At 61.4% G+C, this 113,455-nt stretch carries 104 protein-coding genes, 3 tRNA genes and 1 pseudogene (2 of these 108 cut by a window edge); 53 read left to right on the top strand and 55 right to left on the bottom strand.

What is annotated here, in order from left to right; translation table 11 throughout:
- From HWE17_RS04610 to HWE17_RS04625, 4 genes are all read left to right on the top strand, one after another.
- Window positions 1-113, top strand: the final stretch of a protein-coding gene (locus HWE17_RS04610; RefSeq protein ID WP_176387972.1) for a hypothetical protein. Its footprint begins 1,609 nt before the window's first position; only the last 113 of its 1,722 coding nucleotides appear in the window; the start codon falls outside the window, past its left edge; it ends in the stop codon at window positions 111-113.
- Window positions 114-266: 153 nt separating this feature from the next.
- Window positions 267-962, top strand: coding sequence for a hypothetical protein (locus HWE17_RS04615; RefSeq protein ID WP_176387973.1), 696 nt, complete (start codon window positions 267-269; stop codon window positions 960-962).
- Between the two features lie 104 nt (window positions 963-1,066).
- The gene (locus HWE17_RS04620) at window positions 1,067-1,798 is read left to right on the top strand and encodes a BON domain-containing protein (protein ID WP_035821574.1); all 732 of its coding nucleotides are present in this window, start codon (window positions 1,067-1,069) and stop codon (window positions 1,796-1,798) included.
- 155 nt (window positions 1,799-1,953) lie between these two features.
- The gene (locus HWE17_RS04625) at window positions 1,954-3,246 is read left to right on the top strand and encodes an MFS transporter (protein WP_176387974.1); all 1,293 of its coding nucleotides are present in this window, start codon (window positions 1,954-1,956) and stop codon (window positions 3,244-3,246) included.
- Between the two features lie 54 nt (window positions 3,247-3,300).
- On the opposite strand, the gene HWE17_RS04630 is transcribed toward HWE17_RS04625, so the two are convergent.
- Window positions 3,301-5,460 carry a S9 family peptidase gene (locus tag HWE17_RS04630; RefSeq protein ID WP_176387975.1) on the bottom strand — a complete coding sequence of 720 codons (2,160 nt, stop codon included), beginning with the start codon at window positions 5,458-5,460 and terminating at the stop codon, window positions 3,301-3,303.
- A 175-nt stretch (window positions 5,461-5,635) separates the two neighbouring features.
- On the opposite strand from HWE17_RS04630, the gene HWE17_RS28480 reads away from it, so the two are divergent.
- Window positions 5,636-6,682 (top strand): lysozyme inhibitor LprI family protein, encoded by a 1,047-nt coding sequence (locus HWE17_RS28480; protein ID WP_217916695.1) that lies wholly within the window; start codon window positions 5,636-5,638, stop codon window positions 6,680-6,682.
- 3 nt (window positions 6,683-6,685) lie between these two features.
- Window positions 6,686-7,189: a hypothetical protein gene (locus HWE17_RS04640; protein WP_176387976.1), complete on the top strand. Its 504-nt coding sequence runs from the start codon at window positions 6,686-6,688 to the stop codon at window positions 7,187-7,189.
- A 3-nt stretch (window positions 7,190-7,192) separates the two neighbouring features.
- Here HWE17_RS04640 and HWE17_RS04645 read toward each other — a convergent pair whose 3' ends face one another.
- The 5 genes from HWE17_RS04645 to HWE17_RS04665 form a co-directional block, all read right to left on the bottom strand.
- Window positions 7,193-7,603 carry a hypothetical protein gene (locus HWE17_RS04645; RefSeq protein WP_035821563.1) on the bottom strand — a complete coding sequence of 137 codons (411 nt, stop codon included), beginning with the start codon at window positions 7,601-7,603 and terminating at the stop codon, window positions 7,193-7,195.
- A gap of 104 nt (window positions 7,604-7,707) precedes the next feature.
- Window positions 7,708-7,783, bottom strand: a tRNA-Lys gene (locus HWE17_RS04650).
- Between the two features lie 68 nt (window positions 7,784-7,851).
- Window positions 7,852-9,606 carry a GspE/PulE family protein gene (locus tag HWE17_RS04655; protein ID WP_176387977.1) on the bottom strand — a complete coding sequence of 585 codons (1,755 nt, stop codon included), beginning with the start codon at window positions 9,604-9,606 and terminating at the stop codon, window positions 7,852-7,854.
- A gap of 47 nt (window positions 9,607-9,653) precedes the next feature.
- Window positions 9,654-10,442 carry a spermidine synthase gene (locus HWE17_RS04660; protein WP_035821557.1) on the bottom strand — a complete coding sequence of 263 codons (789 nt, stop codon included), beginning with the start codon at window positions 10,440-10,442 and terminating at the stop codon, window positions 9,654-9,656.
- Between the two features lie 97 nt (window positions 10,443-10,539).
- Window positions 10,540-11,052 carry a glycine zipper 2TM domain-containing protein gene (locus tag HWE17_RS04665; RefSeq protein WP_034785134.1) on the bottom strand — a complete coding sequence of 171 codons (513 nt, stop codon included), beginning with the start codon at window positions 11,050-11,052 and terminating at the stop codon, window positions 10,540-10,542.
- Between the two features lie 400 nt (window positions 11,053-11,452).
- Here HWE17_RS04665 and HWE17_RS04670 point away from each other — a divergent pair, with 400 nt between their 5' ends.
- The 5 genes from HWE17_RS04670 (at window position 11,453) to HWE17_RS04690 (ending at window position 16,783) form a co-directional block, all read left to right on the top strand.
- Complete coding sequence (locus HWE17_RS04670) at window positions 11,453-11,851, top strand: barstar family protein (protein WP_034747450.1); 399 nt, start codon at window positions 11,453-11,455, stop codon at window positions 11,849-11,851.
- A gap of 156 nt (window positions 11,852-12,007) precedes the next feature.
- Entirely contained in the window at window positions 12,008-12,616 is a 609-nt protein-coding gene (gene purN / locus HWE17_RS04675) for a phosphoribosylglycinamide formyltransferase (RefSeq protein ID WP_176387978.1), read from the top strand.
- A gap of 21 nt (window positions 12,617-12,637) precedes the next feature.
- Entirely contained in the window at window positions 12,638-13,957 is a 1,320-nt protein-coding gene (locus HWE17_RS04680; RefSeq protein ID WP_099402933.1) for an RsmB/NOP family class I SAM-dependent RNA methyltransferase, read from the top strand.
- Window positions 13,958-14,082: 125 nt separating this feature from the next.
- Window positions 14,083-15,441, top strand: a complete 1,359-nt coding sequence (locus HWE17_RS04685) for a mechanosensitive ion channel family protein (protein WP_176387979.1) — start codon at window positions 14,083-14,085, stop codon at window positions 15,439-15,441.
- Between the two features lie 133 nt (window positions 15,442-15,574).
- Window positions 15,575-16,783, top strand: a complete 1,209-nt coding sequence (locus HWE17_RS04690) for a fatty acid desaturase (protein WP_176387980.1) — start codon at window positions 15,575-15,577, stop codon at window positions 16,781-16,783.
- Window positions 16,784-16,922: 139 nt separating this feature from the next.
- Here HWE17_RS04690 and rpmG read toward each other — a convergent pair whose 3' ends face one another.
- From rpmG to radC, 3 genes are all read right to left on the bottom strand, one after another.
- A complete protein-coding gene (gene rpmG / locus HWE17_RS04695; RefSeq protein ID WP_010400929.1) occupies window positions 16,923-17,090 on the bottom strand; it encodes a 50S ribosomal protein L33 in 168 nt (55 codons plus the stop codon).
- A 22-nt stretch (window positions 17,091-17,112) separates the two neighbouring features.
- On the bottom strand, window positions 17,113-17,349 hold the full coding sequence (rpmB, locus tag HWE17_RS04700; protein WP_010400928.1) for a 50S ribosomal protein L28: 237 nt from the start codon (window positions 17,347-17,349) through the stop codon (window positions 17,113-17,115).
- Between the two features lie 256 nt (window positions 17,350-17,605).
- Entirely contained in the window at window positions 17,606-18,280 is a 675-nt protein-coding gene (radC, locus tag HWE17_RS04705; protein WP_046686001.1) for a DNA repair protein RadC, read from the bottom strand.
- A 244-nt stretch (window positions 18,281-18,524) separates the two neighbouring features.
- Between radC and HWE17_RS04710 the strand changes: the two genes are divergently transcribed.
- The 7 genes from HWE17_RS04710 to HWE17_RS04740 all read left to right on the top strand — a co-directional run bounded on the left by HWE17_RS04710 (window position 18,525) and on the right by HWE17_RS04740 (window position 25,891).
- Window positions 18,525-20,375: a LamG-like jellyroll fold domain-containing protein gene (locus tag HWE17_RS04710; protein WP_176387981.1), complete on the top strand. Its 1,851-nt coding sequence runs from the start codon at window positions 18,525-18,527 to the stop codon at window positions 20,373-20,375.
- Window positions 20,376-20,493: 118 nt separating this feature from the next.
- Window positions 20,494-20,949 carry a peptidylprolyl isomerase gene (locus tag HWE17_RS04715; RefSeq protein WP_034785165.1) on the top strand — a complete coding sequence of 152 codons (456 nt, stop codon included), beginning with the start codon at window positions 20,494-20,496 and terminating at the stop codon, window positions 20,947-20,949.
- 9 nt (window positions 20,950-20,958) lie between these two features.
- Window positions 20,959-21,906 carry a 4-hydroxy-3-methylbut-2-enyl diphosphate reductase gene (gene ispH / locus HWE17_RS04720; RefSeq protein WP_035821545.1) on the top strand — a complete coding sequence of 316 codons (948 nt, stop codon included), beginning with the start codon at window positions 20,959-20,961 and terminating at the stop codon, window positions 21,904-21,906.
- A gap of 295 nt (window positions 21,907-22,201) precedes the next feature.
- On the top strand, window positions 22,202-23,131 hold the full coding sequence (locus HWE17_RS04725; RefSeq protein WP_034747477.1) for a branched-chain amino acid ABC transporter permease: 930 nt from the start codon (window positions 22,202-22,204) through the stop codon (window positions 23,129-23,131).
- A gap of 22 nt (window positions 23,132-23,153) precedes the next feature.
- Window positions 23,154-24,371 (top strand): ABC transporter ATP-binding protein, encoded by a 1,218-nt coding sequence (locus HWE17_RS04730; protein WP_099378016.1) that lies wholly within the window; start codon window positions 23,154-23,156, stop codon window positions 24,369-24,371.
- A gap of 12 nt (window positions 24,372-24,383) precedes the next feature.
- A complete protein-coding gene (locus HWE17_RS04735) occupies window positions 24,384-25,157 on the top strand; it encodes an ABC transporter ATP-binding protein (RefSeq protein WP_176387982.1) in 774 nt (257 codons plus the stop codon).
- A gap of 11 nt (window positions 25,158-25,168) precedes the next feature.
- Window positions 25,169-25,891, top strand: a complete 723-nt coding sequence (locus tag HWE17_RS04740) for an ABC transporter ATP-binding protein (protein ID WP_176388040.1) — start codon at window positions 25,169-25,171, stop codon at window positions 25,889-25,891.
- A gap of 121 nt (window positions 25,892-26,012) precedes the next feature.
- On the opposite strand, the gene HWE17_RS04745 is transcribed toward HWE17_RS04740, so the two are convergent.
- On the bottom strand, window positions 26,013-26,579 hold the full coding sequence (locus HWE17_RS04745) for a phasin family protein (RefSeq protein WP_035821535.1): 567 nt from the start codon (window positions 26,577-26,579) through the stop codon (window positions 26,013-26,015).
- Window positions 26,580-26,995: 416 nt separating this feature from the next.
- On the opposite strand from HWE17_RS04745, the gene HWE17_RS04750 reads away from it, so the two are divergent.
- From HWE17_RS04750 to HWE17_RS04760, 3 genes are all read left to right on the top strand, one after another.
- On the top strand, window positions 26,996-27,847 hold the full coding sequence (locus HWE17_RS04750) for a DMT family transporter (protein ID WP_070224559.1): 852 nt from the start codon (window positions 26,996-26,998) through the stop codon (window positions 27,845-27,847).
- Between the two features lie 19 nt (window positions 27,848-27,866).
- Window positions 27,867-28,586 (top strand): nitroreductase, encoded by a 720-nt coding sequence (locus HWE17_RS04755; RefSeq protein WP_051959007.1) that lies wholly within the window; start codon window positions 27,867-27,869, stop codon window positions 28,584-28,586.
- A 177-nt stretch (window positions 28,587-28,763) separates the two neighbouring features.
- On the top strand, window positions 28,764-29,837 hold the full coding sequence (locus tag HWE17_RS04760) for a serine hydrolase (RefSeq protein WP_176387983.1): 1,074 nt from the start codon (window positions 28,764-28,766) through the stop codon (window positions 29,835-29,837).
- Window positions 29,838-29,930: 93 nt separating this feature from the next.
- On the opposite strand, the gene HWE17_RS04765 is transcribed toward HWE17_RS04760, so the two are convergent.
- Window positions 29,931-30,710, bottom strand: coding sequence for an IclR family transcriptional regulator (locus HWE17_RS04765; protein WP_034747499.1), 780 nt, complete (start codon window positions 30,708-30,710; stop codon window positions 29,931-29,933).
- 151 nt (window positions 30,711-30,861) lie between these two features.
- Here HWE17_RS04765 and HWE17_RS04770 point away from each other — a divergent pair, with 151 nt between their 5' ends.
- The 8 genes from HWE17_RS04770 (at window position 30,862) to HWE17_RS04805 (ending at window position 37,657) form a co-directional block, all read left to right on the top strand.
- Entirely contained in the window at window positions 30,862-31,245 is a 384-nt protein-coding gene (locus tag HWE17_RS04770) for a diacylglycerol kinase (protein WP_035821531.1), read from the top strand.
- A 130-nt stretch (window positions 31,246-31,375) separates the two neighbouring features.
- The gene (locus HWE17_RS04775) at window positions 31,376-32,380 is read left to right on the top strand and encodes a sulfate ABC transporter substrate-binding protein (protein WP_035821530.1); all 1,005 of its coding nucleotides are present in this window, start codon (window positions 31,376-31,378) and stop codon (window positions 32,378-32,380) included.
- 44 nt (window positions 32,381-32,424) lie between these two features.
- Window positions 32,425-32,991, top strand: coding sequence for an alpha/beta hydrolase (locus tag HWE17_RS04780; RefSeq protein WP_034747509.1), 567 nt, complete (start codon window positions 32,425-32,427; stop codon window positions 32,989-32,991).
- 41 nt (window positions 32,992-33,032) lie between these two features.
- Window positions 33,033-33,671 carry a peroxiredoxin gene (locus HWE17_RS04785; protein ID WP_034785187.1) on the top strand — a complete coding sequence of 213 codons (639 nt, stop codon included), beginning with the start codon at window positions 33,033-33,035 and terminating at the stop codon, window positions 33,669-33,671.
- Window positions 33,672-33,905: 234 nt separating this feature from the next.
- A complete protein-coding gene (cysT, locus tag HWE17_RS04790) occupies window positions 33,906-34,715 on the top strand; it encodes a sulfate ABC transporter permease subunit CysT (RefSeq protein ID WP_099408869.1) in 810 nt (269 codons plus the stop codon).
- Window positions 34,712-35,638, top strand: a complete 927-nt coding sequence (cysW, locus tag HWE17_RS04795; RefSeq protein ID WP_035828057.1) for a sulfate ABC transporter permease subunit CysW — start codon at window positions 34,712-34,714, stop codon at window positions 35,636-35,638. Before cysT ends, cysW begins: the two co-directional genes overlap by 4 nt.
- 1 nt (window position 35,639) lies before the next feature.
- On the top strand, window positions 35,640-36,710 hold the full coding sequence (locus HWE17_RS04800) for a sulfate/molybdate ABC transporter ATP-binding protein (protein WP_176387985.1): 1,071 nt from the start codon (window positions 35,640-35,642) through the stop codon (window positions 36,708-36,710).
- 14 nt (window positions 36,711-36,724) lie between these two features.
- Window positions 36,725-37,657, top strand: a complete 933-nt coding sequence (locus HWE17_RS04805; RefSeq protein WP_070256667.1) for a CysB family HTH-type transcriptional regulator — start codon at window positions 36,725-36,727, stop codon at window positions 37,655-37,657.
- Here HWE17_RS04805 and HWE17_RS04810 read toward each other — a convergent pair.
- Together HWE17_RS04810 and HWE17_RS28580 are read right to left on the bottom strand one after the other, a co-directional pair.
- Window positions 37,654-38,007, bottom strand: coding sequence for an MmcQ/YjbR family DNA-binding protein (locus HWE17_RS04810; protein ID WP_099402944.1), 354 nt, complete (start codon window positions 38,005-38,007; stop codon window positions 37,654-37,656). The two genes, HWE17_RS04805 and HWE17_RS04810, sit on opposite strands and share 4 nt — an antisense overlap.
- Window positions 38,004-38,615, bottom strand: coding sequence for a DUF2185 domain-containing protein (locus HWE17_RS28580; protein WP_176387986.1), 612 nt, complete (start codon window positions 38,613-38,615; stop codon window positions 38,004-38,006). The genes HWE17_RS04810 and HWE17_RS28580 overlap by 4 nt, the downstream gene beginning before the upstream one ends.
- A gap of 359 nt (window positions 38,616-38,974) precedes the next feature.
- Here HWE17_RS28580 and HWE17_RS28585 point away from each other — a divergent pair, with 359 nt between their 5' ends.
- Window positions 38,975-39,526 (top strand): PEP-CTERM sorting domain-containing protein, encoded by a 552-nt coding sequence (locus HWE17_RS28585; RefSeq protein ID WP_255206116.1) that lies wholly within the window; start codon window positions 38,975-38,977, stop codon window positions 39,524-39,526.
- An 84-nt stretch (window positions 39,527-39,610) separates the two neighbouring features.
- On the opposite strand, the gene HWE17_RS04825 is transcribed toward HWE17_RS28585, so the two are convergent.
- Together HWE17_RS04825 and HWE17_RS04830 are read right to left on the bottom strand one after the other, a co-directional pair.
- Window positions 39,611-42,028: a TonB-dependent siderophore receptor gene (locus HWE17_RS04825; protein WP_176387988.1), complete on the bottom strand. Its 2,418-nt coding sequence runs from the start codon at window positions 42,026-42,028 to the stop codon at window positions 39,611-39,613.
- Between the two features lie 295 nt (window positions 42,029-42,323).
- Window positions 42,324-43,223, bottom strand: a pseudogene (locus HWE17_RS04830) (aldo/keto reductase); the annotation flags it as partial.
- 200 nt (window positions 43,224-43,423) lie between these two features.
- On the opposite strand from HWE17_RS04830, the gene HWE17_RS04835 reads away from it, so the two are divergent.
- The 4 genes from HWE17_RS04835 (at window position 43,424) to HWE17_RS04850 (ending at window position 48,054) form a co-directional block, all read left to right on the top strand.
- Entirely contained in the window at window positions 43,424-46,003 is a 2,580-nt protein-coding gene (locus HWE17_RS04835; RefSeq protein ID WP_176387989.1) for a toll/interleukin-1 receptor domain-containing protein, read from the top strand.
- A gap of 246 nt (window positions 46,004-46,249) precedes the next feature.
- Window positions 46,250-46,765 (top strand): TIR domain-containing protein, encoded by a 516-nt coding sequence (locus tag HWE17_RS04840; RefSeq protein ID WP_176387990.1) that lies wholly within the window; start codon window positions 46,250-46,252, stop codon window positions 46,763-46,765.
- Window positions 46,766-47,617, top strand: a complete 852-nt coding sequence (locus tag HWE17_RS04845) for a macro domain-containing protein (protein ID WP_176387991.1) — start codon at window positions 46,766-46,768, stop codon at window positions 47,615-47,617.
- Window positions 47,614-48,054, top strand: a complete 441-nt coding sequence (locus tag HWE17_RS04850) for an HIT family protein (protein WP_176387992.1) — start codon at window positions 47,614-47,616, stop codon at window positions 48,052-48,054. Before HWE17_RS04845 ends, HWE17_RS04850 begins: the two co-directional genes overlap by 4 nt.
- 372 nt (window positions 48,055-48,426) lie before the next feature.
- On the opposite strand, the gene HWE17_RS04855 is transcribed toward HWE17_RS04850, so the two are convergent.
- Entirely contained in the window at window positions 48,427-49,476 is a 1,050-nt protein-coding gene (locus HWE17_RS04855) for a quinone-dependent dihydroorotate dehydrogenase (RefSeq protein WP_176387993.1), read from the bottom strand.
- Window positions 49,477-49,679: 203 nt separating this feature from the next.
- Here HWE17_RS04855 and HWE17_RS04860 point away from each other — a divergent pair, with 203 nt between their 5' ends.
- On the top strand, window positions 49,680-52,991 hold the full coding sequence (locus tag HWE17_RS04860; protein ID WP_176387994.1) for a S41 family peptidase: 3,312 nt from the start codon (window positions 49,680-49,682) through the stop codon (window positions 52,989-52,991).
- A 129-nt stretch (window positions 52,992-53,120) separates the two neighbouring features.
- Here HWE17_RS04860 and HWE17_RS04865 read toward each other — a convergent pair whose 3' ends face one another.
- From HWE17_RS04865 to HWE17_RS04875, 3 genes are read right to left on the bottom strand one after another with little or no spacing between them, the layout of a single operon-like run.
- Window positions 53,121-53,843, bottom strand: a complete 723-nt coding sequence (locus HWE17_RS04865; RefSeq protein ID WP_176387995.1) for an arginyltransferase — start codon at window positions 53,841-53,843, stop codon at window positions 53,121-53,123.
- 60 nt (window positions 53,844-53,903) lie between these two features.
- A complete protein-coding gene (gene aat / locus HWE17_RS04870; RefSeq protein WP_099402950.1) occupies window positions 53,904-54,620 on the bottom strand; it encodes a leucyl/phenylalanyl-tRNA--protein transferase in 717 nt (238 codons plus the stop codon).
- 11 nt (window positions 54,621-54,631) lie between these two features.
- Window positions 54,632-55,210, bottom strand: coding sequence for an NUDIX hydrolase (locus HWE17_RS04875; RefSeq protein ID WP_034747557.1), 579 nt, complete (start codon window positions 55,208-55,210; stop codon window positions 54,632-54,634).
- Window positions 55,211-55,396: 186 nt separating this feature from the next.
- Here HWE17_RS04875 and HWE17_RS04880 point away from each other — a divergent pair.
- Both HWE17_RS04880 and HWE17_RS04885 read left to right on the top strand, forming a co-directional pair.
- Window positions 55,397-55,473, top strand: a tRNA-Met gene (locus HWE17_RS04880).
- Between the two features lie 142 nt (window positions 55,474-55,615).
- Window positions 55,616-55,692 (top strand) — tRNA-Met (locus tag HWE17_RS04885).
- A 58-nt stretch (window positions 55,693-55,750) separates the two neighbouring features.
- On the opposite strand, the gene HWE17_RS04890 is transcribed toward HWE17_RS04885, so the two are convergent.
- On the bottom strand, window positions 55,751-56,539 hold the full coding sequence (locus tag HWE17_RS04890) for a helix-turn-helix transcriptional regulator (RefSeq protein ID WP_176387996.1): 789 nt from the start codon (window positions 56,537-56,539) through the stop codon (window positions 55,751-55,753).
- Between the two features lie 110 nt (window positions 56,540-56,649).
- Here HWE17_RS04890 and HWE17_RS04895 point away from each other — a divergent pair, with 110 nt between their 5' ends.
- Window positions 56,650-57,828 (top strand): MFS transporter, encoded by a 1,179-nt coding sequence (locus tag HWE17_RS04895; protein WP_176387997.1) that lies wholly within the window; start codon window positions 56,650-56,652, stop codon window positions 57,826-57,828.
- On the opposite strand, the gene HWE17_RS04900 is transcribed toward HWE17_RS04895, so the two are convergent.
- Window positions 57,825-60,131 carry a xanthine dehydrogenase family protein molybdopterin-binding subunit gene (locus HWE17_RS04900; protein ID WP_176387998.1) on the bottom strand — a complete coding sequence of 769 codons (2,307 nt, stop codon included), beginning with the start codon at window positions 60,129-60,131 and terminating at the stop codon, window positions 57,825-57,827. The genes HWE17_RS04895 and HWE17_RS04900 overlap by 4 nt on opposite strands.
- Window positions 60,128-60,604, bottom strand: coding sequence for a (2Fe-2S)-binding protein (locus HWE17_RS04905; protein ID WP_035821503.1), 477 nt, complete (start codon window positions 60,602-60,604; stop codon window positions 60,128-60,130). Before HWE17_RS04905 ends, HWE17_RS04900 begins: the two co-directional genes overlap by 4 nt.
- A 152-nt stretch (window positions 60,605-60,756) precedes the next feature.
- Here HWE17_RS04905 and mug point away from each other — a divergent pair, with 152 nt between their 5' ends.
- Window positions 60,757-61,278, top strand: a complete 522-nt coding sequence (gene mug / locus HWE17_RS04910) for a G/U mismatch-specific DNA glycosylase (protein WP_176387999.1) — start codon at window positions 60,757-60,759, stop codon at window positions 61,276-61,278.
- Here the strand turns inward: mug and HWE17_RS04915 are convergent.
- Complete coding sequence (locus HWE17_RS04915) at window positions 61,211-62,173, bottom strand: LysR family transcriptional regulator (protein ID WP_176388000.1); 963 nt, start codon at window positions 62,171-62,173, stop codon at window positions 61,211-61,213. The two genes, mug and HWE17_RS04915, sit on opposite strands and share 68 nt — an antisense overlap.
- Before the next feature lie 137 nt (window positions 62,174-62,310).
- On the opposite strand from HWE17_RS04915, the gene HWE17_RS04920 reads away from it, so the two are divergent.
- Complete coding sequence (locus HWE17_RS04920) at window positions 62,311-63,531, top strand: MFS transporter (protein ID WP_176388001.1); 1,221 nt, start codon at window positions 62,311-62,313, stop codon at window positions 63,529-63,531.
- Here the strand turns inward: HWE17_RS04920 and HWE17_RS04925 are convergent.
- The 5 genes from HWE17_RS04925 to HWE17_RS04945 form a co-directional block, all read right to left on the bottom strand.
- Window positions 63,528-64,319: an anti-sigma factor gene (locus HWE17_RS04925; protein ID WP_176388002.1), complete on the bottom strand. Its 792-nt coding sequence runs from the start codon at window positions 64,317-64,319 to the stop codon at window positions 63,528-63,530. The genes HWE17_RS04920 and HWE17_RS04925 overlap by 4 nt on opposite strands.
- Window positions 64,316-64,837 (bottom strand): RNA polymerase sigma factor, encoded by a 522-nt coding sequence (locus tag HWE17_RS04930; protein WP_176388003.1) that lies wholly within the window; start codon window positions 64,835-64,837, stop codon window positions 64,316-64,318. Before HWE17_RS04930 ends, HWE17_RS04925 begins: the two co-directional genes overlap by 4 nt.
- A 21-nt stretch (window positions 64,838-64,858) precedes the next feature.
- A complete protein-coding gene (locus tag HWE17_RS04935) occupies window positions 64,859-65,230 on the bottom strand; it encodes a hypothetical protein (RefSeq protein WP_176388004.1) in 372 nt (123 codons plus the stop codon).
- A gap of 57 nt (window positions 65,231-65,287) precedes the next feature.
- Window positions 65,288-66,199, bottom strand: a complete 912-nt coding sequence (locus tag HWE17_RS04940) for a DNA-3-methyladenine glycosylase (RefSeq protein ID WP_176388005.1) — start codon at window positions 66,197-66,199, stop codon at window positions 65,288-65,290.
- Window positions 66,200-66,269: 70 nt separating this feature from the next.
- Window positions 66,270-67,277: an XdhC family protein gene (locus HWE17_RS04945; protein ID WP_176388006.1), complete on the bottom strand. Its 1,008-nt coding sequence runs from the start codon at window positions 67,275-67,277 to the stop codon at window positions 66,270-66,272.
- 98 nt (window positions 67,278-67,375) lie between these two features.
- On the opposite strand from HWE17_RS04945, the gene HWE17_RS04950 reads away from it, so the two are divergent.
- The gene (locus tag HWE17_RS04950; RefSeq protein ID WP_175444556.1) at window positions 67,376-67,516 is read left to right on the top strand and encodes a hypothetical protein; all 141 of its coding nucleotides are present in this window, start codon (window positions 67,376-67,378) and stop codon (window positions 67,514-67,516) included.
- Between the two features lie 41 nt (window positions 67,517-67,557).
- Here HWE17_RS04950 and HWE17_RS04955 read toward each other — a convergent pair whose 3' ends face one another.
- The 15 genes from HWE17_RS04955 to HWE17_RS28590 form a co-directional block, all read right to left on the bottom strand.
- Window positions 67,558-68,613: a M48 family metallopeptidase gene (locus HWE17_RS04955; protein ID WP_307789010.1), complete on the bottom strand. Its 1,056-nt coding sequence runs from the start codon at window positions 68,611-68,613 to the stop codon at window positions 67,558-67,560.
- Between the two features lie 185 nt (window positions 68,614-68,798).
- Window positions 68,799-69,248 (bottom strand): dUTP diphosphatase, encoded by a 450-nt coding sequence (dut, locus tag HWE17_RS04960; protein ID WP_034785229.1) that lies wholly within the window; start codon window positions 69,246-69,248, stop codon window positions 68,799-68,801.
- Between the two features lie 35 nt (window positions 69,249-69,283).
- Window positions 69,284-70,504: a bifunctional phosphopantothenoylcysteine decarboxylase/phosphopantothenate--cysteine ligase CoaBC gene (coaBC, locus tag HWE17_RS04965; RefSeq protein WP_176388008.1), complete on the bottom strand. Its 1,221-nt coding sequence runs from the start codon at window positions 70,502-70,504 to the stop codon at window positions 69,284-69,286.
- A 17-nt stretch (window positions 70,505-70,521) separates the two neighbouring features.
- Window positions 70,522-71,031, bottom strand: coding sequence for a signal peptidase II (gene lspA, locus HWE17_RS04970; protein ID WP_035821479.1), 510 nt, complete (start codon window positions 71,029-71,031; stop codon window positions 70,522-70,524).
- A gap of 83 nt (window positions 71,032-71,114) precedes the next feature.
- A complete protein-coding gene (gene ileS, locus HWE17_RS04975) occupies window positions 71,115-74,015 on the bottom strand; it encodes an isoleucine--tRNA ligase (protein ID WP_176388009.1) in 2,901 nt (966 codons plus the stop codon).
- Between the two features lie 85 nt (window positions 74,016-74,100).
- Window positions 74,101-75,072 carry a bifunctional riboflavin kinase/FAD synthetase gene (locus HWE17_RS04980; protein ID WP_176388010.1) on the bottom strand — a complete coding sequence of 324 codons (972 nt, stop codon included), beginning with the start codon at window positions 75,070-75,072 and terminating at the stop codon, window positions 74,101-74,103.
- A gap of 242 nt (window positions 75,073-75,314) precedes the next feature.
- The gene (locus HWE17_RS04985) at window positions 75,315-76,526 is read right to left on the bottom strand and encodes a hypothetical protein (RefSeq protein WP_035821474.1); all 1,212 of its coding nucleotides are present in this window, start codon (window positions 76,524-76,526) and stop codon (window positions 75,315-75,317) included.
- Between the two features lie 78 nt (window positions 76,527-76,604).
- Entirely contained in the window at window positions 76,605-77,036 is a 432-nt protein-coding gene (locus tag HWE17_RS04990; RefSeq protein WP_170840419.1) for a biopolymer transporter ExbD, read from the bottom strand.
- A 105-nt stretch (window positions 77,037-77,141) separates the two neighbouring features.
- Window positions 77,142-77,570, bottom strand: coding sequence for a biopolymer transporter ExbD (locus tag HWE17_RS04995; protein WP_035821469.1), 429 nt, complete (start codon window positions 77,568-77,570; stop codon window positions 77,142-77,144).
- A 3-nt stretch (window positions 77,571-77,573) separates the two neighbouring features.
- A complete protein-coding gene (locus HWE17_RS05000; RefSeq protein WP_200880281.1) occupies window positions 77,574-78,506 on the bottom strand; it encodes a MotA/TolQ/ExbB proton channel family protein in 933 nt (310 codons plus the stop codon).
- Window positions 78,507-78,592: 86 nt separating this feature from the next.
- Window positions 78,593-79,249, bottom strand: a complete 657-nt coding sequence (locus HWE17_RS05005) for an energy transducer TonB (protein ID WP_035821463.1) — start codon at window positions 79,247-79,249, stop codon at window positions 78,593-78,595.
- Window positions 79,250-79,788: 539 nt separating this feature from the next.
- Window positions 79,789-81,390, bottom strand: a complete 1,602-nt coding sequence (locus tag HWE17_RS05010) for a SpoVR family protein (RefSeq protein WP_099402964.1) — start codon at window positions 81,388-81,390, stop codon at window positions 79,789-79,791.
- On the bottom strand, window positions 81,390-82,658 hold the full coding sequence (locus tag HWE17_RS05015; RefSeq protein ID WP_035821458.1) for a YeaH/YhbH family protein: 1,269 nt from the start codon (window positions 82,656-82,658) through the stop codon (window positions 81,390-81,392). The genes HWE17_RS05010 and HWE17_RS05015 overlap by 1 nt, the downstream gene beginning before the upstream one ends.
- A 72-nt stretch (window positions 82,659-82,730) precedes the next feature.
- Window positions 82,731-84,653 carry a PrkA family serine protein kinase gene (locus HWE17_RS05020; RefSeq protein WP_099402965.1) on the bottom strand — a complete coding sequence of 641 codons (1,923 nt, stop codon included), beginning with the start codon at window positions 84,651-84,653 and terminating at the stop codon, window positions 82,731-82,733.
- Window positions 84,654-84,980: 327 nt separating this feature from the next.
- Entirely contained in the window at window positions 84,981-85,112 is a 132-nt protein-coding gene (locus tag HWE17_RS28590) for a hypothetical protein (RefSeq protein WP_255206117.1), read from the bottom strand.
- Between the two features lie 95 nt (window positions 85,113-85,207).
- Between HWE17_RS28590 and HWE17_RS05025 the strand changes: the two genes are divergently transcribed.
- Both HWE17_RS05025 and HWE17_RS05030 read left to right on the top strand, forming a co-directional pair.
- A complete protein-coding gene (locus HWE17_RS05025) occupies window positions 85,208-86,239 on the top strand; it encodes an adenosine deaminase (protein ID WP_176388011.1) in 1,032 nt (343 codons plus the stop codon).
- A gap of 23 nt (window positions 86,240-86,262) precedes the next feature.
- Window positions 86,263-88,794: an ABC transporter permease gene (locus tag HWE17_RS05030; RefSeq protein WP_176388012.1), complete on the top strand. Its 2,532-nt coding sequence runs from the start codon at window positions 86,263-86,265 to the stop codon at window positions 88,792-88,794.
- Here HWE17_RS05030 and HWE17_RS05035 read toward each other — a convergent pair.
- Complete coding sequence (locus tag HWE17_RS05035) at window positions 88,791-89,798, bottom strand: response regulator (protein ID WP_099402968.1); 1,008 nt, start codon at window positions 89,796-89,798, stop codon at window positions 88,791-88,793. The genes HWE17_RS05030 and HWE17_RS05035 overlap by 4 nt on opposite strands.
- Window positions 89,799-89,801: 3 nt before the next feature.
- Entirely contained in the window at window positions 89,802-91,100 is a 1,299-nt protein-coding gene (locus HWE17_RS05040; protein WP_176388013.1) for a sensor histidine kinase, read from the bottom strand.
- A 152-nt stretch (window positions 91,101-91,252) separates the two neighbouring features.
- Here HWE17_RS05040 and cqsA point away from each other — a divergent pair, with 152 nt between their 5' ends.
- Complete coding sequence (gene cqsA, locus HWE17_RS05045) at window positions 91,253-92,500, top strand: alpha-hydroxyketone-type quorum-sensing autoinducer synthase (RefSeq protein WP_176388014.1); 1,248 nt, start codon at window positions 91,253-91,255, stop codon at window positions 92,498-92,500.
- A gap of 21 nt (window positions 92,501-92,521) precedes the next feature.
- Here cqsA and HWE17_RS05050 read toward each other — a convergent pair whose 3' ends face one another.
- From HWE17_RS05050 to HWE17_RS05060, 3 genes are read right to left on the bottom strand one after another with little or no spacing between them, the layout of a single operon-like run.
- Entirely contained in the window at window positions 92,522-92,971 is a 450-nt protein-coding gene (locus tag HWE17_RS05050; RefSeq protein ID WP_099402971.1) for a MarR family winged helix-turn-helix transcriptional regulator, read from the bottom strand.
- Window positions 92,972-93,027: 56 nt separating this feature from the next.
- The gene (locus HWE17_RS05055) at window positions 93,028-93,375 is read right to left on the bottom strand and encodes a GIY-YIG nuclease family protein (RefSeq protein WP_099402972.1); all 348 of its coding nucleotides are present in this window, start codon (window positions 93,373-93,375) and stop codon (window positions 93,028-93,030) included.
- A gap of 12 nt (window positions 93,376-93,387) precedes the next feature.
- Window positions 93,388-94,653 carry an MFS transporter gene (locus HWE17_RS05060; RefSeq protein ID WP_176388015.1) on the bottom strand — a complete coding sequence of 422 codons (1,266 nt, stop codon included), beginning with the start codon at window positions 94,651-94,653 and terminating at the stop codon, window positions 93,388-93,390.
- A gap of 131 nt (window positions 94,654-94,784) precedes the next feature.
- Here HWE17_RS05060 and HWE17_RS05065 point away from each other — a divergent pair, with 131 nt between their 5' ends.
- Together HWE17_RS05065 and rmuC are read left to right on the top strand one after the other, a co-directional pair.
- Window positions 94,785-95,180 (top strand): group II truncated hemoglobin, encoded by a 396-nt coding sequence (locus HWE17_RS05065; protein WP_034785429.1) that lies wholly within the window; start codon window positions 94,785-94,787, stop codon window positions 95,178-95,180.
- A 5-nt stretch (window positions 95,181-95,185) separates the two neighbouring features.
- Entirely contained in the window at window positions 95,186-96,571 is a 1,386-nt protein-coding gene (gene rmuC, locus HWE17_RS05070) for a DNA recombination protein RmuC (RefSeq protein ID WP_176388016.1), read from the top strand.
- Window positions 96,572-96,583: 12 nt separating this feature from the next.
- Here the strand turns inward: rmuC and HWE17_RS28495 are convergent, their stop codons facing one another.
- From HWE17_RS28495 to HWE17_RS05100, 6 genes are all read right to left on the bottom strand, one after another.
- The gene (locus HWE17_RS28495) at window positions 96,584-97,492 is read right to left on the bottom strand and encodes an MHFG family PEP-CTERM protein (protein ID WP_217916696.1); all 909 of its coding nucleotides are present in this window, start codon (window positions 97,490-97,492) and stop codon (window positions 96,584-96,586) included.
- A gap of 294 nt (window positions 97,493-97,786) precedes the next feature.
- Window positions 97,787-98,569, bottom strand: a complete 783-nt coding sequence (locus tag HWE17_RS05080; protein WP_176388017.1) for a hypothetical protein — start codon at window positions 98,567-98,569, stop codon at window positions 97,787-97,789.
- Entirely contained in the window at window positions 98,566-100,413 is a 1,848-nt protein-coding gene (gene glp / locus HWE17_RS05085; RefSeq protein WP_176388018.1) for a gephyrin-like molybdotransferase Glp, read from the bottom strand. Before glp ends, HWE17_RS05080 begins: the two co-directional genes overlap by 4 nt.
- A gap of 61 nt (window positions 100,414-100,474) precedes the next feature.
- Window positions 100,475-101,596: a GTP 3',8-cyclase MoaA gene (gene moaA / locus HWE17_RS05090; RefSeq protein WP_176388019.1), complete on the bottom strand. Its 1,122-nt coding sequence runs from the start codon at window positions 101,594-101,596 to the stop codon at window positions 100,475-100,477.
- A gap of 29 nt (window positions 101,597-101,625) precedes the next feature.
- Entirely contained in the window at window positions 101,626-102,963 is a 1,338-nt protein-coding gene (gene chrA, locus HWE17_RS05095) for a chromate efflux transporter (RefSeq protein ID WP_176388020.1), read from the bottom strand.
- An 87-nt stretch (window positions 102,964-103,050) separates the two neighbouring features.
- On the bottom strand, window positions 103,051-106,170 hold the full coding sequence (locus HWE17_RS05100; protein ID WP_176388021.1) for an Rne/Rng family ribonuclease: 3,120 nt from the start codon (window positions 106,168-106,170) through the stop codon (window positions 103,051-103,053).
- Window positions 106,171-106,866: 696 nt separating this feature from the next.
- Between HWE17_RS05100 and HWE17_RS05105 the strand changes: the two genes are divergently transcribed.
- From HWE17_RS05105 to HWE17_RS05120, 4 genes are all read left to right on the top strand, one after another.
- Entirely contained in the window at window positions 106,867-107,862 is a 996-nt protein-coding gene (locus tag HWE17_RS05105) for an RluA family pseudouridine synthase (RefSeq protein ID WP_034754116.1), read from the top strand.
- Window positions 107,863-107,951: 89 nt separating this feature from the next.
- On the top strand, window positions 107,952-108,611 hold the full coding sequence (locus HWE17_RS05110; protein WP_176388022.1) for an HAD-IIIA family hydrolase: 660 nt from the start codon (window positions 107,952-107,954) through the stop codon (window positions 108,609-108,611).
- On the top strand, window positions 108,608-108,985 hold the full coding sequence (locus tag HWE17_RS05115) for a Rieske 2Fe-2S domain-containing protein (RefSeq protein ID WP_176388023.1): 378 nt from the start codon (window positions 108,608-108,610) through the stop codon (window positions 108,983-108,985). Before HWE17_RS05110 ends, HWE17_RS05115 begins: the two co-directional genes overlap by 4 nt.
- 39 nt (window positions 108,986-109,024) lie before the next feature.
- Window positions 109,025-110,026 (top strand): S49 family peptidase, encoded by a 1,002-nt coding sequence (locus tag HWE17_RS05120; RefSeq protein WP_176388024.1) that lies wholly within the window; start codon window positions 109,025-109,027, stop codon window positions 110,024-110,026.
- Between the two features lie 376 nt (window positions 110,027-110,402).
- Here HWE17_RS05120 and HWE17_RS05125 read toward each other — a convergent pair whose 3' ends face one another.
- Complete coding sequence (locus tag HWE17_RS05125; RefSeq protein ID WP_051958995.1) at window positions 110,403-110,798, bottom strand: hypothetical protein; 396 nt, start codon at window positions 110,796-110,798, stop codon at window positions 110,403-110,405.
- A gap of 256 nt (window positions 110,799-111,054) precedes the next feature.
- Here HWE17_RS05125 and HWE17_RS05130 point away from each other — a divergent pair, with 256 nt between their 5' ends.
- The 3 genes from HWE17_RS05130 to flhB all read left to right on the top strand — a co-directional run.
- Entirely contained in the window at window positions 111,055-111,765 is a 711-nt protein-coding gene (locus tag HWE17_RS05130) for a pseudouridine synthase (RefSeq protein WP_176388025.1), read from the top strand.
- An 88-nt stretch (window positions 111,766-111,853) separates the two neighbouring features.
- Window positions 111,854-112,852, top strand: a complete 999-nt coding sequence (locus tag HWE17_RS05135; RefSeq protein ID WP_176388026.1) for a fumarylacetoacetate hydrolase family protein — start codon at window positions 111,854-111,856, stop codon at window positions 112,850-112,852.
- Between the two features lie 139 nt (window positions 112,853-112,991).
- Window positions 112,992-113,455 carry the 5' end (the start) of a flagellar biosynthesis protein FlhB gene (flhB, locus tag HWE17_RS05140; protein WP_176388027.1) on the top strand. 721 nt of this gene lie beyond the right edge of the window, so only the first 464 of its 1,185 coding nucleotides appear in the window; it begins with the start codon at window positions 112,992-112,994; its stop codon lies beyond the right edge, outside the window.

The following is a 113,455-nucleotide window of genomic DNA, read 5'->3' on the forward strand; positions in this document are numbered from 1 at the left end:
TGGTGATCCGCCCTGAGGTGCAAGTGGCGCTCGACAAGATGAAGGCCGTACCGAACGATATCCGCCCGGAATTCGTCACGGCCCGCGCGCTGGACCAGGCGGCGAAGAAATAAGCTGACCTTGATTATTATCAGTGTGAAAAGCCGGCGCATTCTGCGTCGGTTTTTTTTCGTCTTTATTTATGAAAAGTTGCCAGTTTTTCCTTGTGGAAATATTTTCACCGCTTACTCTGCAGTGGTAAATCTTCCTTTCTTCCCGTCGATCCCATGTTGAAACTGTTTTCGCTGTTGAGTGTGTCCCTTGCCTTGCCCGCCGTGGCCGCTGCCCAGCTTACCGATCTGGAAATCCGCTGGCTGCAGGCGGGAAAACCCGTCATCGATTACGCGCGCACGCAGGGCTTGCCCATCGATATCATCGTGCAGCCGCAGGATGCGCCCGGCGCCGTGCCGCTGGCGCTGGGCTACGAAGCTGGGCGCTGCAAGCTGGTGCTGTCCTTGCGCGGCAATGCGCAGGCGGACGGTATCTTGCAGGGCGTGTCACCCACGCGCCACGGCCTGATGATGGAAGCGATGACGGCGCATGAGATCGGCCACTGCCGGCGCTATGCGCAGGGCGACTGGCATGCCTTGCCACGCGGCTTTGTCGAGCCGCGCAGCATGCAGCAGGGCAAGTTGACCCTGCTGGCGCAGGAGCTGCGCGAGACGCGCCGTGAAGAGGGCTATGCGGACCTGGTGGCCCTGGCCTGGATGCATGGACGCCACCCCGGGCAGTACCAGGATGTGCTGGCCTGGATGCGCGGCGTGCGCGCGGCTGGTGAAGTCGCAAGCGACGGCGCAGGCGGTTCGCACGCCACGCAGGCATGGCTGGCGCTGGCCGATGGCGCCGGTGTATTTGATGAGTCCGCTTCAATATTTGAACAGGCGCAAGTATTGTGGCGGAAGGGCTTGAGCGGCGACAAATAAACGCTGATTTTTATGTGAATGGACTGTCAGCGTGTGCTGTCGCACGGAGCTTTGTGCGCGGCAGGGGTCTAATCTGGGCATCAACTAACCAGAGAGGAACCATCATGAACAAAATGATCGCACTCATGCTGGCCGCCAGTGCCAGTGCCCTGCTTGCCGCCACGCCCGCGTATGCGCAGGATGCCTCGTACAAGAGTTTGACGGACAAGGCATCGGCCGACTACAAGCAGGCCAAGGCCGCCTGCGACAGCCACAGCGGCAACGCAAAAAAAGTCTGCGTGGAAGAAGCCAAGGTGGCGCGCGCCAAGGCCGATTCGGACGCCGTGGCGCAATACCGCAACACGCCGCGCGAACTGGGCAAGGCCCGCAAGGACGTCGCCAATGCCGAGTATGACCTGGCCAAGGCCAAGTGCGGCGACCGTACGGGCGCCGACAAAACCACGTGCATGAATGATGCCAAGGCGGCGAAAACGGCCGCGCTGGCTGACGCCAACACGGGCGCCAGGGATGGCACCAACGTGGCGCAAAATCCGCCCGCCACGACGAAGGAAAACTGCGACGCCATGGATGCGACGGCCAAGGCCGCCTGCGTGACGCGCAATGCGGCCGGCAGCACCAAGACGGCCGTGGCCGACTCCGTCATCACGACGAAAATCAAGGCTGACCTCGTCAAGGACAATGACTTGAAAGCGCTCGATGTACACGTGGAAACGGTCAACGGCGTCGTCATGCTCAGCGGCTTCGTGCCTTCCCAGGCGCAAGTGAAAAAAGCCGCCGACCTGGCCCGTGGCGTGGAAGGCGTGACGGATGTGAAGAATGGCTTGAAAGTGAAATAAGCGCATTCTGCACCGGCGCTCAAGCCAGGACTGGAGCCGTACGCAGCAATGCGGCTCCAGTTTTTTCGATTGTATAAATTACGATCATAATATAACATGAGAAAAATCCCGTCGGCTGGCGCTGATCGGCATCCATTTTTTCTCATGAGGACTGCATGCTTTCCTATCCCTTTTCGCAATGGCTGGCGCGGCGCGGCGTGCACTTTGCCTGGGTCATCGTCGCCATCACCTTCCTCACGGCATTGACCTCGTCCGCCGCGCTGGGCTTGCCAGGCGCACTGATGCAGCCCTTGAGCCGCGAATTCGGCTGGGATGCCGAGCAGATTTCCTCGGCCCTGGCCGTGCGCTTCGTGCTGTTTGGCCTGATGGGGCCGTTCGCCGCCATCCTGATGGAACGCTTTGGTTTGCGCAATGTCATCTGCGTGGCGCTGGGCCTGATCGCCGCCGGCATGCTGCTGGCCACGCGCATGACGCAGTTCTGGCACCTGGTGGCCCTGTGGGGCATCCTGCTGGGGCTGGGCTCTGGCATGACGGCGCTGGTCTTGAGCGCCGTGGTGGCGAACCGCTGGTTCGAGACGCACCGGGGCCTGGTGGTGGGCGTGCTGACGGCCAGCTCGGCCACGGGCCAGCTGCTGTTCCTGCCCGTGGGCGCCTGGCTGATCGAGCACTACGGCTGGCGCACGGCCGTCATGCCCGTGTTTGCCGCTTGCGCCATCGTCGCCGTGCTGGCTTTCCTGTGCATGCGCAACCGTCCCCAGGACGTGGCCTTGCGGCCCTACGGCGCCGACCCGGCTACGCCTCTGATGGTGGCGCCGGCAGCGAAGATGACGTTTGCCACGCCGTTCGTGATTTTGCGCAGCGTGGCGGCGAACCGCACCTTCTGGATACTCTTCGGCACCTTCTTCATCTGCGGCCTCAGCACGAATGGCTTGATCCAGACGCACTTCATTTCCCTGTGCGGCGACTCGGGCCTGTCCGCCGTGCCGGCCGCGTCCGTGCTGGCCATGATGGGCGCGTTCGACCTGTTCGGCACGATCTTGTCCGGCTGGTTGTCGGACCGCTATGACAACCGCAAACTGCTGTTCTGGTATTACGGCTTGCGCGGCTTGTCCCTGTTCTGGCTGCCGTATTCGGAATTCACCCTGTACGGCCTGTCCCTGTTCGCCATGTTCTACGGTCTGGACTGGATCGCCACCGTGCCGCCGACCGTGAAACTGGTAGGGGCCACGTTCGGGCGGGAGCGGGCGGGCATGGTCTTCGGCTGGATCTTCGCCGGCCACCAGCTGGGCGCCGCCGTGGCCGCGTACGGCGCGGGCCGCATCCGCACCCTGATGCTGACCTACAATCCGGCCCTGTTCGCGGCCGGCGCCGCCTGCCTCGTCGCCGCGCTGATGGTGTTGGCGATCCAGCGCCAGAAGGCGGCCGCGCCCGCCGCCCAGCCTGCATGAAAAAAGCCAGGCCCGCATGAGCGGAGCCTGGCTTTCAAGTAGCGTGCGGCGCGATTATTTTAAATACTTTGCCAGCCATCCTTCGACTTCGCTATAGAAGAAGCGGCTGTTCTCGCCCTTCAAGATCCAGTGGTTTTCGTCCGGGAAGACCAGCAGTTTTGCCGGCACGTTCAGGCGCTGTTGCACGGCAAAGTTCATCAGTGCATTGTTGGCCGGCACGCGGTAGTCGAGCTCGCCCACGGTGATCAGGATCGGTGTCGTGAAACCCGTGCCTTTTTCATGATTGCCCGCTTGCATGATGGGGCTTTGCTCGCGCCACACGGGCAGGTTCGACCAGACGGGTCCGCCTGCATTCGTTTCACGGCCGAAACCGCCATCGCTGGTGCCCCACTGCATGATCAGGTCCATTTCGCCCGCGTGCGAGACGATGGCCTTGTAGCGCGTGGTGGTCGCTTGCAGCCAGTTGGCCAGGTGGCCGCCATAGCTGGCGCCGCCGGCGGCCAGTTTCGTGCTGTCGATAAATGGGTATTTCTTGATGGCTTCATCGACGCCCTGGTTGACTTCATCGCCCGGACCTTTCAAGGGGTCGAACTGGATAGAGCGCGAGAATTCCTCGCCATAGCCGGTGGAACCCTTGTAGTCGGTCAGCAGCACGACATAGCCGGGCTTTGCCAGCAAATGATAGTTCCAGCGCAGCACGAACTGGTCGCGCCACATGCTGGCCGCGCCGCCGTGGATGACGGTAAACAACGGGTATTTCTTGTTCGGATCGAAGTTGGCCGGCTTGACAAGCATATTGTGGATCTGGCGGCCATCGGCCGTCGTGAACCAGAAGTGCTCGGGAGCCTGCCAGTCGATCTTGCTGGCTTTCTCCGTGTTGAAGGCCGTCAAGCGCTTCGGCTGCTTGCCGTTGAAGGCATAGATTTCCGGCGGGTTGATGGCGGATTCCCACACGCCCACGAGGGCCTTGCCGCCGCTGCTCAGCGAATTGATGGTACCCGTCGGCAAAGATGGCTCCTCGCGCACGTCGCCACCCTTGGCGTCGATCGAGTACAGTTTTTCCAGGCCCGCATGTTCATAGCTGAAGAGGACGCGCTTGCCGCCTTCGGGCAGCACGAAGCGGGAAATTGAACGGTCCAGCTTGGCCGTCAAAATCGTTGGCGCCGGGTTGCTCATCGGCCAGGCAAAGCTGGCCAGGCGTTTCACGTCATACACTTTGCCTGGCGTTTGCGCGTCGCTCAAGGCGAACAGGGTCTTGCCATCGGCGGCGAATTTCAGGCTGCCATAGCTGTGCTTATCCTGCGTCAGACGCTGCGCTTCGCCGCCCGCCACGGGCAGCAGATACAGTTGCGAGACGACGTCCTCGCGCTGCGCCGCGTCGCGGTTGGTGGCCGCGTTGAAGACGACAGCCTTGCCATCCGGCGTCCAGACGGCGTCCAGCGATTGTCCCTCGTCGCCCTGGCCACCGCCAAAGCCCGGCAGGGTGACCAGTTGCGTGCCCGACAGGATGTCGCGCGCTGTGTTCTCACCCTTAGCGTCAGGCTGCGCATCGACGACGAACAGGCGCACTTGCTTGTCGGTCAGCCATTTGTCGAAATAGCGGGGTGCCGTCGTTTCATACGAGCGGGCGCTGTGTTTGCGGTCCTTGCGCTCTTTCGCGCTTTGCTTGACGTCGGCTTCCGTCTTGTTGCCTGGATAGATATCGCTGATGAACAGCAATTGCTTGCCGTCCGGGCTCCATTTCGGCATGCGCGCGCCCATGGTCAAGCTCGTCAACCGTTGGGCTTCGCCGCCGGCGGCCACGTCGAGGCGGTAAATCTGGCCCGCTTCATCGCCGTCGCGCTTGGCGACGAAGACGAGCTGGCGGCTGTCCGGCGACCAGGCCACGGCGCTTTCGCCGCTTTTGGAATAGGTCAGGCGGCGCGCGGGGCTGTCGTCAAGCAGTGACTTGATCCACAGGTCCGACCATTGCTCCTTGCTATCGTAGGCGCTGTCGACCACGGAAAACACGGCCCACTTTCCATCCGGGCTGGCGACGGGCGCGCCCACACGTTTCATCAGCCACACATCTTCATGCGTGATGGCGTGTCTGGCTTGCATTTGCGTGGCGGCAACTGGGGTGGTGGCGTTGGTATCGGCGGCATGGGCAAGCGAGGCGCAGGCCGCTGCGATCAGCAGCGAGCCGAGGGAACGGCGAAGACGGGGTGAGGTCATGGGCGTAGTCCGGAGTAGTGAAAAAAGTACAGCGGGCAACATTATTGCCCATGCTTTCCCGCACTGCCAAGGCTGGGTACCGTTACTTACCAGGCGGGAGTGTCACGTATCGGGCGGGCGCGCCATGGCTGATCAGTTAAACTTGTTCTTTTACTGACGCTACCTTTGGCCGGCCATGAAAATTAGTCTACCCTTATTGAAAACGATATTGCTGGGCGCGAGCTGCCTGCTGGCGGCCCCGGTTTTTGCCGCCGCCGCCGCACCGTACCCGAATACCAGCGCCATGGGCGTCGGTCACGCGGAAAGCACGGCCTGGTATGCGGGCTGCCTGAAGGTCAAGGATGCGGCGCCGCCGCCCGCCGACCTGCCGGCGCCATCGGCCGTGGCGTCCCTGCAGCAATGCCAGGCTACCGACCTGTACTACGATACCAAGAGTATGTCCGCGCCCAAGCCGGCCGACTGGCGTCCCGCGCGCCATTGCGCCATGGCCACGCAAAACAGCGCCGTCCTGATGATGCTGTACCAGAATGGACAGGGCGTGCAAAAAGACCCGTTGCTGGCGCTCAAGTATGCGTGCAGCATCGATGCGGCGCCGGCCGAGATGCAGGGACGTATCGAGCACTTGCAGAAGATCAATGCCAGCGGTCGCGGCATGATCGATTTGTGCGACGACATCACCAGCGGCTACATGATGGGCGTGTGCAGCGCCATCGATGCGCGCCAGAAACAAAGAGTGCGCACGCAGGCGACAGGTAAAGTCAGCGACAGCATGCCTGCCGTGGCGCAAGCGTCGCTGCAAAAACTGCAGGCGGCGGCCAGCAAGTTTGCCGATGCGCGTGCGGCCAATGAAACGGACTTGAGCGGCACGGCGCGCGCCGCCCTGAGCATCGCCGCCCGCACGGCCGAGCTTGATCTGCTGGCGCACGATCTGCGTGACTACGAAGCGGGCAAGCTGCCGGCCAGCATGACGAAGGATCAGGCGGCGGCGCTCGACAAGGAGCTCAACGCCATCTACGGCAAGCTCATGAAAAAGCCGGCGCAAACTCATGCGGGCGCCGTGGGCAAGGATGGCATCCGCGCCACCCAGCGCCTGTGGCTGGCGTATCGCGATGCCTGGATGAACTTTGGCGCCGTGCGCTATCCGTCCGTGACGAGCGAAACCTGGGCCGGCCGGCTAACGTCGCGGCGCAATGTGCAACTGCAAGACTTGCTGGAGAACTAAAACATGCGGGAAGCGTACTACCACGAAGACGATTTTTGCAGGATCGAACTGCTGCCGCTCGATAACTTGCAGCACTGTCTGACGCAGATGGGCGAGCAAGAGGCGTTTGTCGATGCGCACCGCAGCGGCGCCGGCTGGACGCAGATGTACGTGCCCGAGGCGCCGCCGTCGCAGATGGGCGCGCTGGGCCTCACGGCGGACCAGGTGCGGCTGGCGCTGGCGGACGCCTTGCCGCCGTATGACGCCGTCTACACGGGCTACAGCAGTTACCGCGTGGAATGCAAGAACGTGCTGGCCTTTGGCGGCGAGAACACGGAAACCCTGTTTGCCGGCCTGGACGACAAGGGCATCGTGTGCGACCTGTGGTGCAGCGACGCCATGCCCGAGCTGTTGCTGTTGCCCTTGAAAGAGCAGTTGCTGCTGGCCGACTGGGGCGCGGGGTTTGCGTGCCCGCTGTCCGATGGCGACTTGTTTGCCCGTTATTTAGAGGAATACGAACTCGACTAGGGTTTATTCGCAGGCGATGGCGTTCGGCTGCGCCACTTTCACCACCGACGCCAGGCGCGCCATGTCGTTGCCGTCGCCTTGCTCCACATACGGTTGATAGCTGTCGATGACGATGCGCGCACGCGCCTGCCAGCCGCAATTGTCGGCCTGGCGCGCGGGCACGCGCAGCAGCCGGCGCGCTTCGCCATCGTTACTGAAACAAAACCACACAGCGTGCGTGGCGGCAGGGCGCGGCAAACGGCCCCACTGCGCCTTGTCGGGCGCGAAGCAGACGCGGTTGCCGATGATTTCCAGGCTCATCTCGTCCGTGCGCGCGCTGTACTGGCCGTCGAGCACGATCGGCGTTTGCGTTTGAGCATGGGCGGACACGGACAGGCAGGCGGTGGCAAGCAACAGGATGGCGGCAAGTTTCATGCGTTTCTTTCAGGGCTGGCAAGACGAAGAGCCAGTATAACCGTGAGGGCCGGAAACGAAAAAAGCCCATCCGTGAGGATGGGCTTTTTAGTACTGCGCATTCGTGGTAGGCCGTGCGGGATTCGAACCTGCGACCAACGGATTAAAAGTCCGCTGCTCTACCAGCTGAGCTAACGACCCGAAAGAGGCCGCATTATATATCAGTTGAAAAAGAATGCAAAGCATTCCTGCGAGAAAGTACTGGCCAGCTAGGGCAGGGCTGCCGTGAGCTTCAGCACTTCGTCGATGCTGCTCGTGCCATCGATGATTTTACGGGCGCCGGCGATGCGCAGCGGCGTCATGCCGTCGAGGATGCTCTGGCGGCGCAGGGCGTGCAGGTCGGCACCGGCCTTGACCAGCTGGCCGAACGCTTCCGTCACGCTCAGCAGTTCATAAATGCCGGCGCGTCCCAGATAGCCGCTGTGCCGGCACAGGGCGCAGCCGACGGGGCGGTATGCTGCGGCCGGCCGTGCCAGCTGGCCGCCCGTCAGGCGCTGCCAGGCGTCGGCGTCGGGGGCGTCGTCCAGCTGTTTGCAGGCCGCGCACAGGCAGCGCAGCAAGCGCTGCGCCAGCACGCCGATCAGGCACGCTTCCAGCAGATAGGCTGGCACGCCCAGTTCCAGCAGGCGCATGACGGCGGACGGGGCGTCGTTGGTGTGCAGGGTCGACAGCACCAAATGGCCCGTCAGCGCCGCCTGGATGGCCATCTCGGCCGTGGCCAGGTCGCGGATTTCTCCTACCATGATAATGTCGGGATCTTGCCGCATCAGCGCCCGCACGCCATCGGCAAACGACAGTTCGATGCCGGCCTGGGTTTGCACCTGCATCTGGTTGAAAGCCGGCTCGACCATTTCGATGGGGTCTTCCACCGTGCACACATTGACTTCGCTGCCGGCCAGTGCCTTCAAGGTGCTGTACAGGGTGCTGGTCTTGCCCGAGCCGGTGGGACCCGTGACCAGCACGATGCCGTGCGTGCGCGCCGTCAGCTGGCGCCAGCGTTCGGCGTCCGCGGGCGGAAAGCCCAGCTCGGCAAGGCTCTTGACGGCCACTTCCGGGTCGAAGATGCGCATGACGAGTTTTTCGCCGAAGGCCGTGGGCAAGGTCGACAGGCGCAGCTCGACTTCCTGGCCTTGCGCATTGCGCGTCTTGATGCGGCCATCCTGCGGGCGGCGCTTCTCCACCACGTCCATACGCCCCAGCAACTTGATGCGCGCCGTCATGGCCAGCAGCACCACGGGCGGCAGCTGGTAGGCCTGGTGCAGGCGGCCGTCGATGCGCAGGCGCACGAGGCCCGCGTCGCGCTTCGGTTCCAGATGGATGTCGGACGCGCGCTGGGCAAACGCGTATTGCCACAGCCAGTCGACGATGCGCACGACGTGCTGGTCGTTGGCGTCGACGTTGGTCTTGTTGCGCCCCAGCTCCACCAGTTGTTCGACATTCTGGCGCAGCGCCAGGTCTTGCGTGGACGCTTGCCGGGCCACCTTGACGGAACTGGCCAGGCTGAAAAATTGCGCGATGGCGTCGGCGATGTGCAGCGGATTGGCGACGACCAGGCTCAGTTTGCGCGGCGCCAGGTTGCCCAGCTGCGCCTGCCAGGCGAGCGCATATGGCTGGGCCGTGGCGATGACGATGCGCTCAAGCGTGCTTTCCACGGGCAGGATGTTGAAGCGGGCCGCATAGCCGGCCGTCATCACGTCGGCCACCTGGCTGAAATCGATGTGCAGGGGATCGATGCGCACATACGGCAGGCTGGAGCGTTGCGCCAGCCAGGCGCACAGGGTGTCGAGCGTCAGTGCGCCGTGGGCGATGTTGCACAGCGGATGCAAGGCAGGCGCGGGCAGCAGGGCGGCCTGGGCGTCGATGGCGGCCGCCTGCGCCGCATCGAGCAAGCCGTCTTCCTGCAGCCAGGCCAGCAGTTGCGGCAGTTGCAGCGGCGTGTCGGAGGGAGGAGGGGAAGCGGGCATGGCCGGCGCCTTTCCGGGCTGCCGGCCATGCGTGGACAGGCCGGCGGTTACAGGGTGCTGACGATGCCCTTGACCCAGGACTTGGCGGGCAGCTTGGTCTCGGCGACGATCTGTTTGGCGCGCTCGAGCAGGGCGGCTTGCGCCTCGGCATCGAGTGCCACTTTCGTCTTGAACGCGATCGCCACCACGTTCCCATCATGGACTTCCGGCAGGCAGATCACCTGTTCAAACGCAAACTTCATCGCCTTGATGTTCTTTGCATAGCTGGGGTGGTCGCCAAACAGGTTGACCGTCATGATGCCGTGCGGCGCCAGGCAGGCGCAGCAGGCGGTATAGAAATCGGCGCTGTCGAGCACGGGACCGCGCGCCGTGGCGTCGTACAGGTCCACCTGCAGGGCGTCCAGGGTGCCGTGGTTGGCGTCATCGTTGACGTAATCGAGCGCATCCATCTCGCGCACGTGCAGGCGCTCGTCGTTGGGCGGCAGCTTGAACATCGATGCGCAGATGGTGATGACGGACGGGTTCAATTCGATGGCCTCGACCTGCGCCTGCGGAAACTGGCGGTAGCAGAACTTGGTCAGCGCGGCCGTGCCCAGGCCCAGCTGGGCGAGGCGCTGCGGCTGCTCGATCCACAGCATCCACGCCATCATCTGCTGCGCGTATTCAAGTTCCGGCCAGTCCGGCTTGCGGATGCGCATGGCGCCCTGCACCCATTCCGTGCCGAAATGCAGATAGCGCACGCCATCCATTTCAGACAGGGTGACAGGGGCATAGCGGGGCTTGCGCGCCGGGCGCGAGGATTCGACTTGTTCGATGGATTTTCGTTTGATAAGCATAAGGCGGCCTGAAAGTGTGCCGCATTATAGCCCGTGCCGGGGCGCCATAAAAAATGCCAGCCACTGGGGCTGGCATGGTACGGGCCGGTTGCTGCGCTTATTGCTGAGCGGGTTCAATCGAGACGCGCAGACGGATGCGTTCGCCCGGATCGTAGGACATGATGCTCGTGTAGTTGCGGCCGCGGTAGTCATACGTGACCTGGTAGCCATTGTTGCGCGATTCCCAGTGGTCGACCTGGCGGCATTGCTTGACGGCTTGTTCCTGCATGCCGCCCTGGTAATTGTTCTGGTTGTCGACGCGGTCGCCGACGACGGCGCCGGCAATCGCGCCAGCGGCGGCGGCGGCCGTGCGGCCATTGCCGCCACCGACCTGGCTACCGAGCAGGGCGCCGGCGATACCGCCGACGATGGAGCCGCCAGCGCTGCGCTGCTGCGGCGGTGCCTGGACTTGCACGTATTCCGTGCGGCATTCCTGGCGTGGACGGTTGATCTGTTCCACTTGCGGCACGACGCGCACGACCTTGCCGAAATCTTCAAAGTCGGCGGCCTGGGCGAGTGGCAATGCACCGATACAAAGGGCTGACATCATCAATTTGGCTTGCAAGTTCATTTGTAACCTCGTTATCTAGAGAATCTTTCAGGGTATTTTTTACAACTTGGGACTATAGTAATCCCGCCAGACCAAGGCAAGTGTTTCGCATGGCAACAAAATGTAACAGCCCAAGCCCCTTGCCCCACAGTCTGTAACATGCACTTTCAATCGATACAAGATGTTGAAGTGACTTGAAACCAGCGGTTTGTAACAAATCTTGCGTTTGACATCATATTCGGGTTGATTCATGCAGGACAACACGTTACCCTAATACGCGTATGGCTTATATAAAATCGCACTGAATCGCATAAAAGTTGATACAGATCGAATCACCGCGTGCGCATTGACCCGCGTGCGGGGATGCAATAAGAAGAGCAGCTAGAACAATCCATACATAACAGGTCGATTTGAGGGAAAAATGAGTTTGTTACTAACCGTGCCGCCCAACCTTGTCCAGTCCATCCGTGCCTTTCGCGTGACCGAATTACAAGACGAGGCGATCCGTCTCGGGCAGCACTTTTTATATGCGCATTGCAACGCTGGACAGACCAAACAACAAGTCATCGGCATTATTGCAGAAGCATTCCTGTTTCCGAAAAACCTGGCGAAGAATTTCGATGCGCTGCGCCTGTGCCTGACGGACACCATGTTCAAGGCCGGCACGCAGACGGGTTTCCTGGTGGTGCTTGAGCAATTGCCAAATACGCAAAAATTCGACAAGGAAGCGCGCGAGATCCTGCTCGACGTGTTCCGCGATGCGGCCGACTACTGGGCCGAGAAGAAAGTCCCGTTCCGCGTCTTCTATTCGTTCGAGTAAACACTTACTCACGTTGTGATAGCGTAAAATCAGCCTTTTTCCGGCTTGGCAGGCAGCATCGTCCGGCGAAAGCACCTGTTGTGCGATCATGTTGCGGCGCAACAATATCGCCGGCCTTTCTTGGTTCGCATCGCCATAGCGGGTACAATGCGCGCTATGAAAAATATCGTTATCCTCATTTCCGGACGCGGCAGCAACATGGAAGCGGTCGTACGCGCGGCGCAAGCCGAGCAATGGCCAGCCCGTATTGCCGCCGTCATCAGTAACCGGGCCGATGCCCAGGGATTGGTTTTTGCCGCGGAACATGGGATAGCGACGGCAGTCGTTGCCAACAAGGATTACGCCAGCCGCGAACAGTTCGATGCGGCGCTGCAAGCCGTAATCGACGGCTTTGCCCCCGACCTGGTCGTGCTGGCCGGTTTCATGCGCATCCTGACGCCGCCTTTCGTCGAGCATTACGCGGGGCGCATGCTCAATATCCACCCGTCGCTGCTGCCGCTGTTCCCGGGCATGGCGACGCACCGCCAGGCGCTCGAGGCTCGTGTGACGGAACACGGCGCGACCGTGCATTTCGTGACTGCCGAGCTTGACCATGGTCCGGCCGTGGCGAGCGCGACAGTCCCCGTCTTGCCAGACGATACAGAAGAGAGCTTATCGGCGCGCGTGCTGGTACAGGAACATCTGCTTTACCCGCGCGCCATCCGCCTGTTCATTGACGATAAACTGTCAGTCGAGCATGGCCAGGTCCGCGTGGACCCTCAATAAAATATTACAGGAAGAATAACAATGAGATTGCCACCAGCGATACTTGCCAATGCTGAAGAAGTATTGCGCGAAATTTTACGTTTCACGGCCCCGGCCGACACCACCCTGTCGCGCTATTTCCGCGACCATCCGCGCCTCGGTTCGCGCGAACGCGGCGCTATCGCCGAAGGCATTTATGCCGTGCTGCGCAACAAATCGTTCTTCACGGACTTCGCCGAAGCGGGCAGTGGCCCCACCATGCGCCGCCTGACCATCCTCGGCCTGGCCGAAGCCGTCGGTGCGGACTCTCTGGGCGGCCTGACGGAAGAAGAAGTGGAATGGCTGGAACGTATCACGCAGATCGACCGCAGCCTGATGCCGTCGAACATGCGCGCCAACATGCCGACCTGGCTGTTCGACAAGCTGATCGCCCAGTTCGGCGAAGCGGAAACCATGAAGCTGGCCGATGCGCTGAACGCGCCGGCGCCGCTGGACTTGCGCGTGAACTCGCTCAAGGCCACGCGTGACGACGTGATGCTGGCCCTGGCCGAAGCACCTATCCTCAGCACGCCAACGCCGTTCGCGCCGCTGGGTTTGCGCGTGATCAAGAAGCCATCGTTGCAAAACCTGCCATTGTTCCAGAGCGGCGCCATCGAAGTGCAAGATGAAGGCAGCCAGATCCTGTCGCAAATCGTCGGCGCCAAGCGCGGCGAAATGGTCGTCGATTTCTGTGCCGGCGCCGGCGGCAAGACGCTCGCATTGGGCGCGCTGATGCGCAACACGGGCCGTTTGTACGCGTTCGACGTGTCGGAAAAGCGTCTGGCCAAGCTGAAGCCGCGCATGGCCCGCAGCGGCCTGTCGAACGTGCATCCGGTGCAGATCGCGCATGAGCGCGATGCCAAGATCAAGCGTCTGGCCGGCAAGATCGACCGCGTGCTGGTCGATGCGCCATGTAGCGGCCTGGGCACCTTGCGCCGCAATCCGGACGTGAAATGGCGCCAGCAGCCGAACTCGATCGTGGAACTGCAAGCCAAGCAGGCAGCCATCCTGGCCGGCGCGGCGCGCCTCGTCAAGGGCGGCGGCCGCCTGGTGTACGCCACCTGCAGCTTCCTGAACGAAGAAAACGATTTTATCGCCGAGCAATTCTTGGCGGCGAACCCTGACTTCACCCTGGTGCCGATGAGCAAGGTACTGGCCGAACAGAAGATCGAGCTGGAAATGGGCGACTACCTGAAATTGTTGCCGCACCTGCACCAGACCGATGGCTTCTTCGCCGCCGTGTTCGAGCGCAAGGTCATGCCGAAAAAAGTCTACGCCGATGAAAAGCCGGCCGACGACGTTGACGCTGAGCAAGCCGAATAAGTTGGTCACGGGCCGCCGCTGCAGCATCGCAGCGGTGGCCAAGCACTTGCGCCAGCCAGTCTGGCGCACGCTGTGGGCACCCCGCCCGGTTATTCCCCCGCACCATCTTCCAGACTCCATCCGCCATGAATGAAACCCCGCTGCTCAACCTGATCACTGATTTTGTCAACGATTTCCGCCAACCGGCCATCCTGTGGCAGGCGCTGGTCATCGTCGGCTGCCTGGCGCTGAGCTGGCTGCTGGTGCGGCAGTTGCGCGTGTTCCTGCACCAGCGGGCGGAAGCGGCCGCCACGCCGGCCACGCCGGAAACCTTGCAGCGCACCGATAGTTTCATCCGCATCCTGACGCCCGTGCTGGCGGCCATGCTGCTGGGCATTGCGCAGCATTTCCTGGTCAAGTTCCAGTCGGTCAATCTGCTGAACATCGCCATTCCCCTGTGCACCTCGATGGCGCTGGTGCGCTTCGGTTTTTATGTGCTTCGCCGCATTTTTGCCCGCCACGGCGACATCAGCCCGACCATGTTGTTGCTGGAAAAGATCTTCACGGTGGTGGTGTGGGCCGGCATGGCGCTGTACATCACTGGTTTGTGGCCGGAACTGCATACCTTCCTGGAAAGCATCGTCGTTCCGCTGGGACGCAATAAAGTATCGGTGGCTGCCATCTTGCAAGCCGCTATTTCGGTGGCCGTGCTGCTGGTGCTGGCCATGTGGGCCGGCACCTCGCTCGACGAGCGCCTGATGAAAATGCAGGGGCTGCACACTTCCTTGCGCGTGGTGATGTCGCGCATGGGCCGCGCCGTGCTGATCCTCGTTTCCGTGCTGGTCAGCCTGTCGCTAGTGGGCATCGACCTGACGGTGCTGTCCGTGTTTGGCGGCGCCTTCGGCGTGGCGCTCGGTTTTGGCTTGCAAAAGATCGCCGCGAACTTCGTCTCCGGTTTCATTATCCTGCTCGACCGCAGCCTCACCATCGGCGACATGATTACGGTGGGTCAATTTACGGGCAAGGTCACGCAAATCAATACGCGCTATACTGTGTTATTGGGTGGCGATGGCGTTGAATCCATCGTGCCCAATGAAATGCTGATTTCCGGCGGCGTGCAGAACATGTCGCTGAGCAACCGCATGGTCTGGCTGTCGACGGCCGTGTCGGTGGGCTATGAAACGGATCTCGATGTCATCTTCCCCTTGCTGGAAGCGGCGACGGCCAAGGTGCCGCGTGTGTCGCAAAGCAATCCGCCATCGGCCACCCTCGTGCGTTTCGGCGCCGACGGCCTTGATGTGCAGATCGGCTTCTGGATCGCGGATCCGGAAAACGGTACCGGCGGCGTAAAGTCGAATGTGAACCGCGCCATCTGGCGCACCTTGCAGGAACATAAGGTCACTGTACCGTTTCCGCAACGCGAATTGCGTATTGTTGGTACGCCTCCTGCCCCGCTCGCGGGCGCGGCAGAGGGTGAGTCCGCCCCATCCGGCACCCAGCCTTAACCTCGCTGCCTGCCTCCGATTTTGCCTGAGAATACCCATTAGGGCGTACAATCACGCCTAAAATTAACTCTGCCGGACCTCCAGAGTCACTGGAGCGACCGTGCGCACGCCCTGTCCACTTGGAGTAGTAGTAATGACATTGAGTTCCGTTTTACACGACGTTTTGCAGTTCATGGCAACTGGCGTTACCGATCTGTCCGCATGGCAAGTTTTCCTGTACACCATGGTGGTCACGCATATCACGATCGCCAGCGTCACGATTTACCTGCACCGCCACCAGGCCCATCGGGCGCTGGAATTGCACGCCATCCCCAGTCATTTCTTCCGTTTCTGGCTGTGGCTGACGACGGGCCAGGTCACCAAAGAATGGGCCGCCATTCACCGCAAGCACCATGCCAAATGCGATACGGAAGAAGATCCGCACAGCCCCGTGACGCGCGGCATCAAGAAAGTGTTCTGGGAAGGCGCCGAGCTGTACCGCGCTGAATCGAAGAACATGGAAACCATGGCCAAGTACGGCCACGGCACGCCGACGGACTGGATCGAGCGCAACCTGTACACCAAATACAGCTGGCTGGGCGTGGTATCGCTGTTCGTCATCAATTTCATCCTGTTCGGCGTAATCGGCATTTCCGTGTGGGCCGTGCAAATGATGTGGATCCCGATCACGGCGGCCGGCATCATCAACGGCATCGGCCACTACTGGGGCTACCGCAACTACGACTGCGCCGATGCGGCCACCAACATCATTCCCTTCGGTATCCTGATCGGCGGCGAAGAGTTGCACAACAATCACCATACGTATGCGACGTCGGCCAAGCTGTCGTCGAAATGGTATGAAATCGATATCGGCTGGGCATATATCCGCGCGCTGGAAATGCTGGGCCTGGCCAAGGTGAAAAAGCTGGCGCCGGAACCGAAGTTCTCGCACGGCAAGCTGGAAGCGGACTTCGAGACTTTGCAGTCCGTCATCGCCAACCGCTACGACGTGATGGCCAAGTATGCAAAATCGATCAAGCATGCCTGGAAGGAAGAGCTGGAACACCTGAAGCACAAGGCTGAGCTGGAAAAGCGTTTCCTGAAATCGTCGCGCAAACTGATGCAGCGCGAACCGGGCAAGCTGGCCGATGTTCACCATGAGCAGCTGTCGGAACTGTTCCAGCACAGCAAAGCACTGGAAACCATGCACCACATGCGCGTGGAACTGGGCGCCATCTGGGAACGCTCGCACTTTACGCGTGAACAGTTGCTGCAAAAGCTGCAAGACTGGTGCACGCGCGCCGAAGCGTCGGGCATCAAGTCGCTGCAGGACTTCTCATTGCGCCTGCGCAGCTATGCCTAACTAGACTGTTGTGCTATATCAAGGCCCTGGATTCCAGGGCCTTTTTTTCGTCCTGGCAAAAGGGGAGGGGGCCGGCTGAAAATCAGGACGAAAAAAAACCGCTCATCGGAGCGGCTCTTTTTACAGAACACAAGATCAATTACTTGATTTTGGTTTCTTTGTACGTGACGTGCTTGCGTGCTTTAGGATCAAATTTCATGATCTCCATTTTCGCAGGCGTCGTACGCTTGTTTTTGGTAGTCGTGTAGAAGTGACCCGTACCGGCGGTCGATTCTAACTTGATTTTGTCGCGGCCTGATTTTGCCATGATAGCTCCCTTATTCTGCTAATTAGACTTTTTCGCCACGAGCGCGCATATCGACCAATACGGCGTCGATGCCGACTTTATCGATGACGCGCAGACCGGCGTTGGACAAACGCAGGGAGACCCAGCGGTTTTCAGATTCAACAAAAATACGACGATTCTGCAAGTTAGGCAAAAAACGACGTTTGGTTTTGTTGTTTGCATGGGAAACATTGTTGCCGACCATCGGCTTCTTCCCAGTGACTTGGCAAACACGTGCCATGGCGCACTCCTTAAAGATATTCCAAATTGGAAAAACGAGAGTATATCCAAAATAAGCCGATTTATCAATGACTTGCGAAAAACAATTGTGTCATGTTGTATTGAAATAATTTAACAATTTGACTTTTACCCTTCGCCATAGGGGAAAGCACTGGTAAACAGCGCTGTTTACTGTTAGATAAGCGTCTTGGGGCTGTCACGTATGTCCTTGTTTACACATGGTTAACTGCTAATTTAGCAGCGCCGGGCGAGATCCGCTAGATCTGGCCATGTTCCGCGAACGAATGGACTTGCCGCCCGGCCACGACGAAATGGTCGAGGATGCGCACGTCCACCAGCGACAACGCTTGCACCAGCGCGCGCGTGAGCAGCAGATCCGATTCGCTCGGTTCCGGCGTGCCGGACGGGTGGTTGTGCGCCAGCATGACGCTGGCCGCGTTGTGCAGCAGCGCTTGTTTCACTACTTCACGCGGATACACGCTGGTGTGGGTGAGGGTGCCGCGAAACATTTCCTGGCTGGTGATCAGGCGGTTCTTGACGTCCAAAAACAACACGTGGAATGCTTCATGCGCCAGGTGGCCCAAGGTCAGGCGCAAATAGTCTTTGACGGCGTGCGGTGAATTGAGGGCTTGCCCCGCTTGCAAGTCTTCGATGATGGCGCGCCGCGCCAGTTCCAGCACCGCTTGCAGCTGGGCAAACTTGGCGCTGCCCATGCCGTGCACGGCGGAAAAACTCACGAGGCTGGCGCCAAACAGGCCGCGCAGCGAACCGAAGTGCTCGACCGTGTCGCGCGCCAGTTCCACGGCGCTCTTGCCGCGCACGCCCGTGCGCAGGAAGACGGCCAGCAATTCCGCGTCCGATAGCGACTGCGCGCCGTCCTCGATCAGGCGTTCGCGCGGCCGTTCGCCGGCCGGCCAATCCTTGATGCCCATGCTGCCTCCCGTCGCGCCCAGCTGGTCGTGGCGCCTGCCGACGATTGTCGCGCCTTCCCCGGGCGGCCGTGCTGCGCTAGCTCGTCTTTATGTCGGTTCATGCTAAAAAAACAAAAACCAAGATGCCCTGTCGGGGCATTTTCAGGCGCTATCATTTGTCTGTCGTTGCATTCCATGCAAGTTGCAGCGACGGGGAGTCAGGGCCCTGAACTCAATGTCTTCCACTTGTTTCGCAGGAGTCGTCATGCCATATATCAAAGTTATCAACGGAGTCATGCAAGAGTTCAACGCCGCCGGCGTCAACACGGGCAAGGTCAGCGGCATCGGCCTCAATGCGCATGCATATCTGGAGCACCGTCAATGGAGCGTTAACGCACCACTCGCTCCGGACCCGAAGACTCCCGATTACAGCACCGATTTGCCGTATCTTGCCGCCAACGGCTTCAAGTACCTCCAGGTGATGCTGGCGCCTTTCAAAGGCAAGGATGGCTATTGGAACTGGGGCGAAGTTGTTGGCGAGCCAAAGTTCGCAACCGACAACACGCTAACCGATGTGAATATCAAAGATTCGTACTGGCTTGCCATAACGGCGCTGCTCGATTGCGCGCTGGCCAATGGCATCGGCATCATCGCCTGCCCATTCTGGAATCCCTACGCCGTGCCGCAATTGGTGGGCGAGGCGGGCCCTGCGGGCGCTACAAAAGACGAGCAGGCCGCAGTTGCGCGGGTCGCACTGGTCAATCCACAGTCGAAAACACGCCGCTATATGCGTGCTTTTGCGCAGGCTTTTGCGCAGCACTACAGCAACCACGCGGGCATCGCCGCCTGGATGGCTGCGCAGGAGCTGATGGGCGTGACCGGAATCAGCTTGACCGCTACCCGGGAAATCATCCAGGAGACGGCGCAATTGCTGCGTGACAACGATGGTCTGGCGCGCATGATTTCTTCCGGTAATGCCGGCATCGCTCATACTTCGCCCCGTCAAGGATCCTTGCAGCAATACGTCACGGAAACCTTGCCATTCGTAAATCCGGATCCGGTCGACTGTCTTTGTGAAAACCTGTTCCCGGGTAATGAATATGTGAGCAGCGCCCTGGACAGTAGCGCGGATTTGCCGGCCGACTTCGTCTCGTCTTCGCTCGCTTACCTGCAAGTGATGCAGCGTGCCGCACATGCCTTGGGCAAGCCGTATTACCTTGGCAGCTTTTGCCTGTCGCAAAAGCAGGAGCTGGCGTTGCAAGATACGAAAAGGCAAGACAACTTGCATGCCTTGCTGAGCGCCATACGCCGTACGGGCGTGCAACTGGCGTGCTATTGGGACTGGAATGGGGGGAAGCCCATGGAGGTCGACGGTCTGAACCTGGTGGAGACGCCGGCCTACAGCAACGGACGCAAGGCTGTCTGGGACGCCTTGCGCGGCGAAGATGCCATGCGTCCGGCGCCGCCCACGCCTTGCTTCGGCGTAAAGAAAACCTTGCAATTCCAGCCGGGCCTGATGCTCACCGTGCCGTCGTCCGTGCGCTATGAGAGCGCCGATTTCTCGCTGTCGTATTGTATCCGGCAGCAGGCATTTTCCACGATGGTGGGCCGGGGTGGGGCTTTTGTCGCGCGTCAGGCGAACCTGAAAGGATGGACGCTGCTGACGCAGGATATCCAGACGTTCCTGTTCCTGCTCAACAGTGCTGGTGCGGGCTTCAATAACAATGGTCACGGCGTGAACGTGGATAGCGCCAACCGCTGGTTTCGCTGCACCTACACCGTCAAGCATGATGGTTCCATCAGCCTGTACGTCGACGATTTCCTGATGTCGCAGGGCAGCAAGATGGTGACGCCGTTCGTGCAGGCCATCGGCGCGCCCCTGGTGATCGGCCGCACCGTGGATGCGCTGGAGCAGGGCGCACCCGCCTGGCAGTTGTCCGATGTCATCCTGTACGATCGCGTGCTGACGCCCAAGGAAGTGTATGACTATGGCCAGTATGGCATCGTGCACCGGCCCGTGGGGCGCTGGAAGCTCGATGGCGATCTGGAAGACAGCTCGGGCTTCGGCAATCACGCCAGCACGGCGGGTGGGTTGACGTACGTCAACGTCGGATAAGTGACAGGGCGCGCGGCCATGTTTTTTGACAAAAGCACGGCCGCGCCGAGATGGCATGGGGCGCGCTGGCTCAGGGTGGCTTACAATATCGTTTTGCACCAGTTACTTGAAAACTACTATGTCCAACGAGCAACCAGCAGTCGTCACCGAAGCGGCTTACCTCACCCTGCATTATCGTCTTGCCACTGTTGACGGTACTGACATTGTCACGACCTTCAGCGGCAATCCCGCGACCTTGATGCTGGGACAGGGCCAGCTGGCGCCATTCCTCGAGCAGCGTCTGCTGGGCTTGCCTGAAGGCACGCACCAGACGTTCGAACTGGCCGCCGGCGAGGGCTTTGGCGAGCGCAATCCCGAGCTGGTGCAGTCTGTTTCGCGCGCAACCTTGGACGAAAACTCCGTGCCCGGTGCCGACTACAAGATCGGCGACCTGGTCGACTTCGCCGCGCCGGGCGGCGGCCGCTTTGCCGGCGTGCTGCGCGAAATGCGCGACGATTCGGCCCTGTTCGACTTCAACCATCCGCTGGCTGGCCAGCCGCTGCGTTTTGAAGTCAAGCTCATTTCGGTCCTGTAAGGAGTAGCGATGGATAAAGAACTGTTACTGGCCCAGCCCCGCGGTTTCTGCGCTGGCGTCGACCGGGCAATTGAAATCGTCGAGCGTGCCTTGCAGCAATTTGGCGCACCGATCTATGTGCGCCATGAAATCGTCCACAACGCCTATGTGGTGGCCGACTTGCGCAACAAGGGCGCCATCTTCATCGACGACCTCGATGACGTGCCTGCTGGCAATACGCTCGTGTTTTCCGCGCATGGCGTGTCGAAAGCCGTGCGCGCCGAGGCGGAGTCGCGCGGCCTGAGCATATTTGATGCGACTTGCCCGCTGGTCACCAAGGTGCACATGGAAGTGGGCAAGATGCGCCGCGAAGGCCGCGAGATCATCATGATCGGCCACGATGGCCATCCCGAGGTGGAAGGCACGATGGGCCAGGCCGATATGGGCATGCATCTGGTGGAAACGCTCGACGATGTGGCGAAATTGCAGGTTGCCAATCCGGAAAGCCTGGCCTATGTTTCGCAAACAACGTTGTCAGTTGACGACACTAGCGACATTATTGCGGCCTTGAAAGCGAAATATCCGAATATCGCCGAGCCGAAAAAAGGCGACATCTGCTACGCCACCACGAACCGCCAGGAAGCCGTGAAATTCATGGCCCCGCAAGTGGAAGTGGTGATCGTCGTGGGCAGCCCGAACAGCTCGAATTCGAACCGCCTGCGCGAAGTGGCCGAGAAGATGGGCACGCCTGCCTACATGGTCGACAATGCCTCGCAAATCGACCCTGCCTGGCTGGAAGGCAAGCTGCGCGTGGGTGTGACGGCTGGCGCCTCGGCGCCCGAGGTGCTGGTGCAAGCCGTCATCGACCGTTTGAAAGAGTGCGGCGTGAAGAGCGTGCGCCCGCTCGACGGCGTGCAGGAAGCCGTCACGTTCCCGATGCCGAAAGGCCTCGACGGCATCAAGCGCGACGTCGCCTGAGTCTGCGGGACGATTGCGTATCGGTGAAATAGTTACCTCAAAACCGAATTTAATTCGGAAATGATCGATTTATTCCAAGCTTAGTTTTTGCAAAAGATCGTTATGATTGCCTCAAGCTTGAATATGTTGTCGTTATGACTAAGCAAGGTCACGCCCGTTTTGAGTGCGTGCACCATGCTGGTGAGAACGGTCCAGGGATGGCACTGCAGGAATTCTTCCTCCGGTGCCGTTTTTGTATCAGCGACATGTTCTGGCGGAAGTTGTTCCCGAAAAATGCATATTTGATAGGGCAATCATGGATACATTCATCCAGCAGATCATTAACGGCTTGGTGTTGGGCAGCATGTATGCCTTAGTCGCCCTCGGTTACACCATGGTGTACGGCGTTCTGAACCTGATCAACTTCGCCCACGGCGACGTGCTCATGATCGGCGCCATGGTGGGCCTGACCATCCTCAAACTGCTGGGCATTTATGTGCCGGACTGGCCCGGCTATTTGAAACTGGCCACCGCCATCCTCGGCGCCATTCCCATCTGTATTCTGGTCAACATCATCATCGAGCGGGTCGCCTACCGCCGCCTGCGCAACGCCCCCCGCCTCGCCCCCCTGATTACCGCCATCGGCGTCTCCATCCTGTTGCAAACCTTCGCCATGATGATCTGGACGCGCAATCCCTTGCCCTTCCCGCAATTGCTGTCGACCGACCCCATCAACATAGGCGGCGCCGTGATTTCGCAAACGCAAGTGCTGCTGCTGGCCCTGGCCGCGTTGTCGATGGGCGGACTGGTGTTGCTGGTGGAAAAAACCCGCATGGGCCGCGCCATGCGCGCCACGGCGGAAAACCCCCGCGTGGCAGGACTCATGGGCGTCGATTCCGACAAGGTCATCGTAGCCACCTTCGCCATCGGCGCAGCGCTGGCGGCCGTGGCGGGCGTGATGTGGGGCGCCAACTATGCGTCCATCCAGTTCTCCATGGGGGCCATCCCTGGCTTGAAAGCGTTTTGCGCGGCAGTGCTGGGCGGTATCGGCAATATCTATGGCGCCATGCTGGGCGGTATCTTGCTGGGCATTATCGAGAGCCTGGGCGCCGGCTATATCGGCGATATCACGGGCGGCTTCCTGGGCAGCCACTACCAGGATATCTTTGCCTTCGTCGTGCTGATCATCGTGCTGACCTTGCGCCCGTCCGGCATCATGGGCGAACGAGTGGCCGACCGTGCCTGATGTGAAACTGGGAGATTAAATCATGGCACTACTCGATTTTGACGCTAAGAAAAATCCGACCAAAGCCTATGCCGGCATGCTGGGCCTGGCCGCGCTGCTGATGGTGTTCCCGTTTTTTGCCGCCCAGTTCGGCAACTCGTGGGTGCGCATCATCGACATGGCCTTGCTGTACATCATGCTGGCCCTGGGCTTGAACATCGTCGTCGGCTTTGCCGGCTTGCTTGACCTCGGTTACATCGCCTTCTACGCCGTGGGCGCCTACCTGACGGCCTTGCTGGCGTCGCCCCAGTTCGCCATCCTGCTCGAATCGGTGGTGAATCAGTATCCGGTGCTGGGAGAAACCCTGGTGCAGCTGATGGGGCCGGAAATCCGCGAGAACGGCATCCATTTGTCGATCTGGATCATCGTGCCGCTGGCCGCTGCCGTGGCCGGCCTGTTCGGCGCCCTGCTCGGTGCGCCGACCTTGAAGCTGCGCGGCGACTACCTTGCCATCGTGACCCTGGGCTTTGGCGAGATCATCCGCATCTTCATGAACAATCTGAATGACCCGATCAATTTCACGAACGGGCCGCAAGGCATCAATCTGATCGATCCGATCCGCATCTTCGGCGTCAACCTGGCGGGCGAGGCGGGCACCAACAGCACCGTCACGGTGGCCGGTTTTTCCATGCCGTCCGTGAACGCCTATTACTTTTTGTTCCTCTTCCTGTGCATCGCTGTCGTGTTCGTCACCAAGCGCCTGCAGCATTCGCGCCTGGGCCGCGCCTGGGTGGCCATCCGCGAAGACGAGATCGCCGCCAAGGCCATGGGCATCAACACGCGCAACGTGAAATTGCTGGCCTTTTCCATGGGCGCCTCGTTCGGCGGCGTGGCCGGCGCCATGTTTGCCTCGTTCCAGGGCTTTGTCTCGCCGGAATCGTTTTCCTTGACGGAATCGATCGCCGTGCTGGCCATGGTGGTGCTGGGCGGCATCGGCCACATTCCCGGCGTGATTCTCGGCGGCGTGATCCTCGCTTCGATCCCGGAAGTGCTGCGTCATGTGGTGGAACCGGCCCAGCAGGCGCTGTTCGGCCACGTGGTGATCGAGGCGGAAGTGCTGCGCCAGTTGCTGTACGGCCTGGCCATGGTCTTGATCATGCTCAACCGTCCTGCTGGCCTGTGGCCATCGCCGAAGCATGAAGACCGGCCCGACCACGACGTCGACCAGCCGAACAAATCCACCGGCGTCGTGTCCGCTTAAAGGAGGGATAGCATGAGCGACCAGATCATTCTCAATATTGCCGGCGTGAATAAACGTTTTGGCGGCTTGCAGGCGCTGACCGACGTGGGCATCACCATCCGGCAAGGGCAAATCTATGGCTTGATCGGCCCGAACGGCGCCGGCAAGACAACGTTTTTCAACGTCATCACCGGCCTGTACCAGCCCGACACGGGTACCTTCGAGCTGGCCGGCAAGCCGTATTCGCCGTCCGCGCCGCACAAGGTGGCCAAGGCGGGCATCGCGCGCACCTTCCAGAACATCCGTTTGTTTGGCGACATGACGGCGCTGGAAAACGTCATGGTGGGGCGCCACGTGCGCTCGCATCAGGGCGTGTTCGGCGCCATCTTCCGCCACAAGGCGGCGCGCGAGGAAGAGGCGTCGATCCGCAAGCGGGCGATGGAGCTGCTCGACTTCGTCGGCATCGCCCAGTTCGCCAGCCGCACGGCGCGCTTTTTGTCGTATGGCGACCAGCGGCGCCTGGAAATCGCCCGCGCGCTGGCCACCGATCCGACCTTGCTGGCGCTCGATGAGCCGGCGGCCGGCATGAACGCCACGGAAAAGCTGGCTCTGCGCGAGTTGCTGGTGAAAATCAAGGCCGAAGGCAAGACCGTGCTGTTGATCGAGCACGACGTGAAACTGATGATGGGACTGTGCGACCGCATCACGGTGCTCGAATATGGCAAGCGCATCGCGGAAGGCTTGCCGGCCGAAATACAACAAAACCCGGCCGTCATCGAGGCTTATCTGGGGGGATCGCACGCATGAGTAACGATGGCTTGAACAAGAATATATTGAAGGTATCTGGCCTGCACGTGGCCTATGGCGGCATCAAGGCCGTGAAAGGCATCGACCTGGAAGTCAACCAGGGCGAGCTGATCGCCCTGATCGGCGCAAATGGCGCTGGCAAGACGACGACCTTGAAAGCCATCACGGGCACTTTGCCTGAATGCAAGGTCGAAGGCACGATCAGTTACCTGGGCGAGTCGCTCAAGGGGACGAAATCGTTCCACCTGGTGGAAAGGAAACTGGCCATGGTGCCGGAAGGGCGCGGTGTATTTACCCGCATGTCGATCCGCGAAAACCTCATGATGGGCGCCTACACGCGCGCGGACAAGGCCGGTGTCGAGGATGACATCGCCCGCTGGTTCGATGTCTTTCCCCGCCTCAAGGAACGGGCGGCGCAGATGGCCGGCACCCTGTCCGGCGGCGAGCAGCAGATGCTGGCCATGGCGCGGGCCCTGATGAGCCATCCGAAGCTGCTGCTGCTCGACGAGCCGTCGATGGGTCTGTCGCCCATCATGGTCGAGAAAATCTTCGAGGTGATCCGCAAGGTCTCGTCCGAAGGCATCACGATCTTGCTGGTCGAACAGAACGCCCGTCTGGCCCTGCAGGCGGCGCACCGCGGCTATGTGATGGATTCCGGCCTGGTCACCATGGGCGGCAACGCGGCCGCCATGCTCGACGACCCGCGCGTGAAGGCGGCGTATCTGGGGGAGTAGAAGGGATCAGGCATAAAAAATGCCCCAGCCAGGCTGGGGCATAATGGCATCCGTCGGGGAAGTACGGGATGGATGCCTGGAGGAGCTGGTACAGCGGACCGCCGTAGCGGTCGCTTAATAATTACTTGGCGGCAGCGCGCGGCACGACTTTTTCAGCCGCTTGCGTGAACTGGTTCACGGCCGATGCCAGGTTCGCTTCGATGGCTTCGACGGCTTGCTTGCTGGTTTTCGAGAATTGCTCGTAGCCTGCATTGGCGTTGCCGATGGCGCTTTTCAGGATGGCGACGGCGTTTTCCGAACCGGCTGGCGCGTTCTTGGTGACTTCTTCCACCAGGGACAGGACTTTACGGTTGGTTTCAGCGATCTGCGATTCAGCAGCTTTGCTGAACTCGGCTTGCGTGCCCGACGTGATGGCAGCCAGGTGACGGCCGTAAGCGATGGCTTTTTCGGCGCCAGGCTGGGCTTGAGCAGCGCTCAGCGAGAAGAATTCTTGTGGATCTTTTGCCGACAGCAATTGCTTGGCGGCGGCGGTCGATTCTTCCAGCGTTGCCTTGGCAGCGGTCAGATTCAGTTCGACGATCTTTTCGATGCCTTCGAAGGCCTTGCCCGTCAGCGACGAGAACAGGGCGAATTGGGCTTCCAGATTGGCTTTGGTAGCGGACGAGAATTGCTCAGGAATTGAAAACATATAAATCTCCAAAAAATCGAAATCTGGTTAATTTGATGCTGCGTGTACCGTTTGGGAAAGCAGGTGAATCTAAATTTTTCAAGCTGAACAAGAATTGTGCAACGCAACAAACCCTATTCTACGGTGAAAAAAAACGAAGTCAAGCGTTTCTTGTGCGATGCAACAATTGAATAGATTTGCATCAAAAGTCATTGTTTCTAAAGAGAAATATTTGATTTCTTGGTGTTAATGGTTTAACCCTAAACTGTTATTTCCCCGCCTTTCAGGACGGGTGCGGCGCAGCATGCTAGACTTTGCCTCCCGCACTGGCGCAGCGCCCCGGTGCCGATCCTGTTTCCCGAGTTGATACCATGTCCAATCTTCCCGCCGCGGCTGGTGCCAGCGGCAAAGCCTCTCTTCTGACCACTCTGACGCCGATGGCCTTGCCCGGCTTCTTCGTGTTGTTATGGAGCACAGGTTTTATCGTCGCCAAGTTCGGCTTGCCGTATGCGCCGCCGCTGACCTTTTTGCTGCTGCGCTTCCTGGGCGTGCTGGTGATCCTGCTGCCGCTGGTGCTGCTGTTGCGCGCGCCGTGGCCCGTGGGCCAGTTCCGCCAGATCGCCGTGGCCGGCATTTTGATGCAGGCCGGCTATCTGGCCGGCGTCTGGTGCGCCATCAAGCTGGGCATGCCGGCCGGCCTGTCTGCGCTGATCGTCGGCATGCAGCCCGTGCTGACGGCCTGCGCCGCGCCCCTGATCGGCGAATCCGTGCGTCCGCGCCAGTGGCTGGGCCTGTTCTTCGGCTTGCTGGGTGTGGCCCTCGTCGTGTATGCGAAGATCAACCTCGTGGGCCTGACGGTGGAAAGCGTGCTGCTGTGCGTGTTCGCGCTGCTGTCGATGACGGCCGGCACCATGTACCAAAAACGCCACTGCCCGCAATTCGACTTGCGCACGGGCACGGTGGTGCAGTTCGCCGCCTCCATCGTGGTGGTCTTGCCCTTCGCCCTGTATTACGAAGGGCTGGACCTGCATTTCAGCAACGTGCAATGGACGGCGAATTTCATCGGCGCCTTGCTGTGGTCGGTACTCGTGCTGTCCATCGGCGCCATCTTCCTGCTGTTCGCCCTGATACGCCGCAGCGACGCGACGAAAGTGACGGGCTTGCTGTACCTGACACCGCCCACGACGGCCGTGATGGCCTGGCTGATGTTTGGCGAAGCCTTCAATATGCTGGGCATCGCCGGCATGCTGGTGGCCGTGGTCGGTGTGGTATTTGTCGTCAAGAAGTAGAGAGCAGGAGAGCAGGGCAGTGAGCAAACAAGCATCCACCATACAGTCGGCGCAGCAAGCCGTCGACGCGGTCATTCTGTCGCGCCGTTCGATCCGCGCCTTTTTACCCACGCCGGTGGCGCAGGACGAGATCGCGCGCATCCTGGAAGTGGCGGCGCGCGCGCCCTCGGGCGCCAACATGCAGCCGTGGAAAGTGTATGTGCTGTCGGGCGAGGCGCGCCTGCGCCTGTCGCAGCGCATCCTGGCCGCCTACGACGCGCCGAAGGCACCCGACGCGCCTGCGCGCACGGCCTCGTATATCTATTACCCGCGCCAGTGGACGGCGCCGTTCATCGAGCGCCGCCGCAAGATCGGTCTGGACCTGTACCAGTTGCTGGGCCTGGAGCGGGGCGACACGGCCGGCATGGCGGCCCAGCACGGGCGCAATTTCCAGTTTTTCGATGCACCCGTCGGGTTGATCTTTACCATCGAACGGGTGCTGGAGCAGGGTTCCTGGCTTGACTACGGCATGTTCTTGCAAAACATCATGCTGGCGGCGCGCGCGCGCGGGCTCGACACCTGTCCGCAGGCGGCTTTCATTCATTACCATGACATCATCCGCGACGAGCTGGGCGTGCCGGCCAGCGAAATGGTGGTGTGCGGCATGGCTCTCGGCCATGCGGATCCGGACAAGGTCGAGAATCGCCTGAGTACGGAACGCGAGCCGCTGGCCGGCTTTGTTAAATTTATGGACAAATAGACATGACTGGCGATGGGCACAGGCAAACAGCCGGTTAAGGATGAGCCCGTTTGCGGATCGCCAACGATTTGTATTCCATTACTGCAATAAATACTGTCCTAACTGTTAAATAGGCTTGCGATTACTCTGCATTTCGCTACACTGCAATAATGCAACAGCTTCACGGGGAATTAACGAATGGCTAAGTTTAAACTTGCGCTGGGTATCCTGGCTTCCCTGCTGTTTGCGCTGGCGCCGGCTGCGGCCGTGCACGCCAAGGAAGCGAACGGCAAATCCTCAGCCTCCAAGAAACACAACACCAAGAAAGTCAAAGTCGTGCTGCGCAAGGGCGCGACGGCCGCGCCGCGCGAAAAGACCGTGCGCCGGGTCGTCATGGTGCGCGGCAAGCGCAAAGTCATCTATCAAAAAGTCAGCAGCGTGGCCGTACCCATGGCCGCACCGATGCCGACCATGGGCGACCTGGCCGGCCTGAACCTCACGCGCGATCCGCTCGACCTCAAGTCCAGCGTGGCGCTGGTGCTGGACCAGGCCAATGCGGAAGTGCTGTTTGAAAAGAATTCCAATGTGGCCCTGCCCATCGCCTCCATCACCAAGATGATGACGGGCCTGGTGGTGGTCGAAGCGCGCCAGGATATGGATGAAGTGCTGACGATCACGGACGAGGACGTCGACCGCGCCAAGTTCAGCAGCTCGCGCCTGAAGGTGGGTTCGCAATTGACGCGCGCGAATATGCTCCACATCGCCCTGATGAGCTCGGAAAACCGCGCCGCCTCGGCGCTGGGCCGCAATTATCCGGGCGGCTTGCCTTCGTTTGTCGACGCCATGAACAGCAAGGCACGCCAGCTGGGCATGATGGATACGCATTACGTCGATTCCAGCGGCCTGTCAAAAATGAACGTGGCCAGCGCGCGCGACCTGGGCAAGCTGGCCATGGCCGCCTTCCGCCATCCGCTGCTGCGCGAGTACTCGACCGACCCGAAAGCCATCGTCGAAGCCAGCGGCCAGCCCATGCAGTTTGGCAATACGAATCACCTGGTGGCCAATCCGGGCTGGGAGATCGGCCTGCAAAAGACAGGCTTCATCAATGAGGCGGGACGTTGCTTGATGATGCAGGCCGTCATCGAGGGACGCGCCGTGATCATGGTCTTCCTCGATTCCAAGGGAAAACAGTCGCGTACGGCCGATGCGGGACGCATGCGCAAGTGGCTGGAGGCATTGAAACCTGCCAACATGAGCTTGCCCGGCGGCTAAAAATGTCCATGGCGGCGTTGCACTAACTCGCCGTACTAGTCGTACTGTCTTCGTTAGTGCGCCTTGCCCTGAACATTTTTATGCGGCAGTGGTCTAGTCTTGGGGTATAAAACCCAACGTCACTGAAATCTGGTTCGCCGTTTCCACCAGGTCCACCAGCCACTCATCCTGCAAGCGGTCGGCTGGCGCCGAGATCGACAGTCCCGCGATCAGCTTGCCTGTATCGTCGCGGATGCCGGCGGCCATGCAGCGCACGCCCAGTTCCAGCTCTTCATTGTCGCGCGCATAGCCGCGCTCGCGCACCAGGCTCAGCTCGCGCTCGAGCTTTTGCAGATCCGTGATGGAATTCTTGTTGTGTCCGGCCAAGCCCGTGCGCGTGGCGTAGGCGCGGATGGCTTTCGGCTCGTCGACGGAGAGGAATAATTTACCTGTCGAAGTCAGGTGCAGCGGACCGCGCCCGCCGATGGCGCGCACCACCTGCATGCCCGAGCGCTCGGAAAAGGCGCGGTCGATGTAGACGATCTCGTCGCCCTGGCGCACGGACAGGTTGATGGTTTGCTGGGTTTTCTTGTGCAGCTGGCGCATGAAGTCCAGCGCCGCTTCGCGCACGCTGAGGCGGCTTTTCACCACATTGCCCAGTTCCAGCAGGCGCATGCCCAGCCGGTAGGTACCTGGTTCGATGCGGTCGACAAAGCGCGTCAGTACCATGTCGTTGAGGATGCGGTGCGCCGTGGAGGGGTGCAAACCGGAAACTTTTGACAATTCCTTCAGGCTGACCGGGTCGGAATATTTGGCCAGGGCATCGAGCAGGGCGACCATGCGTTCGATCACCTGTATCGTTGTCTTCGGGGCAGCGACCGGTTCAATTTTCATGATGGATTTGGTGCAATGCAGTATTCATGCTTCTTTATACCATGATGTGAAAAAATAGTGAAATGTTCCGAGATATTCAGCGAATAAATGGTCACAGTGCTATGTCACCCCCATAATGTGCCCACTGCACCTGCTTTACATATGGAAAACCATGCAACCTGTAAATGAATTCAAAAGTAAAAGTGGCTTGAAGCGGATCTTTTCCGCCTTTTTCTACTCGCTCGATGGCTTGAAAGCAGCTTGGCGCCACGAACACGCGTTCCGCCAGGAACTGGGCCTGTTCGTCGTCGGCACGGTGATCGCCTTGCTGCTGCGCATCTCCGCGTTTGAAAAGCTGGTGCTGATCGGCGTGCTGTTGCTGGTCTTGATCGTGGAACTGATCAATTCGGCAATCGAAGCCGTGGTCGACCGCATTTCGCTGGAACGCCATCCGCTGTCGAAAAACGCCAAGGATTTCGGCAGCGCCGCCGTGCTGCTGACCTGCATCCTGGCCTTCGCCACCTGGGCCGTGGTCCTGTTCAACCGGTTCTATTAACTGCTAAATCCCCGTTGCGCCTCGCCCATATGCGAAAATCGCATATCAAACGGCGAAACGCTTCGTTCTCTTTGCGGCCATGGCGCCGTAATCTGGTGGCTCTGAAAGTTCAACCACTCGGGGATCTTAGATGCTGTCGAAAAAAATCATCATTGCCGCCGCCATCAGCGCGTTTGCCCTTCTGCAAACGGCGCAGGCTGCCGATATCACCCTGCTCAACGTGTCATACGACCCGACGCGCGAGCTGTACCAGGATGTGAACACGGCATTTGCCAAGGAGTGGAAAGGCAAGACGGGCGACAACGTCAAGATCAAGCAATCGCACGGCGGTTCCGGCAAGCAGGCGCGTGCCGTCATCGATGGCCTGGAAGCGGACGTGGTCACGTTGGCCCTGGCCTACGACATCGACGCGCTGGCCGAGCACAAGCTGCTGGCCGCCGACTGGCAAAAGCGTTTGGTGCACAACAGCTCGCCTTACACCTCGACCATCGTGTTCCTGGTGCGCAAGGGCAACCCGAAAGGCATCAAGGACTGGAATGACCTGATCAAACCGGGCGTGTCCGTCATCACGCCGAACCCGAAAACTTCGGGCGGCGCCCGCTGGAACCATCTGGCCGCGTGGGGCTACGCGCTGCGCCAGCCGGGCGGCAACGAAGCGAAAGCCAAGGATTTCCTCGGCAAGCTGTATAAAAACGTGCCCGTGCTCGATTCCGGCGCGCGCGGCGCCACCACCACTTTCGTTGAACGCGGTATCGGCGACGTGCTGATCGCCTGGGAAAACGAGGCGTATCTCGCCGTCAAGGAACTGGGCCCGACCAAGTTCGACATCATCACGCCTTCCGTCAGCATCCTGGCCGAGCCGCCCGTTGCCGTCGTCGACAAGTTTGCCGACAAGCACGGTACGCGCAAGGTGGCCGAGGCTTACCTGAACTACTTGTACACGGACGAAGCGCAAGACATCATCGCCAAAAATTACTACCGTCCGGCAACGGACAAGGCGGCGAAGAAATATGCATCGCAGTTCGCCAAGGTCAATCTGTTCACCATCGAGCAAGTGGCGGGCGGCTGGACGACGGCACAAAAGGCGCACTTTGCCGACGGCGGCATCTTCGACCAGATCTACCAGCCTAAGTAATACCGGATGGCACGATTGCCAGACCGTTACTAAAAGGACACATCATGGCGCTGCGCAGCTTTTCCGATTACCGGGTACTGATCGTGCCGGGCTTGCATAACAGCGGCCCCGAGCATTGGCAGAGCCGCTGGCAGCGCCTGTATCCGCAATTCGAGCGGGTCGAGCAGGACGACTGGAACGCGCCCGACCTGGCCACCTGGTCGGCGCGGCTGGATCAGGTGCGCCGGCAAGATGCAAGACCAACCCTGATCGTCGCCCACAGCTTCGGCTGCCTGACGACGGCGCATAGCCTGGCCCGCGATCCGCAGGGCGTGGCCGGCGTGCTGCTGGTGGGGCCGGCCGACCCGGACAAGTTTGGCGTGGCGAAGGCATTGCCGCAAAAGCGGCTGCCTTGCCCCGGCATCCTGATCGCCAGCCAGACGGATCCATGGATGACGGCCGAGCACGCGGCGCAGTGGGCACGGCGCTGGAATTGCAAGTATATTGATGGCGGTGCGCTGGGCCATATCAACGCCGAGTCGCGCCTTGGCGACTGGGTCTACGGCCAGGCGCAGCTGCAAACACTGTTTGATCTGGCGCAAAGCGACAAGCGCCACCGTCAGGCAGCCTGATTCGACGAATTCGATTGCACATAACCTCACAGGAGATCACGATGACTTTACGCCTGGGCGATGTCGCCCCTGATTTTGAACAAGACAGCTCGATCGGCCCCCTCAAGTTCCACGAGTGGGCTGGCAATTCCTGGGTGGTGCTGTTTTCCCACCCGGCCGACTTTACTCCCGTCTGCACGACGGAACTGGGCCTGACGGCCAAGCTCAAGCCGGAATTCGACAAACGCAACGTGAAGGCCATCGCCCTGTCCGTGGACGCGGCCGAGTCGCACAAGAGCTGGATCAAGGATATCGAAGAGACGCAAAACACGGTCGTGGGCTTCCCCATCATCGCCGACGTCGACAAGAAAGTGTCGGTGCTGTACGACATGATCCACCCGGAACAGTCCGTCACGGCCACCGTGCGCTCCGTCTTCATCGTCGACCCGAACAAAAAGGTACGCCTGATCCTCACATATCCGCTCAGTACGGGCCGCAACTTTAATGAAATCCTGCGCGTCATCGACGCTTTGCAGCTGACGGACGGCTATACGGTGGCCACCCCAGGCAACTGGAAAGATGGCGACGACGTCATCATTCCATTGACCGTGCAAGACCCGGACGTGATCAAGCAAAAGTATCCGAAGGGATTTACGGCAGCGAAACCTTATCTGCGCCTCACGCCGCAGCCAAATAAATAAACGTTTCAGCTTTCATAAAAACGCACCTGTTCGGTGCGTTTTTTTTCGCCCGCAGCTTTCACGGCAGGTATGCAAAATCCATCTAAGCAAATGAGAAATGGTTAGTTCTTTTTATAACGATTGCATGTGATTATTGCGCCCTATAACTCAAAAATGTAATAAGAAGGGGTTTCTATGTCTGCAGCATCAGCATCAGCAGCACCGCTCAAGGCGCGCGGAGCGCCGTTTCGGGTCATGCCGGGGTTTAAGCTGTCACTGGGCTTCACGCTCTTTTACCTGGCCTTGATCGTTCTCATTCCGCTGTCGTCGGTGTTCCTGAAAACGTTCACCATGACATGGGACGCCTTCTTCAGCGCCGTCACGTCCGATCGCGTGATGGCGTCGTACCGGCTGACGTTTGGCGCCTCGCTGATCGCCGCCCTGTTGAACGTGGTGTTTGGCGGCATCCTGGCCTGGGTGCTGGTGCGCTATAAATTCCCCGGCAAGCGCATCATCGACGCGCTCGTCGACTTGCCGTTCGCCCTGCCGACGGCCGTGGCCGGCATCACCCTGACGGCCTTGTATTCATCGAACGGCTGGTTCGGCCAGTTCATCGAAGGCGTGCTGGGCATCAAGGTGGCGTTCACGCCGCTGGGTGTGGTGGTGGCGCTGACCTTCATCGGCTTGCCCTTCGTCGTGCGTACCGTGCAACCGGTGCTGGAAGACGCGGAAAAGGAACTGGAAGAAGCGGCCGCCAGCCTGGGCGCCAATTCATTGCAAACGTTTATCCGCGTCATCTTCCCCACCATCTTGCCGTCCTTGCTGACGGGCTTTGCGCTGGCCTTCGCCCGCGCCACGGGCGAGTACGGTTCCGTGATCTTTATCGCCGGCAATATGCCGATGGTGTCGGAAATCACGCCGCTGTTCATTATTACCAAATTGGAACAATACGATTACGCAGGCGCCACGGCCATCGCCGTGGTGATGCTGGTGGTCTCCTTTTTGCTGTTGTTGACGATTAACCTGCTGCAAGCATGGACGCGCGGAAAGGCGAAGAAATCATGAGTACGAATACGACTGCCGCCGCTGGCGTGGACAAGGCGCTGCCGACGGCGCGCCGCTTCGAGCCGAACGTCGGCCCTGTCGTGCTGGAACCATTGTGGGTGCGCACGGTCTTGATCAGCATCGCCTTGCTGTTCCTGACGGCCTTCCTCATCGTGCCCCTGGTGGCCGTGTTTGCGGAAGCATTCAAGAAGGGCTGGGAAGCGTACATCGCCGCCATCATCGATCCGGACGCGATTTCCGCCATTAAATTGACCCTGATCACGGCCGCCATCGCCGTGCCGCTGAACCTGGTATTCGGCGTGGCCGCTTCCTGGTGCATCGCCAAGTTCGAATTCCGCGGCAAGAGCATTTTATTGACCCTGATCGACTTGCCGTTTTCCGTTTCCCCGGTGATTTCCGGCCTGATCTATGTGCTGATGTTTGGCGCCCAGGGCTGGTTCGGCCCGTGGCTGCAGGCGCACGACATCAAGATTTTGTTCGCCGTGCCCGGCATCGTGCTGGCCACCATCTTCATCACCTTCCCGTTCGTCGCGCGTGAACTGATTCCGCTGATGCAGTCGCAGGGCAGCGAAGAGGAAGAGGCCGCCATCGTGCTGGGCGCTTCGGGCTGGAATACGTTCCGCCGAGTCACCTTGCCGAACATCAAGTGGGGCCTGCTGTATGGCGTGATCCTGTGTAATGCCCGCGCCATGGGCGAGTTCGGCGCCGTGTCCGTCGTCTCCGGCCATATCCGAGGCGAAACCAACACCATGCCGCTGCAGGTGGAGATTCTGTACAACGAGTACAACTTCGCCGCCGCGTTTGCCGTCGCCTCCCTGCTGGCCTTGCTGGCCTTGGTGACCCTGGCCTTGAAAGCTTTCATTGAGTGGCGTTTGAACGAGAGCGACGCCGACGATTCCGCCTTACGTTCTACGGAGCACTGATATGACCATCGCAGTTAAAAACATCAATAAACGTTTCGGTGATTTCGTCGCCCTCGACAATATCTCGCTGGACTTTCCCGCCGGCGAATTGACGGCCCTGCTGGGCCCGTCGGGCTGCGGCAAGACCACCTTGCTGCGCATTATTGCCGGTCTGGAACACCCTGATAGCGGCCAGGTGCTGCTCGATGCGGAAGACGCGTCGAACCGCCACGTGCGCGAGCGGCAAGTCGGTTTCGTCTTCCAACACTATGCGCTGTTCAAGCACATGACCGTGTTCGAGAACGTGGCCTTTGGCTTGCGCGTGAAGTCGCGCAGCGAGCGCCCGTCGGAAGACCAGATCCGCCGCAAGGTGAAAGATTTGCTGGAACTGGTGCAGCTGGACTGGCTGGCCGACCGCTATCCGCCGCAGCTGTCGGGCGGGCAACGCCAGCGCATCGCCCTGGCGCGCGCGCTGGCTGTCGAGCCGCGCGTGCTGCTGCTCGACGAACCGTTCGGCGCGCTTGACGCCAAGGTGCGCAAGGAATTGCGCCGCTGGCTGCGTCGCCTGCATGACGACTTGCACGTGACCAGTATTTTCGTCACGCATGACCAGGAGGAAGCGCTGGAAGTGGCGGACCAGGTCGTGCTGATGAACAAGGGCACCGTCGAGCAACTCGGTTCCCCTGAGCAAGTCTACAACCACCCGGCTTCGCCTTTCGTCTACGGCTTCCTGGGCAACGTCAACCTGTTCCACGGCCGCGTGCATGACGGCGTGATGGCGACCGGTGACGCCAGCTTCGAAGTGCCCGATTACGCAGGTGTGAGCGACAGCAAGGGCACGGCCTATGTGCGCCCGCACGACCTGGAAATCGACCGCTACACGCCGGGTGCGGAAGGCATCGTCGTGAAACTGAGCCGCGCCCATGCGATCGGTCCGCTGGCCCAGCTGGACTTGCAGCGCGTCGATAACAGCGAGCTGATCGAAGCGGTGATGTCGAATGAGCGTTTTACCCATCTGCAGCTGAAGGAGGGCGAGACGTTAGTTGTTCGCCCGAAACGGTTACACGTGTTCGTTGAACCGACAAGAACCTAAAAGGTAGGAACACTATGAATTTTCAACAACTGCGCTCGATCCGCGAAGCGGCCCGCCGCGGCTATAACCTGACGGAAGTGGCCAACGCCCTGTTCACGTCGCAGCCGGGCGTGAGCCGGCAAATCCGCGAACTCGAGGACGAGCTGGGCGTGGTGATTTTCGAGCGCAACGGCAAGCGCCTGACGGGTTTGACGGAGCCGGGCAAGGGCATTTTGAAGATCGTCGACCGCCTCTTGATCGAGGCGGAAAACCTGCAGCAGGCCAGCCTCGAATACAGCGGCCAGACCAGCGGAACCTTGTCCGTGGCGGCCACGCACACGCAGGCCCGTTATGCGCTGCCGAAAGTGGTGCAAAGCTTCCGCGCCGCCTTCCCCGACGTGCGCATCGCGCTACAACAAAGCGCGCCCGAGCACATCGCGGAATGGGTGCTGTCCGGCAAGACCGATATCGGCATCGCCACGGAAGGCTTGAGCCAGTTCCCCGACCTCGTGTCGTTCCCGTGCTACCGCTGGAGCCATTTGATCGTCGTGCCGGACGGCCATCCGCTGCTCGAACACTCGCCGATCCGCCTGGAAGACCTGGCGAAATATCCGTTGATTACCTACGACAAGGGTTTCACAGGGCGCGGCCATATCGACGACGCGTTCGCCAAGGCGGGCGTGGCGACCGACATCATCCTCACGGCCATGGATTCCGACGTCATCAAGCAATACGTGGCGTTGGGCCTGGGCGTGGGTATTGTTGCTTCGATGGCCTTCGACCATGGGCGCGACAAGGGGCTAAGGGCCGTGGAAGCGTCGCACCTGTTCGCCACCAACACGACGCGCCTGGCCGTGCGCCGCGGCGCTTACCTGCGCGCGTATGCCTATGAGTTTATCCTGCAACTGGCGCCGGACCTGACGCGCGAAGACATCGACCGCGCCATGGCGGGAGAGGACGCGCTCTAGGCGATGGCGGCTCTTTGCGCGCGCGTCAGGCTGGCCACGGCGCGCGCGTAGCTATCGCGAACCAGTTCCTCCAGGTAATCGGCGGGGAAGCGCGCCACGTCAACGATCGTTACCCAGTGAAAGCGGCCCATGTAGCGGGCCGGTTTCACGCCCGGCATGTCCGTCAATTCGATAAAGCGTTCCGCGCTGACCCGCAGGCTGAAGCGCCACTGCTCGGGCATGCTGGTCTTGAAATACGCAAATTTTTTCCCCTCCACTGCAACTACGAGAATGTTCGACGGCGCACCGTACAGCACGGCTTGCGCGCCGGGCAGGGCCGTGCAAAAATCCTTCAATTCATCAGTTGTCATTCGTCCACCGCCACGAATTGTTGCGTGTTGTGGTCGAAGGCATAGGCCGCGCCGGCAGGCGCATCGAGCAGCGCGATAAAACGGTCATCCACGCTGAGCACGGCGCCCAGCGACACGAGGGCCACGTTGGCGCTGTCGTTCATGTAGTCGTCGCTCTCGTCGTTGGCCGTGAAGCGCCAGCCGCTGTCGTCGCCGTTGTCCGGCTCCTCGCGATACAGATAGCCGACGGGCGCACCGTCTTCCAGCACTTTTTTCGTCACGAAGCACAGGCCCGCGTAGCGGTTGACGAGGTTGTCGTCATCATCGTGCTGCGTATTGATGATGTGGCGCGCATCGAAGGCGATGGGGTCTTTGGCCTGTAAATCGGCGATGTAGCCGGGCATGTTGTCGAGCTTGCCGGTGAAGCGGCCATGCGGCTCGACCGTGTCGACCAGCACCCACATACGCTCGGCGCCCGGCGCTTGCGGATCGTCGCTGTGAAAAGCGAAGATCAGCTTGACCACTTCGCCGGGGCGTACCTGGGCAATGGCCTCGGGCGGCGATTTATAGAAAGTGTAGGGATGGCGCGCAGCCAGTTCGGCAGCGTCGGCCAGGTGCCAGCTGGGCATGGTGATCCGTCATCAAGAAGAGTAAAACCCATGGTAGCCGATTGCGTGCCAGGATGACCACGCATACCTGCAGGCTTGTCATTGCCGCAGGGTTACTCTGCCGCTTGGCACATGCCGATATACAACAATCCTGTTTCCCGGAGCGGCGTCCGGTTATGGCAAGGACAGCAGCAAGCCCCTTGATAGCCGGACTCGGCAAGAAATTGATGAGGCCGATTGAAAATGCCAATCGTAAAATTTGTTTCTTTTATTGCATTTTGATTTCCTGAATGATATCTTTTGTCCAATCGCAAGGAAATATAATAAAAATACAAGCAACATTGCAATTTTGAAATTTATCAATAGGGGAAATTATGAACATGACTAAACGTGCTGTGCTGGGTCTCTGCCTTGCTGTCTCGGTTTGCCTGGCGCCATTGGCCCAGGCGGCGAGCTGGGTGGAAATCACCGATCCTGCCATGAGCGGTTTCGCGGTGGGCAGCAATACCGTCACCTACGGCAGCGTGGCAGCGGACTCGGTCTGGGTCTATGACGGCGCCAACCCGTCCGGCGCGCAAAGCGCGGCCGCCATCCAGAGCTTGGTCAGCAGCAAGTTTGGTCTGCCATCGAGCGGCACCGGTTCGCTGGTTTTGGCCGCCCAGGGCGACATAGCCAGCAGCAAGTCCGGTTCGTTCACCGTCAACTCCAGCTTTGACTACCTGGCCGTGCATTATGGCCGTGGCGAACTGTTGTTCCACTGGGACACGCCGTTGGCCGCCAATACGGTTTTCAGCATTGCCAACCTGCCGCGTGGCCTGAGCAATTTCCGCGCGTTCAACTCGGTCTCGGCAGTGCCTGAGCCAGCGACCTACGGCATGCTGCTGCTGGGTCTGGGCCTGGTTGGCTTTGCGGCGCGTCGCCGCCGCGCCTGAGCCTGATGCGCCTGCGGGCGCAAGACATGAAAAAGCCCGGAAACACATCTTGCGTTCCGGGCTTTTTGCATGGCAGAGCGTTATTTACCAGCTATAGCCAGCCTTGGCGTAGTAGTAACGGCCGTTGAAGCCGTTCGGTGCGAAGCCGCTGTACGGCTGGGTGCCGCCATTGTTGAGGTTACCCACGCTGGTGATCTGGTCAGGATAGCGGTTGGTGACGTTGTCGATACCGGCCACCAGGCGCCAGTTCTTGCCCAGTTTTACGGAACCGGACACGTCCAGCACCCATTGCGGATCGTAGTGCTGGTCTTGCAGGGCATTGTTTTGCGGCACGATGAAGCTGCCGTAGCGGGTCACGACGCCGTGCGCATTCCAGATGCCGAAGCTGTAGTCGGCAGCCAGGCTGAACTTGTCTTTCGGCGAACCGACGGTGGCGCGCTGGATGGTCTGGCGGTCGATCAGTTTCAGGTTGTTGGCCGTCAGGATGGCCGGATTGTCCGCCACTTTCTGTACCGAGGTCTTGTTGTGGTTGTAGGCCACGGTCAGGTCCAGGCGATCCTTGTCCTGCAAGTCGATGCGGTAGGTGCTGACGATGTCCACGCCTTCCGTGCGCGTATCGACGGCGTTGGTGAAATAGCGTCCCGCGCCCACTGGCGTGCCCTGCGCGGCCAGGATGTTTTTCAAAGTAGTGCTGAGTATCAGATTGGAGGAAAACAGGATGCGGTCATCGATGTCGATGCGGTAGGCGTCGACCGTCGTCGTGAAGTTGCGGATGGGCTGGAACTGCAGGCCCAGGCTGTAGTTGCGCGCTTTCTCCGCCTTCAGGTCTTGTGCGCCCAGGGCGCGTGCCTGTGGCGTGTTGACGGCAAAGGTACCCGTTTCGATGGCCGTATTCGTGCCATTGATGACCTGGAAGTTGGTGGTGGTGATGGTGTAGTACTGCTGCGCCAGCGATGGCGCGCGGAAGCCGCTCGATACGGTGCCGCGCAGGGACAGGGCGTCCGTGAAGGCATAGCGGGCCGAACCCTTGGCCGAGGTGGTGCTGCCGAAATCACTGTAGCGCTCATGCCGCAGGGCCACGCCACCGGACAGTTTTTTCGTCGCTTCCGCTTCCAGGTTGACGTAGATCGATTCATTGTGGCGGCTGTGGCTACCCGCGTTTTCGGGACGGAAGCCGGCAAAGCCCTGCGAACCGGTACCGGTATACGATGCTTGCTCGCCAGCGCCGATCGTGTATTTTTCATGGCGCGCTTCGGCGCCCACGGCCACCGTCAGCGGCCCCGTAAAGTAAGCGACGGGGAATTCGCGCGCCGCGTCGAGATTCAGGACGGTCTGTTCATTTTTCAGCGAGCCCACATAGAAGTGCGTGGGGCTGGCGGCGGCCAGGTCGAAATTGACGGTATTGTCGAGATCCAGCTTGAACTTGTTGCTGCCGTAATTCAGGCTGGCATCCCAGCGCCAGCCGGCCGCCTCGCCGCGCAAGCCGGTCACCAGCGACTGGTCGGTCAGGGTACTGTTCTGGATCGGCAAGAAACCTTCGGGGAAGATCGACGAGCGCGTGACGTATTGTCCATTTTTGTCCTTCACCAGGCCTGCGCGCCAGGTGGCGCCAGCCGAGGTGTCGCGCTGGCCGTAGCCGCCGAAGGCATACCAGTCCAGGTTGTCGCCGAGATGGTATTCGCTGTTGATGAAGACGGTGGCCGGTTTGCTCTCGGCATCGCCGTAGCGCAGGTTGACCTGGCCATAGCGCGGTTCCAGCGGGTTGCTGAAATCGCGGCCGGCACGGTTGGTCGGGCCGCGATCGGCCACTTCCGCCGAGACGCGCACCCAGCCGTCGTCGCCCAGGGCGAAGCCGGCCGAACCCTTGATGGATTTTTGCTTGCCGTCGCGTTCCTGCGTCTGGCCATAGCCCACTTCGATATCGCCGCCGGCCGCGCCTTTTTTCAGGATGATGTTGATCACGCCGGCAATCGCATCGGAACCGTACTGGGCCGCCGCGCCATCGCGCAGCACTTCCACGTGGTCGATGGCGGCCAGCGGGATGGCGTTCAGGTCGACGGGCGCCGAACCGCGGCCCAGAGTCCCGTTGACGTTGACGACGGCCGAGGTGTAGCGGCGCTTGCCGTTCACCAGTACCAGCGTCTGGTCGGGCGACAGGCCACGCAGTTGGGCAGGGCGCACGGCATCGCTGCCATCGGCACCCGTCGGGCGGGGGAAGTTCATCGATGGCAGCAGGCGTGCCAGCACGGTGGCCAGTTCGGCCGAACCCGTGCTTTGCAGGTCGCGCGAGGTGAGGATGTCGATCGGCGACTCGGAATCGATGGTGCGGCGGTTCTTGGCGAAGGTGCCAGTGACTACCACCGATTGCAATTCACCTTCGGCCGGCAGCTCTTGCTGCGCTTGCGCCTGCATGGGCAGGCTGAAGCAGGCGATCAGGCTGGCGGCGATAACGGTTTTCACGGGCAGGGCGGGAATCTGGGAGCGGGCGGTGCTTGAACTCATCGACGATATCTCTTCGGTTGGTGGATGCGCGAACCAGGGCGGTCCGGTGATGACATCAGAGTAACAGTGGGTCTGTGGCGTGCTTACGAATCGTTCTGTCTATCGATATGCAATAAATGTCTGATACACGTCCAAATGGCGCGGGTAGCGCATATGGCCACGTTTCCAGCATACGACCGGGCATGGCCAGGCCGCAATGCTGCACAGCAGTAAATTGCCAGCTGTTGTATAAATACGACTAGTTGCTATGGGCGGGGGAGCCTGGCGGCGGCATGCGCCGCCAGACGGAGTGCGCCTATTGCCCTGGATTGGGCAGGCTGGCGTGGATGGCGTCGACGGCCGCCACGAGGTCCGGCGACAGGCTGACTTGATGGGCATCGATATTTTGCTGCAACTGCGCCACGCTGGTGGCGCCGATGATGGTCGAGGCCACGAACCAGCGCGAGTAGCACCAGGCCAGGGCCAGCTGCGCCGGCGTCAAGCCGTGCGCGCGGGCCAGCGCCGCATACTGGGCGGCGGCTGCTATGGTAGCGGGGCGCACGTAGCGGGGACTCCAGCCGGGCGGGAAAATCGTCAAACGGCCCCTGGCTTGCGGATCGTCGAGGTATTTCGCCGTCAGCTGGCCGAACGCCAGCGGGCTGTAGGCCAGCAAGCTGACGTTTTCCCGGTGGCAGGTTTCGTCGAGCAAGCTTGTCTCGAAATGGCGCGCCGTCAGGTTGTACAGGTTCTGGATTGAGGCGATGCGCGGCAAGCCTTTCAGCTCGGCCTGCTTGATGTATTCGCACACGCCCCACGACGATTCGTTCGACACGCCGATGTGGCCGATCTTGCCCTCGTCGACCAGCTTGCCCAGCACGGCCAGCGTGTCTTCGATGGCGACCGAGGCGTGCTCCTTGCGCGGGTTGTACACGCTGGCGCCGAAGATGGGCAGGTTGCGGCTGGGCCAGTGCAACTGGTACAGGTCGATATGCTCCGTCTGCAGCCGGCGCAGGCTGTCTTCGACGGCGGCGCGGATATTGACCGCGTCGTGGTCCGTCTTGCCCTTGCGTATCCAGTGCATGCGCGAATTCGGCCCGGCCACCTTGCTGGCCAGCACGATCTGGCTGCGCTTGCCGCTTTTCTTGAGCCAGCTGCCGATGTAACGCTCGGTGCTGCCCTGCGTTTGCGCGCTGGCCATCACTGGATACAGGCCGGAATGGCGGAAAAATATACTACTTGTGGAGCTACGGCATATTAAAAATGCGGATTTAGATGCTTAAAGTAATTTATTGCGGGCGTCGCTACCCAATTGCTTTTAGGCATGACTATTGAGTCGAGAGCGAAAGAATGTCAGCAAGGTAGCGCATAAGGCGTGCTAATATTTAGCAATAGTAAAATCTTCCCCGAAAGGTACCCATGAGTAAATTTGCCAAAGCCTTTATTTCCCATTCGAGCGTGGACAAACCGTTGGTCGAAGAAGTCGCTAGCAAAGTTTCAGCTGCCCGTTGGGAGATTGATAGCCATACTTTTGAAGCGGGAAACAAAAGTACCACAGAAATTCAAGCAGCGCTTGATCGGTCTAGCCTTTTCGTTTTAATCGCATCTGCCAACTCGATGAATTCCGACTGGGTGAGAACTGAGCTAGAGTTAGCACAGCACTTGCTTTATGGAAGAAAGCTAGGTGGTGTATTAGTTTTCATTATTGATGGCACACCAGCGGGAGATCTTCCAGATTGGGTGAGAATGCACGTATTTGTTAGAACGTCAAATTGCGACCGTATTGCCAATATTGTCCGCACTAAACTATTTGAGTTGGATGCGGCTAAAGGAATTCAACCAAAGCCATTTGTATCACGAAAAATTCAAAGCGAGATAGAAACAAAAATCGCAGACCTAAACCGCCAAATTAATGCTTTATATGTGAGTGGTGTAGATGGGATCGGTCGGCGCTCGGCCGTAGCAAATAAACTGAAAAGTTTATTCCCCGGAATAGACCTTACCGGGATTCAAGTATCCATATCCGATGGTGAAGGATTGATCGAGACATTCCGCAAGCTATATTTCGCTTTTCGTGGACCAACAGTTGCCGAGGCAAAGGTTTTTTTTGAGAAAATTTCGGATTATTCTAAGGAGAAATTAGTCGAGGAGACCAGTTCACTTCTCTATGAGATTGGCGAAGAAAAAATGCTTGTCTGGTTGAAGTTTGACTATGATATTCTCGATGACAATGGCAACTTTCAACCAGAATTCCATTTATTACTTAAGAGCCTAAAAAATAGGCGTCCGACAGTCGTTCTATGTGCCAAACGTTTACCGCGATTCCAAGAACAGCATCGCCTTACAAATGTTGGCTTTTTTAAGATTGATGGCATGACAGATGATGAGTCCAAGCGTCTATGGATATATGCGCTTGATTATCTTGGTATGCAAGATCCAGATACAGGATTTATAGCGATGTTATGTCAACATGTGAGCGGACATCCTGCTATGATTTGGACAGCAGCAGAGTTTGTTGCTCTCGCTAAGAAACCAGCGATAGAAGCCAATCCCCGAGAACTAATCGAGGTTCTTCGTGCTCTTTCCCTTAGTCTTGTTGATGGACTCAACTTAAGTGAAACGGCCAAGTGCCTTCTTACATTGTTCGATGAGCTTGGAGCTATTGATCCATCAGATCTGATCGAAATATCTGGTGAGTCGGATCAATCCATTGCGATGGCAGTAAATAATTTGCTGTCTCTTGGATTATTAGAAACTGAAGGTGATCATTTGCGTTTGGCATCTTATTTCCGTAGTGCAAGATTCCGGAAGCAGTTCTCTGCTGAAACGGACGGCTTCTTAATTGAGGCTCGTAAGCGATTACTTGCTCTTACTTCAACCTATACCGCAGAAGATAATATTTCCTTCGCGACAGTTGATGTTTCTATAACAACTTCAATTCTGCAAGGAAAAAGCAGTCCACTGGGGTTCAGTGAGCGTGCGGTAGTAGGTTCGCACTATCTTCGTGTGGCCAGGGGATGCTATGACCGTGAGAAATATGACGAAAGTGTTGGGTTCGCAACAGCGGCATTGGAGAAACGGCACACGCTCACGGATGAGGCTGTTGTTGAATGCCTTAGGCTTCTGGGTATGGCGGCAGTACGAACAGAGCAACGCGACAGCTTTGACTATGCAATCGCGGAGCTGTCGCGCATTAACACAGCCCAGGCCAAGCGACATGTTCATTTCATCAATGGCTTTGATGCAAGATGGAATGGTGAGTTTGACAGGGCAGAGAGTGAATTCGGGGAGACACTTAAGATTAATCAAAAAGATACTCACGCATTGCGTGAGATTGCGCAGGTTTTAGCTGTTCGGGAAGATTTCTCGTCTGCTGAGGGATACGCCCGTGAAGCATTGACTCGTACGCCTGGGAATCCATTTGTCTTGGATGTACTGTTGCAGTGTTTGATTGAACGCCGGAAGACAAATATGCAAGCATTGGCGGATGATGTTGAGGTTGAGGATCTTTTTCTACAGCTAGAAGTTGCAGACCGTAGAGAGCGCACCGATTTTATCAATGCGCGAAATGCGCATTTTTATGCTGCATTGAAGAATTTTCCGGAAGCCATGACTTGGGCCGATCGCGCTGTTCGTGGATCGCCGAACAAAGTAACTGCGTTTGCAGCTAGAGCCGAGATTAAGCTACAGGTCCGAAATGACGAGGCTGTTTTACATTCTGTAGATACGGACATTCGGCACATTAAAAAAATAGCCGATGAGAGCAAGGGGGTACGGCCGCATGCTGGACTTCTCGCCAAGCTGAAAGTGCGTTTCGAGTTAGCCAAGGGACATCTCGCAACTGCCATAAAGGAACTCGATGGCGTGCCACGCGGAAACTTTAAACTGCGAAACAAGCTATCTGTTGAAATCGCAGATGAAGCTGTGCGGCGCAATGAGAGGGATTCCGATGTTATTGACTTCACAAACAGAGTGCTTTCGGGCAAAGTAGCTAAATAGTTGCCATTCGGCGTAATAGCGTCATCTAGGACTCAGTCCTTATCTGAACGGCAGAACTGGAGCCGGCGGCCTGTATTGGATTTAACTGGACTAAATTATTTCTAAAAAATAACTTCGATTCAGATTTCAAGTAAAATCGGAAGTCACATGGTGCGCAAAGCTATTTAGGTAATATAGACACTAATTTCACGAATGTATATTTCTCAAGAAGTTTCTTTGGTTTAATAATGTCACTATAGGAGATTTATGAGCTACCGCAACAAGACATATGTGGCCTTCGCAAGCGAAGACATTCTCCAATATCGGCTGATGGAAGCTTGGAAAGCAAATCAAAACATTGATTTTAATTTTTTTGACGCACATGATTTATTTATTTCTAGGGATACAAGCAAACCGAAAACCATTAAAAATAACTTAACTGAACGCCTAAAAAATGCTAAACAAGTCGTCCTTCTTGGAAGTGCAGTCGGGAAACGCAAAGGTAGCGATGGAAACTCTTTTCTTGCACATGAAATAGAATTAATTATCGAGCTGGGATTGCCTATCGTCGTTGCAAATTTAGATGGTGATAGAAAAATTAATAAAAATTACATTCCATATCCACTAATCGAAAAGGACTACTATACAATGTCAGTTTCCTTTCAGCCTAAGATGATTAAATACGCACTTAACAATTACGCCTCAGGCTTTTCAAGTTCGCCCAAGGAAAAAAAAGGAAATTATTATTATTTGGAGTCGGTTTACACCGAACTTAAATTATAAATGAGCTTACTTCAAGACATGACAACATGGCGCTTTTGGAGGCACTTTTTGACAGGGTTCTTTTTCTGCTTAGGGGCAGTATCTACAGTGCAACAAATTGGAACATCAATATCGAAAGACATTCTAATATTTTCAGGGTATCCCTTTCTTGCTCTGACACTTACAATCGCATTTCTAGGGTCTCTATATTGGTCGTGGCCAAGACCGATAGAGCAAACATATAGTACCCCAAATATAAAAATTTCAGTTATCAAAGGCGACATACTAACTGAAGCGACGCATTTGGTTATCGGCACAAATGATACATTTGACATGGAAACACCAATAATAATTTCCAATGGAAGTCTCCAAGGGCAAGCGCTGGCGATTCTTTATGGAAATGACATAAATCGTCTTAAAGCTGATATTGATAGTGCACTAATTGCTAAACCAATTGTCGGCACAATTGCAAAAGCTGGCAACGTCAATCAATATGGCATTGGAGCAATTGCCACTGTGAACCACGCCGCGAGATTGTTGTTTTTTCTAGCCTATTGCGAAATGAACAGTAATAACGAAGCTAGTTCTTCTCCTGATAAAATCTGGAAAAGTTTAGGCTGCCTTTGGAGCGAAGTATCGCGGAGAAGCAACGGCGGTACTATCTCAGTCCCTGTCATTGGTGGAGGGCAAGCTAGGTTATCGAACCTCCTACCTGCTCAAGATGCAATTCGCTTCACAATTCTTTCATTCATTCTTGCATCACGCCAGTCTAGAGTATGTGAAGAACTTCGTATTATTGTCCGACCAGATGACTATAAAAAACTTGACAGACTAGAGTTGCAAGCATTCTTATCCTCACTGAGATCATCATGAAAGCAGAGTCCAGCCTAGAACTGCCTAAACATACTGATTGCGCCTTCTGCGCCTATTTAACAGGAAAACGGCGATACACAATTTTATATCGAACTGCAACAACTGCTACATTTGTGACTCGGGAGCAAAGAGGTAACCCGCATCTACTGGTTTTGCCTCTGCGACATGTTTCTAATATTCTTGAATTATCTGACTCAGAAATTTCCGCTTTGAGCATTGAAGTAAGGAATGTAGCAAAATTAATCGACTGTGCATATGCTAAGGCCGGAATTGCCGTTTGGCAAAACAATGGTGTGCCGGCTGGACAGGCCATTAACCATGTACATTTTCATGTTGCCGGCACGCTTGACGGCGGCGGAACTAATTTCGGTGCCGTAGAGGAGATTTCTTTTGACGAGACCGAGGCAATCGCAGAAAAACTACGAAAGAAAATTTAGCTATGGGGATATCACCGCGAGCGGACTATCTGTCTGGTGTTTTTAACCAGGCGGGTCTTGACAGCTAGTCAATGGTGCGGCCGCTTCTGTTGCAAAACCAAACCACTTGGTCAGCCGCTGCGCGGTATTGCCAACAGTGGCACAAAGCGTATCGGCATTGATCGGTCCAATGCTCCGATTGTGCCAGCAGTCGTCTACAAGGTTTTTGCTTGGCCGAAAGCGCAATTGTACGATCTCATTTTCCCAGTTTCTTGTCGAGTTAATGCAGCTATTGCCGAATTCTACATTAGAAGGTTTCTGACGAAACCAACTTCGTGCCCAGGCAGATCCGGCTCACTTCCAGGCTGCTGGCACCCAGTTTGATCTTGTTGATCATTTCGCCTGTTTGCCGCGCAGCGCGCGGGCGCAATCCTTGATCAGCGCCGGACCGGCGTAAATCAGGCCGCTGTACAGCTGCACCAGCTGCGCGCCCGCCTCGAACTTGGCCACGGCATCCTTGCCCTGCATGATGCCGCCCACGCCGATGATGGGCAGCGCGTCGCCCAGTTCCGCCTTCAGCAGGCGGATGACATTGTTCGACAGTTCGAACACGGGCGCGCCGGACAATCCACCCGCTTCCGCGCCGTGCGGCATGCCTTCGACGGCGCTGCGCGACAGGGTCGTGTTGGTGGCGATGACGCCGTCGATCCGGTGGCGCGTGAGCGACTCGGCGATGCTTTTCACTTGTTCGCCATCCATGTCCGGCGCGATTTTCAGGGCCAGCGGCACGTAGCGCTTGTGCTTGTCCGCCAGGCGCGCCTGGGCATCCTTGAGTTGCGACAGCAGGGCGTCGAGTTCCGACGCGCCCTGCAGCTGGCGCAAATTCTTGGTGTTCGGCGACGAGATGTTCACCGTCACATAGCTGGCGTAAGGGTAGACTTTTTCCAGGCACAGCAGATAGTCGTCGGCCGCCCGTTCGATGGGCGTGTCGGCATTCTTGCCGATGTTCAGGCCCAGCACGCCCGCGCGGTTCTGGTAAAACTTCGACGCCTGCACGTTGGCGACAAAGGCGTCGACGCCGCCATTATTGAAACCCATGCGGTTGATGATGCCCTGCGCCTGCGGCAGGCGGAACATGCGCGGTTTCGGATTGCCCGCCTGCGCGCGCGGCGTGACGGTACCCACTTCGATGGAGCCGAAACCCAGGTCGGCCAGCGCGTCGATGTAGGCGCCATCCTTGTCCAGGCCCGCGGCCAGACCGACGGGGTTCGGGAAGGTGATGCCCATCACCGTGCGCGGATCAAGCGCAGGCTTGCCGGCCAGCTTGGTCAGGCCCAGCGCGCTGGCGCGTTTCAGGGCGGGCAGGGTGAGATGGTGGGCCGCTTCGGCATCCATCGAGAACAGCAGCGGGCGGGCGAGGGAGTACAGGAATTTTTCAGACATGGGGCGCTTTGAGTAGGTGTGCGTGGCGCCGGGAAGGGCTGGCGGCGCGCGAAATAAGTGCCGTATTTTACCGTGTTCCACGCGGCTGCCGGGTGTATAGTTCTTGTTGGTCTAGTGCAATATTAATCCCTTGATAATCAGCGCCGGGCCTTGGACTTTCCTGTTTCTTCCCTGTTCTCTTTACCTTATAAGCGAGACATCGATTGAAAAAGACACGCATCCTGACCGCCATCGCGGCCGCCAGCGCACTGCTGCTGAGCCACCCGGCCCTGGCACTGCCCAATACGCAAGACACCCGCATGCTGAGCGAACCGGCCATCTCCAGCCGCCACATCGCCTTCATCTATGCCGGCGATTTGTGGCTGTCCAACCTCGATGGCGGCGGCGCGCGGCGCCTGACGTCCGACCTGGGCGACAAGTCCAACCCTGTGTTTTCGCCCGACGGCAGCCTGATCGCGTATAGCGCCAACATCGACGGCAATGTCGACGTGTATGTGATCGCCGCGGCCGGCGGCGTGCCGCGCCGCTTGACGTTCCACCCCGGAGCGGACCTGGCGCAGTCGTTCACGCCCGATGGCCAGGCCGTGATGTTCACCTCACCGCGCGCCGCCTTCAACAACCGCTTCCAGAAGCTGTTTACGGTGCCCGTGGCGGGCGGCGTGGAAACGCAGCTGGAAATCCCGAACGCCTCGCGCGCCACGTATTCGCCCGATGGCAAGCGCATCGCCTACAATCCGCTGGCGCCCGCCTTCAAGCAGTGGAAGCGCTACCGTGGCGGCACCAATTCCTGGCTGTGGCTATTTTCGTCCAGCGACAAATCGATCGAAAAAATCCCCCAACCGACGACGCGCTCGAACGACGTCGATCCGATGTGGATCAAGGACACCGTGTACTTCCGCTCCGACCGCAACGGCGAATTCAACCTGTTTGCGTATGACGTGAAGACGAAAGCCGTGCGCCAGCTGACGCGGCATGCGGATTTCCCCGTGCTGAACGCGTCGGCCGCGAACGGCACCATCGTCTACGAGCAGGCCGGCTATCTGCATGCGTTCGACATCGCCAGCGGCCAGGCGCAAAAATTGACGATCGCCGTGGCCAGCGACCTGGGGCAAACGCGCCCCCGCTGGGTCAAGAACGCGAAATACATCCGCGACGCATCGATTTCACCGTCGGGCGCGCGCATCGCCTTCGAGTACCGGGGCGAGATCGTCACCATCCCCGCCGACAAGGGCGACGTGCGCAACCTGACGCAGACGGCCGGCGCCCACGAACGCACGCCGATCTGGTCGCCCGATGGCCGCTCGGTCGCGTATTTCTCGGACGAGTCGGGCGAGTATGAACTGCATGTGCGGGCACAGGATGGCAAGGGTGCGGTGAAAAAGCTCAAGCTCAATGGCAGCGGCTTCTATGACAACGCCGTCTGGTCGCCCGACAGTAAGAAGATCGCGTTTGCCGACAATGGCTGGAGCATGTACGTGATCGACGTCGGCACGGGCAAGGTACAAAGAATAGCCACGGAGCCGATGTATGGCGTCGACAAAAGCATGCGCGCCTCGTGGGCGCCCGATTCGCGCTGGCTGGCCTACACGCTCAATTCACCCACCTACACGCGCAGCGCGTATATCTATTCCGTCGAGCAGAACAAGTCGATGCCGGTGACCGATGGCTTGTCCGACGTGGCCCAGCCCGTGTTCGACAAGAGCGGCAAATACCTGTACTTCTTCGCTTCGACGAATGCAGGCCCCAGCAACAACTGGTTCTCGCAGCAGAATGAAGACAACCTGGTGACGCGCACCGTGTGGATGGCCGTGCTGCGGCGCGACTTGCCGTCGCCCCTGATCAAGGAAAGCGACGAGGAAAAGGCCGCCAGCGCGGAGAGCAAGAAAGACACGGCCAAGGCGGAAGCCGAGCCGAAGAGCGAAGCGAAGGTCGATCCGAAGACGGGCCGCGACGACCCGAAAGTGGTCGTGGCGCCGGTGGTCCCGATCCACATCGATTTCGACGGCATCGCCACGCGCATCGTCGACCTGCCGCTGCCGGCCGCGCAGTTTTCCAGCCTGACCGCCGGCGCTGCGGGGCAGATCTTTTTGCTGCGCGAAAGCGATGGCAAGAAGGCCGTGCAGCGCTTCGACCTGAAGGAGCGCAAGGCGGAAACCGTGGTGGCGGAAGCGGACGATTTCGAAGTGTCGGCCGATGGCAAGAAGCTGCTGTACCGCCAGAAGGATAACTGGGCCATGGGGTCCGCCACGGGCAAGCTGCTGGCGTCCGGCGAAGGCAAGATCAAGGTCGACGCCATCGAAATAAAAGCCGATCCGCGCGCCGAATGGACGCAGATTTTCAATGAGGTGTGGCGCATCAACCGCGATTATTTTTATGACCCTGGCATGCATGGCGTGGACTGGAAAGCCATGCGCGACAAGTACGCCGTGTTCCTGCCCGAGCTGTCCAGCCGCGCGGACCTGAACCGCCTGATCCAGTGGATGTGCAGCGAACTGGCCGTGGGGCATCACCGCGGCGGTGGCGGCGACGATTTTATCGAGGCGAAGAAAGTGCCGGGTGGACTCTTGGGCGCCGACTATGAAGTGCGCGACGGTCATTACCGCTTCAAGAAAGTGTATGGCGGCTTGAACTGGAATCCGGCCCTGCGCGCGCCGCTGACGGAGCCTGGCCTGAACGTCAGGGCGGGCGAATACCTGCTGGCCGTCGACAGCCGTCCCTTGCTGCCGCCGACGAATATCTATAGCGCCTTCGAGAATACGGCCGGCAAGGCCATCGACCTGACAGTCGGTCCCTCGGCCGACGGCAAGGGGGCGCGCACCATCACCGTGGTGCCGGTGCCGACCGAGGATGCCTTGCGCAACCGCGACTGGATCGAAGGCAATATGCGCAAGGTCAATGCGGCGACCGGTGGCAAGGTGGCGTACGTGTACGTGCCCAATACGGCGGGCCTGGGCCACACCTACTTCAAGCGCTATTTCTTCCCGCAGGCGGACAAGCAGGCCATCATCGTCGACGAGCGTTTCAATGGCGGCGGCAGCGTGGCCGATTACTACATCGAGATCCTGCAGAAGAAGGAAATCGCCTGGTGGACCATGCGCTATGGTGCCGACATGAAGACGCCGTCCGCGTCGATCCAGGGTCCGCGCGCCATGCTGATCGACGAGACGGCCGGTTCGGGCGGCGACCTGTTGCCGTGGATGTTCCGCAAAAATAACATGGGTCCGCTGATCGGCAAGGCGACGTGGGGCGGCCTGGTGGGCGTCCTCGGCTTCCCCGTGCTGATGGATGGCGGCTTCATCACGGCGCCGAACCTGGCGTTCTGGACGCGAGAGAATGGCTGGGGCGTGGAAAACGAAGGCGTGCCGCCCGATATCGAAGTCGAGCAAACGCCGGCCGACGTCATCGCGGGCCGCGATCCGCAGCTGGAAAAGGCGATCGAAGTGATACAGGCCGAACTGGCGAAGAACCCGCCTGCGCGGCCTGCCCGTCCGGCGTTTCCGGATAAAAGTAAATAAAAGGCGTAGGTCGGATTAGGCGCGCAGCGCCGTAATCCGACAACATTGTTGGCGCCGCCGGTGGTGTCGGATTACGCGCTTGCGCGCTAATCCGACCTACCAACTGCCCCCACCGACATGCGCTTGGTTTTACATCACCACCCACTGTCCTTTGATCCTCGCTTCCAGCGGCTTGAAGTTGATTTTATACGCCATCTTCGGGCTTTGCTCGATCCAGTAACCGAGGTAGATGTAGGGCAGGCCCAGTTCGCGCGCCTGGGCGATTTGCCACAGCACGTTGTAGGTGCCGTACGAGGCGCCCGGCACGTCGGGGTCAAAAAAAGTGTAGACGGATGACAGGCCATCGGCCAGCACGTCGATGATGCTGACCATGCGCAGGATGCCTTCGGCATCGCGGAACTCCACCAGGCGCGTGTTGACCCGGCTTTGCAGCAGGAATTGCGCATACTGGTCGCGGCTGTCCTGGTCCATGCCGCCGCCCGCGTGGCGCGTGCTCTGGTAGCGCAGGTACAGTTCGTAGTGCTCGTCGAGGAAGGAGAGGGTGGCCACGCCCGCCTGCAGGTCGGCGTGGCGGTTCCAGGCGCGGCGCTGGTTGCGGTTGGGCGTGAACTCGCCCGTCACGACGCGTACGGGGATGCAAGCCTGGCAGCCGTCGCAATACGGGCGGTAGGTAAAAATGCCGCTGCGGCGAAAGCCGTTGCGCACCAGTTCCGAATACACGTCGCTGTTGATCAGGTGCGAAGGCGTGGCCACCTGCGAGCGGGCCTGGCGGTCGTCCAGGTAGCTGCACGGATACGGTGCCGTCGTGTAGAACTGCAGGGTGGCAAACGGTAGTTCGTTCAGGTGCGTCATGCTGATCCTGTCTGGTCTGTCCGCGGCAATGGAAGTCTGCGTGAAGATATCATAGCTTTTTTATGCCGCTGGCGCAGCTTGCCAATCCGTGATTTGCGTTGCTTCAATGGCGCTGCGCACATGGGCCAGGAAGCGCGCGCGCGAAATGGGCGCCGCGCCCAGCGAGGCCAGGTGCTTCGTTTCTTGCTGACAGTCAATCATGGTCACGCCGCGCGCCTGCAAAAAGCGCACCAGCTGCGCCAGCGCGATCTTCGAGCCATCCGTCACCCGTGCGAACATCGATTCGCCATAGAACATGCGCCCGATCGACACGCCATACGCGCCGCCCACCAGTTCCCCGTCCAGCCACAGCTCCGACGAATGCGCGTAGCCCAGCTTGTGCAAGCCCGTGTAGCCGGCGATGATCTCGTCGGAAATCCAGGTGCCCGGGCCATCCTTGCGTGGCGCCGCGCAGGCGCGCATGACGGCCTCGAAATCGCCGTCGAAGCGCAGCTGCCAGCGCCCATCCGTGGCGGCGCTGCGTTCGACCTTGCGGATCGCCTTGGCCAGGCTGTCGGACACCTTGAAATGCTCCGTCATCAGCACCATGCGCGGATCGGTGCTCCACCACAAAATAGGCTGGCCTTCGGAAAACCAGGGGAAGATGCCGCGCCGGTAGGCGTCGAGCAGGCGCGCGGGGGACAGGTCGGCGCCGGCCGCCAGCAGGCCGGGCGCTTCGTCGGTCAGCGCGCGCGAGACGTCGGGGAACGGGGTGTGGATGTCGAGCCAGGGAATCATGCGGCAGTTGCTTATTCTGCATCCGCGCGGGCCATCGGGCGCGTGATGTCGCCCGTATGCACGCCATAGCTGCCGCCTTCGCGGATTTTCACGCGGTCGGCAAAGAACAGTTCCAGGGTGGCGCGGATGGTGGGGAAGGCCAGGTCGTCCCAGGGAATCTGCGCTTCCGTAAACAGCTGCACGTCCAGGCTTTCGATGCCGGGCGCGAAATCGAGGTCGCGCAAACGCGCCAGGTAGAACAGGTGCACCTGGTGCACGCGCTGCACGTTCAGCAGCGAGAACAGGGGACCCAGTTCGATATTCGCGCCCGCTTCCTCCACCGTTTCGCGCTCGGCCGCGTCGGACGTCGTTTCATCGTTTTCCATGAAGCCGGCCGGCAGGGTCCAGTAACCGAGGCGCGGCTCGATGGCCCGCTTGCACAGCAAGACCTGCAGCTGGCCATCTTCTTCCCACACGGGGATGGAGCCGACCACCATTTTCGGGTTCTGGTAATGGATGGCGTCGCAGTTGGCGCAGACATAGCGCGGACGGTTGTCGCCTTCCGGAATGGACAGGCTGACAGGATGGGCGCATTCGGAGCAGAATTTCATGGGCAGGCTTCGGAAAATGGGTGTCTGGTGTAACGCTTACTGTACACCGATTGCGCACCGCGTGGCGAGCTGCGCAGGCACGCTGGGCAGGCGATCCTCTCGCCCGCGCATTCATTAGATTGGTCTATTACGGTTGAATTTGAGATAGCTATTGCCTAAGCCCCCCGTTTGCCCTTATAATTCTTGTGCGGGGTGGAGCAGTCTGGCAGCTCGTCGGGCTCATAACCCGAAGGTCACAGGTTCAAATCCTGTCCCCGCAACCAATACCGGAAAGCCGCTGATACTTGCAAAAGATCAGCGGTTTTTTTCATTGCTGGCCAACGGTGAATTCCTGCACACGGGGCACGCATGCAATTGTCAAATCAAGCCCTTTACGCCCCGCAACAATCTGGTATATAATTCTTGTGCGGGGTGGAGCAGTCTGGCAGCTCGTCGGGCTCATAACCCGAAGGTCACAGGTTCAAATCCTGTCCCCGCAACCAATTCGAAGCCGCTGGTTCCTCGCAAGAGGGCCAGCGGTTTTTTCGTTGTGCGCTCCGTTTACTCCGGCATCTGGCGCGCGTACACGACCAGCCGCAAATGGCGGTCCGCATCGATGGTCAGCGAGGTGTGCTCGTACGCGACTTGCTCGCCGTCGATGCTCAGGCGGCGCACGCCGGCGCATGGCGCATGCACGTCGTGGCGGCGCCACCACAGCTTGAATTCGGGCGAGACTTTTTCCAGTTCCTGCACCAGTGCGTGGATATCGGCTTCCTGCGTGGCGCGCGCGTAGTCGCGGCGAAAGCTCGACAGCATCAGCGGCGCCTGCTCTTCCCATGCCGTGAAGCGTGAGCGCAGCAGCGGATCGGTAAACAAGAGCCACAGCAGATTGCGGCGCGATGGCACATGTGCGCCGAAGCCAAACAGGGCGTCGGCGCCTGCATTGAACGCCAGCACGTCCCAGCGCAGGTTGAGCACATACGCCGGATGCGCCAGCTCGTGCATCAACCGGCGCACCAGCGGCGGCACCACGCAAAACGTCTTGCCTTCTTCGACTGGCGGGCGCGCATGCGCGAGCAGGAACAGGTGGCGGCGTTCGCCCGCGTCCAGTCTCAGCACTTCGGCCAGCTTGTCGAGAAAGGCGCTCGAGACGCCGATGTCGCGTCCCTGCTCCAGCCAGGTGTACCAGGTCAGCCCCACGCCGGCCAGCGCCGCCACTTCTTCGCGGCGCAAGCCGGGCGTCCTGCGCCGTCCGCCGCCGGGCAAACCCACGTCCTCGGGCGATAGCCGCGCGCGCCTCGCCTGCAGGTAGGCGGCCAGTTCGTGGCGGGTGCGGGCCAAAGTGCGCATGGTGAGGTTTTTCCGGTGGGCCTGTTGCTATCAGTAATAGCATAAACAGTTAAATTGTAATTGTTTATATTGTATTCCAGAATGCCTGCTTTCTTTCTGAAAGCTGGCCCATGTCCGACTATTCTTCCTCCCGTTCCGGTCTTCCCGCCACCGTCTACCTGATCGCCGTGGGCGCGTTCGCGCTGGGCATGGCGTCGTATGTGACGGCTGGCTTGATGCCGATGATCGTCGGCGCATTTTCCATTTCCCTGGCGATGGCCGCGCAACTGGTGACGGCGTTCACCCTGGCCTATGGCCTCGGCTCGCCGCTGGCCGTGGCCTTGCTGCCGGCGCGCGCGCAGCGCTCCGGCCTCCTGATCGCGCTGGCCGTGTTCGTGCTGGCGAACGGGGCCAGCGCGCTGGCGCCCGGATTTGCCAGTCTGCTGGCATGGCGGGCCATTGCCGGCATCGGTGCCGGTGTCTATCTGGCGCTCGGTATCGCTGCGGCGGCCGGCGTGTCGGCGCCGCGGCAGCGGGGCAAGGCCATCGGCGTGATCATGGGCGGCATGGCGGGCGGCACGGTGCTGGGCGTGCCTTTGAGTTTGCTGCTGGCGCAGCAGCTGGGCTGGACGGCGGCCCTGTGGCTGGTGACTCTTCTGGGCGGGCTGGCGCTGACGGGCTTGCTGTGGAAACTGCCCGCGCTACCGGCGGCGCCGTCCATTTCACTGCGCCGCAAGCTGGCCTTGCTGGCCGATGGGCAGGTGCTGTCAATCCTGCTGGTGTCGCTGCTGGCGGCCATCGCCAGCCTGGGCATGTACACGTTTATCGCGCCGCTGCTGGCATGGTCGGCGCAGGGCGCGGCGATGTCCGTCACGCCCTTCCTGTGGGCGTGGGGTGTGGGGGGGATCGTGGGCAGCGTGCTGGTCGGGCCATGGGCGGACAAGGTGGCGGCGCCGAAACTGACCTGCTGCATCTTGCTGCTGCTGGCGCTGGCCTTGTGCGCGCTGCCGCTGGCGGCCCGCTGGTCGGCCTGGCTGATGCTGGCGCCGATTGCGCTGTGGGGCGCGGCTGGCTGGGCCCTGCAAGTACCGCAAAACCAGCGGCTGCTGGCCGTGCGCGCGCGGCAGGGCGACGGCAACCTGGCCATCGCCCTCAACGAATCGGCACTGTACCTGGGCAGCGCCATCGGCGCCGCCACGGGCGGGCTGCTGCTCCTGCTCAACTGGCCCATGTGGCTGCTGGCGGCCGGCGCCGCCTTGGTCGCCACTGCGGCGTTGCTGCTGCAGTGGCCTGCCGCGCGGCGGACTTAAGACTTTTTCGCCAGCTGCATGCCCACGGGCAGGGCGCGGATGCGCTTGCCCGTGGCGGCGAAGATGGCGTTGCACAGGGCCGGCGCGATCGGTGGCGTGGCCGGTTCGCCCACGCCGCCCAGCTCCATGTCCAGGGTGCCCGGCACCAGGTGCGTGTGGATCACGCGCGGCGCATCGGCGGCGCGCAGCACGCTATAGTCGTGGAAATTGCTTTGCTCGACCCGGCCATTTTTAAAACTGATCTCGCCGCTCATGGCCAGCGACAGGCCCATGATGCAGGCGCCCTCGATTTGCGAGCGCACGCGGTCCGGGTTGATCTGCGGCCCGCAATCCATGGCGATGTCGACCCGCGGCACGATGACTTCGCCAGCCGCATTGATTTCCACTTCGATCACGGCCGCCACATAGGTGACGAAACTGTAGGACACGGCCAGACCCAGCCCCCGTCCCTTGGGCAGCTTGCGGCCCCAGCCCGCCTTTGCCGTCGCCAGCTCGATCACGTGGCGCATGCGGCCGATATCGACCGGATACTTCGCCGGGTCTTCGCCATAGTTCCAGCCGTCGGACAAGTCGGCCGGGTTGATCTTGCGCGCAGGGCCCAAGAGCGCCAGCAGGTAGTCGCGGTGGTCCTTCTTTGCCGCGTGGGCCAGTTCGGCCGTGAACGACTGGATGGCGAAGGCGTGCGGGATGTTCGACACGGAACGGAACCAGCCGATGCGCGTGTGGGCCGGCACTTCGGGCACCTCGACGCGGATGTTCGCGATGGCGAACGGCACGTTGATGGCCGACATGCCCAGCTCGAACGGCGCCTGCTTGTTCGCGCCGGCGGCAAAGGTCGAGGTGATGGTGGGGGCGGCCGTGCGGTGCAGCCAGGCCGTCGGCATGTCTTTCGCGTCCAGCGACGCTTCCAGCCGTTCGACGGACACCGTGTGCAGATAGTCGTGCTGCAGGTCGTCGTCGCGCGTCCACGTCAGCTTGACGGGCGCGCCATCCATGGCTTTCGACAGCAGCGCCGCCTCGACGGCGAAATCGGGTTTCGATTTGCGCCCGAAGCCGCCGCCGAGCAGGGTCACGTGCACGGTCACGTCGTCGTACGTCAGGCCCAGGGCCTTGGCCACGTTGCTGCGCGTCGCTTGCGGCGCCTGCACGCATGCCCACACTTCGGCCTTGCCGTTGGCGATGCGGACGGTGGCGGCGGGCGGCTCCATGGTGGCGTGGGCCAGGTGGGGCAGATAGTATTCGGCACTGAGTTTGCGCGCGGCGGGAGCGGCGGCCAGCGTGGCCACCGTCTTGCCCTGGTCGCGCGCCGGGCTGGCCGGCTGGCGCACGGCCGCTTCCAGGGTCTTGCGGAAGGCTTTCGAATCGTAGCTGCCGTTCGGGCCATCTTCCCATTCCAGCACCAGCGCTTCGCGGCCCTTGATGGCGGCCCAGGTGTTACGCGCGATGACGGCCACGCCGCCCAGCGGATTGAACATGGCCGGCGGCGGGCTGCCCGCCAGCTCGACGATGCGCAGCACGCCCGGCACTTTCAGGGCCGCCGTCTTGTCCACGCTTTTCAGCTTGCCACCGAATACGGGAGGGCGGGCGATGACGGCATACGCCATGCCATCGAGGCGCGTGTCGATGCCGAAGTGGGTATTGCCCGTGACGATGTCGTGCAGGTCAATGCCGCGCGTGCTGGTCTGGCCGATGTAGCGCAGCTCGTCCGCCGTTTTCAGGCTGATGCGCGCGCGCGGCGGCACCGGCAATTTGGCCGCTTCTTCTGCCAAGGCGCCGAACGACAGCGAGCGTCCGCTGGCCGCATGCACGACGGCGTGATTGACGGCTTTGACTTCCGTGACGGGCACGTCCCAGCGCACGGCGGCCGCCGTTTCCAGCATCAGGCGCGCCGTGGCGCCCACGTGTCGCATGGCGCGGAACGAGTGGCGCATGCTGCGCGAACCATCCGTATCCTGGCTGCCGTAGCGCGCCTCGTCGGCGGGCGCTTGCTGCACGCGCACCTGCGCCCAGTCGGCGCCCAGTTCATCGGCCGCCACCATGGGCAGGCTGGTGCGGATGCCCTGGCCCATTTCGGAGCGGTGCACAACAATGGTGACGATGCCGTCGGCGCCGACCGACAGAAAGACGAGGGTGTCGTCGACCACGCCGCCAGCCATCTTGTCGCCGCCGTATTTGACGGCATCGGCCGCCATCACGAGGCCGGAAGGACCAGCCACCAGGGTCAGGCCGGCCAGCGCGCCGGCGGCTTTGATCCAGTTGCGCCGCGCAGGCGAATGTGCTGCAGGAGTGTCATGGATGCTCATTTGGCCGCTCCTTTTGCGTTGATGCTGGTGGCGGCCTGCTTGATGGCTGCGTGGATGCGCGTGTAGGTGCCGCAGCGGCAGATATTGCCGCTCATCGCTTCGCGGATTTGCTGGTCGTTTGGTTTTGGCGTCTTGTGCAGCAGGGCCGTGGCCGACATGATTTGCCCGGCCTGACAGTAGCCGCATTGGGGCACGCCGTGTTCCTGCCACGCTTGTTGCAGGGCCAGGCCGACCTTGTCTTCGCCCACCGCCTCGATGGTGATGATCTTCTTGCCGGCGGCGGCCGACACCGGCGTCACGCAGGAGCGGATGGCTACACCATCGAGGTGCACGGTGCAGGCGCCGCACAGGGCCATGCCGCAGCCGAATTTGGTGCCGGTCATGCCCAGTTCGTCGCGCAAGGCCCACAACAGGGGCGTGTCTTCAGGCAGTGCAAGGTCGTGCTGCTTGCCATTGATGGTCAGGGTCGTCATGTGTATTCCTTGGTGGGGGATGGTGCGGGACAGCGCGACGGTCATCCGCCAAACGGATGAGCGCATCAGTAGGGGATGGTAGCACCAGCGGCCATGCGCTGCAGGGCGTGGGGTCCGGTGGCATACTGCGGCTTCTGATATTGGAGTTCTCCATGACATACATCGCAGCGGCGCCGGGCTTGCCGGACATCCTCGCTCCCGGCTTGCGGGTGGTTTTTTGCGGCCTCAATCCCGGCGTGGACGCGGCCGTCGCGGGCCACCATTTTCTCGGCCGCGGCAACCGCTTCTGGCCGGCGCTGCACCTGGCCGGCTTCACGCCGCATCTGGTGGCGCCGCAGGACGATGCCAGCGTGCTCGGTTTCGGGCTGGGTTTGACGGCGGCCGTCGGACGCCCGACCAGCCGCGCGGACCAGGTGGGCACGGACGAATTCGCGCAAGCGGCGGCGGGCCTGCAGCGCAAACTGGCATTGCTGCGGCCGCAGTGGATCGCCTTCCTGGGCAAGGCCGCCTATGCGGCGATGACGGGCAAGCGCCAGCTGGAGTGGGGCGAACAGCCGGAGCGCTTTGGCGGCGCGCGCGTGTGGATCTTGCCCAATCCGAGTGGGCTCAATCGCGGCTATTCGAAGGAGCGGCTGGTCGACGCGTATGCGGAACTCCAACGCGCGCTGGGCTGACGTCCAGTTCCACGGCGCGCAACAGCGGCGTGACGAAATCGAGGAAGGCGCGCAATTTCAAGGGCAGCGGCGCTTGTCCCTTGTGCAGCAGGCTGACGGGCAAGGGCGCCGCTTCGAACGGTGCGAGCACGATGCGCAGCCTGTCGCCGCGCAGCGCGTCCATGACCTGATACGACAGCACGCGGATCACGCCCGCATCCAGGGTGGCGGCGGCGATCGCCGCGTCCACCGTATTGACGGCCAGGCGCGAGTGCACGGGCACGGACTGCGCAGCCTTGCCCGTGCCGAAGACCCAGGCGCGCCGCGATTCCAGCACTTCGAAACTGATGCAGGCATGCGCGGCCAGGTCGCCCGGCGCAGTTGGCGTGCCATGCGCGGCCAGGTAGCCGGGGCTGGCGCAGACGACACGGCGCACCGTGCCGACCTGCGTCGCCACGAAGCTGCTGTCGGGCAGGTCGCCAATGCGCACGGCCACGTCAACCTGCTCGTCCATCAGGTGCAGCACGCGGTCCGTCAGTACCAGCTTGATCTCGATGTCCGGATAGCGGGCCAGGAACGCCGCCACCACGGGCACGATGTGCAGGCGTCCGAACATGACGGGCGCCGTGATCGTCAGTTCGCCTTTCGGCGCCGCATATTCGCCCGTCGCAATGCGCTCCGCTTCGCTGATCTCGTCGAGGATGCGGCGGCACGCGGCCACGTAGGTTTGACCGGCCTCCGTCAGCGACAACTGGCGCGTCGTGCGGTGCAGCAGGCGCGTGTTGAGGTGCGCTTCCAGCGCCGCCACCTTGCGGCTGACGGTGGCCAGCGGCATGCCGAGATGGCGTGCGGCGGCCGACAAGCTGCCCGCGTCCACCACGGCCAGCAGGATGGTCATGGATTCCAGTCTATCCATGGCGTGTTCTCATGTGATCCTGTCAAATATTGGAAGAATGATTCTCAATCTTATGGGATTCTCTTTGTTGGTGCAAGTACGTAAGCTGGTCTCCTTCGCTGCGGCACGTCGCCGCGGCAACTTGAAAGGAGAGCGCCATGCGCCCCACACCCATTCCCCCGCCCGATGCACACACCGTGGCGTCCGCGCCGCGCGGCAAGATACTCATGATGGCGGTGATCGCCGGTGCGGTCATCACCAACATCTATTGCACCCAGCCTATCCTGCCCCTGATCCAGTCCGGCCTCGGCGTCGACCTGGCGGCCGTCAACCTGGTCGCCGGCGCGGCGCTGCTGGGCTTTGCCACAGGGCTGGCGCTGCTGCTGCCGCTGGGCGACCGCGTCGACCGGCGCACCCTGGTGCTGGGGCAGATCGCGCTGGCCTTCGTTTGCGCCCTGGCGGCGGCGCTGGCACCGGGCATCTGGCCGCTGATCGGGGCATCGTTTGGCCTGGGCATCGTCAGCTGCGTGCCGCAGCAACTGGTGCCGCTCGCCGCGAGCATGTCGCCGCCCGCTGAGCGCGGCCGTTCCGTCGGCACGGTGGTCAGCGGCATCATGGTGGGCATCCTGCTAGGGCGTACGGTGGCCGGCGTGGTGGGCGAGGCCTGGGGCTGGCGCGCCGTGTACGCCATGGAAGCGGCGTTCATGGTGCCCGTGTGGATCGCGGCGGCGGCCTTGCTGCCACGCGGGAAACCGGGTAGCCAGCTCTCCTACCTTGGCTTGCTGGCGTCGTTGTGGCCACTGGCGCTCGACCATCGCCCGCTGCGCGAAGCTATGCTGATCCAGGCGCTGTTGTGGGCCTGCTTCAATGCGTTCTGGGTCAACCTGGCATCGCTGCTGGCCAACGGCCCATGGCACCTGGGCAGCGCCTGGGCCGGCGCCTTCGGCATCATCGGCGCGGCTGGCGCGCTGGCCGCCACCGTGGGCGGCAGGGCCACCGACAGACTCGGTTCGCGCACGGTCATTGGCCTGAGCATCGCCATCGTGACCTTGTCCTACCTGCTGCTGGCGGGCGCCGCCTCGTCGCTGGTCTTGCTGGTGATCGGCGTCATCGTGCTCGATATCGGCGTGCAGGCTGCCCTGGTGGCCAACCAGACGCGCGCCTTTGCCGTCGATCCGGCCGCCCAGGGCCGCATCAACAGCCTGTACATGACGGCCACCTTCATCGGCGGCGCCGTCGGCGTGGCGGTCAGCGGCTGGCTGATGCAGCGTTACGGCTGGACGGGCGTGGCGGTGTTTGGTGTCGCATTGGGCGTGCTGGCTGGCGTCATCCACCTGACCGGATCACGCGCACGGCAGCGGGCAGCAAGCGTCACTTAGCGCGGCTGCTCCAGCTGCGCGTACACGGCGTCGGCGATCTTGCCCAGTTCCTGCTTGGGCAGGCCCGCCGAGAGGGCATAGCCGAGCTGGCCGTCGATCCAGTAAAACACGCTCAACTCCTTTTCCTGCGTGTAGCGGAACGCCGTTTCCTGCCTGCCGGCCCGCTCTTTCGCCACGTACAGGGTCAGGCGCTTGCCACCGCCATCTTCATACATGAATTGCGCCACGGGGCCGTCGCCATCGCCGGGCAGCAAGCGCCCACCGATCAGGTGATAGCCGAGCGGCGACAGCGCGGGCGGCTGCAATTTCGTGCCCAGGCGTTTCGATAGCCATTGCACCAGGTGCGCCTCCTGTTCGACACCCACCTCGACGGGGTGGCGCACTTCGGGCGTGTAGACGGCATGGGCGATGGCGGCGCTGCGCGCCAGGGCAAGGGGGCTGGCGCTGGCGGTGATGCTGCCGCCGGCATCGCCGCGCAGCAGCCAGCCGCCCGCGCCGCCGGCGATCACCAGCACGACGGCCGCTGCCGCCTGCATGGCGGGGCGCCGCCAGGCGCCGTTCGCGGCCGGTGGCGATGTCGCTTGCAGCAGGGCCGGTGGCACGGTTTCGTCCAGCACGGGGTCGAACAGGGCGCGCAATTGCCGGTTCTGTGCACGCCAGGCGTCGACCCTGGCCGCGTCTTCTGGATGCGCGCGCAGGTGGGCCTCGATGGCCGCGCGCTGTTCCTCGGGCAGGACGCCGTCGGCCAGGGCGTGCAATTGCGCTTCGCTGATGGCTTGCGTTGTCATTTCACGACTTTCAGAGTAGGGGCACCATGGCTGCCGGCGGGGCGGCCGTCGAGCAGTTCGCGCAGCCGCTCGCGCCCGCGCGACAGCCGCGACATGACGGTGCCGACGGGGATGCCCAAGGTGGACGCCACCTGCTCATACGGCATCTGCTCCAGCGCGACCAGCAGGATCACTTCGCGCTGCCCCAGCGGCAAACGGGCCAGCGCCGCATCCATTTCGCCGATGGCGATGGCTTGCCCGGGCGCGCGCTCGGGCGCGGGCAGCAGGGCTTCGTCATCGAGTTCCTGCAGCGCCAGGCCGGGACGGCGCAACTGATCCACGTGCAGGTTGTGCATGATGGAGAACAGCCACGGCCGCATCTCGCCGCCGCGCTGCCGCTGATCGAGCTTGCGCCAGGCCCGCTCCACGGTGTCCTGCACCAGGTCGTCCGCGTGCAGGGCGCCCGCCAGCGCGCGCGCATAGCGGCGCAGGCCGGGCAGGCACGCTTGCAGCTGGCGGCTATCGTCTTGCGTGGCCATCGTGGCGGCGGGAAGGGCTGCTTACGGCTTGACGATGTGCCACACGTTCTTGAAATTGTCGCCGGCCACGTCGCCCGGCTTCTTGTCTTCCTTGTACAGGTACAGGGGCTTGCCCTTGTAGGTCAGCTGCATGGCGCCGTTGTCTTCGCGCTTGATGCTGCCATACGGGGCGGCGGGCGCCGCTTCGGTGGCGATGACGGCGGGCCAGGCCGCCAGGCAGCCGCCGCTGCAGGCGCTCTTGCCGCTGTCGGCGACATCCTTGTCGAACACGTACACGGTCATGCCGCTGGCGTTGACCAGCATGCCGTTGGCGGGCATGACGTCGGCGGCGAAGGCCAGCGGGGCGGACAAGGCGGTGAACAGGGCGGTGGCGGCAAAAGTGGTAAAGCGCATGATGGTCTCCTTGAGGTTTTGGGGGCTTGCAAGGGATAGACGCGTGCCGCCCGCCGTTTATTCCCGCGTTGGCGAATTATTTTTTGCTGGCGCGTGCAGGCTGGCCCACAGGTGGGCCGCCGCCATGGTGCGGTGCGGCGCGTACTGGCGCAGCCACTGTTCCGTGCGCGCCATGTCCGGCTTCGCTTCTTCGCCGAGCAGCTTTTGCAGCGCGGCGCGGATGGCCACGTCGCCGTGCAGCGAGCAGTCGGCATAGCCGTAGCCGCGTAGCAGCGCGTAGTTGACGGTCCACGGGCCGATGCCTTTCACGGCCAGCAGCGCTTGCGATATCGCCGCCACGTCACCGGAAGGCGGCAGCTCCAGCGACAGTTCTCCCTCATCGACGAGGCGTGCCAGGCGCAGCACGGTTTCCGCCTTGGCGCGCGAGAATTTGCGGCTGGTCAGCTCTTCCACCGACAACCGTGCCACGTCGCGCGCTTCGGGGTAGCACCACAAGCCGCTGCCGTGCCGGCGTCCGGCCTGCAAGATGAAGGTGCGGCGCAGGGCGATGGCGAACGGCAGGTTGATCTGCTGGCCGATGATGGCCCAGGTCAGCGCCTCGAAGGGGCTGGCCGATTGCACGATGCGCAGACCTGGATTGAGGCTGACCAGAGGCGCCAGCAGCGGGTCATTGGCCGCCAGTTGCGCGAACGGCTGCGGATCGATGCGCAGGCCGAGGATGTTCAACAAGGCGCCGTGCAGCGGTGTTTGAAGGTCCGCATCGCCGTCGATCTCGGCGCGGCAGACGGCGGCAGCGTCAGTGAAGGCGACATCCAGCACGACCGGCACGTCTTGCACCAGGATGCCCTTGCGCAGGCCAGTCGGCGTGACTTGTTCTGCCACGGCTTCGCCATCGCGGCTGTGGAAGGTGATGACGTCGTCGCGGCGGTAGCCGGTGGGTAGGGGGAGGGTCCAGTGCAGCAGGGTCATGGTGGGGGGCCAAAGTCAGGGACGGTATCAGGGAGGCGATGCGGGCGCACCGCGTTTCTTGCTTTGTGCCTTAGCGCGCGCAGATGTCGGTGCTGGGCGGGCTCAGGGCCGCCGCGTGCTGGATCTGCAGCGCGTCGGGCACGCCATTTTTTACGGCCGTCAGTTCGGCCAGGATGGAAATGGCGATTTCGGCCGGCGTCTTGCTGCCGATATACAGGCCGATGGGACCATGCAGGCGCGCCAGCTGTTCCGCGCTGACGTCGAACTGCAGCAGCCGTTCGCGGCGCTTGGCATTGTTGGCGCGCGAGCCGATGGCGCCCACGTAAAACGCGGGCGATTTCAGCGCTTCCATCAGGGCCAGGTCGTCGAGCTTGGGATCGTGCGTGAGGGCGACGACGGCGCTACGGCTGTCGAGTTTGAGTTCCAGCACGAGGTCGTCCGGCATGGCGTGCAGCAGGGGCACGCCGGGCACGTTCCAGCCGCCCCGGTATTCTTCGCGCGGGTCGCAGACGATGACTTGGTAATCCATGGCCGTGGCGATCTGTGCCACGAAGCGCGACAGCTGGCTGGCACCGATGATCAGCAAGCGCCAGCGCGGACCGTGCTGCGTGGTGAGTACGCCGTCTTCCAGGGACAGCACGGCGCCCGGCGTGGCGCGCTGCAGGGTGACGGTGCCGGTATCCAGATCGAGCCGGCGCTCGACCAGTTCATGTGCTTCCAGGCGCGCCAGCAGTTCGGCCACACGGCTGTCTGCATGCAGCGGTTCGATGGCCAGTTCGATGGTGCCGCCGCAGGGCAGGCCGAAGCGGTGCGCCTCGTCCGCGCTGATGCCGTAGCTGACGATGTCCGGCAGCGCGCGCACGATGCCGTGCACGCGCACGGTGTCGATCAAATCATCTTCGATGCAGCCGCCGGAGACGGAACCGACTACCGTGCCATCGTCGCAGATGGCCAGGGTGGCGCCCACGGGGCGGGGGCTGGAACCCCAGGTCTTGATGACGGTGACGAGTTCGCAGCGGTGGCCGGCGGCGAGCCAGGCGGCGCTGGTTTTCAGAACTTCAAGGTCGATGCTGTCCATGGGCCGCGAAAGGAAAGCCGCAGGTAGGCGGCAAAGTATGGAATATTTTTCAATATTGTGGCTATACTACGCTCTCCAACAGCCTGCGGAGAGTTTTCATGTCGAACGACCAAAAAACGCAAGACGACGGCATTCCCAAGTTTGGCAAACTGCTCATCGCCCTGTTCCTGGCGGTGGTATTTTGCGGCGCCCTGACCTGGATCATGGGCACCTATTTCCCGAACTTCCCCGGCGCCTGACCAAACTTGGTTTTGTCCGGCGCCTCCTTTGTTGATCAGGCCTAAGGCTTGATCGGCTTCTTCGCCGCCTGCTTGGCGCGCACGTCGATGACGGCGCGGTTGACGGCGGCCATGCGCGAGTTGGTGCCCGGGTGCAGGGCCGTGTAGCCATTGGCGACCGTGGCCGGCACTTGCGTGGCCAGGCGCTGCCAGAAGCGGGCGGCGTTGTCGACGTTGTAGCCGGCGCGCGCCAGCAGGTAGATGGCCAGGGTGTCGGCTTGCACGTCGAGTTCCTGCGGCATGGCCTTGATGCCGGCGGCGCCCGTCAGCATCGACACGTCGGGCTGCACGGCGCCCAGGCTGTCGATGATGCTGCCGGCCGTCCCGGCCGAGCGCTGGCTGCGCGCGTGGTCGAGGATGTTGTGCGCCATTTCGCGGGCGATCACGAAGGCGATGCCTTCGTCGTTTTGCGCCGCATTGACCATGCCGCGCGTGAGCATGATGCGTCCGCCGTCCGAGTAGGCATTGATATTGTCCGCATTGCCCAGGGCGACGCGGAAGGCGCAGGCGCGCGTGACGGGAATTTTGAGGTCTTGCTGCTGGCCATCGCGGGCGATGGTCATGTTCAGGCTCGCGCTTTTCGAGGCCAGCGGGCCGACGATGGCGCCGAACGGGCCTTCCGCTTTCGGGCCGGCCGGCAGCGGCTTGCCTTCGGCGGCCAGCAAGCCGTCGCCCTTGCGCAAGCCGGCGCGGGCGGCGCCGCTGCCCGGCAAGACGCCGGAGACCTGCATCTGTTCGCCGTAGCCGAGGGCTGCCTGCGCCGCGTCGGCATAGATGCCAGGGTAGGAATACTTGTTCTGAGCCGTGAAGCCCAGCAGGTTGCGCGCATACGTCTTGCACAGGTCCGCATTGTTGATCAGCAGGGGCGCCGAGACTTTCGACAGGCGGTCCTGCAGCGCCACCATCTTCACCAGTTCTTCCTGCGCCGCCTTTTGCTGCGCCGTCGGCGCGGGCGCATCGGGCGCCGGCACGACGTTGAACGGACCGCTGACATTCGTGGCCGGCGTGGTGCAGCCGGCGAGGATGGCCGCACTGGCCAGCAGGAGGGGAGTAGCCAATCGGCGCAGCGAAGTTGGGGCTGGGATCAGATGGCGGAAACCTGGCATGGACTATTCCTTCGTGTAGCTCCTGACAAAACCTACTGCGCGGCGCGATTTGCGGCCTCCGATGCTCACTGTGCATTCGCACAGCTCTGCTTCTCAGCCACAACTCACATCCGCTCGCTACGGTTTGTCAGTCGCTGTTAATGTTTTCCGGTGCTGCCGAAACCGCCAACACCGCGTTCGCTGTCGCCGAATTCCTCGACGACGTTAAAGCCCACTTGCAGCACCGGCACGATAATCAGTTGCGCCAGGCGTTCCATGGGATTGAGCGTGAAAGCGCTCTGGCCCCGGTTCCAGGTCGATACCATCAGCTGGCCCTGGTAATCGGAGTCGATCAAGCCTACCAGATTCCCCAATACGATGCCGTTTTTGTGGCCCATGCCGCTGCGCGGCAAAATCATGGCCGCATACGACGGGTCGCCGATGTGGATGGCCAGGCCGGTGGGAATGAGCACGGTCTGGCCGGCTTCGATGGTGATCGCCTCGTCGATGCAGGCGCGCAAATCGAGGCCGGCGCTGCCCGGTGTGGCGTAGGCCGGCAGCAGTTCTTTCATGCGGGCGTCGAGGATCTTGATGTCGATATTTTTCATGAATCTAACTAACTAAGCTAAGTCGTTTAAAGGGATTATTTGAGCAGCGAATTCTTGGCAATGCGCTTCGAGATTTCCGAAATCAGCTGGCGCGCCAAGTTCAGTTTCGAGGCGCGCGGCAGCACGGTATGGCCTTCCTCGTCGAAGAGGATGATGGTGTTGTCGTCCTGGCCAAAGGTGTTCTGGCCGATATTGCCGACCAGGAGGGGGATGCCCTTTTTCTCGCGCTTGGTCGAGCCGAATTCCACCAGGTTTTCCGATTCGGCGGCAAAGCCCACGCAGTAGGGATAGCCGGCCAGGTTGGTGCGTGCCGCCACGGTGGCGAGGATGTCGGGGTTTTGCGCGAACTGCAGTTCTGGCACGGAGCCGTCGGCCTGCTTTTTCATCTTTTGTTCGCTGGCGTTGGCCACGCGCCAGTCGGCCACGGCGGCCACGGCGACGAAGACATGCTGGCCGTCGACGTGGGCCAGCACCGCATCGTGCATCTGCTGCGCGCTTTGCACGTCGATGCGGCGCACGCCGAACGGCGCGTCCAGGGCCGTGGGGCCGGAAATGAGCAGCACTTCGGCGCCCGCTTCGCGCGCCGCGCGCGCCACCGCATAGCCCATCTTGCCCGAGGACAGATTGGTGATGCCACGCACGGGGTCGATGGCCTCGAAGGTGGGGCCGGCCGTGACCAGTACGCGCTTGCCTGCCAATACCTTCGGCTGGAAGGCGGCGATCAGCTCCGTCAGCAATTGCTCCGGTTCCAGCATGCGGCCCAGGCCAACTTCGCCACACGCCTGTTCGCCGGCGGCCGGGCCGAACAGCTTGATGCCGTCGTCGCGCAGCTGCTGCACATTGCGTTGCGTGGCGGGGTTCTGCCACATTTCCACGTTCATGGCCGGCGCCACCAGCAGGGGCAGGTGGGAGGGACGGGCCAGGCACAGGGTCGACAGCAGGTCGTCGCACACGCCGTGCGCCAGCTTGCGCAGAAAATCGGCCGAACATGGCGCGATCAGGATGGCGTCCGCATGGCGCGTCAAATCGATATGCGCCATGTTGTTGGCGATGCGCGCATCCCACTGGCTGGTGTGCACGGGGTGGCCGGACAAGGCCTGCATCGTGACGGCCGTGATGAAGTGGCTGGCCGCATCCGTCATGACCACTTGCACCGATGCGCCGGCCTTTGTCAGCGCGCGGCACAGTTCCGCCGCCTTGTAGCAGGCGACGCCGCCTGACAGTCCCAGGACGATTTTTTTGCCGGACAATTCCATGCCGTTCTCCTGCGTGTTTATTTGTTTACCCGGCGCAGTTCATCGATGATGAACAGGGCCGCGCCGATGCAGATGGCGCTGTCGGCGATATTGAAAGCGGGGAAATGGCCCCAGCTTTTCCAGTGGAAGTCGAGGAAATCGACCACGTGGCCGTAGACCAGACGGTCGATGGCGTTGCCCAGCGCGCCGCCCAGGATCAGCGCCAGGGCCCAGCAGAACATGCGCTGGCCGGCGTGCTTTTTCAGCAGATAGATGATGTAGACGGCGGCCGCCAGGGCGATGCCGGTGAAGAAATAGCGCTGCCAGCCGCCCTGGTCGGACAGGAAGCTGAACGCGGCGCCCTTGTTATACGCGAGCACCAGGTTGAAATACGAGGTGATGACCATCTCTTGCGCATAGCGGAAGGTCTTCAGGATCGTGATCTTGGTGATCTGGTCGAACAGGATGACGATGGCGGCAATGCCCAGCCAGGGCACGAGCGACGCCGAGGATGACGATTTCGATGAAAAACGGTTTTTAGTGGCCATATTTTTCCAGGGAAGATAATGCCGCCGCTGCCCTTGCGGGCAGCAGCGGTGGGAAGCGGCGCAGGAAGCTGTCCCGCGCCGTTTTATGCGAAGCGGCGTTTCTCGCCCGCGCCAAACAGATTGCTGACGCAGCGGCCGCACAGGGTAGCATGCGCGGCGTCCGTGCCCACGTCCGCACGGTAGTGCCAGCAGCGCTCGCACTTCGGCGCCGTCGACGCGGCCACGACCACTTCCTCGGCCGCTTCGTCAGCCACTTCGGCCACCGTTGCCTGCGAGGTGATGAAGACGAACTTCAAGTCGTCGCCCAAGGTGGTCAACAGCTTGTACTTCATCGGCGCGGCCTTGATCGTCAGTTCCGCCTGCAGCGACGAACCGATGGCGCCCGAGGTGCGCAAGTCTTCCAGCTGTTTCGTCACGTCCGTGCGCACGGCGCGCAGGGCCGTGTATTTTTCCAGCAGCTCGGCCGCATCCGCTACTGCCGGCAGCTGCCACCAGGTTTGCGTGAAGATGGTTTCATCGCTGGCGGCATACGCTTCCGGTCCGGCGAAGACGGCCCATGCTTCTTCGGCCGTGAACGACAGGGCCGGGGCCATCAGGCGCAGCAGGCTTTGCGTGATGTGCCACAGGGCCGTTTGCGCGGAACGGCGCGCGTGCGACGTCAGGCCCGAGGTGTACAAACGGTCCTTCAGGATGTCCAGGTAGAAGCCGCCCAGGTCTTCCGAGCAGTACGTCTGCAGCTTCGACACGACCGGGTGGAATTCGTAGCGCGCATAGTTGTTCTCGATCTGCGTTTGCAGCGACGCCATGTTGGCCAGCGCATAGCGGTCGATTTCGAACATCTCCGCCACCGGTACGGCGTCCGTGGCCGGATTGAAGTCCGACGTATTGGCCAGCAGGAAGCGCAGCGTGTTGCGGATGCGGCGATACGATTCCGTCACGCGTTTGAGGATTTCGTCGGAGATCGACAGTTCGCCCGTGTAGTCGGTCGAGGCGATCCACAGGCGCAGGATGTCCGCGCCCAGGGTGTCCGAGATCTTTTGCGGCGCCAGGGTGTTGCCCAGCGACTTGGACATCTTCTTGCCTTCGCCATCGACCGTGAAGCCGTGCGTCAGCAGGGCTTTATATGGCGGGCGGCCATTCAGCATCGACGACACGAGCAAGGAGGAATGGAACCAGCCGCGATGCTGGTCCGAGCCTTCCAGGTACAGGTCGGCCGGGAATTGCAGCTGCGTCGAGTGCGAACCGTGGCCTTGCGGACCGCCCAGCACCGTCTGGTGCGTGGCGCCGGAATCGAACCACACGTCCAGCGTGTCCTTGTTCTTGGCGTAGATGGCCGCTTCGTCGCCGATCAGGTCTTTCAGATCCAGCGCCTGCCATGCCTCGATGCCGTCCTTTTCGATCAGCTTGGCCACTTGCTCCAGCAGTTCCGGCGTGCGCGGATGCAGGTCACCCGTTTCCTTGTGCACGATGAAGGCCATCGGCACGCCCCACTGGCGCTGGCGCGACAGGGTCCAGTCGGGACGGTTGGCGATCATGCCATGCAGGCGCGCCTGGCCCCAGTCCGGGAAGAACTCGGTGTCGGCGATGCCTTTCAATGCCGTCTCGCGCAGGGTCGCGCCGCCGTCTTTCGGCGTCACGTCCATGCCGGCGAACCACTGCGAGGTGGCGCGGTAGATGATCGGCGTCTTGTGACGCCAGCAGTGCATGTAGCTGTGGTCGAACATCTTGACTTCGAACAGCGCGCCCGCGTCCGTCAGGGCGTTGCAGATCGGCTTCGAGGCTTCCCAGATGGTCATGCCGCCGAACAGGGGCAGGGTCGAGGCGAACTTGCCGTCGCCCATGACGGGCTTGATGATGTCGTCGTCCTTCATGCCGTGCGCCTTGCACGAGATGAAGTCGTCCAGGCCGTAGGCTGGCGCCGAGTGCACCACGCCCGTGCCGCTTTCCGTGGTCACGTATTCGGCCAGGTACAGGGGCGACAAACGGTCGTAGAAAGCATCGGCCGCATGCAGCGGGTGGCGGAAGCTGATGCCGGCCAGGGCCGCGCCGTCGCAAGTGGCGATCGTCGTGCCCTCTAACTTGAAGCGCGCCAGGCTGGCCACTACCAGGTCTTGCGCCAGGATCAGCAGCAATGGCTGGCCATCGCGCTCGGTCTTCACCAGCGCATATTTGACTTCCGGGTGCACGTTCAGCGCCTGGTTCGACGGGATGGTCCACGGCGTCGTGGTCCAGATGACGATGAAACCGTTATCGGTCGGCAGCGATGGCAAGCCGAAGGCGGCCGCCAGTTTTTCCGGTTCGGCGAACTTGAACCCGACGTCGATGGCGGGATCGCGTTTTTCCGCGTATTCCACTTCCGCCTCGGCCAGCGCCGACTGGCAGTCGAAGCACCAGTTGACGGGCTTCAGGCCGCGATACACATAACCTTTTTCCAGCAGCTTGCCCAGCGCGCGCAGTTCGTCGGCTTCATTGCCGTGCGCCATGGTCAGATACGGGTTGTCCCACTCGCCCAGCACGCCGAGGCGGATGAAGTCTTTTTTCTGGCGCTCGACCTGCACATTGGCGTAGGCGCGGGCCTTTTCCAGCACGTCGGCCGTCGGCAGGTTCTTGCCGTGCAGTTTTTCGATCTGGATCTCGATCGGCATGCCGTGGCAATCCCAGCCCGGTACATATGGCGCGTCGAAACCGGACAGCGAGCGCGACTTGACGACCATATCCTTGAGGATCTTGTTGACGGCGTGGCCCAGGTGGATGTCGCCATTCGCGTACGGCGGGCCGTCATGCAGGATGAATTTCGGGCGGCCGGCGGCGGCCTTGCGCACGCGCTCGTAGATTTTCTTGTCTTGCCATTGCTGTACCCATTGCGGCTCGCGCTTGGCCATGTCGCCGCGCATCGGGAATGGAGTTTCCGTCATGTTGACCGGGTATTTGCTTTCAGGCTTCTTGTTTTGCTTGGGCGTGGCTGGCTTGTTTTGATCGGACATAGTCTTCTTTACTTGTATGGTGTAGATGTTTTGCAGCAGGTGTGTGGCGGCGGCGGGCGCCGCCAGGCGGCGGAGTTGGCCGGGGTCAAATTCGGTCGGTGGCGGTAATGGCGCTGCGGCGCTGCGCAAAATAGGCGCGTGCCTGGTTCGAGTCGCGCTCGATGGCGGCCGTCAAAGTGGGCAAATCGTCGTATTTCTCTTCGTCGCGCAGTTTTTCCAAAAATTCCACGCGCACCAGCTTGCCGTAGCAGGACTGATTGAAATCGAACAGATGCACTTCCAGCAGCACGCGGCCGCTGTCATCGACGGTGGGGCGCACGCCAAGGCTGGCCACGGCCGGCAGCGGTGCCGGTCCCAGGCCATGCACTTGCACAATGAAGATGCCGGACAGGGCGGGGCGGTGCGCCACGCGCAGGTTCAGGGTGGGAAAACCTAGGGTGCGGCCCAGCTTCTGGCCGTGGATCACGTGGCCGGAAATGGCGTACGGATGACCGAGCAGCTGCGTGGCCAGCGGGAAATCGCCGGCGGCCAGGGCCAGGCGCACGGCCGACGAGGAGATGCGCGTGCTGCCGTTCATCACGGTAGGCAATGTTTCTACGTGGAAACCATATTGGCGGCCCGCTTCCTGCAGCATGGCGACGTCGCCGGCGCGCCGGGCGCCATAGCAGAAGTCGTCGCCGACCATCAGCCATTTCACGTGCAAGCCGTCGACGAGGACTTTTTCCGTGAATTCCTGCGGCGTCAAGGCGGCGAACTGGGCGCTGAAGTGCTCGACGACGACACGGTCGATGCCGGCGTCGTCCAGCGATTGCAGCTTGTCGCGCAGGTTGGCGATGCGCTGCGGGGCTTTGGACAGGTCGCCCGCGCGCTGCGCGAAGAATTCGCGCGGGTGCGGTTCGAACGTCATCACGGCCGCTTCGATGCCGAGCTCGGTGGCAGCTTCGCGCACGCGCGCCAGCAAGGCCTGATGGCCGATGTGGACACCGTCAAAATTGCCGATGGTCAGAGCGCAAGGCGCTCGTGCCTGGGCATTGGGAAGTCCGCGGAATACCTTCATAGGAATCTGATGAAAAACTGTGCCAAAAGGGGGATTATACGGACTGTTTCAGGGATGCACACCCGGCAGGGCGGCCGCAGGGGTAATTTCCCTGCTGAAATGATAAAAAGCGTTGCCGGCGGGTGTGCTGGCAACGCTTTTCGGGAACTAACGGCTTGACAACATGTTCAGGGCTAGGCGCCGCGTCGAAGACAGTACGAATGTACGGCGAGACGCGGCAACAACGTCCTGGACGTGTTGTCTTATTTATTCATTAAGGTCCAGTAACGGGCCAGGTCTGCCGCGCCATCCGTGCCCTTGACGGCTTTGAGTGCCGTCGTGGCGTTGGACTTCTTGCCAGCGTGGATGTAAGCGATGCCCAGATGCAGCTTGGCTTCTTCCGCATACTTGGCGGTGCCCAGTTTCACGGCGTCGTTCATCAAGCCCAGGCCCTTTTCCGCCTGGCCGTCGTAGACGAGGGCGAAGCCCAGCTTGCTCAAGCTGTCGGCGTCCTTGTTTTTGACGTATTCCGCTTCCGACTTGGCTGCGCTGGCTTTCAGGTCGGCCTGGGTTTTCAGGGCCAGGTCTTTCAGGCGCTGGTGACGGGCTGCATCGGCGCCGGTACCCAGCACGCCTTTTTTGTAGCCTTGCTCGATGATGCTCAACGCTTCGCCAGGATTGCCTGCTTGCAGGGCCAGCTGGCTGATTTCCATGTATTCGGAAGGCTTGCTGAACAGGCCGTTAGCCAGGCGCAGGCGCTGGACGTCCAGGCCCAGGCGTTGCGAGAAGCCAGGTTTGCCTGAAACGCGGTTCAGCAGGTCGGCCCAGTAGCTGGTTTTCGGATAGCTCGATGCCAGTTTTTCCAGGGTGGCGACGTAGCCGCCCTTGTCGTTTTGCTTCATCTGGATGTTGGCCAGCATTTGCAGGCTTGCTTCCGAGTTGCCGCCGCGCGCTTGCAACTCTTTTGCCGCTTCAGCGTAGTTGCCGCTGACGTAGTAGGTCTGGATCAGCAGTTCGCGCATCTGTGGATCTTCGCGGTCTTTCAGCGAGCGTTTGATCCAGGTGATGGTGTTCGGCCAGTCCTTGGCGCGGTAGTACATGCCTGCCAGCGCTTGCGTGAATTTCGGGGCTTCGGCGGCGCTCAGGCGGCCGGAATTGATGACGGCTTCAAACGCCTTGATGGCGGTGCCGTTGTCGCCAGCGGCGGCGGCGGCCGAAGCGCGTACGCGTTCGATCTGGTAGCTTTCAAAGGCGGTCTTGCCGCCAACGCTGTCTGCTTCACGCAGTTTGGCCAGCGCTTCCTTGTTTTTGCCGCTGCTAGCGAGTTTTTGTGCTTCTTGCAGTGGCTTGCCGACTTCGGCGCGCACGGTGTCCGCGGCATATGCCAGCGAGCCCAGGCCGATTACAGGAGTTGCTGCGGTAAAACCGATAGCGGCCATGACGAGGCCGAGATGAGCGAGACGAAACTTGGACATGAGAAAGTCTTTCAGTAAAAAGCGAATAGGCAGGAAGTCCTGCCTATTCGGATGTAAAGATAACCTGATTGCTACAGCTTACTGGAATTGCTCGTTGCCGACCAGACCGATTTTGGTCACGCCCAGACGCTGCGCCGACGCCATCACACCGGCGACGACTTTGTATTCCACCAGCTTGTTAGGACGCAGATGCACTTCTGGCTGGTCTGCTTGCGCAGCAACGTTGCTCAGCTTGGCTTCCAGCGTATTACGATCAGGTACGACCTGATTGTCCCACAAGATAGTGCCATCAAAATCGACATCGATCGTGACGACCACTGGTTCGGTTGTCGGTGGCGGCGGGGTGCCGACCGGCATGTTCAGGTTCACCGAGTGGTTTTGCTTAGGAATCGTGATGATCAACATGATAATCAGCACCAGCATCACGTCGATGAGGGGCGTCATGTTCAGTTCCATCATTGGTTCCGGATCCGCGCCTGCTGCGCTTCCCGAACCGACATTCATACTCATAGTGTTTCCTTTAAGAAGTCCAACGAAGCACCGGGCGAAACTGCCGCCCGGCAAGCTTCCTTCAGCGGCGCCCCCGTGTTGCCGGGGCGCCGCTGTCAGTCGCTATCAGCTCTTGTCAGGTGGTTCGGTGATGAAGCCGACCTTCTGGATCCCGGCACGTTGGGTCGTGTAAATAACCCGGCCGATCGATTCGTAGCGTGTTTCTTGGTCGCCACGAACGTGTACTTCCGGCTGCGGTACTTTCACTGCTTCAACTTTAAGATAATCGAACAGCTCGTTCGTGTCTTTCAGTCTGGTCTGGCCCAGGTAAATCTCGCCATCCTTGTTAACAACGATGTTAACGTTTTGCGGCTTGGTTTGCAGGGCTTGGTTCGTCTCAATCGGCAGATCGATTTTCTGCAGCTTGAGGACAACCGGACTCGTAATCAAGAAAATGATCAGCAAAACCAACATGATGTCGACAAGCGGCGTCGTGTTGATTTCTGACATTACCTGATCTTGTTCTCCGCTGTCGGAGCCGACGGACATCGACATGACTTATCCGATCTTTTTAGCGCCGGCAGCACGGCCAGCTTCGCTGGTGGACATTACGCCGGAAACCAGAACCGAGTGAACGTCGGCGCTGAACGAGCGGATGTCTTCCATTGCGGTTTTGTTACGACGAACCAACCAGTTGTAACCCAGAACGGCAGGAACAGCGACCAGCAGACCGAAAGCGGTCATGATCAGTGCTTCACCAACTGGACCTGCAACTTTGTCGATCGATGCGTTACCGGTCATGCCGATAGCGGTCAGTGCGTTGTAGATACCCCAAACGGTACCGAACAGACCGATAAACGGTGCGGTCGAACCAACGGTTGCCAGGAACGACAGGCCATCTTGCAGACGCGATTGCACTTTGTCCGAAGCGCGCTGGATCGACATCGTCACCCAGGTCGACAGATCGATTTGTTCCAGCAGGGCGCCGTCATGGTGAGCCGTTGCCTTGGTGCCCGATTCAGCGATGAAGCGGAATGGCGAACCTTCTTCCAGGGTTGCCGAACCAGCAGCGATCGAAGGAGCTTTCCAGAATTTGGCAGCGGCTTCTTTAGCTTGCTTGAAGATCTTCATTTGATCGATCAGCTTGGTGATGATGATGTACCAGGTACCGATCGACATGATGACCATGATGATCAGGGTGGCGCGTGGCACGAAGCCGCCGTCCCACACTGCTTGCAGGCCGAACGGGTTGTGCACTTCTTCGGTTTTGGCTGGAGCTGCTGCATCAGCGGCTGGAGTTGCTGCTGCGTCTGCTGCTGGAGCGGCTGCATCTGCAGCAACTGGTGCTGGTGCAGCGTCTGCCGCAGGAGCCGAAGCGGCAGCCGATGCTGGCGCGTCAGCGAATGCCGGAGCTGCTACCAGAGCGGTAGTGGCGGTAACGGACAACAGAACCGCGGCAAAAAATGCGGACAAACGGGTATTCTTAAACATGCTTCCTCCAAAATTAAAAATAACAGATCGCTGAACGTAATGACAACGAAATCATAGTGTGAGACAGGGGATAACTGTCTCGGGTTTTAATCCAGCGACCAAACGTATTGCATTTGCTGCCAGCCTTGTTCCGGCTTGCCGTCAACTGTTGCCGGCTTAAATGTACAGCGGCTGATACCTTGCACCGCGGCTTTGTCCAGGTCTCTGAAGCCGCTGGACTTCACGATCTTCGAATCAGCGACCTTGCCGTCTACACCGATCAGGAACGACAGTGTCACCACACCGGTTTCCTCGTTGCGCTGCGACGACTTTGGATAAGCCGGTTTTTCGCAGACACTGAAGTCAACCACGGCCGGTGTACGCACCGATTTGGCTGGTCCAGGAGTTGGCGCAGGCTGTGCAGGCGGCGATGGCGGCGTCAATACATTCGTGGCTGGTTTCACGGTCGTCGCATTTGCAATCACGTTCTGCTGTGGCGGCGGCTGCTGCACGTTCACCTCGACTGGCGGAATGAATGGCGGCGGTGGCGCTTTCATTTCTGGCGGCGGTGGTGGCGGTGGAAGATCCTTCGGTGGAGGCGGTTTGACTTCCTCGATAATCTTGGTTTCAACCGGTTCCATCATTTTGGTGACTAACCGCTTGCCCAAGCCCGTCACGATCCCGTAAGCCGCGAGAACGTGCAGCAGGACAACGATAGTGATGCCTGTGTAGTTCTTGGGACTTTTCTCGTTCGAAAAATTCATGCCTGCTTTCTCCAAATACCATCTCTTGTCTTGCAACTGAACCCCAAAATGACGACACAAAGCTCCAGCCGTATCCGGGACGTCGCCGAATTATACATACGAATTCTTTATTTTACACAGATTTTTAACGCCTAAAACCGGTTAAATTTTTGGCGCTTTTGCGCCCTGAAAACGTACTTGCTTATGTCATCTTTGCACGCTTTCGGACAGAAAAAAAGGCGGTCTTATCGGTTTTTTACAGCCGTTTTGGGCGACCGCTGCTAAGTTCTCCGATGTGCCTATCTGGCGGAATTATATTTCGTGATATTCAATATGGAAACTGCTAAATTTGGAGAAAAATCTTTCTTTTGGGAAATGTTTTAGCTCGGAACCAGACCACTTAGCGACACGCGCGCACCAAACGGGTGCGGAACGGACTTTATCCAGGTCAAAAAAGGCGCTCCCGACGGCTGTTTCGACGCCGCCAGGCCATACGGAATTCCTATACAGGCATAGGAAGCGCTTATATTCTTGCCATTGATTATTATCAACAAATCATTTCATGGCCGGACAACCGGGTCATCGCGCCGGTTACGTTTTTCCCGTCGGCAATTCAATGTGCCCAGGACAACCCCTTGCGGGTCGACCGTATCGAGGTGCACATCGAAGCCCCACAGCCGCGCCACGTGCTTGAGCACCTCGGCCGCCTGCTGGTTCAGGGGACGGCGCTGGAACTGCGTGTGGCGCAGGGTCAGGGCGCGGTCGTCGCGCGTATTGACGGACCAGACCTGGATGTTCGGCTCGCGGTTGCCCAGGTTGTACTGCTCCGCCAGTTGCTGGCGCACGTAGCGGTAGCCGGCATCGTCGTGGATGGCGGAAATGGCCAGCTTTTCATTCTTGTCATCGTCGAGCACGGCAAAGAAATGGAATTCGCGGATCAGCCGCGGCGACAGATACTGGGCGATGAAGCTTTCATCCTTGAAATTGCGCATGGCAAAGTCCAGGCTCTTGCGCCAGTCGCTGCCGGCCATGTCGGGGAACCAGGCGCGGTCCTCGTCCGTCGGGTGCTCGCAGATGCGGCGGATGTCGCTCATCATGGCAAAACCCAGCGCATACGGGTTGATGCCGCTGTAGTACGGGCTGTCGATGGGCGGCTGGTAGACGACGTTGGTATGGCTTTTCAGAAATTCCATCATGAAGCCGTCGCCCACCACGCCTTCGTCATACAGCTGGTTCAATATCGTGTAGTGCCAGAAGGTGGCCCAGCCTTCGTTCATGACCTGGGTTTGCCGCTGCGGGTAGAAATACTGGGAAATTTTGCGCACGATGCGCACCATCTCGCGCTGCCACGGTTCCAGCAGCGGCGCGTACTTCTCTATGAAGTACAGCAGGTTTTCCTCGGGTTCGGGCGGAAAGCGGGGCGCGGCCTTGCGCTGCTCGTCCTCTTCCTCGTCTTCGTCGCGCCGGGGCAGGGTGCGCCACAGCTGGTTGATCTGCGACTGCACATAGGCTTCGCGCTCTTTCTGGCGCGCATATTCCTTCGCCATCGACAGCTTGGCCGGGCGCTTGTAGCGGTCCACGCCATAGTTCTGGATGGCGTGGCACGAGTCGAGCAGCAGTTCCACGGCGTCGACGCCATGGCGCTGTTCGCACTCGGCAATGTAATTCTTGGCAAACACCATATAGTCGATGATGGCGTCCGCATCCGTCCAGGCGCGGAACAGGTAATTGCCCTTGAAGAAGGAGTTATGGCCGTAGGCCGCATGCGCGATCACCAGCGATTGCATGGTCAGGCTGTTTTCCTCCATTAAATAGGCGATGCACGGGTTCGAGTTGATGACGATCTCGTAGGCCAGGCCCATCTGGCCCCGCTTGTAGCTTTTCTCGGTAGACAGAAAGTGCTTGCCGAACGACCAGTGGTTGTACGAGACGGGCATGCCCACCGAGGTGTAGGCATCCATCATCTGCTCGGCCGTGATGATTTCCAGCTGGTTCGGATAGGTGTCGAGGCCAAACTGTTTCGCCACCCGGCGGATTTCCTCGTGGATTTGCTCGATCAGCTCGAACGTCCATTCCGACTGCTCGGGCAGGGCGTTCGGGTGGCGCAGGCGTTCGAACGGCTCGCCCGGGGTGTTGCTGGCGCGGTCAAAGGCTGCACTCATCATTTCACCTGTTTCTTGAACAGTTCGCGGAAGACCGGATAGATATCGGCCGGCGTGACGATCTTTTGCATGGCGAAATGGGCGTGGTGGTCGAGCACGCCCGCGTATTGCTCCCACAGGTTTTGCTGCGGGCCGTCGGTGATCTCGACATAGGTGTAGTACTGCACTTTGGGCATGATGGTGTTGATCAGCAACTGGCGGCACAGCACGGAATCGTTGTCCCAGTTGTCGCCGTCGGAGGCCTGCGCCACATAGCTGTTCCATTGCCCGGCGCCATAGCGTTCGTCGATGATGGTGTTGAGCAAGTGCAGCGCCGAGGACACGACGGTGCCGCCGGACTCGCGCGAATTGAAGAATTCATGCTCGTCCACTTCGGCCGCCGCCGTATGGTGGCGGATGAAAACGACCTCGATCTTGTCGTAGGCGCGCTTGAGGAACAGATACAAGAGGATGAAGAAGCGCTTGGCCGTGTCCTTGCGCGATTCGTCCATGGAACCGGAGACGTCCATGATGCAGAACATGACGGCCTGCGTCATCGGCTTGGGCACCTTGATGCGGTTGCTGTAGCGCAAGTCGAACGGGTCGATGAAGGGAATGGCCAGCAGGCGTGTGTGCAGGTGGTGGATCAGGCGGCGCAGTTCCGTGACGAGCGGGTCGCTGTCGGGCGCGCCTTCGTGCAGCAGCGCCGCCAGGTCTTCCTCGGCTTGCGCCAGCTGCTTGCGGGCGCCGCCGCCGACGGCGATGCGCCGCCCCAGTGCGCCGCGCAGGGAGCGCAGCACGTGGATGTTCGATGGCGTGCCCGACATATTGTAGCCGGCGCGCTGGTTCTTGAATTCCGTGGTGGCCGTCAGCTGGGTTTTCACCATGTGCGGCAACTCGAGGTCTTCGAAGAAATAATTCATGAATTCTTCGCGCGACAATTCAAAGATGAAATCGTCTTCCGTCGTCTCGTCGCTATTGCCCGCCTTGCCACGCCCGCCGCCACCGCCGCCTTTCGGCCGGGCGATCTGGTCGCCTTTCAGGTATTCCTTGTTGCCGGGATTGACCACTTCCCACACGCCGCCATGCGCGTGGCCGAACGACGGTTCGCCCACGTCCTTGACGGGGATGCTGACCTTCTCGCCATTCTCGACGTCCGTGATCGAGCGCCCCTTGATGGCGCGCCCCACGGCATCCTTGATCTGGCCCTTGTAACGCCGCAGGAAACGCTCGCGGTTGACGGCGGATTTATTCTTGCTTTGCAAGCGCCTGTCGATGAGGTATGTCAAAGGGTGCCTCCTTGCCTCTCGTCTTGCGCGCCCCCCCAGTTGCCGGGCGGGAGCGCGCCTCCGCTGTCCGCGCTAGGATGACTTGCGTACGCGCAAGTACCATTCGCATAACAGGCGTACCTGCTTGGCCGTATAGCCTTTTTCCACCATGCGGGCCACGAAGTCGGCGTGCTTGTTGGCATCGTCGGCGCTGGCCTTGGCATTGAAGGAAATCACGGGCAGCAATTCCTCCGTATTCGAGAACATTTTCTTTTCAATTACGGTGCGGAACTTTTCATAACTGGTCCAGGCGGGATTCTTGCCGCCGTTCGAGGCCCGTGCGCGCAAGCCGAAATTGACGATTTCATTGCGGAAATCCTTCGGATTGGAAATGCCCGCCGGTTTCTCGATCTTTTCCAGCTCATTGTTCAGCGATTCGCGGTCAAAACTTTCGCCCGTGTCCGGATCGCGGTATTCCTGGTCCTGTATCCAGAAATCGGCAAACGTCACATAGCGGTCGAAAATGTTTTGCCCGTATTCCGAATAGCTTTCCAGGTAAGCCGTCTGGATCTCCTTGCCGATGAATTCCACATAGCGCTGCGCCAGGTGCTCCTTGATATACGAGAAGTAGCGCTGCTCGAGTTCCGGCGCGAACTGCTCGCGCTCGACCTGCTGCTCCAGTACATATAATAGATGCACGGGATTGGCGGCCACTTCGGAATTGTCAAAGTTGAACACTTTCGACAGGATCTTGAAGGCAAAGCGCGTCGACAGCCCGTTCATGCCTTCGTCCACGCCCGCGTAATCGACGTATTCGTGCATGGACTTGGCTTTCGGGTCCGTATCCTTGAGGTTTTCGCCATCGTAGACGAGCATCTTCGAAAAGATGCTCGAGTTTTCCGGGTCTTTCAGGCGCGACAGGATGGCGAACTGCGCCATCATGCGCAGGGTGCCCGGTGCGCACGGGGCCTTGACCAGCGAGGAATTGGCCACCAGCTTGTCGTAGATCTTGATTTCGTCGGACACGCGCAGGCAGTACGGCACCTTGACTATATAGATACGGTCAAGGAAGGCCTCGTTGTTGCGGTTGTTTTTGAAGGTCTTCCATTCCGACTCGTTCGAGTGGGCCAGGATGATGCCGTCAAACGGAATCGCGCCAAAACCTTCCGTGCCCTTGTAATTGCCTTCCTGCGTGGCCGTCAGCAGGGGGTGCAAGACCTTGATGGGCGCCTTGAACATTTCCACGAATTCCATCAAGCCCTGGTTGGCCAGGCACAGGCCGCCCGAATAGCTGTAGGCGTCCGGGTCGTCCTGCGCATAGTCTTCCAGCTTGCGGATGTCGACCTTGCCCACCAGCGAGGAAATATCCTGGTTGTTCTCGTCGCCCGGCTCCGTTTTCGAGATGGCGATCTGTTTCAGCACGGACGGATAGCGCTTGACGACGCGGAACTGGTTGATGTCGCCATTGAATTCATGCAGGCGTTTCACGGCCCACGGGCTGGGGATGTTGCGCAGGTAGCGGCGCGGGATGCCGTAATCCTCTTCCAGGATGGTGCCGTCCTCTTCCTCGTTGAACAGGCCCAGCGGCGATTCGTTGACGGGCGAGCCTTTCAGGCAATAGAAGGGTACGTGTTCCATCAGCGACTTGAGTTTTTCCGCGATGGACGACTTGCCGCCGCCGACAGGCCCCAGCAGATACAGGATCTGCTTGCGTTCTTCCAGCCCTTGCGCCGCGTGGCGGAAATACGAGACGACTTGCTCGATGACTTCCTCGGTGCCGTAGAACTCGCGGAAGGCGGGGTAGATCTTGATCACCTTGTTGGCGAAGATGCGCGACAAGCGCGTGTCGTTGCGCGTGTCGACCAGCTGCGGCTCGCCGATGGCGGCCAGCATGCGTTCGGGCGCGCTGGCGTACGTCAGCTTGTCCTTCTTGCACAGGGCCAGGTATTCGGTGAGCGACATTTCCTCTTCGCGGGTGCGCTCGTAGCGTGCTGCATAGTTATCAAAAATGGTCATGTCAATGTCCTTTAATGTAAACCTGAACTGCCAGTCACCATGGCCGCCCGCCTGGCACTCGCCTGGGCTTGCCGTCTGAATTTTTTCTGTACCCCGTACCGATTTTTATTGTTGTTTCAAGCCCGGCTGTCTTTGCGAGTCCGGATTGCCCGGACCAAAAAACTGGCGCTTGATGCCGTGTGCTGACGTGGCCAGCCGGCTTTTTTTCACTGTTGATAGCGCTTGTTGCACCTACCATTACCCCATGAAATTAATTATTGCTCTAAAGGATCAGGAAGTCAAAAGATATGTCAGCATATCCTTAATACTTGTTTGTAAATTGTTGATTTAATTGGATAAATCATCAAATTTTCCAGCGGTTTCAATGAACTTTTGTATCCCTTTTAAACCATCATACGACAATTCGCCAGCGCGTGCCGATGCCGGCCACGGCGGCCGGGCGCCGGTGAGGCTGGCCATCTTGCGCTAAGATGCCTGCATGTCTGATGGCCCTGCGCGCCGCGCGTGCGCGTGCGCGAGCCAGCATTTTTATCGTCACCCTATAAGGACCACCCATGATGAACCCCCAATTGCGCGCGATCGTCCGCGGCATGCCGAAGGCCGAACTGCATATCCATATCGAAGGCTCGCTGGAGCCAGAACTGATTTTCGCACTGGCAGCGCGCAATGGCGTGCCGCTTGGCTATGAATCGGTGGAACACTTGCGCAGCGCCTATGCTTTTACGGATTTACAATCTTTTCTCGACATTTATTACGCTGGCGCAAGCGTGCTCTTGAAAGAGCAGGATTTCTACGACATGACGCAAGCCTACCTGCAGCGCGCCGAAGCCGATAACGTCTTGCACACGGAAATCTTCTTCGACCCGCAAACCCACACGGCGCGCGGCGTGGCCATGGCCGACGTGATCAACGGCATCCACCGCGCCTGCCAGGACAGCCCCGTCAGCGCGACCCTGATCCTGTGCTTCCTGCGCCACCTGAGCGAGGAAGAAGCGTTCGAGACGCTGGAAGACGCTTTGCCGCACCGCGACAAATTCATCGGCATCGGCCTCGACTCGTCGGAAGTGGGCAACCCGCCCGAGAAATTCTCGCGCGTGTACACCCGTTGCCGCGAACTGGGCTTGCACCTGGTGGCCCACGCTGGCGAGGAAGGCCCGCCAGCCTACATCCGCACGGCGCTCGACGACTTGCAGGTCGAACGCATCGACCATGGCGTGCGCTGCCTGGAAGACGCGGAGCTGACGGCCCGCCTGGCGCGCGAACAGATCGCCCTGACGGTGTGCCCGCTGTCGAACACCAAGCTGCGCGTGTTCGACCAGATGCATGACCATAACCTGGTGCAACTGCTCGACGCCGGCCTGCTGGTGACGGTGAACTCGGACGATCCCGCGTATTTCGGCGGCTACATGAACGATAACTTCGACGCCATCTTCGACGCGCTGCCGCTGGGCCTGTCCCACGCACAACGCCTGGCGCGCAACGGTTTCATCGCCGCCTTCCTGCCGCAGGCGCAGAAAGACGCGTTTCTCGCCACCGTCGACGCGTATTTCGCGCAGCACGCCGCCGCCCACGGCATCGCGCAATAAATCTACCGGAAGACCCGCCGCCCATGTTCCGCCTCTCCCTGAAAATGACCGGCCGCGACTGGCGCGCCGGGCAACTGCGTTTCCTGCTCGTCGCGCTGATCGTCGCCGTGGCGGCCCTGTCGGCCGTGGGCTTCTTCGTTGACCGCCTGCGCGCGGGCCTGAACCGCGACGCGCACCAGCTGCTGGGGGCCGACCTGGTCATCAGCGCCGACCAGCCCGTCAATGCGGCCTGGCGCGCCGAAGCGCTCAAGCGCGGTTTCATTTTGGCCGACACGGTGACGTTTCCCAGCATGGCGCAGGCGGGCGAGGGCGAGCAATCGCTGTCGCAACTGGCGTCCATCAAGGCCGTCTCGCCCGGCTACCCGCAGCGGGGCAAGCTGAAAATCACGACCACATTGAGCGAAGCACAGGATGCCGTCGGGCGGCCCACGGACCAGGTGCCGGCGCCCGGCACCCTGTGGGTCGATGCGGCGATTCTGTCCAGCCTGAACGCCAAGCTGGGCGACACACTCACCTTGGGCGACAAGGCATTTACCGTCACGCAACTGATCGCCAGCGAGCCGGACCGCGGCGCGTCTTTCCTGAACTTCGCGCCCCGCGTGATGCTGCCCTTGGGCGATCTGGCCGCCACGGCGCTGGTGCAGAACGGCTCGCGCGTATCGTACCGCTTGCTGCTGTCGGCGCCGCCCGCCAAGGCGGCCGAGCTTGCGCAATATCAAGCCTGGCTGGAAAGCCAGATCAAGACGCAGGCGATCAAGGGCGTGCGCATCGAGTCGCTGGAATCGGGCAGCCCGCAAATGCAATCGACCCTGGACCGCGCCGACCGTTTTCTTTCCCTCGTCGGCTTGCTGTCGGCCATGCTGGCGGCTGTCGCCGTGGCGATGGCCGCGCGCCGCTTCATGCTGCGCCACCTGGACGCCTGCGCCATGCTGCGCTGCCTGGGCTTGACGCAAAACCAGGTCACGGCCATGTACGTGATTGAATTCCTGCTCGTCGGCCTGGCCGGCAGCGTCGTTGGCGTGATGGTGGGTTTCGGCGGCCACCTGGTGCTGCTGGAGCTGTTGGGCAAGCTGGTGCAAAGCGACTTGCCGCCCGTGTCCATGCTGCCCGCCCTGCAAGGCGTGGCCACCGGCATGTTGTTGCTGCTGGGCTTTGCCTTGCCACCGATTTTGCAGTTGCGCAATGTGCCGCACAACCGCGTGATCCGCCGCGAACAGGAGCCGCCGCAGGCGCTGGCGCTGGCCACGTATGGCCTCGGCATCGCCGCCTTCGTCGTGCTGCTCTTGTGGCAGGCGGGCGACGTGAAACTGGCGCTGCTGACGGCGGCCGGTTTCCTCGGCGGCTTCGCCCTGTTCGGCCTGGCCGGCTGGCTGGGCATCCGCTCGCTGAAAACCTTGCGCGGGGCCTTCAATCACCAGGGCTGGCGTTTTGCCGTCACATCCCTGCAGCGCCGGCCGGGCGCCACCGTCATCCAGGTGGTGTCGCTGGCCCTGGGCCTGATGGCCTTGCTGCTGCTGACGGTGGTGCGCGGCGACCTGATGGTGGCCTGGCGCAACGCCACGCCGCCCGATGCGCCGAACCGTTTCATGATCAATATCCTGCCGGAACAAAAAGACCCGATTGCCGCGCGCCTGGCCAAAGCCGGCGTGGCCAACGCGCCTTTGTATCCGATGATACGCGGGCGCCTGGTGGCCGTGAACGGCAATACCATCACGGAAACCACCTACGAGGATGACCGCGCCAAGGGCCTGGCCGACCGCGAATTCAACCTGTCGACGATGGCCACCATGCAGGAAGAAAACAAGCTGGTCGCCGGCAAGTGGTTCGCCAATACGCCAGGCGCGCCGGCCGAAGCGTCGGTGGAAGAGGGCATCGCCAAGACCCTGAAGCTGAAACTGGGCGACAAGCTGCGCTTCGACATCGCCGGCCAGCCCGTCGAAGCGGCCATTACCAGTTTGCGCAAGCTGGAATGGGGTTCGATGCGCGTCAATTTCTTTGTCATCATCAATCCGGCCGCCATGGCGGACACGCCGCAGACGTGGATCACGGCCTTTCACCTGCCGCCCGCGCAGGCGGACTTGGGCAACGCCTTGCTGCGCGATTATCCGAACCTGACGGTGGTCGACGTGGGCGGCGTGCTGAAACAGATACAGGGCGTGCTGGACCAGGTGGTGACGGCCGTCGAATTCCTGTTTGCCTTCACTTTGGCCTCGGGCTTGCTGGTGCTGTATGCGGCCCTGATGGGCTCGCAGGACGAGCGCACGCGCGAAGCGGGGCTGCTGCGCGCCCTGGGCGCCACGCGGCGCCAGCTGGCGCAGGCGCAGCTGATCGAGTTTTCACTTGTCGGCGCGCTGGCCGGCTTGCTGGCGGCATCGGGCGCGGCCGCCATGGGCTGGGCTCTGGCGACATACCAGTTCAAGTTCGCCTGGAGTTTCGCGCCCGGCGTATGGGCCTTCGGCCTCTTGGCCGGCGCCCTGTGCGCGATCGCCGGCGGCTGGCTGGGCTTGCGCAATGTTTTAAAACATCCGCCGCTGCAAACCTTGCGCGAAGGCTAAACCTGAACGCTGTCGTCCGCCTGCGCGCGTAAAAACTGCGCGTAGGACATGACCGGTTGGCCCAGCTGGTGTGGCGGCACGTCGAACAGGGCCCAGAAATACGTCACGCGGCCCAGGCAGATGGTGGGCGCGGCGCAATAGCGGAACCAGTTCTCGCCGATGTGCGCCGCATACATGCCGTCGCTGTCGGCGTCCGAAAAATAGGGAATCACGCGCATTTCCAGCAAGGCCAGCAGCAGGGATTCGGGCGCGTCGCTGTCGCGCGCCATTTCGTACTGCGTGTGCAGGCTGCGTTCCGTCTCGATGATCATCAGCCTGGCCTGGCCGTCGCGCGTGAAAAACAGGATGCCGCTGGGATTGGGAAAAATATAGTATTCGACAAAACCATGGCGCCGGCACAGCTCGTGCACGACGGCGGCCAGCGCTTCGTCTTGCAGGAAACTGTAGTCGTGCAGCATCAGCAGGTCGCGCACGGTGTCCGATTGCTGCAGGAAAAATTCGCGCTGCAGGGCATGGACTTCCTGTTCCAGGATGTCGAGCGCATCGTCGTCGCTCTTCTTGATGTAGCGGTCGATCAGGCCCCGGTTGAAGGCCGTCACGGCCACCTTTTCATCGGCCGCGCCCGTAAATAAAATCTTCTTGCACGGCAAGTCGCGCACGGCCTGGCAAAATTCCAGGCCATTCATCTGCGGCATCGAATAATCGACCACCAGCACGGAGGGCACGGCAAAGCGCTGCGCCTGGCCGCTGATGCGCCAGATACGCTCGATGTCGAGCGCCACGTTGCACTGGTCGGGCGGCAGGTTTTGCGTGTCGAAATTGACGTGCAGCGGCGTTTCGCCCGGTTGCGCGCTCTGGCGTAGCCAGTGCAGGGCGCTGCTGGTGTCGTGGAAGGTCTTGCGCGCCAGACCGGGATCGAGCTGGAACGCCAGGCTTTTCAGGAAGGAATCGCTGTCGTCGATCAATACGGTCAGGGTCGGATGGGTGTAGACGGGCAGTTGCATGCGTCACCTTGCGGGGAAAGAGGATTGGAAGCGGGCCGGCATGGGCTGGGGAAACTCCAGGATAAAAATCGCATACGCGTGCTCGCGCGACACGCAGCGGATGCGCGCCTGCCAGGCCGTGACGATCTGCTGGCACAGGGCCAGGCCGATGCCGCTGCCGTTATGTACGGGATAGGAGTAAAAACGCTCGAAGATCAGCGGCAGGCGATTCTTCGCGATGCCGCAGCCCGTGTCGATGAACAGCAGCCTGGGCACGGGACGGGCGCCGTCGATGACGATGCGCACTCGTCCCTTGCCGGCCCGCTGGATGGCTTTCAGCGCGTTTCTCAGCAGGTTCAGCAGGATTACCACGCACAGTTCGTCCTGTCCCGCGAACTGGAAGTCGGCGCGCACGTCAACCTTGACGCTGCCGCGCTGGCTGTTGCCGGTAAATGGGTAGCGCTTGAGCACGGAATTCACCATTGCCAGCATCGATAGTGCCTGGCTGGGCTGGAGGTTGCGGTTCACGGCACTGGCGCTCATCAGGAACAAATCGATCATGTGCTGCATGTGGCGCACTTCGAACTGGATGCGTGTTAGTGCTTCCTGCAGCGGGGGCATGTCGTCCACCTGGCCGGCCAGCTGCGGCAGCAGCCGGCGCATGCCCCGCACATTGGCTTCCACGCTGGTCAGCGGCGTGCGCAGCTCGTGCGCCACGGAACCGAGTCCGGCCGCCAGGCCTGCCAGCCGTTCCCGTTCCAGCACCTTGCTGCCCACTTTCACCACGGACAGCGCGGCAATGGTAAACCAGTGCACGGGCAGTTGCTGCAGCACTTCACGCTGCAGCAGGAAGCCGCCTTCCCCTTGCAGGATGACGGCGAGGCAGGCGGCGCTGGTGCCGATCAGGTAGGCGCGGCAAGCCAGTTTCGTTTCGAAATGAAACAGCACGACCAGGCCGATCAGCAGCGATTCGCTCCAGATGGACGAAGCATGGTTCATCACAAACATGAAGGTAAAGAAGAAGGGCAGGATGTAGCTGAGCGCGAACAGCAGGTAGCGCGACAGCCAGCGGGCCGAGAAGCGGCGGGCAAACAGGCCGGCCACGCAGATGCCCACGCCCGTCAGGCGCAAGGTCAGGTTTTCATAGGCTTGCGGAAAAAAGTAATGCCACAGCAAATAGTACAGCGGCATCGCCACCGTGCCCACGGCGGCCAGCATGGCGACCCTGCCAGCCAGGTTTTCATGCGGCATGCGCTCATGCAGCAGCGAATGGAGCAGGCGCCTGCGCCAGTATGTCCATCGTGCTTGCAATTGCTGCGTCATGACTCTGCCTTGATTCTCTTCAGAACATTATCATCGCGTAAATTTTCCTGGTTGAACGGTTATCTCGCCGGACATTGATATACGTCAATGGATGGGTTGGCGAGACGGTCAAGGCTTTAATCCGCAGCAAACATTTCCCTAGGAGAAAACTCATGACCATCGCTACCAGCTTGCCCATCCCGTCGTTCGCCCGTGCCGAACACTGCCTGCCAGACTACATCGTGCGGCGCATGGATGCGCATCACATCACGCGCATCGAAAAATTGCTGGGCGGCCAGCATCCCCACGCCTGGCAACCGACACCGGCCCATGCCATTTTTCTGGCCGGCAACGACTACCTGTCCATCGCCGCGGAGCCGGCGCTGGTGGCGGCCCAGGTGGCATCCTTGCAGGCGCATGCGGGCGGCATGCTGATGTCGGCCGTGTACTTGCAGGAAGGCAGCGAACAGCACCGGCTGGAAAGCCGGCTGGCCCGTTTCATGGGCTGCGAGGACGGCATCCTGGCGCAGTCCGGCATGGCGGCCAACGTGGGCTTGATCCAGTGTATCGCCAGCCCCGGCATTCCCGTTTATCTCGACATGCAGGCCCACGCCTCGCTGTGGGAAGGCGTGCTGTCGGCGCAGGCCCAGGCCGTGCCTTTCCTGCACAACGACATGACCCACCTGCGGCGGCAAGTGGAAAAGCATGGCCGCGGCGTGATCGTCGTCGACGCCCTGTACAGCACCAACGGCAGTCTGGCGCCGCTGCTGGAATTGCTCGAAATCGCCGAGCGCAGCGACTGCGTGGTGGTGGTCGACGAGTCGCACTCGCTGGGCACGCATGGCCCGCAGGGCGCCGGTCTGGTGGAAGCGTGGGGCCTGGGCCACCGCGTGCATTTCCGCACGGCGTCGCTGGCCAAGGCCTTCGCGGGCCGGGCCGGCTTCATCAGCTGTTCCAGCCGCTTCAAGGGCTATTTTTTGTCCGAATCACGGCCCGCCATCTTCAGTTCCTGCCTGCTGGCGCATGAGCTGGCGTGGCTGGGCGCGGCGCTCGATTTCATCATGGCTGCCGACGGACGGCGCGCCACCTTGCGGCGCCATACGCTGCAGGTGCGCGAAGGCTTGCGCGAACTGGGCTACAACGTCAGCGATGGCACGGAGCAGATCGTGGCGCTGGAGGCGGGCGGCGAACCTGCCACCCTGGCCCTGCGCCAGGCGCTGGAACGGCAAGGTATTTTCGGCGCCATGTTTTGCGCCCCGGCAACGGCGAAGAACCGCGCCCTCGTGCGCCTGACCCTGAACGCGGGACTCGACGAGGCGGCCATCGACCGGGTGCTGGTGGGCTGCGCCGCCATTCGCGCCGAAGCGGGCGTGGAACAGTGGCAGTCGACGCGGCGCCTGCGCAAGCTGGCGCTCGTGTAAGCGGCAGGCAGGCTGGCAGCGTCAGCCGGCCAGCTTGCCGAGGATGGCCGACAGCGCCGCCAGTTGTTCCGCCGGCGCGTCGTGCAGCAATTCGCGTCCCACCGCCTGCGCCGTGGCGCTGGCATGTTCCAGCAATGCCAGGCCGGCGGCCGTCAGCACGGCATAGCCGACGCGCGCGTCGCGCGCATCGGCCTGGCGCGCCACCAGGCCAATCTTTTCCAGCGGCATCAGGGAGCGCGTGACGCCAGAGGCCGTCAATGCCAGGCGCTCGGCCAGGTCGATGCGGCGCAGGCGCGCACCGGGGGCGCGCTGCAGCTGGTACAGCAATTGATAGTCGCTGAAGCTCAGGCCATGCAAATTGCCCAGGGTACTGTCGAAGCGGCGCACGATGAGCGCCTGGGCGCGCGCCAGGCGCAGGCAAAAGTCCAGCGCGCCATCGCCGTCCGGCGAGAGGGGAGTGTGATCGTTCATGCCATCCTTTGTTTTACTGCGAAGTGCTTGAGTATGCAAGTGTAATGCACCGCAGCTCAATACAGTGGCAGACCCTGTTCCAGCCAGTGCGCGCGGTGCAGATCCAGCAGGGCGCCCAGTTCGGCGTCCGCATCGAAGGCGGGATCGTCGGGAAGCTTGAGCGTATCGATGACCGTGCAGGAAAAGGCCGCCGCGCCGTCGCGCCGCCAGTCCGCCTGCAGCGCCGCATTGCGGTGCTTGCCCAGGTTCAGTTCGAAGCGGTGCCGGTTCAGCATGCCGGGCGCGTTGCGGCTGCTTTCAAGCAAGGCGCGCCCGCTGGGCAAGTGCTGCAGGGCGATGATGCCCAGCGGCGGCGGCTGTTGCCGGTAAGCAGCTTTCAGGGCAGCTTGCTGTGTTTTATCCATAGTAAAACTTTCTCAAGGTTGAATGACGCAATCGGCTTCCCCGATGCGGGGGATGCCGGTCAGCAGGGCGGCGGCCACGGCGGCCGCCAGCAGCAGGGCGCCGCCGCCGCAGAACAGCTCGCCCACGGTGACGTGGCGCAGCAGCGCGCCCGTGGCGGCCGCCGACAGCGGCGCCAGGCCCAGGAAGATGCCCATGAACAGCGCCATCGCCCGGCCCAGCATGGCGGGCGCCACGCGCCGCTGTATCCACGTAAAGATGGCCACCTGCAAGTAACCGCCCAGCAGCCCCGTCACGGCCAGCAGGGCCGCGCCTTGCCAGGCCGTGTCGACTTGTCCCAGCCCCATCAGCAGCAGGCCGACGACCGCATCGACCAGCAGCAGGGTGGCGCCGAAGCGGCGCCGCAGCCAGGCGCCGCCCAGGCTGGACGCCAGCATGCCGGCCAGGGTGCCGGCGCCATGCGCGCCCATCAGCAAACCGAGTGCCGCGGCGCCGTGCAGGCGCTCGCCGGCCAGCACGGGCAAGGCCACTTGCAGCGGACCCATGACGAAGAACGCCACCACGGCCCAGTAGGCATAGCAGCTGCGCAAGGGAAGGTCGCGCCAGACCATGGCCAGGCCCGCCGCCATGTCGCGCCACATGCCCTGCGCCGTGGCCGCTGCCAGTGGCCGCAGCTTGACTTGCCGCAAGGTCCAGGCGGAAAACAGAAACGTCAGCGCATCGATGGCAAAGGCGGCAGCCAGCGCCGCCATAGCGGTTTTCTGCCCGCCCCCGTGGGCGCCGAGCACGAGCGCCGCCAGCAGGGGGCCGGCCAGCAGGGACAACTGGCGCGCACCCATCTGCAAGCCATTGGCGCTCTGCAACGATGGCGGCGGCACGGCTTGCGGCAGGATGGCCGTGCCGGCGGGAATGGCGAAGGCGGACGCGATGCCGAGCGCCAGCGCGGCCGCATACGCGAGCGCCAGGCTGGCCTGGTCCAGCACCAGCAGGCCGGCCAGCGCCAGCAGGATGGCGGCGTTCGCATATTTACTCAGCTGCAGCACGCGCCGGGGCGAGTAGCGGTCGGCGATGGCGCCACCGAACAAGATGAGCACGGCGCGCGGCGCGCCCATCAGGGCCACGGCGATGCCCAGGCTGAGGCTATCGTTCGTCAGGCTCAGCACCAGCCAGGGCAGGGCCAGCATGCTGAACTGGTCGCCCAGCATGGACACGAGGCCGCCGCCCAGCAGCCAGCGGAAATTGGTATTGCGTAGCAAATGCGATTCTGCGGTGGTCGACATGGTGGTTTTGTCCGTGTTTAAAGATTGCATGGTAGTTGATATAAACTTGAGTAGTCAAGCATATTGCTTTTTATTGTGGCAGAGGTACCGGCGCCGCATGGGCCGCCGGCGCTTGCGCTATCATGGCGGCCATGACTGATACCACTGCCCCTACCCTGTACGAGACCATCGGCGGCGCCCCCGTGCTGCGCGAAATGGTCGACCGTTTTTATGACTTGATGGAGCTCGAAGCCGAGTTCGCCGGCATCCGCGTCATGCATCCACCGTCGACGGACGGTTCGCGTGACAAGCTGTATTTCTTCCTGACGGGCTGGATGGGCGGACCGGACTTGTATATCGAAAAATTCGGCCACCCGCGCCTGCGCGCCCGTCACTTGCCCTACGCCATCGGCACCAGCGAGCGCGACCAGTGGCTGCGCGCCATGGCCTGGGCCATGGAAGACACGGGCATCGAAGAATCCTTGCGCGTGCGCCTGATGGAATCGTTCTATCAGACGGCCGACTGGATGCGCAACAAACCTGACTGACAGCCATGAGCCCTATCGAGTTTTACAGCCTGCTGGGCGCCGCCATCGTCGCCATCGTTTTATTGCTATTGATCTTGCTGCGCCCCCGTGGCGCGGCCGGCGATGGCGCCACCACCCTGGCCCTGGTGCAGCAGCACCAGCAGCAAAGCCTGGAGCGCATCGACCGGGTCGAGCGCGAAGTGCGGCTGCAACTGCAGGCGTCGGCGCAAGCGGCACGGCAAGACCTGGCCACCAGCCTGGCGCAATTCCAGGCGGCGACCCTGCAACAGCTCGACAGCCTGCGCACGCAGATGCAGGCGCAGGGGAAAGTCGGGCGCGAGGAACAGGCGCAAAGCCTGGCGCGCTTTGCCGACAGCACCAACCAGACGCTGGCGCAGCTGACGGAATCGAATGCGCAGCGCATGCTGGAAGTGCGCGCCACCCTGGAAAACAAGATCCGCGACTTGCAGGCCGACAATGGCGCGCGCCTGGAAGAGATGCGCAAGACGGTCGACGAGAAACTGCACGCCACCCTGGAAACGCGCCTCAGTGCATCGTTCCAGCAAGTGTCGGAGCGGCTGGAAAAAGTCCACCAGGGCCTCGGCGAGATGCAGCAGCTGGCGCTGGGCGTGGGCGATCTGAAGCGGGTGCTCACCAATGTGAAGACGCGGGGCACCTGGGGCGAGGTGCAGCTGGAAATGCTGCTGGAGCAGGTACTTACTGTCGACCAGTACGCGAAGAACGTGGAAACGGTGCCGGGCAGCGGCGCGCGCGTGGAATTCGCCCTGAAGCTGCCGGGCATGCTTGATGGCGGGCCGCCCGTGTGGATGCCGATCGATGCGAAGTTCCCCAAGGAACAGTACGAGCGCCTGGTCGAAGCGGCCGAGCGGGCCGATGCCGAGGGCGTGGCCCTGGCCGGACGCGAGCTGGAACGGGCCGTGCGGGGCGAGGCGAAAACCATCGCCGAAAAATACCTGGCGCCGCCGCAAACGACGGATTTCGCCATCCTGTTCCTGCCCACGGAAGGCTTGTATGCGGAAGTGCTGCGCCGTCCGGGCCTGGCCGACGAATTGCAGCGCGTGCACCGGGTCAGCATCGCCGGGCCCTCTACCCTGACTGCCTTGCTCAACAGCCTGCAGATGGGTTTTCGCACCCTGGCGCTGGAAAAACGCTCGTCGGAAGTGTGGCAAGTGCTGGGCGCCGTCAAGACGGAGTTTGGCAAGTTCGGCGACGTGCTGTCGCAAACCCGCCTGACCCTGGAAAAGGCGGCGAAGAATATCGAAAGCGCGGAAGTGCGCAGCCGGCAGATGGCGCGCAAATTGAAATCCGTGGAAGCCTTGCCGGGCGAGGCGGCCGCCTTGCTGCTGGGTAAGGCGGACGCTGGGCTGTCCGCCGAGGCCGACGGCGAATAGCGCCGCCCGCGTTCAGGCCGCTGCCGCCGGCCGGCGGCGCAGCGTAGCGCCGGCCAGCAGCGCCAGTCCCGCCAGCAGCATGGCCCAGGTGTGCGGTTCCGGCACGGCCGGCAGGACGGACAGGTCGGTGGGCGGCAGCGAGGGCAGGATGACGGTGGGGACGAATGGCTCGGCGATGATGCTGCTGCCGCGTGGTGGCTGACCACCGCCTATGCTCGACGGCAGCAGCGTGTCGTTGCCGGTGCGCACGACATCGAAGACCAGCAGGGGCAGGCTGGCCATCACGGCCGGCGGCACGCCCGTGAACGAACCGCCATGCGCGCCGGCGGGATGCTCGATGACGGGCACGCCCGCCGTGGCAGGCGTTGCCGCAGGTGCGGCGGCCACCGGCGTTGCGCCGCCTGGCGCAGCTCCGCCAGGGGCAGCACCGGCGCCGCGCGGCCCGGCCGCCGCCTGCGTGATGCGGCTGACATTGCGGCACACTGTGGGCACGAGGATGCAGGCGCCCTGCACGCAGTACACGAGTCCCCGTTCCTGCATCTGCTCGCTCCAGCCTGCACGCGTGACATTGCGACAAACGCGGCCCGGCCCGAAATGCATGTCGCTGATGCGTGCATCGTAATTGCCCTTGCCGCGGATGGCGTCGCGGCTGATCACGACGATTTCATCATACTGGCGCGCGCGCATGCGCGCCTTCAATTGCTCGCGCACCTGCGGCGCGATGTCCGGGTAGCGGTCCACGGCGGCCACGACATCCCCCATGAACGGGTCGACGCCCGGGCGATTCCAGCTGCAGTGTTCCAGCACATCGGCCCGTGGGGCCCCTTTTGCATCAGCGGGCAGCGGCGCCAGCGACAGCATGCCGAGCAGACAAGCCGCTCCCAGCATGCCGGCGCCCGCGATCCATGAACGGTGTCTCATTATTAGTTTCCTCGTGAAAACAATATCAAAATTGAATTTTATGCGAGATCGGATGTTATCACCGAAGAAACTCTCATATCAACAAATAAATAAAATTATTACAATTTGTGTTGTGTTTGTTGATATGTTATTTAAAGAAATAATTAGTATTTTTATCTCGATAGGCGAGCAGTTGCCGCATGGGGAAATTGATTGCGAAGGGGCAATGCAAACGGCCCGCGCAAGGCGGGCCGTTTGGAGGGCGGAGGGTTTTGAGGGATGCGCCGCTGGCAGGCGGCGGTGCAACGATGGGTGTTAGATGCGGCCTGGGCAGGCTTGCGTATCGAAGGCGGGATAGCCGATGGCGGGCAGCTTGTGCAGCCACGTGCGCATCAAGGTGCGCGCGCCTTGCGCATCGTCCTGCCGTCCTTGCTGCAAGTCGGCGGCGAGCGTATCGAGCTCCGCGCAGATGGATTGCTTGCCGGCCTGGGCCGCCAGCAGGGAGGCCAGCAGTTCCGGCAGCACGGCCGCCGCCGGCGCCGCCTGGCGCGTGGCGCGGTAGTGCTGCCAGTAGCGCTCGGCGGCATCGCCGTCAAAGCTGGGGACGAAGCCGAACGTGGCGTCATCGTGGTGCAAACGGTACACGGTGGGAAAGTAATGCGGCCCCGTCAGTTCGCCAGGAAAGCGGTCGCGCCGCTGGACGTCGATGGCCAGCGATCCGTTGCGCTCCACGCGCACGGGACTGGGCGAGTCGTACTGGTCCACGCTGACCATGGAGAGTGCGTTGCCCTGCATGAAGATAATCTTTTGCGTGTAGTGGCGCCCGCCCAAGTGGCCGCACACGGCCACGAAGCGGTCGTTGATGGCGGTGACGGCCGCAACGACGCCGCAATCGGGGCGCAAGGGCGTGTTTTCCTGCCACACGAGCGCCTGGTCGCTGGTGCGCACGATGCTGACGCGGCCCGCGGTTGCGCCGTGCAAGTCACCGCTTGCTTCCTCGATGCGCTCGTCGAAGCGCACCGTGTAGCCATTGCTGTGGACTTCGCCGGCGTACGCCGTCATGCCCTGCAGCAGGGCCAGTGTCAGTATCAGTTTCATATCAGTCCATGGAATAGTACGATATCGACCAGGTCGCCGGCGGCCACATGGCCTTGCGCTTCGTGCAGTACGATAATGCAATTGGCTTGCGTCATGGAGTGCAGGATGCCCGAGCCTTGCGCCCCCGTCAAGCGTACGTGCTGGCGTCCGTCCTGGCCCCGTTCGACGATGCCGCGCTGGTATTCCGTGCGGCCCCGTTTCTTGCGGATCGCCGCTTGCGCCGCCACCTGCAGCAGCGCCAGGGCGGCCGTGTCCGCATCGGCGCCCATCAGGCGTAGCAGGGTGGGGCGGGCGAGGAAATAAAACGCCGCCATCACGGCCACGGGGTTGCCGGGCAGGCCCAGCAGCAAAGCCGTGTCGCCCTCGCTGGCAATCCGGCCAAAGGCCATGGGGCGGCCCGGACGCATGTTGATTTGCCAGAAGGCCACTTCACCGAGGCGCGCCAGGATCTCGCGCGTAAAATCGGCCGCGCCGCTGGACACGCCGCCCGAGGTGACGATGACGTCGGCCGAGGCACAGGCGCCGCGCAGGGCTACTTCCAGCGCCTGCGGATTGTCCTTGACGATGCCCATGTCGAGCACCTCGCAGCCGAGGCGGGTCAGCATGCCCAGCAGGGTGTAGCGGTTGCTGTCGTAGATGCAGCCGGCATCCAGCGGCTCGCCGATCGAGCGCAATTCGTCGCCGGTGGAAAAGAAGGCCACGCGCAGGCGGCGGCGCACGGGTACCGTGGCGATGCCCAGCGAGGCGAGCAAACCCAGTTCGGCCGGCCCGAGTGTCTTGCCTTGCAGCAGCGCAGGTTGGCCCTGCATCAAGTCTTCGCCCTTGAAACGGCGGTTGTCGCCGGGGCGGATGCAGTCGGGCGCCACGGTAATGCTGCTTGCGCTGGCTTGCTGTACCAGTTCCTGCGGCACCACGCTGTCGCAGCCGTCCGGCATGACGGCGCCCGTCATGATGCGCGCGCATTGTCCGCGCTGTACGGTGACCGTACCCGGGCGGCCGGCCAGGATGGTATCGACCACGGCCAGGGTCACGGGCGTGTCGCCACCGAGGTCGTCGCCATGCAGCGCATAGCCATCCATGGCGGAATTGTCGTGCGCGGGCACGCTGATGGGCGAGACGATGTCGGCCGCCAGGATGCGCTCGAACGCTTGCGGCAGCGGCAATTCCTCGATCTCGGCGACGGGCGCGACCGTGTCGGCCAGGATGGCTTGCGCCATCGGCACGGACAAGCCCTGCGCCTGCAGGGCGGCCAGCTCGTCCGGGGTATTGATGTTGCCGAACGCGCTATTGTTCTCGAACAGTACTTCGGCCAGCTTCAGGGGGCCGTGCCAGGTGCGCATGCGGCGTTCCCCACCGCGCAGATAAGCGTCTAACTGGGGCAGGGCGGCAGTCTTGACGAGACAGAAGACGGGGTGCGGGCGGCGCACAGTCTGACCCGTCGCCGCATCGATTTCCTCGGTGACGGCGATGGCCAGGTCGGCATTGTTTTGCATCAAGCCAGCGGCCAGGCGCGCCGCCAGGTCGGGCGGCAGCAAGGGAGAGTCGCAGGGCACGGTCAGCAGGTAGGGCGTGCCGGCGTGCCGCATGCCGCTGTGCAAACCCGCCAGGGGACCCAGCTGGCCCGGCAGAGAGTCCGGCCACACGGGCAGACCGAAGCTTGCGTAATCGCCGGCGTCCGCGTGGACGCTGATGGCCAGCTGGCCCACTTGCGGCGCCAGGCGCTGCAGCACGTGGCGGGCCAGGGGCTGGCCATGCAGAGGCAGCATGCCCTTGTCGCGCTGGCCCATGCGCGTGCCGAGGCCGCCGGCCAGGATCAGGCCGGTAATGTCGTGTTTGTTGATCATGTCAGGTAGGAAGTGGGTGCATGCGCCATGGTAGCAGTGGCGGGCCTGCGCCGCGCCCGATTCAGCCACCGATGTACGACATTTCCACTTTCTTTTTACCGTGCTCAAGCGCGCCGCCCGTCAAATCCGTCTGGCTGGTGCGCAATTGCGAATAGCGGTCGCCGCGGCCGCGCCACAGCTGCGCCACGGCCGAGGAAATTTCCGCGTCGCTGCGGCCGCCGCGCAGCAGGCTGCGCAAGTCGTGGCCGCTGCTGGCGAACAAACACGTGTACAGCTTGCCCTCGGTCGAGAGGCGGGCGCGGCTGCAGTCGGCGCAGAACGCTTGCGTGACGCTGGAAATGAGGCCGATTTCGCCGCCGCCATCCGCATAGCGCCAGCGCGCCGCCGTCTCGCCCGTGTAGTTCGGGTCGATGGGCAGCAAGGGCATGTGCGCGGCGATGCGCCGCACGACTTCGGCGGACGGGATGACTTCCTGCAAGTTCCAGCCGTTCGAGGCGCCCACGTCCATGTATTCGATGAAGCGCAGGATGTAGGGCGTATCCTTGAAGTGGCGCGCCATGGGCACGATTTCCTGCTCGTTCATGCCGGCCTTGACGACCATGTTGATCTTGATGGGGCCCAGGCCGGCGGCGTGCGCCGCATCGATGCCGTGCAGCACGTCGGCGACGGCGAAATCCACATCGTTCATGCGCTTGAAGGTGGCGTCGTCGAGCGAGTCGAGCGACACGGTGACCCGGTTCAGGCCCGCATCCTTGAGCGCCTGCGCTTTCCTTGCCAGCAAGGAGCCGTTGGTCGTCAGGGTCAGGTCCAGCGGCTGGCCCGACGGCGTGCGCAGGGCGGCCAGCATGGCGATGAGCTTTTCGATATTCTTGCGTAGCAGCGGTTCGCCGCCCGTCAGGCGGATCTTTTCCACGCCGTGCGCGACGAACAGGCGCGCGACGCGCGTGATTTCCTCGAACGACAGCAAATCCGTGTGCGGCAGGTACACGTGGTTCTTGTCGAACACGTCTTTCGGCATGCAATACACGCAACGGAAATTGCAGCGGTCGGTAATCGAGATGCGCAAGTCGTGCAGGGGCCGGCCCAGGCTGTCGGCCACGTTGCCGCTCGGGCTTTCCAGCTGCGCGGGGATCACCAAAGCCCCATTGCGGGCCTCGGCGAGGTAGATAATCTTGTCAGCCATGAAAGGTGATACCACTTACGTTAAATCGGTCAAGGCAGATACGATAGCACGAGGCCGAAGATGGCACAGGCGAGCAGCAATTTGATGGTGCCAACTTGAAACCGGATCAGCGCCACGCCGGCCGCCAGCGCGATGAATATCGCCAGCCAGTCCCAGTGCGGCAGCGGGTTTGCTTGCCAGAAGACGTGGCGGCCAAAGAACAGAGCCAGGCTGGCGATGACGCCGACCACGGCCGCCGAAATGGCCGTCAGGGGCGCGCTCAGGCGCAGATTGCCGCGAGACGCTTCCACCAGCGGCGCACCGGCCAGGATGAAGATGAACGAGGGCAAAAAAGTAAACCAGCTGGCGACGAGCGCGCCGCATACGCCGGCCAGCCACAGGTGCTCGCCCGTGATGCCTGCGGCATGGCTCCAGCCGCCGACAAAGCCGATGAAGGCGACGATCATGATCAGGGGGCCGGGCGTCGTTTCGCCCAGCGCCAGGCCATCCATCATTTGCGCGCTGCTGATCCAGTGGTAGTGGTCGGCGGCGCCCTGCACCAGGTAGGGCAGCACGGCATACGCGCCGCCGAACGTCAGCAGGGCGGCCTTGCTGAAAAACACGCCCATCTGCGCCAGCGGCTGGTCCGCACCGCCTGCCAGCGCCAGGCTCAGCCAGGCGAAGAAGGCCAGCGCCAGACCCAGCGCGCAGGTGATCAGCAAGCGTGGCCAGCGGAAGCGCGCATGCTCCGGCGTGGGCGTGTCGTCATCGATCAGGGCGGCGCCGTAGCGGGCCGCGCCGCCGTGCCCCGTGGCGCCGGCATGGAATTGGGTCGGGAGCCAGCGCCCGCCCGCCATGCCCAGTAGGGCGGCGGCGAGCACGATCAGCGGAAATGGCAGATGTAGCGCGGCGATGGCGACAAATGCGGCCGCCGCGATGGCGATCAGGCCGGGGCTGCGCAAGGTGCGCCGGCCCAGGCGCCAGGCGGCCGCCAGCACGATGGCGACGACGGCCGGCTTGATGCCGTACAGAACGCCGGCGATGGCGGCCACGTGGCCATACGCCATGTACAGCCAGGACAGGACGATCAGCACCCCCAGCGAGGGCAGCAAAAACAGCAGGCCCGCCACCAGGGCGCCGCGCGTGCGGTGCATCAGCCAGCCGATGTAGATGGCCAGCTGGGTCGCTTCCGGCCCCGGCAGCAGCATGCAGTAATTCAGGGCGTGGAGGAAGCGCTGCTCGGAAATCCAGAGCCGCTTTTCCACCAGTTCCGCATGCATCATGGCGATTTGCCCGGCCGGACCGCCAAAGCTGACGCAGCCCAGCTTGAGCCAGTACCAGAAGGCGCTGCGCAGGCTGACGGGGGAAGGAGTGGCGTGCTCGTGCATGGCGGCTGGCTGGCAAAAAAGTGGACGTAAAAAAGGGGAAGCCTGAGCTTCCCCTTCATCATTGGCGGCTGGGCGAACCCGGTCCGCTTATGGACGTTGCGTGTTGACCTGGATCAACGGCTCATCCGATTGCGGCGGCAATGGCTTGCGTTCGCGCGGCTTGCGTACCGGAGCGACTGCCTTGGCGGCCGCTTCCTGCGCCAGGCGCAGTTTTTCCGGATCGGTGGCCGCCAGGGTCAGGCCGGCCGAACCGAGCACTGCGCTCAAGTCCAGTGGCGCGGCGGCAGGTGCTGCCTGAGCAGGAGCCGGAGCAACGACGGGCGCTGGTGCTGGTGCTGGTGCAGGAGCAGCGACGGGAGCCACTTCGGCAACCACCGGGGCCGCTTCCACCACGGCCGGTGCCGCTTCGGCGACTGGCGCTGCTGCTGGAACTTCTTCCGCCACGACGACGGTTTCCACGACAGCAAGCGTTTCCACGACTGGCGCCGCTTCGACGATGACTTCCGCTGGCGCAGGCGCTGGCGCCGGTGCGGCTTCCGCTTTCTCGGCGAAGCTGTACTCGGCAGCTGGTGCTGGTTCGGCAGCGGCTGGTTCAGCTTGCGCTGCAGCAACGACGGCTTCCACAGGGGCTGGCGGCACGATCACTTCAGCAACTGGAGCGGCTTCTTCAACCTTGGCCACTTCCACCACTTCGACCACTTCGACCACTTCAGCCACGACGGCTGGTGCGGCTTCGGCTACAGCTTCCACTGGCGCGGCAGCGACGTCAGCGGCGGCTTCCGGCGCCGGAGCGACCGTAAAGCTGATCACTGGCGCGTCCTGGCCGTCGTTGTCACCGTTTGCCGATTCGATCAGCTCGCCCGTTTCGCGGTCGCGGCGGTTGCGGTTGCGGCCACCACGACGACGGCGGCGGCGCGGTTCTTCGCCTTCCACGTCGCTTTCCGTCTCTTCGCCTTCAGGACCGGCATTCGCCGGCGCTTTCAGCAGGTTTGCCGGTGCGGCGTCGGATTCAGGGCCGCTTGACGCCACGACCACATTCACCGCGCTGGCGGTGGCGCCAACCAGGGCCAGTTCTTCAGCTTTTACCTCAGCAACAACAGCCTTGTCGGCGCGTGGTTCGCGGCCTTCGCGTGGCTGGCGTGGCGGACGCTCGGCGCGTTCCGGGCGCTCTGCGCGCTCAGGACGTTCCGCGCGTTCCGGACGCTCACCGCGTTCGCGTGGCACGGCCGTTGCATCGCCACCTTCGCGCGCTTCACGCGGTTCGCGTGGCGGACGCGGTGGACGTGGCGGACGGGCCGCTTTTTCCAGTGCTTCCGCTTCTTTCGCGGCATCGTCCTGGGCTGGACGGCCCTGGCCCGGTTCGCGCTCTTCGCGGCCAGGTTTGCCGTTGCGGCCACGGCCACGCGGGCCACGGCTGTTGCGGTCGCCACGGTCGGCGCCGGCCGGCTTGGCTGGAGCGACAGGAGCGGGCGCCGGTGCCACCGGTGCCGGAGCGCCGGTGAAGAAGCTGATGATCTTGGCGATCAGGCCCTGTGGTGCGGCAGGCGTGGCCACTGGAGCCGGTTTCGCTTCGACGGGCTTGCGCTCGACCAGCGGTGCCGGCTGGTCAGGGGTGATCGTCTTGACGACGGCTTCCTGGCGCGGCTTGGCTTCTTCCTTCTGGCGCTTGCTGTAAGCCATGTCGGTTTCAGCGCTTTCAGCCAGGTTGTAGCTGGCCTGGCTGTCTTCCAGACGCGGATCGTCGTGCTTGATACGTTCCAGCTTGTAGTGCGGCGTTTCCAGATGCTTGTTCGGGATCAGGATCACGGCGATGCGGTGGCGGTTCTCGATCTTCAGCACTTCGCCGCGCTTTTCGTTGAGCAGGAAGGCGCCCACGTCCACGGGCACTTGCACGTGGATGGTGGCCGAGTTTTCCTTCATCGCCTCTTCCTGGATGATGCGCAGCACCTGCAGGGCGGACGATTCCGTGTCGCGGATGTGGCCGGTGCCGGAGCAGCGCGGGCATGTCACGTGCGAACCTTCGGACAGCGAAGGGCGCAGGCGCTGGCGCGACAGTTCCATCAGGCCGAAGCGGGAAATCTTGCCCATTTGTACGCGGGCACGGTCATGGTGCAGCGCGTCTTTCAGGCGCTGTTCCACTTCGCGCTGGTTCTTCGCCACTTCCATGTCGATGAAGTCGATGACGATCAAGCCGCCCAGATCGCGCAAGCGCAGCTGGCGGGCCACTTCTTCGGCCGCTTCGCAGTTGGTGTTGAAGGCGGTCGTCTCGATGTCCGAGCCGCGCGTGGCGCGGGCCGAGTTGACGTCGACGGAGACCAGCGCTTCGGTGTGGTCGATCACGATGGCGCCGCCCGATGGCAACGGCACGGTGCGGCTGTACGCCGTTTCGATCTGGTGTTCGATCTGGAAGCGCGAGAACAGCGGCACGTCGTCGCTGTAGCGTTTTACGCGGTGCACCATGTCGGGCATCACGTGGCTCATGAACTGGTGCGCCTGGTCGTAGATCTCGTCGGTGTCGATCAGGATCTCGCCGATGTCGGGCTGGAAGTAGTCGCGGATGGCGCGGATGACCAGCGACGATTCCTGGTAGATCAGGAAAGCGCCATTGGCCGACTTGCCGGCGCCTTCGATGGCGCGCCACAGTTGCATCAGGTAATTCAAATCCCACTGCAGTTCATCGACGTTGCGGCCGATGCCTGCCGTGCGGGCAATCACGGACATGCCAGCAGGTAAGTCCAGTTTATCCATGGTTTCGCGCAATTCCTGGCGCTCTTCACCTTCCACGCGGCGCGATACGCCACCACCACGCGGGTTGTTTGGCATCAGGACCAGGTAACGGCCGGCCAAAGAAACAAACGAGGTCAGGGCGGCGCCCTTGTTGCCGCGCTCTTCCTTTTCAACCTGGACCATGATTTCCTGGCCTTCGCGCAGCGCTTCCTTGACGGAAGCGTTACGTACGTCGACGCCTTCGCGGAAATACGTGCGGGCAACTTCCTTGAAAGGCAGGAAGCCGTGGCGGTCTTCGCCATAGCTGACGAAACACGCTTCGAGCGATGGCTCGATGCGCGTGATCACGCCCTTGTAGATGTTGGATTTGCGCTGTTCGCGCCCGGCTGTCTCGATATCGATGTCGATCAGTTTTTGTCCGTCGACAATCGCTACGCGCAGTTCTTCTTGCTGCGTGGCATTAAACAACATGCGTTTCATTTTTATAACTCCGCGACCCGTAGGCCATCTCAAAGCCGCTTCCGGGGAAGCGGCGAAGTACAGGGATATATGCGAGAACGGGAGTGCTGGCGGGGGAAATGCCCAGGCGTGCGGAGCAACAACGCGTACGAGATATGCGTTACGGCCGCAACAGGCGCGGTGAGGTCGATCGTCATGCCGAGTGCACAGGACACTTGCAACTCATCTGAAACAGCCCGGATGAGAATGAACTGCATCGGGGACAGAGAATGCAAGTGGTCAGCAAATTCAGAGCCAAAATCGTTAGCCGGCTCATTACAGGGATCGCGATGGCGAGGCTTGGCCTCAGCCTATCATCGACAACCCTCAGTATTTGGCCACATACGGGGTTTGGCGAAAACGGCAAGCGTTATCAACTTCATCAACCCGCGAGCCCGACTCGATAAGTCGCGCTAACGGGTACTTATCCTTATAATCCCACACTCACTTCAGCATCTCCACGCGTTATCCGATTACAACTACGGTGCAACCTTGATTCGCGCAGGGATGGTGCATATACATTTTTTTCCACCGAATTTGCAATTTGGCGAGGCCGGTGGAGACGCCCCTGTGTAAAATGTGCTTTTATTCTTACACTCGCAGCAGCCAGGGCCGCAGCAAAAACAATTATATATTCAAAATGAAGGACTTAGAGAGATTTCTGGGAAGACATAGTAAATGAAGAGTCAAAATGATGTTGTTCCCCCTTCAACACCCCCGGTTCAGCCGCAAGCCCAATTCGTAACGATCGCCGAGGAAGAAGCAGGCCAGCGCATCGACAACTACTTATTAAGAGTGTGCAAGGGAGTGCCTAAAAGCCACATCTACCGGATATTGCGTTCGGGAGAAGTGCGGGTTAATAAAGGCCGTATCGATCAGCTGTACCGTCTCGCCGCCGGCGACGTGGTGCGCATTCCACCCGTGCGCGTGGCCGAAAAGGCGCCCACGGGCGCGCCGGCCGCCGAATTCAAGATCATCTTCGAAGATGCGCAGCTGCTCGTCATCGACAAGCCGGCCGGCGTGGCCGTGCATGGCGGCTCGGGCGTCTCGTTCGGCGTGATCGAGCAATTGCGCGCTTCGCGTCCCGACGCCAAGTTTTTGGAACTGGTGCACCGCCTGGACCGCGACACGTCCGGCTTGCTGTTGCTGGCAAAGAAACGCACGGCATTGACGAATTTGCACGAACAGATGCGCGACGGCGTCACCGACAAGCGCTATCTGGTGCTGGTGGCAGGCGACTGGAAGAATGCGCGCCAGCATATCAAGTTGCCATTGCATAAATATACGACGGCCGAGGGCGAGCGCCGGGTGGCCGTGCAGGCCGATGGCCTGGCATCGCACACGGTGTTTTCACTGTTGCATAAATATCACAACTTCGCCTTGCTGGAAGCGGAATTGAAAACGGGACGCACGCACCAGATCCGCGTGCACCTGTCTTCGTCCGGTTTCCCCATCGCCGGCGACGATAAATATGGCGACTTTGCCCTCAACCGTGCCCTGTTGAAAGCCGACAGCACGCGCGGCGCCCTGAAACGCATGTTCCTGCACGCGCACCAGATCACGTTTACGCATCCGGAAACGGGCAAGACGATGACCCTGAACGCGCCGCTGGCTGCCGAATGCGAGCGTTTCTTGGTAAGCTTGGGCAAACCATTGGCCGTTGCTGCACGATAAAATTCGACGCGTGCGCGCGACACTACTCACAAGGTAGTCAGTCGCCATCATTCATTCTCAAGGAGCCGGCGGCTATGTCGTCGGGAAACATGGCAAGAAAGCAATTTGATCTGATCGTCTTCGATTGGGACGGTACCCTGATAGACAGTACCTCGACCATCGTCAAGTGCATCCAGGCATCGGCCAAAGACCTGGGCTTGCCTATCCCCACCGAGTTGCTCGCTTCGCATGTGATCGGCCTGGGCTTGCAGGAAGCCATGCAGCTGGTGATGCCCGACGTGGAGCCGAAATACCATGCGCGCATGGCGGAACGCTACCGTTATCACTACCTGTCGCGCGACCATGAACTGGCGCTGTTTCCTGGCGTCTACGAAATGTTGCAGGAATTGTCGCAGCAAGCCTACTTTCTTGCCGTTGCCACGGGCAAGAGCCGTGTCGGCCTGAACCGCTCCCTGAATGCCGTCAAGCTGCTGTCCCTGTTCGATGCGACGCGTTGTGCTGACGAAACCTTTTCCAAGCCCCATCCGGCCATGCTGCAGGAGCTGACGCGCGAATTGGGGCAGGATATGCGCCGTACCGTGATGATCGGCGACACCAGTCATGATTTATTGATGGCAAGCAATGCAGGCGCGGCCAGTATTGCCGTAGAGTATGGGGCGCATCCCGTGGCGCAGTTGCAAGCTTGCAATCCCCTGTATTCGGCCGCCACGGTGGCCGACCTGCATCAATGGCTGAGTGAGCACGCATGATGAACGATGCTGTCGATATTTACATTTGCGCCGCCGACGCCGTGGCTGATGGCGGCAAGGGCGTGCGCTTTCCCGTTTCGGCCGGTGGCGAAGCGACCACGGGCTTTGTCGTGCGCCACGGCGGCAAGGCGTATGGCTACCTGAACCGTTGCGCCCACGTGCCGATCGAACTGGACTGGGCGGAAGGCGAGTTTTTCGAGTCCAGCGGTTTGTATCTGATGTGTTCGACGCATGGCGCCATCTATGTGCCGGAAAGCGGCCTGTGCGCAGGCGGCCCCTGCAAGGGCGGACGCTTGCGTCCGATCGCCGTGGCCGAGCGTGATGGCCAGCTGTACTGGCAGCCCGACGAATATGTCCAGCCATTGCTGGCCTGAGGCCGGGGCAGGCCTTCTGTAATTTAAGCAAAGTGAACCATGAGCGATAACACGAATGACAAGCTGGACAGTAGCGCGCCAGCCGCCAGCCACGGCGCCCCTGCGGGACACTGGGAGCGCGACGTGCTGGAAAAGCTGGTATTTGCCACTTTGCAAGAGCAACGCGCGCACCGCCGCTGGAGCATCTTTTTCAAGGTGTTCGGCCTGCTGATCGTGCTGTTCGCCCTGTGGGTATTTTATGACTACAACACGGCCGACGACAGCGAAACCCTGGGCCGCCATACGGCCCTGATCGACATCAGCGGCGCCATCGAGTCCGAAGGCAGCGGCTCGGCCGCCGTCGTCATCCCCGCGCTGGACAAGGCGTTTTCCGATGCCGGCTCCGTGGCCGTGGTGCTGCATATTAATAGTCCCGGCGGCAGTCCCGTGCAGGCCGGCATGATCGTCGACGAGATGCAGCGCCTGCGCAAGGGCTATCCGGACAAGCCTTTGTATGTGGTGGTCGATGAAATGTGCGCCTCGGGCGGCTATTACATCGCTGCCGCCGCCGACCGCATCTACGTCAACAAGGCCAGCGTGGTCGGCTCCATCGGCGTGCTGATGGATGGCTTCGGCTTTACGGGCGTGATGGAAAAGGTCGGCGTCGAGCGCCGTTTGCTGACGGCGGGCGAGAACAAGGGTTTCATGGATCCGTTCAGCCCCCTGACGGAAAAGCACAAGGCGTATGCGCAGAGCATGCTCAATGAAATCCACCAGCAATTCATCGACGTCGTGCGCACGGGACGGGGCAAGCGCCTGAAGGAAACCCCTGACACCTTCTCGGGCCTGTACTGGACGGGCGCGAAAGCCGTGGAAATGGGCCTGGCCGACGACTTCGGCACGGTCGACAGCGTGGCGCGCGACGTCGTCAAGGCGGAAGACATCGTCGACTACACGCAGCATGAAGGCTTGCCGGAACGGGTCCTGAAGAAGTTTGGTGCCGCCATGGGCGCGGGCGCCATGAAGGCAGCCGTGCAGCAGTCACAACCGGCGTTGCGCTGAGAGCATCACTGTTAGCTGGCAGGCAAGCCAGTCGAGAATGATTTTCAATAAGGTGGTAAATTGGCTTGAAAAAGGGGCTGCTTGGGCTATAGTGAAAGCGTAGTTCTTTTCAAGGAGGGGCGATATATCAACTATGTTGTCAGTACTAACTTGATTGGCAGGTCCTGGAACTACTCGCCGCATCGCAGATGTGGTTTTGAGTGAATTTACATTCCTCACTAAAGTCCCGATGGGGCTTGGGAACGGCGGCGCAATGCCGCCGTTTCCTTTTGTGTGTGCAAGATGGGCCGGTGTCGCTGGATGTTGTTGTCTGGGCTGGGCGTGCGGGCAAGGCAGGCATGCGAGGGCGGGGCATGGCTGGTCGCATGGGCCGCGTTCAGGCGGCGCAGCCGTTGCAGTGCGCGGGCAGGAGCGCGGTGCTTGCCTGCCGGGCCGCCGCTGCACTGGCGTTGCTGTTGGCGCTGCTGTTTGCGCTGGTGTCGGGCGGCATGTCCGCCATGGCAGGCGCGGTGACGCTGTCGCTCTCCGCGTTCGCGTCCGCATGCGCAAAACCGCCCAGTTCCAGCCAGCACATGAAATGGCATTGCGCCTCGGCATGCCAGTGCGTCTGGCCTGCAGGCGCTGGCGGCGCGTCCGCATCGTGCGGCGCCGGGGCGCTGCTCCAGCGCGCCACGCCGAGCCTGACTTTGTGCATGGCCGCCTGTTCCGCGGCGATGCGTTGGCGCATGTCGGCGATGCTGCCTTGTAAGGCGATGGTATCGGTATGCTTCATACAATGTCCTTGTGGGTCGTTGCTTGGTTATTATTCCTAAAGCTCGTTAGGCGGATTCCTAACGAAGTTTCAGTCTATCAACGCGATATTCCGAGCGCTTGATATTTCTCAAAAGAATCAACCATTTCTCGCCAAATCTCACCTTGTTCTTTTTGGTATTTCTGCATGCGCCATGGTTTCGTGCAGCCTGGACCGCTGCGCAGGCGCCAGCTGCCGCCGCTTCACGCTGCCAGCCGCTTCTGGTAAAGTCACGCCCATGAGTAAATTATCCCTAGACCGCATCCTGCAATCGCAGGGTTTTGGCACCCGTAAATATTGTCGTTCCCTCATCGAGGATGGCGATGTCATCATCGATGGCGTCACCCAGACCAATTACCGCACCACCGTCGAGACCGACGGCCTGGTGCTGCACGTGTTCGAAGAAGAGTGGGTCTACCGCGCGCACCTCTACCTGGCGCTGAACAAGCCTGCCAACTTCGAATGCTCGCGCAAGCCCAGCCATCACCCTGGCGTGCTGACCTTGCTGCCGGAACAATTCACCTGGCGCGAAGTCCAGCCCGTTGGCCGGCTCGACCACGATACGACCGGCATGCTGCTGATGTCCGACGATGGCCCGTTTATCCATGCACAATCGTCGCCGAAGCGCCACGTTCCCAAGATTTACCAGGCCACCACGCAAGAGCCGGTGACCGATGAGCTGGTAGCCCTGCTGTTGGCTGGCGTGCAATTGCATGACGAACCGGCCCCGCTGGCCGCCCTCGTCTGCGTCAAGCGCGGCGAACACCAGCTGGAAATCGTGCTTGAGCAAGGCAAATATCACCAGGTCAAGCGCATGCTGGCCGCCGCCGGCAACCATTGCAGCGCGCTGCACCGTTCCGCCATCGGCAGCCTGACCCTGGAATCGCTGGGCATCGCCGAAGGCGAGTGGTGCTATCTGACTCCCGAGCAGATCGCGCTGCTGGCCTAAATTCCTCCAGACCGCCAAAGCCGGGGATGTCCCGGCTTTTTGGCGTCTTTAGCCTCCTATTGCCTGCATTTGACGAAGTTTCCCGCACATGAAATTAGCAACCCTGAAGGATGGCACGCGTGACGGCCAGCTGGCTGTCGTCTCGCGCGACCTGAAAACGGCCCACCTGGCCGACGGCATCGCCCCGACCCTGCAAAAGGCGCTCGACGACTGGAGCTTCATCGCGCCCCAGCTCGATTTGCTGTACCAGACCATCAACAGCGGCCGCGGTCATCGCGCTTTCGAGTTCGATCCGGCCAACTGCATGGCGCCCTTGCCGCGCAGCAGCTTGCGTGTGGCCGGTGCGTCCTACCTGCAGCAGATCGAGCGGGCCTGCAAGGCGGCTGGCGTTGATGTGCCCGCCAACTTGCGCGAGGCGCCGCGCCTGTACCAGGGCGCCAGCGATGATTTCCTCGGCGCCCACGACGACATCACCCTGGCGCATGAGCAGTGGGGCATCGATTACGAGGCAGGCATCGCCGCCATCACGGACGACGTGGCCATGGGCTCGACGCCCGACCAGGCGCACCTGAACATCAAGCTGCTGATGCTGGTCAACGACATTACTTTGCGCAACCTGGCGGCCGACGAGCAAGCCAGTGGTTACGGCTTCCTGCAAGCGAAGCCGGCCATGGCCTGCTCGCCCGTGGCGATTACGCCCGATGAGCTGGGTGACGCCTGGCGCGGCGGCAAGGTGCATTACGCGCTGCGCTGCAGCCTGAACGGCAAGTTGACGGGCCAGCCCCACGCGGGCGCCGACATGGCCTTCAATTACCCTCAGTTGCTGGCCCATCTGTGCCAGACGCGCAATGCGCGTGCCGGCAGCGTGGTCAGTGCGGGCGGCGTCGCCAACAAGGAAGTCAAGAAGGGGTTTTCCAGTATCGTTGAACGACGTAACCAGGAGATGATCGCCGATGGCGTCGCCAGCACGCCATTCCTGTTGTTTGGCGATGTGGTCCGGCTGGAAATGCTCGGTGACGATGGCAAGTCGCTGTTTGGCGCCATCGAGCAGACGGTGAAGCAGGCGGAAGCGAGGAAGTCCCGCTAAGGTTACTGGAGAGTAAAGGAAATGCAGGGGATTTGCCCCCCTGTTCCGCCGATGGCGCGCGCCCGCCTGAACCGATAATGCAACATGCCCAGTCCGTATTGCGCCTAGCCAGGCTGCAGGACTTCACCGGAGTTGATTGATGTCGGAAGACAGCGACGCAGAAAAGACCGAAGCCGCGTCACCGAAGCGCCTCGAGCAGGCGCGTGAGGAAGGCGACGTTCCGCGATCGCGTGAAGTGGCAACGTTTACTGTGTTGATGGCGTCCGGCTGCTGCCTGTGGTTTGCCGGCGACGCCATCGTGGGGCGGCTGACGGCCGTGATGGTTTCCGGCCTGACCCTGGACCGCGAGCAGATCCTCAATCCCGACGCGATGATGTTGCGCATCGGCTACGACGTGGGCTCCGTCTTGCTCACTTGCCTGCCGTACGCGCTGGCCATCATGCTCGTCGCCCTGGCCTCGCCCGTGCTGGTGGGCGGCTGGCTGTTCAGTTCCAAGGCGTTCACCCCCAATTTTGGCAAGCTCAACCCGATTCGCGGCCTGGGCAATATGTTTTCGAAGAATGCGTTGGTGGAATTGCTCAAGGCCATCGCCAAGACCCTCGT

The organism is Janthinobacterium sp. BJB401, from assembly GCF_013372745.1.
Classification (GTDB): Bacteria; Pseudomonadota; Gammaproteobacteria; order Burkholderiales; family Burkholderiaceae_D; genus Janthinobacterium; species Janthinobacterium rivuli.

Coding starts and splice junctions, on each gene's coding strand:
- HWE17_RS05020 (WP_099402965.1), bottom strand. CDS start 84,653: ATGACCATTTTTGATAACTATGCAGCACGCTACGAGCGCACCCGCGAA.
- HWE17_RS04920 (WP_176388001.1), top strand. CDS start 62,311: ATGCGCCCCACACCCATTCCCCCGCCCGATGCACACACCGTGGCGTCC.
- HWE17_RS04690 (WP_176387980.1), top strand. CDS start 15,575: ATGACATTGAGTTCCGTTTTACACGACGTTTTGCAGTTCATGGCAACT.
- HWE17_RS05025 (WP_176388011.1), top strand. CDS start 85,208: ATGATGAACCCCCAATTGCGCGCGATCGTCCGCGGCATGCCGAAGGCC.
- HWE17_RS04985 (WP_035821474.1), bottom strand. CDS start 76,526: ATGTCCAAGTTTCGTCTCGCTCATCTCGGCCTCGTCATGGCCGCTATC.
- HWE17_RS04845 (WP_176387991.1), top strand. CDS start 46,766: ATGAGCTTACTTCAAGACATGACAACATGGCGCTTTTGGAGGCACTTT.
- HWE17_RS04875 (WP_034747557.1), bottom strand. CDS start 55,210: ATGAAATTCTGCTCCGAATGCGCCCATCCTGTCAGCCTGTCCATTCCG.
- HWE17_RS05010 (WP_099402964.1), bottom strand. CDS start 81,390: ATGAGTGCAGCCTTTGACCGCGCCAGCAACACCCCGGGCGAGCCGTTC.
- HWE17_RS04800 (WP_176387985.1), top strand. CDS start 35,640: ATGACCATCGCAGTTAAAAACATCAATAAACGTTTCGGTGATTTCGTC.
- HWE17_RS04890 (WP_176387996.1), bottom strand. CDS start 56,539: ATGCGCACTTTGGCCCGCACCCGCCACGAACTGGCCGCCTACCTGCAG.
- HWE17_RS04750 (WP_070224559.1), top strand. CDS start 26,996: ATGGCCTTGCCCGGCTTCTTCGTGTTGTTATGGAGCACAGGTTTTATC.
- HWE17_RS04630 (WP_176387975.1), bottom strand. CDS start 5,460: ATGACCTCACCCCGTCTTCGCCGTTCCCTCGGCTCGCTGCTGATCGCA.
- HWE17_RS05105 (WP_034754116.1), top strand. CDS start 106,867: ATGAAGAGTCAAAATGATGTTGTTCCCCCTTCAACACCCCCGGTTCAG.
- HWE17_RS04865 (WP_176387995.1), bottom strand. CDS start 53,843: ATGACGCACCTGAACGAACTACCGTTTGCCACCCTGCAGTTCTACACG.
- HWE17_RS05040 (WP_176388013.1), bottom strand. CDS start 91,100: ATGACGCAGCAATTGCAAGCACGATGGACATACTGGCGCAGGCGCCTG.
- rpmG (WP_010400929.1), bottom strand. CDS start 17,090: ATGGCAAAATCAGGCCGCGACAAAATCAAGTTAGAATCGACCGCCGGT.
- HWE17_RS04825 (WP_176387988.1), bottom strand. CDS start 42,028: ATGAGTTCAAGCACCGCCCGCTCCCAGATTCCCGCCCTGCCCGTGAAA.
- HWE17_RS04660 (WP_035821557.1), bottom strand. CDS start 10,442: ATGCTTATCAAACGAAAATCCATCGAACAAGTCGAATCCTCGCGCCCG.
- glp (WP_176388018.1), bottom strand. CDS start 100,413: ATGATCAACAAACACGACATTACCGGCCTGATCCTGGCCGGCGGCCTC.
- HWE17_RS28580 (WP_176387986.1), bottom strand. CDS start 38,615: ATGCCCAGCTGGCACCTGGCCGACGCTGCCGAACTGGCTGCGCGCCAT.
- HWE17_RS28590 (WP_255206117.1), bottom strand. CDS start 85,112: ATGGCCAGCCTCACCGGCGCCCGGCCGCCGTGGCCGGCATCGGCACGC.
- HWE17_RS05120 (WP_176388024.1), top strand. CDS start 109,025: ATGAGCGATAACACGAATGACAAGCTGGACAGTAGCGCGCCAGCCGCC.
- HWE17_RS04850 (WP_176387992.1), top strand. CDS start 47,614: ATGAAAGCAGAGTCCAGCCTAGAACTGCCTAAACATACTGATTGCGCC.
- HWE17_RS04835 (WP_176387989.1), top strand. CDS start 43,424: ATGAGTAAATTTGCCAAAGCCTTTATTTCCCATTCGAGCGTGGACAAA.
- HWE17_RS05115 (WP_176388023.1), top strand. CDS start 108,608: ATGATGAACGATGCTGTCGATATTTACATTTGCGCCGCCGACGCCGTG.
- cqsA (WP_176388014.1), top strand. CDS start 91,253: ATGACCATCGCTACCAGCTTGCCCATCCCGTCGTTCGCCCGTGCCGAA.
- aat (WP_099402950.1), bottom strand. CDS start 54,620: ATGATTCCCTGGCTCGACATCCACACCCCGTTCCCCGACGTCTCGCGC.
- HWE17_RS04640 (WP_176387976.1), top strand. CDS start 6,686: ATGCGGGAAGCGTACTACCACGAAGACGATTTTTGCAGGATCGAACTG.
- HWE17_RS05130 (WP_176388025.1), top strand. CDS start 111,055: ATGAGTAAATTATCCCTAGACCGCATCCTGCAATCGCAGGGTTTTGGC.
- rmuC (WP_176388016.1), top strand. CDS start 95,186: ATGAGCCCTATCGAGTTTTACAGCCTGCTGGGCGCCGCCATCGTCGCC.
- HWE17_RS04715 (WP_034785165.1), top strand. CDS start 20,494: ATGTCCAACGAGCAACCAGCAGTCGTCACCGAAGCGGCTTACCTCACC.
- HWE17_RS04725 (WP_034747477.1), top strand. CDS start 22,202: ATGGATACATTCATCCAGCAGATCATTAACGGCTTGGTGTTGGGCAGC.
- HWE17_RS04620 (WP_035821574.1), top strand. CDS start 1,067: ATGAACAAAATGATCGCACTCATGCTGGCCGCCAGTGCCAGTGCCCTG.
- HWE17_RS04945 (WP_176388006.1), bottom strand. CDS start 67,277: ATGGACAGCATCGACCTTGAAGTTCTGAAAACCAGCGCCGCCTGGCTC.
- cysW (WP_035828057.1), top strand. CDS start 34,712: ATGAGTACGAATACGACTGCCGCCGCTGGCGTGGACAAGGCGCTGCCG.
- ileS (WP_176388009.1), bottom strand. CDS start 74,015: ATGTCCGATCAAAACAAGCCAGCCACGCCCAAGCAAAACAAGAAGCCT.
- HWE17_RS04995 (WP_035821469.1), bottom strand. CDS start 77,570: ATGTCGATGTCCGTCGGCTCCGACAGCGGAGAACAAGATCAGGTAATG.
- HWE17_RS05110 (WP_176388022.1), top strand. CDS start 107,952: ATGGCAAGAAAGCAATTTGATCTGATCGTCTTCGATTGGGACGGTACC.
- HWE17_RS04840 (WP_176387990.1), top strand. CDS start 46,250: ATGAGCTACCGCAACAAGACATATGTGGCCTTCGCAAGCGAAGACATT.
- HWE17_RS05055 (WP_099402972.1), bottom strand. CDS start 93,375: ATGGATAAAACACAGCAAGCTGCCCTGAAAGCTGCTTACCGGCAACAG.
- HWE17_RS05030 (WP_176388012.1), top strand. CDS start 86,263: ATGTTCCGCCTCTCCCTGAAAATGACCGGCCGCGACTGGCGCGCCGGG.
- HWE17_RS04805 (WP_070256667.1), top strand. CDS start 36,725: ATGAATTTTCAACAACTGCGCTCGATCCGCGAAGCGGCCCGCCGCGGC.
- HWE17_RS05100 (WP_176388021.1), bottom strand. CDS start 106,170: ATGAAACGCATGTTGTTTAATGCCACGCAGCAAGAAGAACTGCGCGTA.
- HWE17_RS04980 (WP_176388010.1), bottom strand. CDS start 75,072: ATGAAGGTATTCCGCGGACTTCCCAATGCCCAGGCACGAGCGCCTTGC.
- HWE17_RS04665 (WP_034785134.1), bottom strand. CDS start 11,052: ATGAACTTGCAAGCCAAATTGATGATGTCAGCCCTTTGTATCGGTGCA.
- HWE17_RS04685 (WP_176387979.1), top strand. CDS start 14,083: ATGAATGAAACCCCGCTGCTCAACCTGATCACTGATTTTGTCAACGAT.
- HWE17_RS04760 (WP_176387983.1), top strand. CDS start 28,764: ATGGCTAAGTTTAAACTTGCGCTGGGTATCCTGGCTTCCCTGCTGTTT.
- ispH (WP_035821545.1), top strand. CDS start 20,959: ATGGATAAAGAACTGTTACTGGCCCAGCCCCGCGGTTTCTGCGCTGGC.
- HWE17_RS04615 (WP_176387973.1), top strand. CDS start 267: ATGTTGAAACTGTTTTCGCTGTTGAGTGTGTCCCTTGCCTTGCCCGCC.
- HWE17_RS04915 (WP_176388000.1), bottom strand. CDS start 62,173: ATGGATAGACTGGAATCCATGACCATCCTGCTGGCCGTGGTGGACGCG.
- HWE17_RS04855 (WP_176387993.1), bottom strand. CDS start 49,476: ATGTCTGAAAAATTCCTGTACTCCCTCGCCCGCCCGCTGCTGTTCTCG.
- HWE17_RS28480 (WP_217916695.1), top strand. CDS start 5,636: ATGAAAATTAGTCTACCCTTATTGAAAACGATATTGCTGGGCGCGAGC.
- HWE17_RS04785 (WP_034785187.1), top strand. CDS start 33,033: ATGACTTTACGCCTGGGCGATGTCGCCCCTGATTTTGAACAAGACAGC.
- HWE17_RS04895 (WP_176387997.1), top strand. CDS start 56,650: ATGTCCGACTATTCTTCCTCCCGTTCCGGTCTTCCCGCCACCGTCTAC.
- dut (WP_034785229.1), bottom strand. CDS start 69,248: ATGAAAAATATCGACATCAAGATCCTCGACGCCCGCATGAAAGAACTG.
- HWE17_RS04745 (WP_035821535.1), bottom strand. CDS start 26,579: ATGTTTTCAATTCCTGAGCAATTCTCGTCCGCTACCAAAGCCAATCTG.
- HWE17_RS04930 (WP_176388003.1), bottom strand. CDS start 64,837: ATGGCCACGCAAGACGATAGCCGCCAGCTGCAAGCGTGCCTGCCCGGC.
- HWE17_RS04680 (WP_099402933.1), top strand. CDS start 12,638: ATGAGATTGCCACCAGCGATACTTGCCAATGCTGAAGAAGTATTGCGC.
- HWE17_RS04990 (WP_170840419.1), bottom strand. CDS start 77,036: ATGAGTATGAATGTCGGTTCGGGAAGCGCAGCAGGCGCGGATCCGGAA.
- HWE17_RS04905 (WP_035821503.1), bottom strand. CDS start 60,604: ATGACGACCCTGACCATCAATGGCAAGCAGCACGACCTTGCACTGCCT.
- HWE17_RS05135 (WP_176388026.1), top strand. CDS start 111,854: ATGAAATTAGCAACCCTGAAGGATGGCACGCGTGACGGCCAGCTGGCT.
- HWE17_RS04950 (WP_175444556.1), top strand. CDS start 67,376: ATGTCGAACGACCAAAAAACGCAAGACGACGGCATTCCCAAGTTTGGC.
- HWE17_RS28585 (WP_255206116.1), top strand. CDS start 38,975: ATGACTAAACGTGCTGTGCTGGGTCTCTGCCTTGCTGTCTCGGTTTGC.
- HWE17_RS04770 (WP_035821531.1), top strand. CDS start 30,862: ATGCAACCTGTAAATGAATTCAAAAGTAAAAGTGGCTTGAAGCGGATC.
- HWE17_RS04730 (WP_099378016.1), top strand. CDS start 23,154: ATGGCACTACTCGATTTTGACGCTAAGAAAAATCCGACCAAAGCCTAT.
- HWE17_RS04780 (WP_034747509.1), top strand. CDS start 32,425: ATGGCGCTGCGCAGCTTTTCCGATTACCGGGTACTGATCGTGCCGGGC.
- HWE17_RS05000 (WP_200880281.1), bottom strand. CDS start 78,506: ATGTTTAAGAATACCCGTTTGTCCGCATTTTTTGCCGCGGTTCTGTTG.
- HWE17_RS04670 (WP_034747450.1), top strand. CDS start 11,453: ATGAGTTTGTTACTAACCGTGCCGCCCAACCTTGTCCAGTCCATCCGT.
- HWE17_RS28495 (WP_217916696.1), bottom strand. CDS start 97,492: ATGAGACACCGTTCATGGATCGCGGGCGCCGGCATGCTGGGAGCGGCT.
- HWE17_RS04935 (WP_176388004.1), bottom strand. CDS start 65,230: ATGCGCTTTACCACTTTTGCCGCCACCGCCCTGTTCACCGCCTTGTCC.
- rpmB (WP_010400928.1), bottom strand. CDS start 17,349: ATGGCACGTGTTTGCCAAGTCACTGGGAAGAAGCCGATGGTCGGCAAC.
- HWE17_RS05050 (WP_099402971.1), bottom strand. CDS start 92,971: ATGAACGATCACACTCCCCTCTCGCCGGACGGCGATGGCGCGCTGGAC.
- HWE17_RS04775 (WP_035821530.1), top strand. CDS start 31,376: ATGCTGTCGAAAAAAATCATCATTGCCGCCGCCATCAGCGCGTTTGCC.
- HWE17_RS04655 (WP_176387977.1), bottom strand. CDS start 9,606: ATGCCCGCTTCCCCTCCTCCCTCCGACACGCCGCTGCAACTGCCGCAA.
- moaA (WP_176388019.1), bottom strand. CDS start 101,596: ATGGCTGACAAGATTATCTACCTCGCCGAGGCCCGCAATGGGGCTTTG.
- mug (WP_176387999.1), top strand. CDS start 60,757: ATGACATACATCGCAGCGGCGCCGGGCTTGCCGGACATCCTCGCTCCC.
- HWE17_RS05080 (WP_176388017.1), bottom strand. CDS start 98,569: ATGAAACTGATACTGACACTGGCCCTGCTGCAGGGCATGACGGCGTAC.
- purN (WP_176387978.1), top strand. CDS start 12,008: ATGAAAAATATCGTTATCCTCATTTCCGGACGCGGCAGCAACATGGAA.
- HWE17_RS05065 (WP_034785429.1), top strand. CDS start 94,785: ATGACTGATACCACTGCCCCTACCCTGTACGAGACCATCGGCGGCGCC.
- HWE17_RS05035 (WP_099402968.1), bottom strand. CDS start 89,798: ATGCAACTGCCCGTCTACACCCATCCGACCCTGACCGTATTGATCGAC.
- HWE17_RS04810 (WP_099402944.1), bottom strand. CDS start 38,007: ATGACAACTGATGAATTGAAGGATTTTTGCACGGCCCTGCCCGGCGCG.
- HWE17_RS05125 (WP_051958995.1), bottom strand. CDS start 110,798: ATGAAGCATACCGATACCATCGCCTTACAAGGCAGCATCGCCGACATG.
- cysT (WP_099408869.1), top strand. CDS start 33,906: ATGCCGGGGTTTAAGCTGTCACTGGGCTTCACGCTCTTTTACCTGGCC.
- HWE17_RS04925 (WP_176388002.1), bottom strand. CDS start 64,319: ATGACAACGCAAGCCATCAGCGAAGCGCAATTGCACGCCCTGGCCGAC.
- HWE17_RS04765 (WP_034747499.1), bottom strand. CDS start 30,710: ATGAAAATTGAACCGGTCGCTGCCCCGAAGACAACGATACAGGTGATC.
- HWE17_RS04940 (WP_176388005.1), bottom strand. CDS start 66,199: ATGACCCTGCTGCACTGGACCCTCCCCCTACCCACCGGCTACCGCCGC.
- coaBC (WP_176388008.1), bottom strand. CDS start 70,504: ATGGAATTGTCCGGCAAAAAAATCGTCCTGGGACTGTCAGGCGGCGTC.
- chrA (WP_176388020.1), bottom strand. CDS start 102,963: ATGCACGAGCACGCCACTCCTTCCCCCGTCAGCCTGCGCAGCGCCTTC.
- HWE17_RS04900 (WP_176387998.1), bottom strand. CDS start 60,131: ATGAGCATCCATGACACTCCTGCAGCACATTCGCCTGCGCGGCGCAAC.
- HWE17_RS04625 (WP_176387974.1), top strand. CDS start 1,954: ATGCTTTCCTATCCCTTTTCGCAATGGCTGGCGCGGCGCGGCGTGCAC.
- HWE17_RS04735 (WP_176387982.1), top strand. CDS start 24,384: ATGAGCGACCAGATCATTCTCAATATTGCCGGCGTGAATAAACGTTTT.
- radC (WP_046686001.1), bottom strand. CDS start 18,280: ATGGGCATCAAGGATTGGCCGGCCGGCGAACGGCCGCGCGAACGCCTG.
- HWE17_RS04710 (WP_176387981.1), top strand. CDS start 18,525: ATGCCATATATCAAAGTTATCAACGGAGTCATGCAAGAGTTCAACGCC.
- HWE17_RS05005 (WP_035821463.1), bottom strand. CDS start 79,249: ATGAATTTTTCGAACGAGAAAAGTCCCAAGAACTACACAGGCATCACT.
- HWE17_RS04645 (WP_035821563.1), bottom strand. CDS start 7,603: ATGAAACTTGCCGCCATCCTGTTGCTTGCCACCGCCTGCCTGTCCGTG.
- HWE17_RS05060 (WP_176388015.1), bottom strand. CDS start 94,653: ATGTCGACCACCGCAGAATCGCATTTGCTACGCAATACCAATTTCCGC.
- lspA (WP_035821479.1), bottom strand. CDS start 71,031: ATGGCCACTAAAAACCGTTTTTCATCGAAATCGTCATCCTCGGCGTCG.